The organism is Paenibacillus tyrphae, from assembly GCF_024158745.1.
Lineage (GTDB): Bacteria > Bacillota > Bacilli > Paenibacillales > NBRC-103111 > Paenibacillus_G > Paenibacillus_G tyrfis_A.
In genome coordinates this window covers 1-115,343 of the sequence record NZ_JAMZAW010000009.1, presented here as the reverse complement: position 1 = coordinate 115,343, position 115,343 = coordinate 1, and the positions used below count along the sequence as shown (strand labels likewise).

Annotated in this window: 106 protein-coding genes, 1 tRNA gene and 6 pseudogenes (1 of these 113 running past the window's edge); 32 read left to right on the top strand and 81 right to left on the bottom strand. The window is 48.8% G+C overall.

What is annotated here, in order from left to right:
• From NI000_RS15030 to NI000_RS15000, 8 genes and pseudogenes are all read right to left on the bottom strand, one after another.
• A protein-coding gene (locus tag NI000_RS15030; RefSeq protein ID WP_253411829.1) for a serine hydrolase domain-containing protein crosses the window boundary here: on the bottom strand, nt 1-1,248 show its 5' portion. Its footprint begins 807 nt before the window's first position; only the first 1,248 of its 2,055 coding nucleotides appear in the window; its start codon is at nt 1,246-1,248; the stop codon falls past the left edge of the window.
• 139 nt (nt 1,249-1,387) lie between these two features.
• Nucleotides 1,388-2,659, bottom strand: a complete 1,272-nt coding sequence (locus NI000_RS15025; RefSeq protein ID WP_253411827.1) for an ATP-binding protein — start codon at nt 2,657-2,659, stop codon at nt 1,388-1,390.
• A 1-nt stretch (nt 2,660) separates the two neighbouring features.
• A complete protein-coding gene (locus NI000_RS15020; protein ID WP_253411825.1) occupies nt 2,661-3,401 on the bottom strand; it encodes a LytR/AlgR family response regulator transcription factor in 741 nt (246 codons plus the stop codon).
• A gap of 428 nt (nt 3,402-3,829) precedes the next feature.
• Entirely contained in the window at nt 3,830-6,394 is a 2,565-nt protein-coding gene (locus NI000_RS15015; RefSeq protein WP_253411823.1) for an ABC transporter permease, read from the bottom strand.
• Nucleotides 6,391-7,074, bottom strand: a complete 684-nt coding sequence (locus tag NI000_RS15010; protein WP_253411821.1) for an ABC transporter ATP-binding protein — start codon at nt 7,072-7,074, stop codon at nt 6,391-6,393. The genes NI000_RS15015 and NI000_RS15010 overlap by 4 nt, the downstream gene beginning before the upstream one ends.
• Before the next feature lie 96 nt (nt 7,075-7,170).
• Nucleotides 7,171-7,488 (bottom strand): annotated as a pseudogene (locus NI000_RS37120) (sensor histidine kinase); the annotation flags it as partial.
• Nucleotides 7,489-7,650: 162 nt separating this feature from the next.
• Nucleotides 7,651-7,881, bottom strand: a pseudogene (locus NI000_RS37115) (histidine kinase dimerization/phospho-acceptor domain-containing protein); the annotation flags it as partial.
• Between the two features lie 292 nt (nt 7,882-8,173).
• Nucleotides 8,174-8,857 carry a response regulator transcription factor gene (locus NI000_RS15000; protein ID WP_253411817.1) on the bottom strand — a complete coding sequence of 228 codons (684 nt, stop codon included), beginning with the start codon at nt 8,855-8,857 and terminating at the stop codon, nt 8,174-8,176.
• A gap of 191 nt (nt 8,858-9,048) precedes the next feature.
• Between NI000_RS15000 and NI000_RS14995 the strand changes: the two genes are divergently transcribed.
• The gene (locus NI000_RS14995; RefSeq protein ID WP_253411815.1) at nt 9,049-9,633 is read left to right on the top strand and encodes a DUF4062 domain-containing protein; all 585 of its coding nucleotides are present in this window, start codon (nt 9,049-9,051) and stop codon (nt 9,631-9,633) included.
• A 217-nt stretch (nt 9,634-9,850) separates the two neighbouring features.
• Here NI000_RS14995 and NI000_RS14990 read toward each other — a convergent pair whose 3' ends face one another.
• The 3 genes and pseudogenes from NI000_RS14990 to NI000_RS14980 all read right to left on the bottom strand — a co-directional run bounded on the left by NI000_RS14990 (nt 9,851) and on the right by NI000_RS14980 (nt 12,231).
• Entirely contained in the window at nt 9,851-10,792 is a 942-nt protein-coding gene (locus tag NI000_RS14990) for a collagen-like protein (protein WP_253411813.1), read from the bottom strand.
• 416 nt (nt 10,793-11,208) lie between these two features.
• A pseudogene (locus NI000_RS37110) lies at nt 11,209-11,385 on the bottom strand (winged helix-turn-helix domain-containing protein); the annotation flags it as partial.
• A gap of 402 nt (nt 11,386-11,787) precedes the next feature.
• Entirely contained in the window at nt 11,788-12,231 is a 444-nt protein-coding gene (locus NI000_RS14980) for a cell wall hydrolase (RefSeq protein WP_253411808.1), read from the bottom strand.
• Between the two features lie 403 nt (nt 12,232-12,634).
• On the opposite strand from NI000_RS14980, the gene NI000_RS14975 reads away from it, so the two are divergent.
• The 4 genes and pseudogenes from NI000_RS14975 to NI000_RS14960 all read left to right on the top strand — a co-directional run bounded on the left by NI000_RS14975 (nt 12,635) and on the right by NI000_RS14960 (nt 14,827).
• On the top strand, nt 12,635-13,315 hold the full coding sequence (locus NI000_RS14975) for a MerR family transcriptional regulator (RefSeq protein ID WP_253411806.1): 681 nt from the start codon (nt 12,635-12,637) through the stop codon (nt 13,313-13,315).
• Entirely contained in the window at nt 13,312-14,256 is a 945-nt protein-coding gene (locus NI000_RS14970) for an MFS transporter (protein WP_253411804.1), read from the top strand. Before NI000_RS14975 ends, NI000_RS14970 begins: the two co-directional genes overlap by 4 nt.
• 90 nt (nt 14,257-14,346) lie before the next feature.
• Nucleotides 14,347-14,478: pseudogene (locus tag NI000_RS14965) on the top strand (aldo/keto reductase); the annotation flags it as partial.
• 13 nt (nt 14,479-14,491) lie between these two features.
• Complete coding sequence (locus NI000_RS14960) at nt 14,492-14,827, top strand: hypothetical protein (protein WP_253412145.1); 336 nt, start codon at nt 14,492-14,494, stop codon at nt 14,825-14,827.
• A 65-nt stretch (nt 14,828-14,892) separates the two neighbouring features.
• Here NI000_RS14960 and NI000_RS14955 read toward each other — a convergent pair whose 3' ends face one another.
• From NI000_RS14955 to NI000_RS14930, 6 genes are all read right to left on the bottom strand, one after another.
• Nucleotides 14,893-15,651, bottom strand: coding sequence for a GNAT family N-acetyltransferase (locus NI000_RS14955; RefSeq protein ID WP_253411802.1), 759 nt, complete (start codon nt 15,649-15,651; stop codon nt 14,893-14,895).
• Nucleotides 15,652-15,815: 164 nt separating this feature from the next.
• Nucleotides 15,816-17,489, bottom strand: coding sequence for a response regulator (locus NI000_RS14950; protein WP_253411800.1), 1,674 nt, complete (start codon nt 17,487-17,489; stop codon nt 15,816-15,818).
• Nucleotides 17,490-17,501: 12 nt separating this feature from the next.
• Nucleotides 17,502-19,235 (bottom strand): histidine kinase, encoded by a 1,734-nt coding sequence (locus NI000_RS14945; RefSeq protein ID WP_253411798.1) that lies wholly within the window; start codon nt 19,233-19,235, stop codon nt 17,502-17,504.
• 38 nt (nt 19,236-19,273) lie between these two features.
• Entirely contained in the window at nt 19,274-20,158 is an 885-nt protein-coding gene (locus NI000_RS14940) for a carbohydrate ABC transporter permease (protein ID WP_253411796.1), read from the bottom strand.
• 31 nt (nt 20,159-20,189) lie between these two features.
• Nucleotides 20,190-21,050 carry an ABC transporter permease gene (locus tag NI000_RS14935; protein WP_253412127.1) on the bottom strand — a complete coding sequence of 287 codons (861 nt, stop codon included), beginning with the start codon at nt 21,048-21,050 and terminating at the stop codon, nt 20,190-20,192.
• A gap of 145 nt (nt 21,051-21,195) precedes the next feature.
• On the bottom strand, nt 21,196-22,839 hold the full coding sequence (locus NI000_RS14930; protein ID WP_253411794.1) for an extracellular solute-binding protein: 1,644 nt from the start codon (nt 22,837-22,839) through the stop codon (nt 21,196-21,198).
• Between the two features lie 425 nt (nt 22,840-23,264).
• On the opposite strand from NI000_RS14930, the gene NI000_RS14925 reads away from it, so the two are divergent.
• Nucleotides 23,265-25,865 (top strand): DUF4855 domain-containing protein, encoded by a 2,601-nt coding sequence (locus NI000_RS14925; protein WP_253411793.1) that lies wholly within the window; start codon nt 23,265-23,267, stop codon nt 25,863-25,865.
• A gap of 103 nt (nt 25,866-25,968) precedes the next feature.
• On the opposite strand, the gene NI000_RS14920 is transcribed toward NI000_RS14925, so the two are convergent.
• The gene (locus tag NI000_RS14920; protein WP_253411791.1) at nt 25,969-28,425 is read right to left on the bottom strand and encodes an S-layer homology domain-containing protein; all 2,457 of its coding nucleotides are present in this window, start codon (nt 28,423-28,425) and stop codon (nt 25,969-25,971) included.
• Between the two features lie 1,415 nt (nt 28,426-29,840).
• Here NI000_RS14920 and NI000_RS14915 point away from each other — a divergent pair.
• Nucleotides 29,841-30,989: a response regulator gene (locus NI000_RS14915; protein WP_253411789.1), complete on the top strand. Its 1,149-nt coding sequence runs from the start codon at nt 29,841-29,843 to the stop codon at nt 30,987-30,989.
• Nucleotides 30,990-31,063: 74 nt separating this feature from the next.
• Here the strand turns inward: NI000_RS14915 and NI000_RS14910 are convergent, their stop codons facing one another.
• The 6 genes from NI000_RS14910 to NI000_RS14885 form a co-directional block, all read right to left on the bottom strand.
• Nucleotides 31,064-32,461 carry an SMI1/KNR4 family protein gene (locus NI000_RS14910; RefSeq protein ID WP_253411787.1) on the bottom strand — a complete coding sequence of 466 codons (1,398 nt, stop codon included), beginning with the start codon at nt 32,459-32,461 and terminating at the stop codon, nt 31,064-31,066.
• Between the two features lie 57 nt (nt 32,462-32,518).
• The gene (locus NI000_RS14905; RefSeq protein WP_253411785.1) at nt 32,519-33,316 is read right to left on the bottom strand and encodes a hypothetical protein; all 798 of its coding nucleotides are present in this window, start codon (nt 33,314-33,316) and stop codon (nt 32,519-32,521) included.
• Nucleotides 33,309-33,620, bottom strand: coding sequence for a DUF2834 domain-containing protein (locus NI000_RS14900; RefSeq protein ID WP_253412126.1), 312 nt, complete (start codon nt 33,618-33,620; stop codon nt 33,309-33,311). Before NI000_RS14900 ends, NI000_RS14905 begins: the two co-directional genes overlap by 8 nt.
• Before the next feature lie 73 nt (nt 33,621-33,693).
• A complete protein-coding gene (locus tag NI000_RS14895) occupies nt 33,694-34,551 on the bottom strand; it encodes a DMT family transporter (RefSeq protein ID WP_253411783.1) in 858 nt (285 codons plus the stop codon).
• Complete coding sequence (locus NI000_RS14890) at nt 34,535-34,960, bottom strand: NUDIX domain-containing protein (RefSeq protein ID WP_253411781.1); 426 nt, start codon at nt 34,958-34,960, stop codon at nt 34,535-34,537. Before NI000_RS14890 ends, NI000_RS14895 begins: the two co-directional genes overlap by 17 nt.
• A 45-nt stretch (nt 34,961-35,005) precedes the next feature.
• Nucleotides 35,006-35,695, bottom strand: a complete 690-nt coding sequence (locus NI000_RS14885) for a class I SAM-dependent methyltransferase (RefSeq protein WP_253411779.1) — start codon at nt 35,693-35,695, stop codon at nt 35,006-35,008.
• 389 nt (nt 35,696-36,084) lie between these two features.
• On the opposite strand from NI000_RS14885, the gene NI000_RS14880 reads away from it, so the two are divergent.
• Together NI000_RS14880 and NI000_RS14875 are read left to right on the top strand one after the other, a co-directional pair.
• A complete protein-coding gene (locus NI000_RS14880) occupies nt 36,085-36,675 on the top strand; it encodes a sigma-70 family RNA polymerase sigma factor (protein WP_253411777.1) in 591 nt (196 codons plus the stop codon).
• Nucleotides 36,650-37,756, top strand: a complete 1,107-nt coding sequence (locus NI000_RS14875; RefSeq protein WP_253411775.1) for a hypothetical protein — start codon at nt 36,650-36,652, stop codon at nt 37,754-37,756. Before NI000_RS14880 ends, NI000_RS14875 begins: the two co-directional genes overlap by 26 nt.
• Nucleotides 37,757-37,886: 130 nt before the next feature.
• On the opposite strand, the gene NI000_RS14870 is transcribed toward NI000_RS14875, so the two are convergent.
• From NI000_RS14870 to NI000_RS14860, 3 genes and pseudogenes are all read right to left on the bottom strand, one after another.
• The gene (locus NI000_RS14870; protein WP_253411773.1) at nt 37,887-38,342 is read right to left on the bottom strand and encodes an NUDIX hydrolase; all 456 of its coding nucleotides are present in this window, start codon (nt 38,340-38,342) and stop codon (nt 37,887-37,889) included.
• A gap of 188 nt (nt 38,343-38,530) precedes the next feature.
• A pseudogene (locus tag NI000_RS14865) lies at nt 38,531-38,743 on the bottom strand (EamA family transporter); the annotation flags it as partial.
• Nucleotides 38,744-38,759: 16 nt separating this feature from the next.
• The gene (locus NI000_RS14860) at nt 38,760-39,479 is read right to left on the bottom strand and encodes a MerR family DNA-binding transcriptional regulator (protein ID WP_253411771.1); all 720 of its coding nucleotides are present in this window, start codon (nt 39,477-39,479) and stop codon (nt 38,760-38,762) included.
• Between the two features lie 153 nt (nt 39,480-39,632).
• Between NI000_RS14860 and NI000_RS14855 the strand changes: the two genes are divergently transcribed.
• On the top strand, nt 39,633-40,511 hold the full coding sequence (locus NI000_RS14855; RefSeq protein ID WP_253411769.1) for an alpha/beta fold hydrolase: 879 nt from the start codon (nt 39,633-39,635) through the stop codon (nt 40,509-40,511).
• Nucleotides 40,512-40,569: 58 nt separating this feature from the next.
• Nucleotides 40,570-40,713: pseudogene (locus NI000_RS14850) on the top strand (DUF4386 family protein); the annotation flags it as partial.
• Nucleotides 40,714-40,922: 209 nt separating this feature from the next.
• Here the strand turns inward: NI000_RS14850 and ahpF are convergent.
• The 5 genes from ahpF to NI000_RS14825 all read right to left on the bottom strand — a co-directional run bounded on the left by ahpF (nt 40,923) and on the right by NI000_RS14825 (nt 46,304).
• A complete protein-coding gene (gene ahpF, locus NI000_RS14845) occupies nt 40,923-42,452 on the bottom strand; it encodes an alkyl hydroperoxide reductase subunit F (RefSeq protein WP_253411767.1) in 1,530 nt (509 codons plus the stop codon).
• Between the two features lie 13 nt (nt 42,453-42,465).
• Entirely contained in the window at nt 42,466-43,029 is a 564-nt protein-coding gene (gene ahpC, locus NI000_RS14840; RefSeq protein ID WP_036692003.1) for an alkyl hydroperoxide reductase subunit C, read from the bottom strand.
• 283 nt (nt 43,030-43,312) lie between these two features.
• A complete protein-coding gene (locus NI000_RS14835; RefSeq protein ID WP_253411765.1) occupies nt 43,313-44,812 on the bottom strand; it encodes a malate:quinone oxidoreductase in 1,500 nt (499 codons plus the stop codon).
• Between the two features lie 309 nt (nt 44,813-45,121).
• Nucleotides 45,122-45,529 carry a hypothetical protein gene (locus NI000_RS14830; protein ID WP_253411764.1) on the bottom strand — a complete coding sequence of 136 codons (408 nt, stop codon included), beginning with the start codon at nt 45,527-45,529 and terminating at the stop codon, nt 45,122-45,124.
• A 196-nt stretch (nt 45,530-45,725) separates the two neighbouring features.
• Nucleotides 45,726-46,304 carry a TMEM175 family protein gene (locus NI000_RS14825; protein WP_253411763.1) on the bottom strand — a complete coding sequence of 193 codons (579 nt, stop codon included), beginning with the start codon at nt 46,302-46,304 and terminating at the stop codon, nt 45,726-45,728.
• Nucleotides 46,305-46,496: 192 nt separating this feature from the next.
• Between NI000_RS14825 and NI000_RS14820 the strand changes: the two genes are divergently transcribed.
• Nucleotides 46,497-47,087, top strand: coding sequence for a TetR/AcrR family transcriptional regulator (locus tag NI000_RS14820; protein ID WP_253411761.1), 591 nt, complete (start codon nt 46,497-46,499; stop codon nt 47,085-47,087).
• Between the two features lie 69 nt (nt 47,088-47,156).
• The gene (locus NI000_RS14815; RefSeq protein ID WP_253411759.1) at nt 47,157-48,323 is read left to right on the top strand and encodes an MFS transporter; all 1,167 of its coding nucleotides are present in this window, start codon (nt 47,157-47,159) and stop codon (nt 48,321-48,323) included.
• A gap of 81 nt (nt 48,324-48,404) precedes the next feature.
• On the opposite strand, the gene NI000_RS14810 is transcribed toward NI000_RS14815, so the two are convergent.
• Both NI000_RS14810 and NI000_RS14805 read right to left on the bottom strand, forming a co-directional pair.
• Nucleotides 48,405-49,238: a hypothetical protein gene (locus NI000_RS14810; protein ID WP_253411757.1), complete on the bottom strand. Its 834-nt coding sequence runs from the start codon at nt 49,236-49,238 to the stop codon at nt 48,405-48,407.
• 142 nt (nt 49,239-49,380) lie between these two features.
• Nucleotides 49,381-50,709 carry an SMI1/KNR4 family protein gene (locus NI000_RS14805; protein ID WP_253411755.1) on the bottom strand — a complete coding sequence of 443 codons (1,329 nt, stop codon included), beginning with the start codon at nt 50,707-50,709 and terminating at the stop codon, nt 49,381-49,383.
• A gap of 387 nt (nt 50,710-51,096) precedes the next feature.
• Between NI000_RS14805 and NI000_RS14800 the strand changes: the two genes are divergently transcribed.
• A complete protein-coding gene (locus NI000_RS14800) occupies nt 51,097-53,451 on the top strand; it encodes a M13-type metalloendopeptidase (RefSeq protein WP_253411753.1) in 2,355 nt (784 codons plus the stop codon).
• A 141-nt stretch (nt 53,452-53,592) separates the two neighbouring features.
• On the opposite strand, the gene NI000_RS14795 is transcribed toward NI000_RS14800, so the two are convergent.
• Entirely contained in the window at nt 53,593-54,813 is a 1,221-nt protein-coding gene (locus tag NI000_RS14795) for a hypothetical protein (RefSeq protein WP_253412124.1), read from the bottom strand.
• 185 nt (nt 54,814-54,998) lie between these two features.
• Here NI000_RS14795 and NI000_RS14790 point away from each other — a divergent pair, with 185 nt between their 5' ends.
• A complete protein-coding gene (locus tag NI000_RS14790; RefSeq protein ID WP_253411751.1) occupies nt 54,999-55,271 on the top strand; it encodes a hypothetical protein in 273 nt (90 codons plus the stop codon).
• A gap of 87 nt (nt 55,272-55,358) precedes the next feature.
• Here NI000_RS14790 and NI000_RS14785 read toward each other — a convergent pair whose 3' ends face one another.
• The 9 genes from NI000_RS14785 to rlmH all read right to left on the bottom strand — a co-directional run bounded on the left by NI000_RS14785 (nt 55,359) and on the right by rlmH (nt 65,727).
• A complete protein-coding gene (locus NI000_RS14785) occupies nt 55,359-56,126 on the bottom strand; it encodes a class I SAM-dependent methyltransferase (RefSeq protein WP_253411749.1) in 768 nt (255 codons plus the stop codon).
• Nucleotides 56,127-56,391: 265 nt separating this feature from the next.
• On the bottom strand, nt 56,392-57,573 hold the full coding sequence (locus tag NI000_RS14780) for a NupC/NupG family nucleoside CNT transporter (RefSeq protein ID WP_253411747.1): 1,182 nt from the start codon (nt 57,571-57,573) through the stop codon (nt 56,392-56,394).
• An 86-nt stretch (nt 57,574-57,659) separates the two neighbouring features.
• Nucleotides 57,660-58,955 carry a purine/pyrimidine permease gene (locus NI000_RS14775; protein WP_301292508.1) on the bottom strand — a complete coding sequence of 432 codons (1,296 nt, stop codon included), beginning with the start codon at nt 58,953-58,955 and terminating at the stop codon, nt 57,660-57,662.
• A gap of 4 nt (nt 58,956-58,959) precedes the next feature.
• Nucleotides 58,960-59,667, bottom strand: coding sequence for a purine-nucleoside phosphorylase (gene deoD / locus NI000_RS14770; RefSeq protein ID WP_253411744.1), 708 nt, complete (start codon nt 59,665-59,667; stop codon nt 58,960-58,962).
• A 167-nt stretch (nt 59,668-59,834) separates the two neighbouring features.
• On the bottom strand, nt 59,835-61,271 hold the full coding sequence (locus NI000_RS14765) for a helix-turn-helix domain-containing protein (protein WP_253411742.1): 1,437 nt from the start codon (nt 61,269-61,271) through the stop codon (nt 59,835-59,837).
• 347 nt (nt 61,272-61,618) lie between these two features.
• Nucleotides 61,619-63,175 (bottom strand): tetratricopeptide repeat protein, encoded by a 1,557-nt coding sequence (locus NI000_RS14760; RefSeq protein WP_253411740.1) that lies wholly within the window; start codon nt 63,173-63,175, stop codon nt 61,619-61,621.
• Nucleotides 63,176-63,335: 160 nt separating this feature from the next.
• Nucleotides 63,336-63,692 carry a nucleotide excision repair endonuclease gene (locus tag NI000_RS14755; RefSeq protein WP_036691897.1) on the bottom strand — a complete coding sequence of 119 codons (357 nt, stop codon included), beginning with the start codon at nt 63,690-63,692 and terminating at the stop codon, nt 63,336-63,338.
• A 94-nt stretch (nt 63,693-63,786) separates the two neighbouring features.
• The gene (locus NI000_RS14750; RefSeq protein ID WP_253411738.1) at nt 63,787-65,067 is read right to left on the bottom strand and encodes a DEAD/DEAH box helicase; all 1,281 of its coding nucleotides are present in this window, start codon (nt 65,065-65,067) and stop codon (nt 63,787-63,789) included.
• 180 nt (nt 65,068-65,247) lie between these two features.
• Nucleotides 65,248-65,727 (bottom strand): 23S rRNA (pseudouridine(1915)-N(3))-methyltransferase RlmH, encoded by a 480-nt coding sequence (rlmH, locus tag NI000_RS14745; RefSeq protein ID WP_054975751.1) that lies wholly within the window; start codon nt 65,725-65,727, stop codon nt 65,248-65,250.
• 167 nt (nt 65,728-65,894) lie between these two features.
• Between rlmH and NI000_RS14740 the strand changes: the two genes are divergently transcribed.
• Entirely contained in the window at nt 65,895-66,608 is a 714-nt protein-coding gene (locus tag NI000_RS14740) for a hypothetical protein (RefSeq protein WP_253411736.1), read from the top strand.
• Between the two features lie 101 nt (nt 66,609-66,709).
• On the opposite strand, the gene NI000_RS14735 is transcribed toward NI000_RS14740, so the two are convergent.
• Nucleotides 66,710-66,877 carry a CxxH/CxxC protein gene (locus tag NI000_RS14735; RefSeq protein WP_010501530.1) on the bottom strand — a complete coding sequence of 56 codons (168 nt, stop codon included), beginning with the start codon at nt 66,875-66,877 and terminating at the stop codon, nt 66,710-66,712.
• Nucleotides 66,878-66,994: 117 nt separating this feature from the next.
• Nucleotides 66,995-68,221 carry a S1C family serine protease gene (locus tag NI000_RS14730; protein WP_375540975.1) on the bottom strand — a complete coding sequence of 409 codons (1,227 nt, stop codon included), beginning with the start codon at nt 68,219-68,221 and terminating at the stop codon, nt 66,995-66,997.
• Nucleotides 68,222-68,397: 176 nt separating this feature from the next.
• Between NI000_RS14730 and NI000_RS14725 the strand changes: the two genes are divergently transcribed.
• Nucleotides 68,398-68,628, top strand: a complete 231-nt coding sequence (locus NI000_RS14725) for a hypothetical protein (RefSeq protein ID WP_253411732.1) — start codon at nt 68,398-68,400, stop codon at nt 68,626-68,628.
• Between the two features lie 202 nt (nt 68,629-68,830).
• On the opposite strand, the gene NI000_RS14720 is transcribed toward NI000_RS14725, so the two are convergent.
• The 6 genes from NI000_RS14720 to NI000_RS14695 form a co-directional block, all read right to left on the bottom strand.
• Nucleotides 68,831-69,634 carry an MBL fold metallo-hydrolase gene (locus tag NI000_RS14720; protein WP_253411730.1) on the bottom strand — a complete coding sequence of 268 codons (804 nt, stop codon included), beginning with the start codon at nt 69,632-69,634 and terminating at the stop codon, nt 68,831-68,833.
• Between the two features lie 20 nt (nt 69,635-69,654).
• The gene (yycI, locus tag NI000_RS14715; protein ID WP_108532510.1) at nt 69,655-70,401 is read right to left on the bottom strand and encodes a two-component system regulatory protein YycI; all 747 of its coding nucleotides are present in this window, start codon (nt 70,399-70,401) and stop codon (nt 69,655-69,657) included.
• A gap of 13 nt (nt 70,402-70,414) precedes the next feature.
• Nucleotides 70,415-71,698: a YycH family regulatory protein gene (locus NI000_RS14710; RefSeq protein ID WP_253411728.1), complete on the bottom strand. Its 1,284-nt coding sequence runs from the start codon at nt 71,696-71,698 to the stop codon at nt 70,415-70,417.
• On the bottom strand, nt 71,695-73,539 hold the full coding sequence (walK, locus tag NI000_RS14705; protein ID WP_253411726.1) for a cell wall metabolism sensor histidine kinase WalK: 1,845 nt from the start codon (nt 73,537-73,539) through the stop codon (nt 71,695-71,697). Before walK ends, NI000_RS14710 begins: the two co-directional genes overlap by 4 nt.
• 15 nt (nt 73,540-73,554) lie before the next feature.
• Nucleotides 73,555-74,292 (bottom strand): response regulator YycF, encoded by a 738-nt coding sequence (gene yycF, locus NI000_RS14700; RefSeq protein ID WP_253411724.1) that lies wholly within the window; start codon nt 74,290-74,292, stop codon nt 73,555-73,557.
• A gap of 187 nt (nt 74,293-74,479) precedes the next feature.
• Nucleotides 74,480-76,051, bottom strand: a complete 1,572-nt coding sequence (locus NI000_RS14695) for a M23 family metallopeptidase (RefSeq protein WP_253411722.1) — start codon at nt 76,049-76,051, stop codon at nt 74,480-74,482.
• A gap of 309 nt (nt 76,052-76,360) precedes the next feature.
• Between NI000_RS14695 and NI000_RS14690 the strand changes: the two genes are divergently transcribed.
• Nucleotides 76,361-76,624 carry a hypothetical protein gene (locus tag NI000_RS14690; RefSeq protein WP_253411720.1) on the top strand — a complete coding sequence of 88 codons (264 nt, stop codon included), beginning with the start codon at nt 76,361-76,363 and terminating at the stop codon, nt 76,622-76,624.
• 284 nt (nt 76,625-76,908) lie between these two features.
• Here the strand turns inward: NI000_RS14690 and NI000_RS14685 are convergent, their stop codons facing one another.
• The 12 genes from NI000_RS14685 to rpsF all read right to left on the bottom strand — a co-directional run bounded on the left by NI000_RS14685 (nt 76,909) and on the right by rpsF (nt 88,101).
• Nucleotides 76,909-77,604 carry a hypothetical protein gene (locus tag NI000_RS14685; protein WP_253411718.1) on the bottom strand — a complete coding sequence of 232 codons (696 nt, stop codon included), beginning with the start codon at nt 77,602-77,604 and terminating at the stop codon, nt 76,909-76,911.
• A gap of 168 nt (nt 77,605-77,772) precedes the next feature.
• Nucleotides 77,773-79,056 carry an adenylosuccinate synthase gene (locus NI000_RS14680; RefSeq protein ID WP_253411716.1) on the bottom strand — a complete coding sequence of 428 codons (1,284 nt, stop codon included), beginning with the start codon at nt 79,054-79,056 and terminating at the stop codon, nt 77,773-77,775.
• Nucleotides 79,057-79,338: 282 nt separating this feature from the next.
• Nucleotides 79,339-80,697, bottom strand: a complete 1,359-nt coding sequence (dnaB, locus tag NI000_RS14675) for a replicative DNA helicase (protein WP_025849860.1) — start codon at nt 80,695-80,697, stop codon at nt 79,339-79,341.
• 115 nt (nt 80,698-80,812) lie between these two features.
• Entirely contained in the window at nt 80,813-81,256 is a 444-nt protein-coding gene (gene rplI / locus NI000_RS14670) for a 50S ribosomal protein L9 (RefSeq protein ID WP_253411714.1), read from the bottom strand.
• Nucleotides 81,253-83,214 carry a DHH family phosphoesterase gene (locus NI000_RS14665; protein ID WP_253411712.1) on the bottom strand — a complete coding sequence of 654 codons (1,962 nt, stop codon included), beginning with the start codon at nt 83,212-83,214 and terminating at the stop codon, nt 81,253-81,255. The genes rplI and NI000_RS14665 overlap by 4 nt, the downstream gene beginning before the upstream one ends.
• A gap of 28 nt (nt 83,215-83,242) precedes the next feature.
• Nucleotides 83,243-84,169 (bottom strand): DUF2232 domain-containing protein, encoded by a 927-nt coding sequence (locus tag NI000_RS14660; protein WP_253411710.1) that lies wholly within the window; start codon nt 84,167-84,169, stop codon nt 83,243-83,245.
• Nucleotides 84,170-84,174: 5 nt separating this feature from the next.
• Entirely contained in the window at nt 84,175-84,486 is a 312-nt protein-coding gene (locus NI000_RS14655; RefSeq protein WP_253411708.1) for a MazG-like family protein, read from the bottom strand.
• Nucleotides 84,487-84,534: 48 nt separating this feature from the next.
• A complete protein-coding gene (locus NI000_RS14650; RefSeq protein WP_253411706.1) occupies nt 84,535-84,951 on the bottom strand; it encodes a CBS domain-containing protein in 417 nt (138 codons plus the stop codon).
• 149 nt (nt 84,952-85,100) lie between these two features.
• Nucleotides 85,101-86,813: a DUF4091 domain-containing protein gene (locus NI000_RS14645; RefSeq protein ID WP_253412122.1), complete on the bottom strand. Its 1,713-nt coding sequence runs from the start codon at nt 86,811-86,813 to the stop codon at nt 85,101-85,103.
• Nucleotides 86,814-86,925: 112 nt separating this feature from the next.
• The gene (rpsR, locus tag NI000_RS14640; protein ID WP_010501571.1) at nt 86,926-87,207 is read right to left on the bottom strand and encodes a 30S ribosomal protein S18; all 282 of its coding nucleotides are present in this window, start codon (nt 87,205-87,207) and stop codon (nt 86,926-86,928) included.
• Between the two features lie 44 nt (nt 87,208-87,251).
• On the bottom strand, nt 87,252-87,734 hold the full coding sequence (gene ssb, locus NI000_RS14635) for a single-stranded DNA-binding protein (RefSeq protein ID WP_253411704.1): 483 nt from the start codon (nt 87,732-87,734) through the stop codon (nt 87,252-87,254).
• Nucleotides 87,735-87,816: 82 nt separating this feature from the next.
• Nucleotides 87,817-88,101 (bottom strand): 30S ribosomal protein S6, encoded by a 285-nt coding sequence (gene rpsF / locus NI000_RS14630; RefSeq protein ID WP_036691811.1) that lies wholly within the window; start codon nt 88,099-88,101, stop codon nt 87,817-87,819.
• 240 nt (nt 88,102-88,341) lie between these two features.
• Here rpsF and NI000_RS14625 point away from each other — a divergent pair, with 240 nt between their 5' ends.
• Nucleotides 88,342-88,527 (top strand): YjzC family protein, encoded by a 186-nt coding sequence (locus NI000_RS14625; RefSeq protein ID WP_253411702.1) that lies wholly within the window; start codon nt 88,342-88,344, stop codon nt 88,525-88,527.
• A 78-nt stretch (nt 88,528-88,605) separates the two neighbouring features.
• Complete coding sequence (locus NI000_RS14620; protein WP_253411700.1) at nt 88,606-88,860, top strand: hypothetical protein; 255 nt, start codon at nt 88,606-88,608, stop codon at nt 88,858-88,860.
• 172 nt (nt 88,861-89,032) lie between these two features.
• Here NI000_RS14620 and NI000_RS14615 read toward each other — a convergent pair whose 3' ends face one another.
• Nucleotides 89,033-89,347 carry a hypothetical protein gene (locus tag NI000_RS14615; RefSeq protein ID WP_253411698.1) on the bottom strand — a complete coding sequence of 105 codons (315 nt, stop codon included), beginning with the start codon at nt 89,345-89,347 and terminating at the stop codon, nt 89,033-89,035.
• A gap of 170 nt (nt 89,348-89,517) precedes the next feature.
• On the opposite strand from NI000_RS14615, the gene NI000_RS14610 reads away from it, so the two are divergent.
• Together NI000_RS14610 and NI000_RS14605 are read left to right on the top strand one after the other, a co-directional pair.
• On the top strand, nt 89,518-89,784 hold the full coding sequence (locus NI000_RS14610) for a helix-turn-helix domain-containing protein (protein ID WP_253411696.1): 267 nt from the start codon (nt 89,518-89,520) through the stop codon (nt 89,782-89,784).
• 187 nt (nt 89,785-89,971) lie between these two features.
• Entirely contained in the window at nt 89,972-90,178 is a 207-nt protein-coding gene (locus tag NI000_RS14605) for a helix-turn-helix domain-containing protein (protein WP_309247898.1), read from the top strand.
• Between the two features lie 116 nt (nt 90,179-90,294).
• Here the strand turns inward: NI000_RS14605 and NI000_RS14600 are convergent.
• From NI000_RS14600 to NI000_RS14585, 4 genes are all read right to left on the bottom strand, one after another.
• Nucleotides 90,295-90,385, bottom strand: a tRNA-Ser gene (locus tag NI000_RS14600).
• Between the two features lie 74 nt (nt 90,386-90,459).
• Complete coding sequence (locus tag NI000_RS14595; protein ID WP_054975166.1) at nt 90,460-90,693, bottom strand: DUF951 domain-containing protein; 234 nt, start codon at nt 90,691-90,693, stop codon at nt 90,460-90,462.
• Nucleotides 90,693-91,592, bottom strand: a complete 900-nt coding sequence (locus NI000_RS14590; protein WP_253411694.1) for a mechanosensitive ion channel family protein — start codon at nt 91,590-91,592, stop codon at nt 90,693-90,695. Before NI000_RS14590 ends, NI000_RS14595 begins: the two co-directional genes overlap by 1 nt.
• A gap of 14 nt (nt 91,593-91,606) precedes the next feature.
• Nucleotides 91,607-91,849 carry a DUF3343 domain-containing protein gene (locus NI000_RS14585; RefSeq protein WP_253411692.1) on the bottom strand — a complete coding sequence of 81 codons (243 nt, stop codon included), beginning with the start codon at nt 91,847-91,849 and terminating at the stop codon, nt 91,607-91,609.
• Nucleotides 91,850-91,976: 127 nt separating this feature from the next.
• Here NI000_RS14585 and yyaC point away from each other — a divergent pair, with 127 nt between their 5' ends.
• Entirely contained in the window at nt 91,977-92,591 is a 615-nt protein-coding gene (gene yyaC / locus NI000_RS14580) for a spore protease YyaC (protein WP_253411690.1), read from the top strand.
• Here yyaC and NI000_RS14575 read toward each other — a convergent pair.
• The 12 genes from NI000_RS14575 to rpmH all read right to left on the bottom strand — a co-directional run bounded on the left by NI000_RS14575 (nt 92,566) and on the right by rpmH (nt 103,607).
• Entirely contained in the window at nt 92,566-93,060 is a 495-nt protein-coding gene (locus tag NI000_RS14575; protein ID WP_253411688.1) for a DUF4446 family protein, read from the bottom strand. The genes yyaC and NI000_RS14575 overlap by 26 nt on opposite strands.
• 20 nt (nt 93,061-93,080) lie before the next feature.
• Nucleotides 93,081-94,235, bottom strand: a complete 1,155-nt coding sequence (locus tag NI000_RS14570; RefSeq protein ID WP_253411686.1) for an aminotransferase class V-fold PLP-dependent enzyme — start codon at nt 94,233-94,235, stop codon at nt 93,081-93,083.
• Between the two features lie 104 nt (nt 94,236-94,339).
• On the bottom strand, nt 94,340-95,200 hold the full coding sequence (locus tag NI000_RS14565; protein ID WP_253411684.1) for a ParB/RepB/Spo0J family partition protein: 861 nt from the start codon (nt 95,198-95,200) through the stop codon (nt 94,340-94,342).
• The gene (locus NI000_RS14560; protein WP_253411682.1) at nt 95,197-95,955 is read right to left on the bottom strand and encodes a ParA family protein; all 759 of its coding nucleotides are present in this window, start codon (nt 95,953-95,955) and stop codon (nt 95,197-95,199) included. The genes NI000_RS14565 and NI000_RS14560 overlap by 4 nt, the downstream gene beginning before the upstream one ends.
• 473 nt (nt 95,956-96,428) lie before the next feature.
• On the bottom strand, nt 96,429-97,250 hold the full coding sequence (gene noc / locus NI000_RS14555; RefSeq protein WP_253412118.1) for a nucleoid occlusion protein: 822 nt from the start codon (nt 97,248-97,250) through the stop codon (nt 96,429-96,431).
• A 156-nt stretch (nt 97,251-97,406) separates the two neighbouring features.
• Complete coding sequence (rsmG, locus tag NI000_RS14550; RefSeq protein ID WP_253411680.1) at nt 97,407-98,129, bottom strand: 16S rRNA (guanine(527)-N(7))-methyltransferase RsmG; 723 nt, start codon at nt 98,127-98,129, stop codon at nt 97,407-97,409.
• A gap of 1 nt (nt 98,130) precedes the next feature.
• Nucleotides 98,131-100,020, bottom strand: coding sequence for a tRNA uridine-5-carboxymethylaminomethyl(34) synthesis enzyme MnmG (mnmG, locus tag NI000_RS14545; protein WP_253411678.1), 1,890 nt, complete (start codon nt 100,018-100,020; stop codon nt 98,131-98,133).
• Between the two features lie 30 nt (nt 100,021-100,050).
• Nucleotides 100,051-101,427 carry a tRNA uridine-5-carboxymethylaminomethyl(34) synthesis GTPase MnmE gene (gene mnmE, locus NI000_RS14540; RefSeq protein ID WP_253411677.1) on the bottom strand — a complete coding sequence of 459 codons (1,377 nt, stop codon included), beginning with the start codon at nt 101,425-101,427 and terminating at the stop codon, nt 100,051-100,053.
• Between the two features lie 84 nt (nt 101,428-101,511).
• Entirely contained in the window at nt 101,512-102,129 is a 618-nt protein-coding gene (gene jag / locus NI000_RS14535; RefSeq protein WP_253411675.1) for an RNA-binding cell elongation regulator Jag/EloR, read from the bottom strand.
• Nucleotides 102,130-102,141: 12 nt separating this feature from the next.
• Nucleotides 102,142-102,876 carry a membrane protein insertase YidC gene (yidC, locus tag NI000_RS14530; protein ID WP_253411673.1) on the bottom strand — a complete coding sequence of 245 codons (735 nt, stop codon included), beginning with the start codon at nt 102,874-102,876 and terminating at the stop codon, nt 102,142-102,144.
• A 115-nt stretch (nt 102,877-102,991) separates the two neighbouring features.
• Nucleotides 102,992-103,357, bottom strand: a complete 366-nt coding sequence (rnpA, locus tag NI000_RS14525) for a ribonuclease P protein component (RefSeq protein WP_253411671.1) — start codon at nt 103,355-103,357, stop codon at nt 102,992-102,994.
• Nucleotides 103,358-103,472: 115 nt separating this feature from the next.
• Nucleotides 103,473-103,607, bottom strand: a complete 135-nt coding sequence (gene rpmH, locus NI000_RS14520) for a 50S ribosomal protein L34 (protein ID WP_054975180.1) — start codon at nt 103,605-103,607, stop codon at nt 103,473-103,475.
• A gap of 505 nt (nt 103,608-104,112) precedes the next feature.
• Between rpmH and dnaA the strand changes: the two genes are divergently transcribed.
• From dnaA to NI000_RS14475, 9 genes are all read left to right on the top strand, one after another.
• Nucleotides 104,113-105,483, top strand: a complete 1,371-nt coding sequence (gene dnaA, locus NI000_RS14515; RefSeq protein ID WP_253411668.1) for a chromosomal replication initiator protein DnaA — start codon at nt 104,113-104,115, stop codon at nt 105,481-105,483.
• A gap of 209 nt (nt 105,484-105,692) precedes the next feature.
• Nucleotides 105,693-106,835: a DNA polymerase III subunit beta gene (gene dnaN / locus NI000_RS14510; protein ID WP_253411667.1), complete on the top strand. Its 1,143-nt coding sequence runs from the start codon at nt 105,693-105,695 to the stop codon at nt 106,833-106,835.
• A 17-nt stretch (nt 106,836-106,852) separates the two neighbouring features.
• Entirely contained in the window at nt 106,853-107,068 is a 216-nt protein-coding gene (yaaA, locus tag NI000_RS14505) for a S4 domain-containing protein YaaA (RefSeq protein WP_253411665.1), read from the top strand.
• A 99-nt stretch (nt 107,069-107,167) separates the two neighbouring features.
• Nucleotides 107,168-108,274, top strand: a complete 1,107-nt coding sequence (gene recF / locus NI000_RS14500) for a DNA replication/repair protein RecF (RefSeq protein WP_216795429.1) — start codon at nt 107,168-107,170, stop codon at nt 108,272-108,274.
• Between the two features lie 29 nt (nt 108,275-108,303).
• Complete coding sequence (gene remB, locus NI000_RS14495; RefSeq protein WP_010502242.1) at nt 108,304-108,552, top strand: extracellular matrix regulator RemB; 249 nt, start codon at nt 108,304-108,306, stop codon at nt 108,550-108,552.
• Between the two features lie 57 nt (nt 108,553-108,609).
• Complete coding sequence (gyrB, locus tag NI000_RS14490; RefSeq protein WP_253411663.1) at nt 108,610-110,520, top strand: DNA topoisomerase (ATP-hydrolyzing) subunit B; 1,911 nt, start codon at nt 108,610-108,612, stop codon at nt 110,518-110,520.
• Between the two features lie 11 nt (nt 110,521-110,531).
• Nucleotides 110,532-111,395, top strand: a complete 864-nt coding sequence (locus NI000_RS14485; RefSeq protein WP_253411661.1) for a polysaccharide deacetylase family protein — start codon at nt 110,532-110,534, stop codon at nt 111,393-111,395.
• A 65-nt stretch (nt 111,396-111,460) separates the two neighbouring features.
• On the top strand, nt 111,461-113,944 hold the full coding sequence (gene gyrA, locus NI000_RS14480) for a DNA gyrase subunit A (protein WP_253411659.1): 2,484 nt from the start codon (nt 111,461-111,463) through the stop codon (nt 113,942-113,944).
• A 155-nt stretch (nt 113,945-114,099) separates the two neighbouring features.
• Nucleotides 114,100-115,167 (top strand): HD-GYP domain-containing protein, encoded by a 1,068-nt coding sequence (locus NI000_RS14475; RefSeq protein ID WP_253411657.1) that lies wholly within the window; start codon nt 114,100-114,102, stop codon nt 115,165-115,167.
• The last annotated feature ends 176 nt before the right edge of the window (nt 115,168-115,343 follow it).

Here is a 115,343-nt window from a genome sequence, read left to right as displayed (position 1 = left end):
CAAATTTATGGTTGAATCCCTTGTACCATACAATCCAGCATAAGAAAGCATTTCAGACGGCATGTTCACCTTCAAGGCAGGTTTAAATGTTTTCTCGGGTAGAATTTCCTTAATATGCCCCTTGTCTTTTAAATATTCTAATAAAACTTTAGTTGAAAATGTAGCATTGAATACTGAAGACCCTCCTGAAGAAAGCACAGCCATAGAAATATTATGTTCTGGTATTGTGATCAAGGAACCGTGATAATTAATGGTGTCTCCACCTTTGTATAATGCCGTTATTCCGTAATCATCAAACTCTGGCAAGCGAACCGTGTCCCAACCAAGACCATAGCTAACGGAGTTCGCTTTTTCAGAAACCCATATTCCTCTTTTATATTCAGGACTTTGCATGGCTTTGGCTGATTGTTTAGATAGAACGTCCGTGCGATTGCCTATTAACATATCTGCAAACTTAGTTACGTCTTCTGCAGTTGAGTAGAGCCCGCCTGACCCAAGGGTGTTAGTATTCTCAATGGGTAAAGCCTGATCCATCGTAGGGAAGTAAGCTTTGGCTACCCTTTCTCTATCAAATTGATCAAGTGGTGTTTTAGTTGAGCTTAAATTCAGAGGCTTGCTCACATATTTCGCAAGGAATTTGGTATAGCTCATACCGCTCACTCGTTCAATCATGATTTCAAGCAAATCAAACCCATCGTTACAATACACGGAAAATTCACCTGGATTTGCTTTTAAATGTTCCGATTTTAACTTGTTCAATAATCCATCGTGGACTATTGTATCATTGTCATCAAATAAAGAACTATTCGGAAGGTGAGTACCGTAAAGCCCTGACGAATGATTCATTAACATACGAGGTGTAATTTTCTTATATCTTTCATCTGCCATTTTGAAGTCTTCGATATACGTTGTAAGTGGCTCATCAATATCAATTTCATAAGCATCAGCTAGCATCATCGTTGCAGCAGACACATGCATTTTACTTACCGAACCTATACCAAACATAGTGTCTTTGGTGATCGGAGCTTTGGAAGCTTTATCTTTTACACCGGCGTTATCTGATAAAACAATGGATCCCTTATCCATAATGGCATACTGCACACCACTTGCACCAGTGACGGAAAGGAGCTTCGAAGCTAGCACCTGTGCCCTTTCTTTTACAGTACCCGGTTCCGTTCCAGCAAAAGCAGAGGTGACCGGTATGGTAATAAGCATAGCGGTCATTACTACAGAAACCATTTTCTTCATTATTCATTCCTCCTCGTAATTTCTTTCTAGATTGTATGTACCCCAATTCATCATACATGGAAGAAGGCTGCTGTATTTAAATAAGCCCTGAAACGAAAAAAACAATCCCTGAACAACATATTGTCCAAGGATTGTTCGTTTAAAATGGTAGGAGGACCATATTATTAAATACTTTATTTTCCGTTTCAATCGTCATATGACCACCGTACTTGTCGCAGATTCTAGCTATATTGGTTAATCCAATACCATGAAATTCCGGGTTTGGTTTGTGGCTGTATAAGTGGGCAACTTCATTCTCCATATGATTCAAGATGTGAATGAGAAGGGTAGACTCGGTAGAATGTATTTTGATAAGAATGTACCTATCTTCTGCGATTTTCAACTTTTTAGAAGCTTCTATTGCGTTATCTAGCATGTTTCCAATGACAACACATAAGTCATAACGGTCAATATGGACTTCTTGTGAACATAAGTTAAGCTTCGTATCTATTCTTATGCCATTGGCTTGTCCAATATTTAGCGTATTTGTGACAAGAGCATCTATAACCAGATTCCCCGTATTCACCCGGTGATAGGCTCCCTCGACTTTATTTAATGTAGTCTTAATATGTTCCATGGCTGCTGCAAGCTCATTTCGCTTAATACACTCTTCAATATACAAAAACTGTTGATTCGTATCGTGAATGATTCTTTTAATGGATTTGAAGCTGTGAACGACTTTTTCATAATTCGCATCCTGATAGTCCATCTGATGTTGCAACTGAGTATTCTCATGCATGAATTGAAATTTATCAACGATATTATCAAAAATATAGACAATCATCACGTTTAAAAAAATTAATCCAATAACGGAAATCAAAGAATAAACATCCTTATGAGTTAGAATACTCAGCTGGTATATACTTACGAGAGGAACAACCAAGAATAATACGTAGTAACGATTATCCAAAGATGAACTTCTGCGTTTTGCAACTAGTCGTATGATCTGAATGATCGCAAACATGATCACATGACTGAGTAAAATAGCTTTCGTGTTGTCTATTTGATCTTGTTCATTTACAGGATCAAAGCTAATGTCAACTGAATCTAGGGTATAAAAAAGATAACAGGATATAAAAATAGCAAAAGTCATTAAAACAGCGTAAAGTATTGAAAAAGTGAACTTGGTTTTAAATTCTACTTTATAAGATTGCGCAAAACTAAATATCATAAGCAAGGGTAGAATCGAAGATGAAAGAGGAGAGACGGGAATAACTAGAGATAGGTAACCGAGCAACATCATGATAATGAAGTAAATGAATCGGTATTTTTTTTTGGTTGATTTACCAAAAACCGAGTTGAAGAAAAAATTAAGTTGAAAGCCCATCACAAGTACAATGATAGTGACAACAAGTAAATTATTTTGAATCATATTAATCGATCTTCCTAATCATATATTTGGTATAAACATCTTTAACCTCTTCAATTTTAGAACGGCCTATGGGTAATTCCAACCCATTGGACATTAGAACAACTCCGCTAGCAAACTTCCTCACATGAAGTAAGTTAATAATGATGGAACGATGGATTTGCAAGAAGTTACAGTCTTTTAAGGCCATAACATAATCTGAAATGGTGCCTTTGCTATCATAGGTTTGATTCGTGGTCGTAAAATGCAGTTTGCTTTTTATGGTTAAACTTTTAGCAGCTTCAATACTAATGAGGTCATCATATTTGATAACGACTTCTTCATAGGCTGACTTGATGACCATAAACTTTTTATCAAGTGCTTGAAAGTATTGGTATAGCTTGATGATTTTCTCCTCCAAGATTGAGGGGGCAATGGGTTTTATCAAATACTGGAATGTCATGACGTCAAAACTTTCCACCATATATTGAGGGTAGCTTGTCAGAAAAATAATTTGTTCATCCAGGTTATTTAAACCTCTTATTGTTCGGGCTGTTTGAATCCCGTTCATTCCACCCATTTCAATGTCCAAGATCAATATATGGAATGGATTTTCACGGCGCTCATAATAAGATACCAACTGCTCTCCCGAGCCGAATAATTCGATCTCAAAATCTATATTTGACTTTATCGACAAAGTAATCAGGATAGCTTTAACAAGCTCTCTTTGTGTCTCCTCATCATCGCAAATAGCCACTCTATACAAAAAAGATCTCCCCTCATTTCCATTACTTTTATTCTAGAACTCTATGTAAGCATGATACAACCTTTTGACTTCATATAGATAACTTTTGGATGAAATGCATATTTTAATCCCTTAAATCACTTCTCACGTGACGAATGCCTGGAGACTTTTATGTCCCAAACCTAGTGAACGACTATATCGATCTCGGTTGTGATATTTTGTTCTGTGCCATCAGAGAAATTCGCTCTAAGCCCTATGGTATATTTTCCTTTCCCTAGAGTCAAAGAAGTTTTATTCGCTACAGTCACTGCCTTCGCTACTTTGGCGGACTCCGGAAGAGCGTTAACTTCAGCAGCAGAAACTCCCCCGGACGTCAATGAAAAAATCCCCACCAACAAATCGGCGGGGCTAAAGAAAACTTTCCTAAGCTATGTGATCGGCTGTCCAGTCTATAGATTCTCCTGCTTCAAAGCATCAATAATGTTTGCCTTTTTTACTCTTATGCTGGCGTAATACATAGACAAGCTCACGATAACAAATACGGCCGCAATCACGTACAGGATACTGGTCCATGGCACCATGAAACCGTACGAAAAACTGTAGCTGATGGCCCGGTAGATCAACACCATAATCACTGCGCTGATCGGAAGCCCATAAGCTAGGGCCTTGATTCCATAAAATATGCTTTCATAGTTTATCATTTTATTAAAGCTTTTCGGCGTCATCCCCACCGATCTCAGCATCGCAAATTCCCGTTTGCGAAGGGCAATGCTCGTCGAAATCGTGTTGAGAATATTCGCCATCGAAAGCGCCGTAATTAATGCCACAAAACCGTAAACAAATACGGACAATAACAGGATTATTTGTTCAGAGTGCTGTCTTACTTGAAATATGTTCGAGACTTCCAGCTCTTTCTTCATTTCTTCGATGTCTTGCTGTGTTTTCAAAGGATCTTTACTATTCAGGTAAAGTGAGGAAAACGGTTTATCCTTGCTTTTTTTCATTAACTGGTCGAAGACCGGCTCGGATACAACAAGATGAACTTCAAAGCTGCTTGGAACAAGTCCCATCGGAAATTGATCCGTTACCGCGGCAAGCCCCACTTTGCTGACCGATTCCTCATTAGAATCGGAGGAGACGAGATCAAGCATTTCCCCTACTCGGCCCTGGATAGCTTTCGTTTCGATAATTTTGTTCTTTTCATCTTTATATTTCATGACATCAATCAATATGGCGGTTGGGTGAGCGGGATTCGTTAGCTTGGCGTAATCGGTGCCGACCTTTTGGGCATAGGCTTTCAACTTGTCTTCACTTAAAGCATTTACTTGTATATGGTATTTATACCGCCCCTGATCAGGATCCAAATATGATTTCACACCTTCGGGAACGGACTTCTCTGCAACCCAAGTGAAAACACCAAACCACTGTTTAATCAGGCTGTATTCCGTAACGCCCTCCAACGACACAATCGATTTCACCACACGCTCATCGAGCGTCGTCACTTCACTGTTCTTGAATACTCCGATATCATAGTTATAGCCTTTTTGGGAGAGACCAAACGATCTCTGCAGGTTGGAAGTGAAGAAGGACACGGATAGAAACAGCACGATACTAATGACAAGTGAAAAGACAGTCGCGTAATACCTGCGTTTGTTTCTTTTTAAATTTTTCAATCCGAACTCTGCTTCAATGCCGAATAACCGTTGGGTCAGCTTCGAGGTTTTCAGCGTTTTACCTGTGAGCTTAATATCCATGGTTTGCCGAATCGCATCGATGGCAGAAATTTTAGATGCTTTTTGGGCCGGGAGATACGTTGAAATGAATATCGTGACGATCGAGGTCAGACAGGTCACTGCGAGCGATGAAGGCGTGACGACCAACGTTAATTTTTCGGTAACACCGATCGCATCTTCGAGCATCGAGTTAATGAAGCCAAAGGTAATGCCGATTCCAATCATGCCGCAGATGACGCCTAAGGGAATGCTAATGACGCCAATCACCGCGCCCTCAAAAAATACCGAATTTCTCTTCTGCCTTCTCGTTGCGCCAACACTCGACAGCATCCCTAGATAACGTGACCGTTCCGAGACGGAAATCGCAAAAGCATTGTAGATTAAGGAAACGGAGCCAATGACTATAACAAGCACTACAATGACGAATAGCGAGCTATAGGTTTTGCCTAATCCGCCGCCCATGACGCCATAATAACGCAATAGAGACTCATTCGTTTTAAACGAGCTGATGTTGTTTTTCATGGACAAGTCATTGGCATGAGCAAATACAGTGCCATCGACCTTCTTGAGGACCACGCTCGCATCAACGGTTTTGTTGGTGTCCGCCATGTTCTCGTCGACATAGGTAAGGGCCGTATACCCCGGCGCCCACGTCTGCTCCCACGAAGGACGTTTAATAAAGCCTACAACGGTATACGTTTCGGTTGTCGTCTGAATTAAGGTTTCCGCGCTAGTCCCGTTGAAGAATCTTAATTGTTCGTTTTGAGAAAGGTCCTTATTGTCAGGATCGGTATGATTCGAGCGCTGCCCGACATCAAGGGTTAACCGATCACCAATCCGGTAGGTGACTTTAGCGTTCGTGGCGATAGCTTCCGAAAGGACGATCTCATTCGCTTGTTGAGGCAGACGCCCTTCACTCAATGCAATAGGGAAGTTGTTAAAGCCTTGGGTATTAAACGCTTTGATGAACAAATATGGCTTGTTGATATTTTGGCTTCCTGGTAATAGAGCGAAGCCGCGTTCCTTGGAAGTGATGAATTGTTTGGTTGCCGCATCCTGTTTGATCGCTGCGAGCTGATCTTTGTTGACGTTTTTGTACAGGACGTGCCATTCCCCATACTCTTGAATCGTTTGCTTTTGCATTAACACCAGAAAAGAGGAGCCAAGCGTTATAACCGCCGTCACCATGGCCACGGAAATCATAACTCCGATCACGGTCACCAGCGTTTGCTTCTTATTTTTCATTAAATGTCGGAGCGTTAGCTTATGGATAATGTTCATGGCCGAATGACCTCGTCTTTGGCAATCTTCCCATCTTCAATGGCGATAACTCTGTCGGCTTGTAAAGCAATTCGTTCATCATGGGTGATCATAATCAGCGTCTGATGCAAGCTTTTGTTGAACATTTTCAATAAGTCAATGATTTCGCTGCCGTTTTTACTGTCCAGATTACCGGTCGGTTCGTCTGCCAGGATGATAGCAGGCTGATTCATCAACGCTCTGCCGATCGAGACCCGCTGCTGTTGGCCGCCGGAAAGCTGGTTGGGCAAATGATTCAAGCGGTTTTGTAAATTTAACGTCTTTACAATATCCTCAAACTGCTTTTGATCCACCTTATGCTGATCGAGCAAAAGCGGGAGCTGGATATTTTCTTCAACCGTCAAAATTGGAATAAGATTGTAAAACTGATAAATCAACCCGATTTGTCTCCGTCTAAAAATCGCCAGCTGCGTTTCATCCAGGCTGTACATGTCCGTACGGTCCACCAACACTTTTCCGCTTGTCGGTCTATCTACACCGCCTAGCATATGCAAAAGCGTCGATTTCCCCGATCCGGACGGACCGATGATGGCGACGAACTCCCCTTTGTCCACCGAGAAGGATACGTCATCAAGCGCTTTTACCGCCGTGTCGCCTTTTCCATACACTTTAGACAGATGTTCGATCCTCAGAATTTCCATGCTGAAACCTCCATACGTTTGTCGATGGATTTAGTATATCTGCCTGAAGTGACTTTACAGTGACTTGAAAGTGACAGTCTAGTCACTTAGCCTTGGTTAGACGACTTGCTTGTAGAAGCGAATCCGAAATTGTGTTCCCTTATGGAGTTCACTCTGGACCTCTATATCTCCATTCTGCTTCGTTATAATGCTATGAGCCAGCGAGAGACCGATGCCGCTGCTGCCCTCGCCGGCACTCTTTCCTTTATAAAAACGTTTAAAAATATGAGCGATCTCTTCCTTGGGGATGCCTTTGCCATTATCTTCGATCCTAATCTCTGTAAATAGCGGGTTCTCGGAAAAGGAAATCGCGATGGTTCCGCCTGCTTGCGTATGCTCCACACCGTTTTTTAAAATATTGATTACCGCTTCGGTTGTCCAATTCAGATCGCCTAGAAATGAGACGCTGTCATCGCCCGTTACCGAAACCGTCTGTTCTTTGATGTCTATCGGAATGAGAACGGGCTGTAACGCTTTTTCAATAAGCCTGGTCACCCTGACATGATCTTTCTTGAACTGTACGGCGCCTGCGTCGATTTTCGAAAGCTTCAATAACGAAGAAACAAGCCAATCCAGCCGCTCGAGCTGAATACGAATATTGTGCGTAAATTCCGTTCTTTTCGCTTCAGGCAGCTTGGCGTCGTCCAATAAGTCGGCCATGACCATCATGGAGGTTAAAGGCGCTTTGAGCTGATGGGATATATCCGAAATCGCGTCGGTAAGATGGATTTTGTCTTTATGCAAAAGGGCGCTCTGCTCCGACAGCATGACGGTTACTTTATAAATCGTATTTTTCAGAATGCTGAATTCCCCTTCCCGATTATCCCGGACGTCAAGGGAATAGTCGCCGCCGCTAATTCGTCGCAAATAGCCGGACAATTTCTCAATCTCTAGATATCTCAATCTCGTAAACAGATAGCTGCACCCAATGAGTAAAATGGAAGTCATTAGAACGAGGACCACGGCAGCTATCGAAAAAAAAGCCGCGGCGGCAAGCATAACCAGACTTATTGCGCACATCAACAAAAGTACGAGGCGGATCTCGCGATTACGCAGCATGCTACTCACCGACCTTATATCCTAAACCGCGTACGGTTTTAATGAACGTTGGATCTTTCGGATCATCCTCTAGTTTTTCCCTCAGCCTTTTGATGTAAACAGTTAGCGTATTGTCGTTGACGAAATCCCCGGCCACATCCCAAATTTGTTCCAAAAGCTGATTTCTGGAGAGGATCTGCCCGATATGGTTCGCGAAAATCAGCAATAAGCGGTACTCCAAAGCCGTCACCGGAATTTCATCGCCATGTTTATATACCTTGCCTTCAAGCGTATTGATCCGGATAGCATCTACTTCGATGATGGCTCTGGCCTGCGGCTGCTTCTGATATCTTCGCAAAACCGATTTTATCCGCGAGAGCAGCTCGCGAATTCGAAAAGGCTTCGTAATATAATCGTCCGCTCCCATATCAAGCCCCATCACGACATTGACTTCATCATCAACGGCTGTCAGGAAAATAACGGGAATATCGCTTTGCTCCTTCACCATTTTACACAATTCATACCCGCTTCCATCCGGCAGCGATAAATCGAACAGACATAAAGCGAACTGATCCAACTGCTCGGCTATGACCTTTTTCGCAGATGCGACGTCGTGGCACAGAATCGTGGAAAACTGGTCTTGCTGTAGAGAATACTCGAGGCCGGACGCGATAGTTTTATCATCTTCCACAAGCAAAATGTTCATTGGATCATCATCCTAATTTGAATTTTTAAGAAAAAGGACTATTAACTCATGATTGTATCATACAAAAAAGGGGATGATTCGCAAAGAAGCGGCCCCGGCTGCTATCTGAGGCACTGAAATCTCGGCAATTATTGACATATGAACGAAGCCAACGGTATGATTTATAATAATTTCATTTCATAAGGTGGCCTATGAGAAAAAAATTACAAGTCTTCATATCGTCTTCTTTTGCCGATCTCGTTGCAGAACGTCAAGCCGCTGTAGAAGCTGTACTTAAAGCTGGTCACATTCCTGCTGGAATTGGAATCGAGCCATTCTTTCTGGAAAGTCCAATGGAAACGATTAAGAGATGGATCGATGAATCCGATGTATATATCCTCATTCTCGGAGGAATCTATGGAACCATGCTTCCCGATGAATCGAAGAGTTATCCTCATTGGGAATATGATTATGCCGGAGAACTAGGTAAACCAAGATTCGCTCTTGTTTTAACCGATGAAGCATTAAGACAAAAGCCATACGACTTTGTCGTCATGTCAGACTATGAGAAGTTCCAAGAGTTTAAACAATCCGTAATGGAAGACGTGTCCATATTTCATATTGCAGAAGAATGGCACGTTAGATGGGTTATTCATGAAAAATTGAAGGAGTATAAAGGAAGAGACGATTTGGGTGGCTGGGTTTCCGGCAAGGACATACCCGATGTACAAAAGTTGTTGGAAGAGAATGCCAGATTAAAGGCTGAGTTAGAGCAGTATAAAAGAGCAGATAATTGATGTGAACCTGCCTTCAAAAAGCAGTTAAAGAAGAAAGAACAAAGAGAGTGTCCCAAAAGCCATGAAAATGGCTGAGGGACACCAGTAATATGGTATATCTATATTTGTGTCGTAGGAGCATAATGTCCCCGTACCAAGAATTGTACCGCAGAAATATTAAGGGCGGCCTCTATTTGATATTTGGCATTTTTATCGAAAAATATTGTATTTTTTCCCTCTATGCGATCTGCATAATAACAAGGTGTGCGGAAACTGACCTTGTTCCTCCAGCTAATGGAGTGATCGTGAGTGCCGTGGAATTGCCAGCAGGATTTCGAACTGTGAGTACTGAATTAATGACCGTTGTTTGCACAAGTGCCATTCCTACTATTTGAGAAGTTCCTGTTGCACGCCCGACCACCGTATAGGCTAGGTCAGCACCATTTAGTGTTAAAATCAATTGACCCGCTTCGTTAACATTTACCTGAAACAAAACCTGATATGTGCCAATTGCAGCCAAGTTAAATGAGCTCGCATTTATACGGGTAATTGCAGTCCCACTAATTGGACCATCTTGCGGAAAACTTACGTCCGTGTTGGGGGCAACAGTTGCTGCATTATCAGGAGGCATCAAGGCAAAAAAATCTGCAAAGCCTAATACTCCACCTGCCGGCCCTGAAGGTCCCGCCGGACCCGCTGGTCCTGCTGGTCCTGCTGGTCCCGCCAGTCCAGCTGCGCCAATTGCTCCTGCAAGTCCTGCTGCTCCTTGGGGTCCAAGTGCTCCTGCAATTCCTTCAGGTCCAAGTGCACCAATCGCTCCTACAAGTCCTGCTGCTCCTTGGGGTCCAAGTGCTCCTGCAATTCCTTCAGGTCCAAGTGCGCCAATTGCTCCCACAAGCCCTGCTAATCCTCGGGGTCCGAGTGCTCCTGCAAGTCCTTGAGGTCCAGCTTCTGCAATTGCTCCCGCAAGTCCTCGAAGTAATTGCCGTCCTTTAGGCGGGGGACACTTTTTACAAACTATCTTTTTAATTACCCGAAGACGACGTTTCTTTTTTTTCTCTTTTGGATGGCACACAATTATGGTTTTCTTTTTACACCGTTTTTTTATATCGGGACAACTCAACAACGACACCTCCCTATAAAGATGGTTCAGTGTACGTGAGTCGGTTTTTTTAGGCATGGACTAATAGCCTGCTATTGGCTAGACTAAAAACTATTTTTAGAAAATTGGGTTTATGCTAGGGTAGTGTTATACCACAAAATCCAACACTCTTTCAGTTATGATTACATAATTTAATATTAAGACAACTCATCCTTCACTTCGTCAACCCAAATCACATTTGGGTCTTTTTTTTGTACCTTCAGTACCCAGCCTCAGAGAAGTGCTGAAGACAAGCAAAACAGAGCTTCTTCAAGCGATTAAGGATCTTACCCCTCGTGCACGCTTTGAACGCTGGGTTGAAGAATGAACGGAGAGCCTGATCGCAGCGGCCGAACGTAATCCGTCTAAGGAAGCACTCTTTAGCTTAATATTCCATTCCCAACAATTAATTGAAGGAAGTTGGTCGGAGTAAACTTTTCGGCACAGATTTTCGTCGCGAAATCCATATCCCACAACTTTTCCAGCAGCACTTCCCGTGAATAGAAGACCCGACCCGGATTGCGCATCAACAATACCAGTAGATCAAATTCCTTGGGCGTTAAATCCAGCTGTTCACCCTGAATAGACACCGCGCGGCTGAACAGCTCTGCGGACAGTTCTCCCAGTCTCAGGGCAAAGTAGATGGTTGTATATGTTATATTTATGTGCCGGGAACTTCGCTTTGATTGGGGTAATACCAGTTGTTTACGTCAGTGGTCAAAGACGGAGTTAGGCTGCCGATCCATGTAGGTAGCCTAGTCATAGTTGGAGATTGAACTACCGTGCCCGATCCGATAATAAATAAAGCCCGCAATTCAAGCAGATTTCATTCGGCTAATGTTCTTGTCATCCGACATTGGACGGCCTGTCACGTGGGTATAGTTTCCGAAAAATGACCGTGACAACAACTTTATTCCGCTAAAACCAAAGAAGCCGCGATTTACGCGGCACTTGATGAAATAAAGTTCTTGTCATCCGACACATGGCTGTGACAAGTCAGGTTAAGAGATCCTGAGCTCTTTTCGTTTATAATATTAAAACGTATTATATACATTTTCACATTCTTTCGCGGTCGGTTCATAAAAACAGTGCTTCTTCCATCGTCCTGCGAGCGGCTGATTATACCAGGTTGGCGGACATGGTTCGGGATTTTCGAACGTTCCTGGACGGAAATACCATAGGGAGAATTTGGCTGGCCAATTCCGCGCCCCATTCACAGCCTGTCGCGCCAGACGGCGTTCCCTCTCTCTTGCGTTTTGATAGTACAAACCATGTAGCAACGCTTCGAACGCATGCGGCTGGTTGATCATTTGGGGAATTGTCCGGATTCCTTTAAAATCGGAGCAATTCGCTCTTATTCGGTTAATGCCAACATTTCCAACAAGGAGCATGCCCTGTTCGCCTTCGGTCTCAGCTTCAGCCCGAAGCAACCTTGCCAACATATCAATATCCTGTTTCCTCGCTTTTACGACTGCCATTGGATCACCTCTTTAGATTTCTAGACTCATCATATTGTAGGTGAAGCGGATGTGTTACTCCGGTTCCACCACACTCTTCTGCCCTTTAGTTGATCCTCAATGCTTCACTTCTCGACCTCTCCAATACGGCAACCTGTGCTTATCCATTTTGGGCTATGCAAAACGGATACGGTGCCCTAGGCTGCTTGGCTTTAATCGATCGGACTACTTAGCTAGGTATTCCTTCGGCAGATTCAGTGTTATCTCAGAAATATCTATATCCCCGAGATCCTTAACCAGCATCTTGAGCTGCAAAGCATATGCAAAAGTTTTAAATTTTCCATTTTCTACTTGAAACTATCGTAACGTAATGATTTACGCTAAGGATACCGGTAAAAACCTTGCGCGAAAAAAGGGGATGATCATGAAACAGGAGTGGAAAGTTGGAGAACTTGCGAAATTAGCAAGATTAACGGTTCGAACATTGCGATACTACGACCAGATCGGTTTGTTCTCTCCATCCGGTCATACTGACTCCGGACACAGGATCTATACAGAATCCGATATTGCGCAGCTGCAGCAAGTTCTGTCATTGAAGGAGCTCGGCTTGTCGCTGGATCAGGTCAAATCCGTTATTGACGGCAATCATTTCAGCCTGTTCGACATTGTTTCCCTTCAAATTGAGCATCTGAAGGAAAGTATAAGCTTACAACAAAAGCTTTTACAGGAATTAGAGCATGTAACAAGCCTTATGAAGAGAAAAGAACCGTTGACCGTTCAAGAATTCACCAAAATATTGAGCGCCATGAGGACGAGCCATCTTAAATTTTTTGCCGAGCGGGTATTCTCCTCCTGGTCGGACCCGTCAGCCAAAGCCCGGTGGTTCCCGAAAGCCGACGAGTTTGAGTTTCGGGTTGGTGGTCGAGAAGAGTCACGGATGTCAGTCTCCGTGACGACAGTGGAAATAAAGCAGCCAGGCAACGGCACTCAACTCATCTATACCGAACAAGGAGCCTTTTTCGATGGTCGCGATACACCAGAACAGCGCGAGCACGGCACAAAATTTATGTTAGATAAGCTGGGCTTGGAGCTGCAGAACGAATGAAGAACGCCTTGCATGGAAATGAGATGAAGGCCGGCATAAGGGAATGGACAGGGCTTGCGGTACTAGCCTTGCCCGCCCTTCTTGTAGGCACAGTGTTCGTGTCGCGGCAGCACAGGCTGACGAGTCCCCTGCTGGACCTGCGTCTGTTCGCGAGTCCCGGATTCAGCGCTGCATTGGGGGGCATGTTCGGTATTACTCTGACAGGAGCGACCATGCTTTTCATCGCGCAGTACCTTCAATTCGTGCAAGGAATGTCACCGCTTCTGGCAGGGTTGTATATGCTCCCTGGGGTAATTGCCTCGATGACCGGTATGCTTCTCTCACCGCTTATCGCACGCCGGATCCGACCGGCCCGTCTTATCGGAATGGGTCTATTGGTATCGACCACGGGCTGTTTTCTGCTGACCCAGGTGGGGGTTGAGTCAGGTCTCACGTTTCTGGTGCTCGGGTATATCTGCTTCAACCTAGGTGCAGCACCGCTCCCGAGCCTGTCCAGTGACCTTATCATCGGCTCAGCCCCGCCAGAGAAGGCGGGATCTGCGGCCTCCATGCTGCAAACCAGCGGCGAATTCGCCTTCGCGCTAGGCATCGCAGTCTTGGGCAGCATCGGTACGGTCGTTTACCGCAACCAGGTGGCGAACTCTATTCCCGCCGACTTGCCGGCATCCGCGGTACAAGCCTCCCGGGAGAGCTTGGCCGGTGCCACAGCTATAGCAGAAGGCCTCTCCGAACAAGTCGGCAAGGTACTGCTCACCGGCGCACGTGAAGCCTTTACCGGCGGGATGCACGCCGTTGCGGCAGCCAGCGGCGCTATCATGCTCGTTACCATCATCCTTGTCGTTACGCGGCTTCGACACGTACGACCAATCGGAGAGACGCAGTCTAACCAAGCCGGTAGTATTCCAGATAGTGCACCCGGCGCTGCCAAAGAATTAAGGTAGTTGCACTACCTAGTCATGCTTAAGTAAGCTAGCGCCAACAAAACGCGGATAACGTACACTAAGCTTAAAAATGAGAGGAAGTTGAAGAGAATGACGAAACAAACACGAATTGGTAAAACAGATTTAGTTGTCAATCCAATCGGACTTGGAGCAAGCACTGTAGGTGGGCACAATATTTTTCCTAATATAAATGAAGAAGTAGGAAAAGATTTGGTGCGGGCTGGCCGTTGCGGAAATGAAAATCAATTTGACCATTGTGGGAGAAAACGTCAAGAACGTGAACGATACCCGGGACATTTTCATGAACATCTCCGACAATCTCGGCATCCTGCAAACGAAAGTGGAAGACATCTTATCGAGCAGCCAACTTATGAAGGAAAGCAACGACAGCTTGGTCGATTTCATCCAGAGCATATCGGCAACGTCGGAAGAAACCGCCGCCAGTTCGGAGGAAATGGCTGCGATGGCCAAAGGCTATTTGCACAGCGTCGAGGTGCTTGCTAAACAAGCCGAAGACCTTAGCCAGCTTTCCACCACATTGAACAAATATATGAATAAGTTCGAGATGTAACAGAAAATGCACCTATGCCGGATGCCCGGGTAGGTGCATTTTTATGTCGGCTGCATGGAGGGCTCTCAGTCCGTGGAGTCGGGAGAAACCACATCCCACTTTCCAAACAGCGTCAAACCCGCCGCTTTAGCCAGCGACACGGACGCTTGGTTATCGAGCTGGCATCGGTACTGGGGTTCGTATCCCCGTTCATAGGCGTATTTGCTGATGGAACGCACCACTTTGCGGGCGTGACCTTTTCCTCTAAAGGCCGTCAGAGTCAGTACACCGAGATCCGCAATATGCGAATCCTCCTCCCAGGGATACATACTGGCGGCGCTGACCAGGCGGCTGTGCTCAAAGGAGCCGAACACCGCCCAATGATCCAATTCCACATAAGCGTCATCCAAGTCTTGTTCCGAGGCGGAGGACTGGAACTCGGAGAAAACCGCATCATCTTGCTCCGTTAACCGGCGCAAGTCGCCTTCCAGGTTTTCTTGCAGCAATATGTTCTTCTCGGCCTCTGAAAAATAGAAAACATAGTCTGCGCCATGCAGAGTGACTCCCGCTTCGTTCAATTTCCGGCGAAAGATCGGCTCCGACAGGTCTTGTCGTTGATCAAGCCCTGCCTTCCCGGCCAGCGCAGGCGTCAGAACCGCCATAACCCGGCCGTCGGCGGTTTCCAGCACCATGACCCGACTGTCTTCGTCCAGGTCCGGGTTGATGGCGAGAGTAAAGACTTCATCGCTATAGAGGACGTCTCCGTTCAAAAATTGCGCCTGCCAAAAGTCGGTTATCGTTTGTGAAAATAAAGGCTTACTTTCTCGACTTGGTTGATTAGTCATTAGGTTCACTTCCTTATACTAGCATGTACTATCTAAGTTATAGCACAACGACTTTCGTAAAGAACACTGACCGTTTCGTTTAAAAAAACTTTTCCTTCCGAAAATAAAAAAATCAAACCATCTCGCTCGAAACAAGACGGTTTGATTCCATTCATTTAACTATGCTAACCAGGCATCGGGCTTCGTGCCGTGCGAAAATCCTGCGGCGTCGTCTCATTCTGCTTCTTGAAGAAGCGAATAAACGCAAGCGCCGAGTTATAGCCCAGCGCGGCCGCGATTTCGTTGACTTTCATCGAGGTGTTCAGAAGCATATCTTTCGCGATCACGTTCTTGTAATCGTTCACATATTTCGATAGCCCGATCCCGGTCATTTGCTTGTACAGCCTGGACAAATATGACGGGTTCAAGCCCACGTAATCCGCCAGCGCGGTGAGCGAAATATCGGTAGCGATGTGCTCCTCGATATAGCGGTGCACCTTATTCACGACCTCCGTCGGCAGCTGCAAGCCCCGCTGCGTGTTCCATTCGAAGATGCAATCGGCGATTTTCCAATAATATTCTACCAGCTCCGGCCAGGAAGCCGAATCGTCATAGCGAAACAAAATGTCGAGATCCACCTGCAAATTCACATGATCGCGAATGTCCCGATATTTGTAGAGATAGAACAAAAACACGGACGAGAGGGAATGGTATAGCTCGCTCTTCCGCTCACAGGGCGTGTCCGGGTCATTCCATATGGCGGTCAGCTCGACGAACAGCTTATTGAACTGCTCGCGGTGATTGTTCTCCAGACAGGTCATGAGCAATTGTACCCGGGCGTGGAAGAACCCGTCATGATAGCTTTCTGCTTTATCGGTAGAGTCCGCCTTCTGCATGTCCTTATCGGTCATAATGACCTCGTGCAATAACCCGTGTCCTTGCATCAGACCGTATTTGATCGAATGAAACCGGTCCGACAGGCTGTTCCACGGAATCGCCTCGCTGCCGAGCAGGAACGAGACCGACAGCCGCAGCAGCTTCTTGCACGTTTCCTGTACGCTGTCCAGAATACCGCTCGTATACCGGTGGGCTCTCATCCAATCCAGGCCACCGGCATGACCGGACAGCTCGTCGGAAGCTTTCGGCTGGATGATCCAGACGATCTTGGACAGCTCGAATACGACGGAAAAGCTTCGTACCTGTGCCGACAAATACTCGTCGCAAATATTTTGCAGCGCATAGGTGAGCAGCGCTTTATCCGGCATGGTGAACATTTCTTTCCAGGCATCCACCCTTCCCATGAGCAAATACACCGGCATGGTCGCATCGAGTGGGATATCGATCTCTTTGAAGGCCTGCCTGAGCTCCTCCTCCGTAACCTGCTTGCCTTGCAGGAGTCCCCACATGAACTCCTTTTGCAGCGAGGGCAGGGCCAGTCTCATCTTGGATTGCGCTCTTGCGATCATCTGCACTTGATCCTGTTCCTCTTCGATTTTCTCGATGGCCCGTTCGACGGACTGAATAATCTTTTCGTCGCTTTCGACCTTCAGAATATAATCGAACCCGCCGTAGGTAATGGCGCTTCGGGCATAGTGGAAATCGTTGTAGCCGGTTAGAAATATCACCTTGCAGGCGGGCCACTGCGATTTTATTTCCCGCAGCAGCTCGATCCCTTCAATGCCGGGCATCTTAATGTCGGACACGACGATATCAATCCGGTGATGAGACAGCACCTCAAGCGCTTCTTCGCCCGAATAAGCGCTCATCACCTCAAGCGGCAGATGGCTGGTTTGCTCGAATAGCTCAAGAAGGCCGTCGACGATAATGGGAAGATCATCCACGATCAGCAGTCGGTACATGCCGTTCCCCCTTTAGCTTACGCTCAGTTTGATGATGACTTGCAGTCCGCCCAGCTCCGAACGGGACACGGTAATGCCGTATGCTTCTCCGTAGCGCAGCTGAATTCTGCGATGGACGTTCATAATGCCGGTCGTTTCCTCGATCCGGCTCGAGGAATAGCGCAGCTTCTTCTGCAGCAGGTCGATCTCCTCGTCTGTGATGCTTTGGCCGTTATCTTCGACATAGAGCAGGAAGTCGCCGTTCCTCCGCTCGCTATGCACCCACAGTTCGCCTGGCTGAAGCATATTGCCCAACGCATGCTTATACGCATTCTCGATAATCGGCTGCAGAATGAGCCGCGGCACGTCGATCGCAGGGACATCTCCCTCGAACAAAACCTGAATCCGTTCCCCGTAGCAGATTCGTTGCATCTCGACATACGTTCGGGAATGCTCCACCTCCAGCTCAAGCGGGATTTCATCCTCGTCGTTACGGGTAATGAACTGGAAGTATTGTCCGATATATAAGCAAAATTGATACGCCTTCTCCTTCTGGCTCTCCGATTTAATCAACCGGCACAGCACAAAGAAGCAATTATATAAAAAGTGAGGATTAATCTGCGATTGCAGCCGCTTCAGCTCCGAACGCTGATTCCGGATTTGCTGCTCGTAGTTTTCCTCGATCAACGTCTTCAAGGACCGCACCGTGTCATTGAAGGCCCGGTACAAATAACCGAATTCATCCGCTCCGCGATCGATGAGGATCGGCTCCAGCCGGTTCTGCTGAACGCGGCGGAAGGAATGCACCAGCTTCATCAATGGCCGGTAAATAAACCGCAATAGAAAATAAGTAAAAAACATCACGATACAAACGGCCAGCGCGCACGCCCACCAGAACAACGTCCGATACATCTGCAGCGAACCCAGAACCATCTCTTCCGGGATGCAAGTAATCGAATACGAATTCCAGAGATTGGAATATTTATACACCACAAGATACCTTTTATGGTCATGAACGATCGTTTCATGGCCTTCCTCGGATTGCAATTCCCGCTTCTCCAAGGCAAAAGACTTCATTCGCTGAAGCAACGCCGGGTCCATCCCCGTCTCCATGCTCCACCCCAGCTCCAAGTTGAGCAGGACGCTCTGCCCGCCCCGCGTCCGGCCGATTTGCGCGAGCGTTTCCTTGATCTTGGCCGCCGACAGCTCGACCCCCAGAATATATAACGGACTTCGGGCCGTATTCCCGGGATATGGCATCGTAATAAACAGCCGGTCGTTCCAGTAAATGAACGGCGCTTCGTACAGCTTCGCATTTTGCTGCATCGCCGTATATTCCTCCGGGTCCAGACGGGTTTCGTAGTCATTACTGAGAATGCTGCGCTTGAGGAGCGGGACGTAGGCCTTTGCCTCTTCAATGAAGGGGCTTGAATTTTTCATCAGCTCAAGCCGCCGCTGAATATCCAATATTTTGCGCGTCCGCTCGTACGGACTCATGTCATTGCCGGTTGCCGCGAGCTCCATCAGATCCGTATCCATCACATAGTTGGGCAAATAACGGCTGATGCGATCCGCTTCCTTATCCAGCGAGTCCATATAAAACCGCGTCGTGTTCAGAACCGACTCGGTAATTTCGCTGCGGATATTGTCCGAGCCCTTCTCGTTGATCGTCCAAGTAATCGCCATCAGCGGCAGCAAAGCCGCCAGAAAAGCGGCCATCACCTTCTTGAATATCGAGGAATCACGCAAAAAGAATAAGCAGTTCATCGTATGTTCTCCTCTAATGCCTGCAGAACGCTTCGCTATTATCCTTTTACACTCCCCATGACGATTCCTTTAATGAACAGCTTCTGCAAGAACGGATACACCACCAGGATGGGAAAGGCCGCTACGAAAATTTGCGCCGCTCTGCTCGTGCGGTCGGACAGCTTAAGCATCAATTCGGCATTTTCCGCTTTAATAAAGCGGAAATCCATCTTGATAATGACCGTCTGTAAAAACGTTTGCAGCGGATAATTTTCAGTATGATTCATATACAGCATTCCGTCAAACCAGCTGTTCCAATGACCGACCATCGTGAACAGTCCCGTCGTCGCCAAGGCCGGCAAGGAGAGCGGCACGTAGATTTTCCATAAGGTCGTAAAATGGCCTGCGCCGTCGATCCGCGACGATTCCTCCAGCTCCTTCGGCAAATTGCGATAGAAATTGAGCAGAAGGATGACATTGAACACCGGAACGGCTGTCGGCAAGATCAACGCCCAGATGCTGTCGATCAAATTCAGCGATTTTATTGTGAGGTAGGTGGGGATCAGACCGCCGCTGAACAGGATCGTAAAGACGAAGAACCAGGCGTAAAACGTTCGCAGCCGGAATTGCCTAGGCTCTTTGGACAATGGATAGGCCGTAAGAATCGTCAAAAACATGCTGAGGGTCGTTCCCAGCACGACGCGCTGGACCGATACCCAGAACGCGCGCAAATATTCGGGCTTGCCGAACACGTTATTGTAGGCGGCCGTCGTGAACTCGACCGGCCACAGCGTAACCTTGCCGGCCGCAGCGGCAGTACCGGAGCTGAACGAAATCGACAAAATATGAATAATCGGCATCAGGCACAAGAACGACAGAAACGCGAGGAAGATGTAGTTGCACGCGATAAATAGTTTGCGGCCCAAGGATGTCTTTATCGCCACGGTAGGCCTCCTTTCTGATAACGGACGAAGCTTAGAAAATCCGGTAATTCGCTACGCGATAGGCGAGTACATAGGAAATGGCGATCAAGATGAACGATACGACCGATTTCAACAGACCTACCGCCGTGGCGAAGCCGAATTGCGCCTGCTGTACCCCCATGCGATAGACGAAGGTATCGATAATGTCTGCGCTTTCATAGACCGGCGGGCTGTACAGGTTGAAGATTTGCTCGAAGCCGGCATTCAGGACGTTCCCGATATTCAGCGTCAGCATCAGAATGACGATCGGCATCATGCCGGGCAGCGTGATATGGAAGGTCTGCTTCCATCGCCCCGCGCCGTCGATTTCCGCCGCTTCATAGAGCGACGGGTTGATGTTGGTTAACGCCGCCAGATACACAATCGTGCCGAAGCCGAATTCCTTCCATACATCCGACAGCACCATCGCATACGGAAACCAGGCGTTGCTTCCCAAGAAGAAGATAGGCTGGATACCAAATAACCCGAGGAATTGATTGAGAATGCCGGACGATGGAGACAGCACATCGACCAAGATCCCGCTTAACAGCACCCACGATAAAAAGTGGGGCAAGTAGACCAGCGTCTGGAACGTCCGTTTGACCCATTCTCTCCGCAGCTCGTTCAGCAGGATGGCCACCGTGATCGGCACGATCAGACCGGCGATAATTTTCATTACGGCAATATAGACGGTATTGAAGAAAATACGCCCGATATCGGGATAATCGATCAATAATTGAAAGTTTTTCATCCCGATGAAGGGTGAGCCGAACAAGCCTCTGTTCGGGATATATTTCTGGAAAGCCATGATGAGGCCCGCCATGGGAACATAGCAGAATATCACCACCAGCACGATTCCCGGAATCAGCATCATATGCAGAGGCCACTCCCGCCTCCACATCCGTGTCAGTCCATTCACGCCATTCACCTCGCGTATGCCTAAAGATGTTGTTGCGGTACCATGAAAAAAAGAGGGAGGGACGGTGTACGCCCGATCCCTCGATTCGCCCGGATAGCCGTTATTTCTTCGTTTTGTACCACTCGTTCACTTCTTTGGTCATGGCATCGCCGCCAAGCTTCTTCCATTCCTCCACGAATTTATCGAATTCATCGACCGATACTTGATTCATAATGATCTTAAAATAGACCTCGTCCCGCTTCTTGAGCAAAATTTCCTGTCTTTCGGCCATAGTCGGCGTCGGCGCGCCATAAAATTTGTTTTGCAGGTACTGCTTGTTCTTCTGGATGGCCGGAATCAGCGAATACACGCCATTCGGACCGGAAATCAGGTATTCCCACCACATGCTCGTATCGCCGTCAACGTACTTCATCGCACGCTCATATCGCGTTTTCTGGTCCTTCGACTCCAGAATACTCGTATCCTTATTAGCAATCGCTTTAGGCAGCACCTCGCCGTTGTTGTCGATTTGCTTGCCGACGCGCAGCGGATTGATCAGCCAGTAATTGTTGCCCTTCTCTTTACGGTCTTTCCCGAACTCGTACACCTTCTGCTCTTCGGTCGGGTGATTATCGACGGCGATCCATTGGTTCAGCAGCTTGATGACGCCCTCCGGATGCTTCGCTTTTTTGGAAACGACGTAATATTCGTCCACGCCCAGTCCGATTTGCGATAAAGCCGGGTTGCTGTCCACCGTCGGAATCGGGAACGCGCCCCACTCCTGCACCACTTTTCCGTCCTTCACGGCGCCTTTGACGAGCTGGGCCGGTGTCCACGATGCACCATAGACCATCCCGATGCCGTTGCTGTAGATGAGCTCAGCCTCTTTCTCCGCATCCTTCACCGCAAATTCGGGATCGATCAATCCTTTCTTGAACATGTCCTGCAGTGCGGCCAGCGCTTGCTTCACCTGCGGCTGAATATCGCTGTTGACCAGCCCGCCCTTGCCATCCTCGATCCAAATATTTTCATAGGCATGGTACCCGTTCAGGAAAGCCCGCAATCCCGTGACCCCGGTTTCAATATTAAAAGGATTTTTGCTGATCGCGAGTCCGTACGGCTTCCCCGTACCGCCGGGATCTTTGGTTTTAAAAGCCTCGGCAATCGTCATCATGTCTGCCATCGTCTTGGGCTCGGGCAAATTCAGCTTCTTCAACCAGTCCGTACGGACATACAGGAACTGGTAATTGTATGGATTATAGGTGTTCGGAATCGCCATCAGTTTATTGTCGAACATGGCCGTCTTCATCTGCATGCCGCCGTCCATCGTCAGATACTTCTTCGTTTCGTCCGTGGCATACTTGTTGTACACTTCCGTCAGGTCCATGATCATATCGGCTTCGGTCAGCTCTTTCAACTGCGTCGCGTTCACCGGGAAGAAGTCCGGAAGATCGCCGGATGCGATCGTGATTTTGACCTTTTCCTTGAATTGGCTCGTATCGGCTACCCACTTGTTGGTCACTTTGACGCCAATATCTTTTTCGTACGCATCATACACGGCGTTCTTGGTAAAGTTCTCGCCTTCGTCGAACTTCAGATACTGATCGCTTGGCGAAACCGTCGAAACCTCGATCAGACCGTTTCCTTGGCCGGACGCCGCGTTATCCGCTTTGTTTTCCGATTCGTTTGCGTTGTTGCTGCAAGCCGTAACCGCCAAGCTCATCGCCAATGCGGCGAACGAAAGCGTCTTCGTTGTCTTCTTCATGCTACCCCTCCAACTTATGTTATAAGTCTCCGGTTGTCTTCCTCTGAGTGTTTCCTTAAGTATGGATAACGCCACCTGCATAGTTCAAGTATAGGCAGGGGACGCGCCTTCAACCATATACTACTCTTTACTTTCGTATACACCTCTTGACGTGGCCGTGTGCCGGTACGGAAGCAAACAAGTAAACAATTGTATACAAAAGTCATAACTTATCTCTTTGAAAATAGGCCCGGATTACTTATTCTTACAGTAAGAAGATTCCTGCATGCGTCAAGCGTTGACCGCGAAGGAATCGTCAGGAAAGGAGGCTCTGCCGCATGAATGAACCCGAGGTTTGAACGAAACGTCTCCTGTAAGCTGGATTCGAACGTGATCTATCCAGAGCTTGATGCTGCATTAACTTAACGTTGGAAGGAGCGGGATTTATGGGATTGAAAATAAAATGGACAGCAGCCGTCATGACTGCCGTCATGTTCTTGTCACAGATTTCGGCCGTCCAAGCGGAAGAGGCGAAGCCCCAGGAACGGAACCTTGCTTTAGGGCTGAATTATACATGGTCGCAAGCGCCGGAAGCCGCGCATCCGGATACTAACCGCAAGCTGACGGACGGAAAATATGGCGCATTGGATATGGCGGACCCGGCGTGGGTAGGACATGTGCAGAAGATGACGCGTGAGGTCGTATTCGACCTGGGCGAGCAAAAGTCGATCTCGAAGGTTAAAGCGCATTTCTTGCAGGATTGGCCGACGAATTCGATTCTTGTGCCGTTGTCGGTGTCGATGTACGCCTCTGACGACAGCCACAATTGGGGAGCGCTTTCACACAAGGCTACCCAGCTTCTCTGGGGAGACGGTCCTCCCAGACAAGAGACCTTTGAGTGGGACGGAAGCCGGGATGGCATCCAAAGCGATAAAACCGTTACAGGGATGGTTTACGCCCGCTATGTGAAAGTCACCTTCCCGATGCATACCCGGGCTTGGAGCCTCATCGATGAAGTGGAAATTTGGGGCACGGATGGAAAAGTAGCAGGAGCGGTAACGGTTCCTCCCGATCAAGCGGGCTTCTTAAAGCCGGGAGAAGCGACAGCCGGAATCACCCATCTGGGCTTGCTGTACAACGGCCATTATAAGGATAATTTAGGCGATTGGACGAAAGAACGGATTATTCCGAATATCAGCTATGTGAATCAAGCCGGGCAGCCGGTGGATCGGCTGTTTGACGGTGTGCTGTATCTCGGTCTTACATCGCCGGCCGGCCGCGGCTACGACGGGAGAGCCAATCTGGAAGATTGGCAATGGTATCTGAATAAGACTTTCGCCGCAACCGGCGACATGCAGCAGCTCAACGAAGCGACCAAGGAAGTCGGGGCCAAGCTGGGGCAGCCGGATTATAAGGAAAAGGTCGTTCTGATGATTCCGGACCCGGGGGAGTACTTGAACGATTTCGGCGTGGTGAACGGGGAAGCTTTAAGCTTTAACGCTTCGACGGTCGGAGAAGAGAAGGCGTTCGCCAACCGGGAAAAAGCGATCCAATGGTGGCTCGATCAAGTGAAGCAAAAGTGGGAAGCGGCTCAGTACTCCCACCTGGAGCTTGTCGGCATGTACTGGCTGGAAGAGCAGATCAGCACCAGCGCGAAAGGACCGGATTTGCTTCGTTCGACGAGTGCCAAGGTTCATAACATGGGCCTGAAATTTTTCTGGATTCCGCATTTCCTGGCTTACAAAAGCTTTATGTGGAAGGAAGTCGGCATTGATGCCGTCAATTTCCAGCCGAACTATTTCTTCGAGGAAATGGGCTATGACCGTCTGGAAGATGCCGCAAACACAGCCAAGCGGTACGGAATGTCCAACGAGTTGGAGTTCGACGATCGCATGCTGACGGATAGCGTATTCCGCGACCGGTATATCGATTATTTGAACAGCGGTGTAGAAACCGGCTTGATGCAGGAAGGCTTCAAAGCGTATTATCAAGGCAACAATGCCGTATACAATACGGCGGTGAGCACAGATCCGACAAACCGTGTGATGTATGACTGGCTGTATCAATTCGTCAAAGGAACGTATGTCAAAAACACCGCCGTCGCTCCGGAAGCCGAAGTGCAAATGAACGGGAAAACGATTCAAAGCAAAGCCCTCGTGCCGGATACGGAGCCTGTTCAGTTTACATGGAAAAGTAATGACGGCAGCGGGCTGACGAAGGTCACTGCTACGTTTGACGGCAAGCCTTACACGGCAGGAACCGTCATGAATCTGGCAGGCAAGCTTGGGAAGCATGAGCTGATCGTTACCGTGATTACGGCGGGTAAATCCCGAAAAACCTCTTATGTGATTGAAGTGTCCACCAGCGCAGCAGCCATGAAACAATTAGCCGAGCGTTTCGCGGCGGAAAACCAGATCACGAATGCCAAAGCAGCACGTGCGCTCATTAAAGATCTGGAAATGATGACCTACCTCGAAGGGTCCAATCAAAAGCAGTTTATCGATTTCTTGAAAGTATTTAACGCCCGGCTGGATCGTGTGAAGGAAGAGCACATGATTACCGATACGGCGTACAATGCGCTCAAGGAAGGCGTCTATTACCTGATCGGCAATCTGGCGGAAAACAAAGCCGCGGAAGCTTCTTCGGTGGAAAGCAGCAGCGCCGGCTATGCCGCAGAGAAAGCGGTTGATGGCTCCCCTGTTACCAGATGGGCGAGCGAATACAGGGACAATACGTGGTTCCAGGTCGATCTCGGCGCACCGACGGACATCGATACGGTGAGAATCGATTGGGAATTCGCCCGGGCGAACACGTTCCAGTTGCTTGTTTCGAACGATAAGCAGAATTGGACCAGCGTGACACAGGAAAATGGCGGCATGATTACGGCGACGGACGGGAAACAAACGGTTCATTTTAACCCGGTCCAAGCCAGATACGTGAAATTCCAAGGCATTCAAAGAGCAACGGATTACGGGTACTCCTTCTATGAGTTTGGCGTGTACAGCCTTTCCGGAGCTAAAAAGTTAGCGTCGTTCGACGAGCAGTAAACGAAATGCAGGGGAGTGCGCTCCCCTGCATTTTTCGTTATTCGGTAAAAAGAACAACCATCGACGACATGGATCGTCGCCAATGGTTGTCAGGGTAGCTTGCTTACTTATCGATCAGATTGGTTGTCTTGAGTAATCTTGCGATCAATGCCGTCACTTCGGCGCGCGTCATATTCGACTGCGGGCTCAGAAGCTGCGGCCCGTTGCCTTGCACGATCCCCGCCTCAATCATCAGAGCGATATCCTCTCTCGCCCAAGCAGATACCTTTTTCGCATCTTCATACTTCGCCAGCAGAGCATCGGTCTGCTCCTGACTCAGCGCGGCTTTCGTCTCGATCAATTTGTAAGCCCGGGCGATCATCGCCATGCCCTGCTCTCTCGTGATTTGTCGGTCGCCGTAGAAGTTACCGTCCTCGTAGCCGCGGACGATATCGAATTCATTCGCAATCGCTACGGAGCTACGGTACCAAGCGGAATCCGAAACGTCAGGGAACTTGTTCTGCGGTGCATTTTGACGCTTCAAACCGAGACCGGCTACAACAATCTCCGAGAACTCGGAGCGCGTTACGTTGCGATCCGGCGAAAACGTATTGTTCCCGGTTCCGGCAAGGTCGAGTCTCGCCGCAATATTGTTCACGTCCGCTTTGCCCCAGTGGCTCTTCACGTCATCGAAATCTTGCGGATTCCAGATGACCGAATAGGAACCGTTGCTGCGCAAGTCTTTAATCAATGCATAATAACGGCTGTTGATCTTCGTTACTACCGTCGGCACATGGAACACGCTGCCGTCCGGATTGACGATAACGCCTGTCGTAATGCGGTTAGGATCGATGCCTTCCGGCAGCGCGATGTATTTCGCCGCGTATCCGTTCAATTGCCCCGTTCTTACCATCTTGCCGTCATGCGAGAAGGTCATATCCAGATCGACCGGAGTTACCAACAGTTCGTAGCCTTCCGCTGCCGCTTTGTTCTTGGCGTTGGTAATCAACGTGTCCGAAGAACGTGCGATATCGATATGAACGGCAATATCCCCGAGCGCCGCATTGCCCAACTGCTTGGACACCGCGCTCAAATCCATTTTTCCGCCTGGAACTGGGTAGATCGCCAGCGGGTTGCTGATTTCGAGGCTTGCTCCCTTGTCGGCAAGCTGCTTCACAGCTCCTGCCGTCAATCCGTCTACCTTCATATCGCCATCTTTCGAAGAATGAATCGCAAGCTTCTGTCCGTTACCTTGGGACAATGCTTTGTTCAGCTTGTCCAAATCCACTTGAACCGAAGTCACCTTGCGGTCTCCTGAGGTGGATTCTTTCCCCGTTGCAAACGTATCGTCTTTGCCGTTCACTGAGGTTTCGATTCCCGAGCCACTCGGTGTTGTCGAAGCTCCGGACGAAGACGAGCCTGTAGAGGTTGAAGGCGTTGTGGTGCTTCCGCCGCTGCTGCTATCCGAGTCTCCGCTGTCGCTAGATTCCCTTGTAATCGTCAAGGTATATTCCGTTACTTTGCCTTTGGCGTCCGTAACCTTTATAACAATCGTGTTCGTTCCTACATTTAAAGGCAGATTACCGCTTGCCGCCCCGTTAGGAACTTGCTTCCAAGGGCCATTATTGACCGAGACTTCAATCTTGGCGTTCGGATCAAGCGGCAACGAGCTTAGCGTCACACTGTAGACGCTATTCGTTACGGAAGCCGTATACTTGGTCGTGCTTCCATTGAACGCCGGCGATAATCCGATCGGCGTTCCGTTCCAGCTATTGAGCTGCAGTCCCGTCAAGGAGGATTGATCTGCGGTGTTAACCGTCAGATCTTTGCTTACGGTGCTGGACTTCCCATCCTTTGTAGCCGTTACTTTCACCGTGTAGGTACCATCGGCCAAATTGACTTCCGGTGTGTAGCTCCAGTTACCATACGTGTCGGCCGTAACCGTCCCTGTAATCCCATCCGCGATGTTGACCGTAACCTTGGAGCCTGGTGCTGCTGTTCCTTTGAATACCGGCTTAGACACCGTTACTGTCCCGCTGGCCGGCTCCGTGATTTCCAATACCGGTTCTCCGACCGAAGTCCGAATCTTAGTGGCTTGGCTAACGGCAGACGCCATCTGCGTCGCTGTCGCTTTCACCCGGGTCACAAACGTATAGTCGGTGCTTGGTGTCAGTCCGTTAAAGGTTGGGCTATCCTGCCAAGTTAACCCGCCGTCCATACTGTATTCCTGACCGCTGACTGGTTGCAGTGTAATGCTCGTAGGCGTCACGCTGCTTGCTACTGGCGCACTCGGTGCGGCCGGTCCATCCCCTTTCGTAACCACTGCCGTTGCCACACTCGTTACGCTGCCTACCGCATGCGTATCATCGGCGGTGACTGTCAGGGTGATGGTCGCGCCCAGGTCGTCAGCGGTTAACGTGTAGCTTGAACCCGTCGCATTCGTGATGGCGGCTCCGTTTCGATACCACTGGTAGGTCGACACATTACCTGTCGTGTCCGGCGTATACGTGATTCCCGTTACGTTCGCCGTCAACGTCTGACCCGCCTTGGCAACTCCATCGATCGTTACGCTGCCTCCCATTACTGGAAGAAGTTTGATATCTTTTGTGGTAGTGATGATGTTGCTAATGAATCCGGAATTATACTCGACAATAACTCCTGGATCTTTATATGCGCTAGTGCCACCGTGAGTATTATCTACGGCTAAGTAACCTATTTTGGAACCATTTGTATCTAGCAGAAGTGTAAGATGGTGGTAGCCTCCATTAGGCACAAAATTACTCGTTGACTCAAGACCTGTTGGCAGACCGCTTAATACATAATGTGTCTTGTCATCACCAGAAATGCTCCAACTAGGTGCTGTAGTTTTAGTAGCGCCTATAAAGCTTATAAAGAACCAGCTTCCTGTCCAGGGACTCTTAAGATCTTTAAACAAACTGGCAATCGCAAGCATTTCTCCAGGATTATCTGCTGCTGGTTCTACAAGATGTCCGCTATTTTTCGTTGCAGTAGTCACGGCATCGTAAAAAGTCATGGTACTCTGTCTTGCCACATATACAAAATGGCGTCCATTGTAGGTACGCACAGAGGTTTTTCCATTGGTCAATGGTGCCCCTGGCGCTACATTTACTTTGACAGTTTGGGTTTGCCCTGAAACTTGTGTAAATGTCATATTTCGAATTGCATCTTGAATATCTTTATAAGTAGCACTTCCTGAAAAATTGAACACTCTATTGGTAGGTGTAGATTTATCAGTTTCTTTGTCAAAAATTATTATACCATTCGTTAACTCGGTAATATCGCTTGAAAGAGCTCCAACAGTAATTGAGCCACTATTTACCGCCACAGTAAAGTATCCGCCTTTTGCATCAACGACACCTGTACTTCCAAATGCAGCATTTGGCAGCTGATAGGTTACTTCGGTTACTTTAACAGGAATACCTAGATCAAGTGTTGGTGTTGCCGCTGCTCTTACTTCCAATGGATGAAAAGGGATCATCGTCAATACCATGATGATTGCCATTAGCAAAGATAACATTCTTCGATTTGTTAATTTCATCTTTTGTTCATTCCTGCTGGCGAAAGCATATAGAAATTCTATATTCGCAGATTTCTTTCTATTCAGCAGGTTCTCCCTTCTTTTTAAATAATTTGTCGACTACTTCTAACTCGAGCGCCTCTGCTTTCGCTTGAGTTATTTATTTCTTCGTTGGCAATCTGGAACGGATATTGTACCCTGGATGCAGTTCAACAAGAAAAGCCATTTGCTGAATCTGCCATTCGACCATGGCCTTGTAATTACTCACCTCCAAACATGGTGCACCTTGTCATTGCAAATCACCCCATTGATCGCTGATAACGCTATCTACTAGTTTACCAACCCAACCTAAACAAAACCTAGACAACTCATGGGGCCTGTTCAATATATTCGCATGAAAGCCGATATAAGAATTGTGAAAGCAATTACAAGAACCGACTGTCAAGGAGGACGCTCCTGTGAAAGCCATATTGGTTGACGATGAACATTTAGCATTAATGGGACTTAAAAAAGCGATTGAGCGTGAAGCAAGCGAAGTCGAGATCGTTGCTACCTATTCCGATTCAACCGAGGTCATGGCAGGCGTATTGGCTCATCACCCCGATGTGGTGTTTCTTGATATCCATATGCCGGATATTAACGGCCTAAATCTGGGGAAGCAGATCCAGGCGGCCGTTCCCGGTACCGAAATCGTATTTGTGACCGGTTACGATCAATATGCTGTGCAAGCTTTCGAGCTTTACGCCTTGGATTATATTGTGAAGCCGCTGCAAAAGGAGCGTCTGCGCCAAACGATCCTGCGGATAAAAGAGAAATTGGCTATCAGAGCCACCAAGAAAACACAGGATACGAACTCCCCCATGATTTGCTGCTTTAATCAAATCCGGTTTAAGCTGCCCGGCATGGACGCCCAGAATGTTAAATGGCGTACGAGCAAGGCGCAGGAATTGTTTGCCTATTTGCTCCATCATCGGGACCGGACCATCAATCGAAGCGTCTTGCTCGAACTGTTATGGCCAGAGCTGGAAGAGACTAAGGCAGCGCAGCATCTCTATACAACGATTTATCAAGTACGTCAAACCTTGAAAAACTCGGGAATGGACACAATTCGCATAAATAGCGGCGATTTGGAGGCAGGGTACAAGCTTGAAATCGGGGAAGCTCGGGTAGACACAGAGGAATGGGAATACGCCATGAGGCAATTGGGTGTCCTGGATGCAGGTACAGTTGACGCCTATGAGCATGTGTTGAATTTGTACAAGGGGGACTATCTGGGAAAATACGATTACCTCTGGGCCGAACATGAACGGGAACGGTTTCGATTGCTGTGGTTATACCATATGCGAAAGTTATGTGAGTTCTACGAGCAACAAAAAAACCCGAAAAAAGCCATTCAAGTCCATCTGCGTATTCAACAATTGCTTCCGGACGAGGAGGAAAGCTATTTCTCGCTGATGAAGCTTTATGATTGGATTGGCGACAGGATCGGGGTGGAAGAGCAATATTTGCTCTTGAGAGCGAAAATGGAGCGGGATTTGGAGACGCCGATTAGCCCTGACATTACGGATTGGTATACACGTTGGAAGTTCGTGAGCCTTACTTCCTAAATCAGACACTTCGAGTTTCGCATGGAAGCCCCCCGGCGCCGCGTAGGTTTCGGTCCGGTGGGCTTTGATGAATTTTAAGTCGCAGAAGCGAATGCTTTCATCTTTTCCAGCAATTGCTTCGTTGCCGCATCCGTGAATGTAAGCGCATCGCTTGTCCCGACAATCATGCCTTGCCGGAGTCGATCGTCCAGCCAATCCGTGATAAAGCCGGGAGCATACCCACCCGTGCTGAACGACCCGCCGAAAGCGATCATTTTGCTATAATCCTTCAAATATTGTTCACGGCTTGTATCGGGGTAAGACTTGGTGTACAGCCAAAATTGCAGATCATACATCAACGTAGAGAACTCGTCCGCATGGAAAGCAAAGTACCCTTTTTCCTCAACAATTCGGGTACAAATCGCACGGATGATCTCCTCTATGTTGTCGACCTCGGTGACACGGGCACACAGCTCCGAAAGCAGCGGGGAAAATTCCTCATGGGCCACCTTCCGCAAATCCTCCTGCTTATCCTCCTCCGAGGTGTCATAGACATCGTGATGCACCAATCCCCGGATAAAGGCCTCGAAGTTCTCGGCCAAAAACGTAATTTCATAATCGCCTTCCTGATCGACATGGATCACCTCAGGCTCCCCATGCCTGCCGCATTTCCGATAATCCAGCATTACGACATCGTGACCTGCCGAAGGGCAATCGCAAATGACCACGCCAATGTCGGGATAGCCCCATTCTTCAATCATAAACGGGCTGCCCAATTCTCCGCAGAGCGAATAAGGCTTTTCGCGCCCGATCCCCATGATCCCCGTAATCGCAATATGGTCTTCCGCCCAAGACGTTGCTTCCTCCGTAGGGAAGCAAGTGTTGATCGGCACACCGCCGTTATGTAACTTCATCATCGCAATGTAAGAGGCCGGCAATTTGTAGCCCAGCTCTTGTTCGATCGAAGCAATAAGCTCATCCGTAGGCGGCTCGCTGACGTATTCTTTTAACGCGTAGTCGCTATCATCCCAGAATTTTGTCAAGTCAAACCCTTCAAAGGGAGCTTTCCCCGCTCCGGTATGGCTGACCTGCTCATTCCGGGCCTGCATGGCCATCGACCGCTTGCGTTTACGGTTCATTGCGGTTAGGCCTTGACGGCTCCAAGCTAAAAACGACAGCGTGGTTTCATCGTTGGGGGCCAGTTGATCCGCGGTTTCGAATTCTCTTACAGCGTCCTCGTATTGTTCCAGATAGTAGTAGGCATAGCCCGCGCGGAAGTGCCACAGAGGGTCATTCTCGCCTCGCTTCTCAATCGTCAAAAGCTGCTGCAGCGCTTCCTCGTAACGTTCCAGATTGTTCATGGCTCTTGCCAAATGACTGATGCAATCATAATCACGGTCCCGTTCGGGAATTTCCAAAATCCGATCGATTATATTTTCAAATTCGTCCTCTTCATGCCAGAGGTTCAACTGCTCCAATAGGTCTCTCTCCATACTCTGCCTCTTTTCGTTAGTTAGGTACATGCTCCACCGGTACCAATTATAACAAGCCTACAGAAACGCGCCGAAGTAAAATTCCAGCGCTTCCCGGGAGTACCCGTCACTCCCCTGCCAACCCGCAACGGAATTAAAATCATGACTCCCACCCCGAAGCTTGCGGGGCGTATCGCGCTCCACCAGCAGTCCGGCATATCCCCATATTTCCATCGTCACGTCCCGCTCCTGCTTGCTTGAAGGAAACGCATCCTTCCAGCGCTTCTCCAGCTGCCGGGCGCTCTCGTGCTCCGCACAGTCCTGAATCGCTTCGGTCATGTTGTTGAGCATGGCAGCATCCTCAGTGGTAACCTCGAATGCTTCTTCTTCCTTGCTGAACAATTCGAGATCCAGCCAGCAATACAAAAGCTGGTTCAAGCGGATGCCGCCCCATTTGACCCGCTCGAAATTCAGCACGTTCAAATCCTTATTCACATAATCCCGGTCCGACATGAGACCATGGAAGTTGCAATCCCCGCAGCTGCTGTAATTCGGCCGCACGACACTCTGCTGACCGTAGGTATGCAGAGGCAACCGGGAGGTCAGGGCCCAGCTCGACAGGGCGCTCCGCAGATGAACTTTTTTCGTAGACAGACTATGCAGGAACGCAGCGGCTACCCGTTCCTTGGTAATCGTTTGGTGCAATTCCTGCAGCCGTTTGACCAAATCATCATGCGTGATCGTGATGGGATCGAACATCAGCCCTTGGCTTTTGGCATAATTGAAATCCTCACCGGCAAAGGCAGTCGGCCGGTCCTTCCAACCGCTGGAAGACCAGAAGGTGTTCATGAGTATCTTTTTCGCTTTTTTATCCACGGCTTTTCTCCAAATGAATTTCTCGTTGTAATAAAAATAAGGGAAGTCCCAACGAAACGCCAACGGTTAATGTCCCAATGATCGGTACCCATAACCATTTCATTCCTTGGCGACTCCCTTCATATCCAATGAAGGCGATTAAGACCACTGCCGAAACCGCAACATCCAGCCATGCGAATGCGCCGATACGGGTCTGACTTGCTTCTCCTATCAATAAAGAAAGGTTAGGTCCATGCTCACTAACCCATGGTATGAACTGGGAATAGGGCAGTATTGTTCCGAGCAAAGCTAGAATACCGTACACGTATTTCAACCGCTTCACCTCCATGTGAGATATGAGTTCTCCCATATCATAACACATTTTGGAAAAGTATTAGCTACTCTTGCTTCAGGTTCAACCAGATGACCGAAACGACAATCATCACGCTGCCTGCGATGAATTTGGCCGTAATCTCAATCGGGAAAAAAGGATACGAATACACGAAGACAATGACAGGATTCAACGACCGGATCAGATTGGCTACCGAGAATTTGATGTACTTAATGCTTTCGTAGAACAGGATAATGCCTAGAAAGCCGCTGCAAAATGCCGCAATCACGATGAACAACAAGCTTTCTCCGGCGAAAAAAACTTTGTAATCTCCCCGAGTCATCCATATAAACGCACCGATCAATACGGTAGAAATAATCTGGTTGTAAAATAAAATAATGGAGGAATCGATCCGATCCACCAGTTTCTTCGCCAGCAAATTGGTTAACGCAAACAAAAACGTATACAGCAGCCCCAACATAATCCCCATCATATGATTGTTCGACGACCCCGTGTTCACGACCAGAAAGGAACCCAGGATACAAATGACGATCGGAAAGTAACTCGACGATTTAATTTTTTCACGGAGGATGAATACGGCCAAGGCTAGCGAAAAAATAATATAAAACCGGCCGATTAAGCCAAAAGCGATCGGTCCCAGCATAAACAAGCTGAAATATTGGCACACGACGCCGATGGAGTTCGTGACCCCCAGCAGGTAGATTCTTTTGTCGTTGACGAGCGCCAGCCTTTTTTTTCTGATCCCTAAAAACAACAAGCAGAATAAAGCTGAGAACAGACTGCTGTAAAAGCTGGCGACCATCGGGTCGATCGTGGATAGAGAGAACATATTGGTCAGTGGTGAGAGGCTCATCACCAGAACGGAAGCAACGCTGAGTAGAATGCCTTTAACTTTCATAACCATGTTCCTTGATGTGGCTGAAGATCGATTTGTAAATTCCGTCCGTAAACGACAATTCCTCTTCGCTTGGCAGCGTTGCCGATAATCGGACTTCCGTCGTTTCGGAGAATGCGGGAATATCCTCGAAATACAAGACTTCCGCGGCGGAAATAATCACGTTCTCATGGTTGGCTAACGTATAATAGCCTACAACCTGTATATTTTCGATCACGGCTCCGGCTTCTTCCCAAGCCTCCCTCTTGGCAACCTCCAGAATCGTTTCGCCGTCTTCCTTTTTCCCCCCTGTAAATTCCCACTTTCTTTTTTTGTTCTTCACGAAAACAAATTGATCTTTATAATGTAAAACAACCAAAACATACTGATACGTCTCAGGACATTGGTTGTAATGGATTTCCATATTATCGATCATCATGACCTTCACCTTCTTATCGTTTTTAAGCGAGCATCAAGCGTTTCTCTATTGCTTTTTCTTCAGGTGAAGAAATAAATATCTGCCGCTCTGTTTATTGAATTTGTGAATCACATTATCCAGCAAGGTCCAGACACCCTTATCTCCGACGCACGGGACGACTTTGCAGCACAGCACATCAAATTTACCGTCCAGAAATTGATAGATTTCCTTTACGGACATTTCCTTCTGAAAACCGTAGTTCCACAGGTTTAGCTTCTCATACCATTGACGCTGCCACTTGAAAATCGAATTCGCATGGGACCAGACCATGATGGCTTCCCCGGAGCTTTCCAAATGGTCGAACAACGTCTGCAGGCCTGTCTCATAATTATGAACATGCTCCAGCACGCTGAACGCCATAATAAAATCATGTTGTACGGCATGATCCGTCATCGGAGCATTCAAGTCGTGCTGCTTAAAGCTGACATGGCTGTAATTCGCCAGATTTTCTTTGGACTTGAGCAGCGCATCTTCCGAATAATCGTACAGTCTCACGCTTTCAATACCGGGGTATCGGTTGATCAATTCCAACGTCATATAGCCCCCGCCCGCCCCGAAATCACCGACTTTTTTATATTTATGAAAGTTGACTCCCAAGCTTTCGTATATATTAAATTTCTTCAGCGCCTTGTTGTTCCTTACTTTCTCCAATGCGTAGTTATCTTTTTTCCATACGACGTTCCACACCTTTTCCATACTTGGAATCACCCTCCAATTTTTTCTATCTGCATTATAGCCTTAGCCATGGAAGGTGTATATAGCAAATGTAGTAGATTTATGTCGATTTTTCAATTTTATGCTCTTTTTCATTTATTAGTTAAAACATAGTTTATTTTAAGTGAATGAGGGACCGGGCGGAGGCTCCGCGTTCACGGTGAAGCTGCCGCTCAGGAGAAGTGTGTAACAACCCGCATAGCCGCGATATCGGCATATTTATCGAAAAACGAAGGCCCGTTGCCTTCGTTTTCGTGCGCTTGGCAAGTGAAAAAACCGGGTTTTCCTACTCAAAGGAATAAAGAACCGAACCTTTTTCCGATAAAGAGACAATATAGGGTGTAAGCTGCTTACTCAGGAGGGCCCTCTGAATGCAAAGTGAATATATGTACCAATTACTTATAAAAATGAAAGATGGTGATCAACAGGCGTTTCAAACGATGTATGATGCTACCTATCGGGATGTCTACCGAACCGTCTCCTTTCTTGTGGATCATCAGCAGGATCGGGAAGATGTCATGAACGAGATCTATATGCAAATGTGGACCTCTCTTGCCAACTACGATACGAACCGTCCTTTCCACTTCTGGCTGCACGGCTTGGTCATCCGCCAAGTGCAGCGATTTCGGGTCAAGAGCTGGAGGAGATTCCGAATTTTTGAACGCATCCGTATCTTCTCTCGGGAAGAGCATCATTGGGATGAGCCTACTGTGATCTTGGAGGGGACGAACCAAGAGATATCGCAGGCAATCCAAAAACTGACCGACAAACAGCGAACGGTGATTATCCTCCGCTTTTTTCACGACTATTCTCTTGAGGAAATCGCGACATTGCTCGGTATTCCGCTGGGTACAGTCAAGTCCAGATATCATGCTGGTCTTCAGTCGCTTCGAAAAAACATAGGGAATCTCCTCCCGGAAAGGATGGAAAAGACCAATGCCTATGGAACGCAAAATCCGTGAACATCTGCTCAAAGAGGCAGAAACGATGGAGTGCCCACCGGCCATTTCCAAACGAATTGAACAATCGTATTCTCAATATTTGCAACGAAAAAGGAGCGAAATAACCATGAAAAAACGATTAATTGGCGGAATAGTTACTGCTGCGATTTTGGTTCCAACCGCAGCATTTGGGGCCCCTCCCCTGATTGAAATGATTACCAGAAAACCAATGACCGCTGAACAAGTCAAGGTGGATGAGGTTGGCAAAGCAACGCTTGAGAAGCTGTATAGCGCATTTCCCGAAACAAAATCGTTTGAGATTATCGATGCAAGCAACGCTCAAGGTGACGTATTCAAACCGGCAGACTCCACTGGTCTATCCCAAATGAAAGTGAACCAAACAAGCATCATACTGCAGGAAAAAGGAGGAACCGGCAAAAAGATTACCCTTCAAACTGACGGTATTTCGGGTGAGATTGAACACGTGGATCAAGAGAATTGGGAGCCTAAGGAGAAGCCGCTCATTACTTTAACCGATCAGGAAATCAAGGCGAAGGTAGATCATCTCATTGATAAAATGTATGGTAACGTCAAAGCGTACGAGTTTGCTATGGAACAAATGGAGAACTCAAATCAACAAAAAACATTGATGTTGAATTACATCATAAAGGGATCAGAATCACCGTTCTACCAGGTATTTGTTCATGACAATGCAATTAATCTTACTCGGGTAGGAGGTGAACCTGCACCTTCACACATTAAAGTAGAAGGTTTATTCACTAGAGATGGTAAGCCTGATTATATTTATGATTCCATTTTGAACGATGATAAACTGTTTTCTTTACTAAAAATTAGCCCGACAGAATTAAAAGAAGAATTGGCAAAAGGTAAATCTGTTGCGGATATTGCAGCATCTAAAAATATCTCTAAACAACAAGTGTACGAGGTGATTGCAAATACACAGGTTGAAAAACAAATGGAAGCTGAACAAAATGGGGTAGTTCCTAAAAGCAATCGTTCAAAGGAACAAATGTTAAAAGAAATTGAACCAAAATTATTACCAGTCATTGACCACAAAAATGAAACACCACAGAAGAAATAACAAGGCAATACAATCAGTGTTGGCGTAGTCGGGGAACAGGAGTACAATAACCTCAACTCTGAACGGTGACCCGTAAGATGGAACACTTTAAAAAAGTGTCCCTCCTGCGGGTCATTTGTGTTTAGCGCAATTAGGTATTGTTTTTTGCGAGGAAGCGTTCGAGTATGACACGATGGCTTTTAACCAATTCGGGAACCTCTTGAAGATCGAAAAATTGAAAAGCCAACGATTCCGCATCGTTAATAAAAGGCTGGCCCGTAAAGCTTCTGGTTGAATAAGCAATGGTTACGACATAAAATTCGTCCCCATTCGGAGCCTTGATAAAGTTTTGCGGTCCCGAAAACACATCAATGAGTTCTAACTCCCCGATCGTGATACCTGCTTCCTCCAGCAATTCGCGACGAGCCGTATCCTCCGCGGTTTCCCCTAATTCCATGAGACCTCCGGGGATTCCCCAGGCCCCCAACGGATGTTTGCGTTGTTGAAGCAAGATTCTGTCATTGCTGTCCTGAACAATAACCACAGAGCCGACAAAAATTAAAGGCCGATGTCCTACAAGGCTTCGCAATTCCTCAATATATCCCATCTCCACACTCCTGCATACCAAGATGTAACCTTCCATTATCCATATCTTAGCATAAACTGACTCTTAAAGTCTTTTTTGCCACCTTAGTTCAAATGCTGGGCGCTGTCCTGTTGCTAGGATTAACGTTCATCAGCGAAGCAATCAGGAATAAGAAGTCTGTCTTTCTAGCGCAGCATTTTGTCCCACCTCTACGATCTCTCCGCTCTTCCGATCGTCGCCAAGCCAACTCCAGCCAACACCATGCCCATTCCGAGCACTTGCTGCCATGTCATTATCGTGTCATATAGCACGACAGAGAACAAGGTCGTCACAATGGGCGTCAGATTCAGGTAAATGCTGGCCCGGCTCGCCCCAATCTGTTCAACCCCTTTATTAAAGATGACATAGCCGATCAGCGTACCGAAACCATTTAGACGATCAGGTAACATCCGTCCCTATTTTGTAAAAATCGATATATTTCATAATTTCCGCGATTCCCGCGAATTTCATAGTAAGCTGCTGGTTTAAATTTTGCAGCGCAAGCTGAAACGATCGATCGATTTTGGAATAACTGTGCATGTCCAAATCATTTAAAAGCTGTTTCATATTTTCCATATAATAAACGGTTCTTCTTAAACTGCCTATGACCAATATTTTTCTTAATTCGGGTACGGTAAAGATCCTGTACCCATTGTCTTTATCTCTTTCGGAGCGAATCAGTCCCTCTTTCTCCCAATGTCTAATCGCAGAAGTGTTTACTCCGGCAATTTCCGCTACTTTTCCAATGGACATCGAATTCGTTATTTTCACATTTCTATACGTGGTAAAATTGGAGTTTTTGACCATAGCAAGTATTTCTTCCACTCGTTGCTTTTCTTCTTGAATCTGATGCAGCTGCCGATTCACTAACCAAAGGGCATCAATGATATCTCCATTCTTAATTTTTTTCATGACATCATAAACAACGGGGATCTCATATCCCTTCAATAAGGATCGAATCGTCATAAAAGCTTGGTAATGAATGGACATGTAGGTTCGATGATTTCCTGCGGTTCTCGGCACATCAGGAATTAATCCTTGCTCTTCATATCTCCTCAACGTGGTCGTGCTTACGTTTAGTGCATTCGCAATTTGTGTAGGCGTATAGGTTTTTTGCACCCTTCCCACTCCTTATCCTTGAAGTGAAAGCTTCAAGTGCTACGTTAACCTAAAAACATCAAATGTGACATCCTTGCCTATTTCATCCTGAGAAACCGAAATATTGCATGAATGTTGTATGGTAGTAGTATAAACCGCTTAGGAGTGATTATCATGAAAAAAATCGTAGAATTACATGACGGCTCAACATTGGAGGTCGGTTTAACCGGAAATCCTTCCGACAAGGTCATTATGCTGCCTGTAGCGAAAAAATCGGTTTACGGTCAGGAAGCCGAGAGCTTGAAATTGTGGGGCGTAGATCCTGAATTGGGAAAAAACTTTGTCGAAGGCCTTTCCGACACGTTTCAAGTTTTGTATTTTGATTACGAAGGTCATCTATTTGAAAATCCCCAACCGGACAGTCTCACACCTGAAAACATGGCACAAGATCTCTTACGTATAGCTGATGAAATGAATGTGGGGAAGTTTAGTTATTACGGTTACTCCTGGTTGGCGTTGGTCGGATTGCAATTGGCGATCAGAACCAACCGGCTGGAAAGTCTGATTATGGGCGGATACCCGCCGTATGAAGGACCCTATAAAGAAATGATGACCGTAACGGAAAAAACTTACGAGCAAGCCTTAAATCATCATAACATCCCTGAAAATCCACCCGAAGTACATGCCACCCCTGAGGAAATCGATTGGAACAACATCCAGGTGAAAATCGATCCCAATCAAACGAAACAATTTTTCACGATGTATCAAAGCTTAATGGATTTTGACGACAAAGAAATTCAAGACAGATTGAATTTCCCTAAACTGGCTTTCGCAGGTGAAAAAGATACCATTGTTTATGGCGAGAACTTTGGAAGTGTTACGGTGGATATCATCGGTTTGTTTCAAAAAAATGAGAAACAATTAAAATCCTTCGGCTGGGACATAGAAATTTTAAAAGGAAACGACATGGATCATACCAAAGCCATGCAGCCTGCCAGCGTCTTGCCCTTGATAAAACCGTGGTTAATACGTGCTCTTGACTTAAGTCAATGACCAGTCGACCTCCTCCTAATACAATGAACATAAATCATGTCATCTAGGAGGCTATCTTATGGCTGAGCGAAAATCTGCTTTAACCGCGGGTATATCCCTTATCCTCATGGCACTTGCTGCATTTTTTTCCTATGGCTTTGTCCATGGAAGCCTTGTGGTGAAGGGCAATGCCGCGACCACATTTAACAACATCGTGTCATCTTATATTCCTCTACAAGGATATCGTCAGCGATTGCCTGTTGTTCCTCATCGGTAAGAGAGGTAAATTTAGTCATATACTTGAACAATATGCTTTTCATTTCTCGTTCCTTTCCTCTCATCATGGCCGAATCTCCTGTTTATATTATAAACCTACACAAAAAGCCCCTAAAATAAAATAGGGGCTTTTCTTGGTATAAGCAAAATTCATTATTAATTTCGAATGAGATAATCAAATGCGCCTAAGGCAGCATTTGCACCCGATCCCATGGAAATAATGATCTGCTTATAAGGACTATTGGTGCAGTCGCCAGCCGCAAACACACCGGGGACGTTCGTAGCGCCATGACGATCTACGACGATCTCTCCGAAGCGAGTGCGATCAACCGTATCCGCTAACCAATCGGTATTAGGTACAAGTCCGATCTGAACAAACACGCCCTGCAATTCGATATGATGCTCTTCTCCCGAATCGCCGTCGACGTACGTAATCCCGTTGACTTTGTCCGTGCCGGTAATTTCTTTGGTTTGAACGTTCTTGTGCACCGTCACGTTCGGGAGGCTGTACAGTCGCTTCTGCAGGACAGCATCGGCCTTCAGCTCGGGCATGAACTCCAGCACCGTCACATGCTTCACGATACCTGCAAGATCAATGGCCGCCTCGATACCGGAGTTGCCGCCGCCGATCACGGCTACGTCTTTCCCTGCAAATAAGGGACCGTCGCAGTGAGGGCAGTAGGCTACGCCTTTGTTCTTGAATTCCGCTTCGCCGGGAACGCCGACATTACGCCAACGTGCGCCGGTGGAGACAATGACGGTCTTGCTCTTCAACACAGCCCCGTTTTCGAGTTCGATTTCGACGAGATCCTTCTTCTCCAAGCGCTTCGCGCGCTGGAGCTTCATCACGTCAATGCCGTATTCCTTGACATGTTCCTCAAGGCTCGCCACAAGCTTAGGGCCTTCGGTGTATTTGACGCTGATGAAGTTCTCGATGCCCATAGTATCCATGACCTGACCGCCGAAACGCTCGGCGACAATCCCGGTACGAATGCCTTTGCGTGCCGCATAGATCGCCGCGCTGGCGCCGGCGGGACCTCCACCGACGACAAGCACGTCATACGGCTCCTTATTCGCAAATTCGGATGCGTCGGGAGCCGTCCCCAACTTGGTGAGAATTTCTTCCAGCGACATTCGACCGCTGCCGAAAAATTCGCCATTGAGGTAAACCGAAGGCACAGCCATGACGTTTTTGCTCTCGACCTCTGCTTTGTATGCTGCACCGTCGATCATCGTATGCGAGATGCCAGGGTTCAGGACGCTCATGACGTTCAGTGCCTGTACGACATCGGGACAGTTGTGGCAGCTCAGGCTGACATAGGTCTCGAAGCGATATTCGCCGCGGATGTTCTTGATCTGATCGATGAGGTGCTGTTCCACCTTGGGTGGCCTTCCGCTCGCTTGCAGCAGTGCAAGCACCAAGGAAGTGAACTCATGTCCTAAGGGGATGCCAGCAAAAGCAATCCCCGTGTCTTCCCCCGCACGGTTCACATGGAAGCTTGGCGTTCGGGACAATTCGGTTCTCTCCACCGTAATTTTGGAGGATAAGCTGGCGATTTCATCCACCAGCTCCAGCATTTCATGGGATACGGCATCGGACCCCGCACTCACTTGGATCTGCACATCGCCTTCCATGAGCTGCAGGTATTGACTTAGTTGTTCTCTAATATCTGCGTCCAGTGCCATAAGTTTTCACTCCTTAGATCTTTCCGACAAGATCGAGGCTCGGCTTCAGCGTTGCGGAACCTTCTTGCCACTTCGCAGGGCATACTTCGCCCGGGTTGTTGCGAACATATTGGGCAGCTTTGATCTTGTTCACCAGAATGCTTGCATCGCGGCCGATGCCACCCGCATTGATTTCAACAGCTTGGATTACGCCGTCCGGATCGATAATGAACGTACCACGATCCGCCAGACCGTCGGCTTCGATCAACACGTCGAAGTTGCGGGAGATCGTATGCGAAGGATCGCCGATCATGATATAAGTGATTTTGCCGATTGTCTCGGAGCTATCGTGCCATGCTTTATGCGTAAAGTGAGTATCCGTGGAGACGGAGTATACTTCAACGCCGAGGCCTTTCAACGTTTCGTATTGGTTTTGCAGATCTTCAAGTTCCGTCGGGCATACGAACGTGAAGTCAGCCGGGTAGAAGCAAACAACGCTCCATTTTCCTTTGAAATCAGCTTCCGTAACATCGATAAACTTGCCGTTGTGATAAGCCGATGCTTTGAATGGTTTTACTTCTGTTCCGATAAGAGACATACTGATTTTTCCTCCTTAGATTTGGGTTGAATTTTCGCTTATGTATAAATAATAACACAGACCGTTGTTTTGATCATGAAGCTACAATGAGGATATTATGAAGGTATGATGAAGATCATGAAGCTAGACCAAGCGCTGCAAAGCACCTTTTCAAGCCCGTTGCAAGTTTTCCCGAAATAATCTGCTGTTATACATTACGAAAGATTGCAGTAAAGCTAAAAGGCCTTAGTCCCATGGAAATCGGAACGAAGGCCGCTTAACTTATTTCTTATTTTTGCATTGTCTAAATGGCAGGTTGCAGTTCGTTGCTTAGACCAAGCGCCCGCCCTGTCGAAGTATGAATTTCTTCGATAAGCTCCGGGTTTTTCAGTAGCGACACGCCATAAGAAGGAATCATTTCTTTTATTTTCGGTTCCCACGCTTTTAATTGCTGCGGGAAGCATCTTTTAATTAACTCCAGCATAACGGAAACGGCGGTCGAAGCTCCCGGAGAAGCGCCGAGCAATGCAGCGATCGAGCCATCGGCGGCACTAATCACTTCCGTACCGAATTGAAGCGTTCCTTTGCCCGCAGCCGTATCCTTGATAACTTGCACACGTTGGCCCGCTACGACCATACCCCAATCCTCCCTTTTGGCGTTCGGGATAAACTCGCGCAACTCTTCCATACGCTGTTCTTTCGATAGCATCACTTGTTGAATCAGGTATTTCGTCAATGGAACGTTTTTGGCACCTGCCGCCAACATCGTAAAGACATTATTCGGCTTCACGGAACCTATCAAATCAAACATGGAGCCGGTTTTCAAAAACTTGGGCGAGAAGCCGGCAAACGGTCCAAAGAGCAATGATTTTTTGTTGTCGATAAATCTGGTGTCCAGATGCGGAACAGACATCGGAGGAGCGCCAACCTTAGCCTTACCGTATACTTTGGCATGATGCTGCGCTACAACATCCGGATTTTTGCACACCATAAATAGTCCGCTTACCGGGAATCCTCCGATATGCTTCCCTTCGGGAATACCGGATTTTTGCAGCAAAGGCAAGCTGCCTCCACCGCCGCCGATAAAGACGAATTTCGCCGTATGGCGTTCGACGGACCCGTTATCGACATTACGCACTTTCAATTCCCACGAGCCGTCGCTGGCACGTTTAATATCATCTACACTATGCTTGAATTTGATATCGACGTTCTTGCTCTTTAAGTGATCAAACAACATACGCGTTAAAGCGCCAAAGTTGACATCCGTTCCGGATTCGATTCTTGTGGCCGCCATAGGTTCATTCGTGGTCCGGCCTTGCATAATCAGCGGAATCCATTCCATCAGCTTGCCCGGGTCATCGGAAAATTCCATGCCTTGGAACAGAGGATTGTCTGACAGCGCTTCAAAACGTTTTTTCAAGAACGTTACATTTTCTTCCCCTTGTACCAAACTCAAATGAGGCAAGGGCATGATAAAGTCCTGCGGATTGCGAATCAGATTGCTTTTTACAAGATAAGACCAAAACTGCTTGGAAACCTGATACTCTTCGTTAATTTTGATGGCTTTGCTAATATCTATCGATCCGTCCTGTTTTTCGACGGTGTAGTTAAGCTCGCACAGTGCAGCATGCCCCGTTCCCGCATTATTCCATTCGTTAGAGCTTTCCTCTCCTGCGGTTGCGAGCTTCTCAAAAACTGTAATGTTCCAGTCCGGTACTAATTCCTTCAGCAGCGTTCCTAAAGTCGCACTCATGATTCCAGCACCAATTAAGATAACGTCTGTTTTGGTTTGTCTGTTACTCATTTTAACCGTCCTTACGCGCTATTATTTGAAGAAAAGATGTGGCACTCTTGCTTTAGGCTACACAGCAAGCTAGGGCGCGACCTAGTCACACCCTTTTCTGGATCAATTATAACCTGTCATTCTTAAATCAAGATTAATATATCTACTATTATATGATAGTTGCCTGCTATTTAAAAGCCGGAAAATTCAAGTGATTGCAGTTAAGAAGTGAGAAATTGTCCATAAAACTCTAGGAATACACAAAAAACCAAGGCCTTAACCCCGCTGCTTGTTAGGGTTGTAGCTTTGGTTTGTCGTTTCTGGTGAATATTAAAACATGCTACGAAACCAATTCCCCGCCATCATCTCTTTTTGATCACGCTCGCACAAGATACGCACAAGATTGGAAATGGCCCCGTTGCTCTCGCGGTCCTTCTCCGTAAGAAAGTTTTCAACAAGGGCGCGATCGCCAAACAGAACAAGGTCGAAGTATTCGTTCACTTCGGCATCGGATAGCCTCGTTGCTGCTAGCTGAAACGGGTGGTGAAGCGCGGAAAATAAAAAATAGTAGCGTTCCTCATCATCCCTAAGAACATGAAAATGGTCTTCGGAGATTTGGAACTCAAAATGGTATGATACGAACCCGCTCTCCACCGGCAAATAATATATCAGGATGCCATCGCGCTCCACTACTATCGGCGCATAAGGTTTACGCTGGAGTAATGTTCGCTCACTCATCGATTCCGGCCTCCTCTCGTAGATTTTATTTCATTCTAACGGATCGCCTGAAATTCGTCACCCGCCATTAGGGCTTCCCGCGGCTGCTTCTTCAAGCCGTTCAAGACGGGTTAAATGTGATCCTGTAGAGGGTAGTACCATTGTTCAAAAAAAGCTCTTCGAAGCCCGCCTATTCGCGAGAATCGAAGAGCTTTTCTTACTGGCCTTTCAGAGCATGCTCGATTCGCTTATCCGGCACGAACCAGATGACGGCGACGAGTACGAAAAAGAAGCACGGTATCCAAGGACTCACATAGGCGGTGACCACCGCGATCAAGTAGAGAAAAGGAGATAATTTCACCTTCCAGTCTTTGCCCATCGATACGACGAATGAGGAATCGCCGGAATGCTGTTTAATAATCGCGCGCTGAAGCAGCCGGTACGAGAACGCCGATAGCAGTAGAATAATGCCGTACAGCGCCGTTGGAGTAGGTGCAAAATGGCTTTCCCCCATCCAAGCCGTCGTGAACGGTATAAGGGATAGCCAGAAGAGAAGCAGCAGGTTGAGCCACATCAACCGCCCGTGCACCGTTCGAACCATGTGCAGCAGGTGATGATGATTGTTCCAGTAGATGCCGATATATACGAAACTGAAGATGTAGCTGAGTATTTTCGGGCCAAGTCCGATTAGCGCATACCAGTCATGGCCTTCCGGCAATTTGAATTCCAGCACCATGATCGTAATGATAATCGCCAATACGCCATCGCTGAACGCTTCCATCCGGTTCGCTTTCATCGTGTTCCACCTTTTCTCGCTCTCGCGCTCGTTTAGCCTTTTCGACACCAGTAACTTTGCATAAAACAATACATCTTGTCAAGCTAAACTCGCGCGCACCCGAACAATATCCGCTCCAGCTTATATTTGACAGTTCAGTACAAAATTATTATGATGTTTTTATTAGATTGTGCAGGAAGGGAGTAGAATGAGGTGAGTAAAAGCGGAAGACCACGGGAATTTAAAGATACCGCAGTGATCGATGCAGCTATGGAATTGTTCTGGGAAAATGGCTACGAAGCTTGTTCGACGGAGGATCTGTGCAAACAAACCGGTCTTGGAAGAGGAAGCTTATACAATGCATACGGAAGTAAGCACGAGCTTTATCAACAAGCCCTCTTGCGTTACCATGAAACCGGCATCCAAGCCCAGATTGAGATTCTTAACCAGCAAGGACCTATAAAAGACCGACTTCGTGCTTTGCTCGATTGGGCTATCCAAGAGGACTTTTCAAACGAGAACCGAAGAGGCTGCCTATTGATCAATGCTGCCATGGAACGCGCACAAAGAGATCCGGCGGTCGAACGCCTATTCAAACGACACGTGGATTTGCTGGAGCAGGCTCTGCAACAGGCGATTGAGACTGGACAGCTGTCGGGAGAAATCTCGCGGACCCATCAGGCTTCGGATTTAGCCCACCTCTTTCTAAGCAATTATTATGGACTCCGGGTACTCAATGCCGCTGCTCAGAATCGTGAAAGGGCCGTTCAGATGGCCAAAGCAACGTTGGAAGTCTTGTTCTAGCGTTGCGCTTTTTTGCGGCTAATTTTGTACTAATCATTACAATTTTTTCGAAAATAGGAGGTTAATCATATGCCGTTAGCTATTTATGTACTGGGAATGATGATCTTTTCCATGACTACTGCCGAATTCACGGTGGCCGGAATCATGACTTCGTTATCGAAGGAGTTTGACGTATCCATTGCTTCCATCGGCTACCTTATATCTGCTTATGCTGCGGGGATGATTGTGGGGGGTCCTTTGTTAGCGATTGGTTTGTCCAAAGTGTCGAAGAAACGGGCCTTCTTATGGATTTCGGCCATATTCCTCTTCGGTCAGACACTTGGCGCGTTAGCCATCGGTTATGAGATGATGATGGTTGCCCGGATCATTACCGGCATTTCCTCTGCTGCTTGCTTCGGCGTTTCGCTTGGCATTTGCTTTGACTTCGTCAGTCCTCAGTATCGTGGTCGTGCCGCATCCATCGTCCTTGGCGGTTTAATGGTGGCTACCGCGCTCGGATTGCCTGCGGCGATGCTCTTCAACCAATACTTCGGATGGCGCTCCAGTTTTTGGGCGGTTGTCGTACTGGTCTTGCTGTCTGGACTTTTGGGCATGAAAGTGATCCCCGCCGCGTCCAAGCCGGAGTCCGTTAGTTTGCGCAGTGAACTGGCGAGCTTCAAAAACCCGAATCTATGGGCTGCCTATGCGACCAGCCTTCTCATTATCGGCGCGACGTTTGCTGCATTCAGTTATTTTGCGCCTATTCTTACCGACCTCTCCGGCTTCGACACAGCGACGATTCCGCTTCTGTTAGGGATATACGGCATAGCGACAGTGGCAGGAAACCTGGTTACTGGCAGACTTGCCGATCGATTTATGATGCCAACCTTAACCATAGGATTGGTACTCTTGACTGCCGCGCTGATGATGTTCGGAATCTATGCCCACAGTCCGTACGTTTCTGTCATTGCCGTCATTATGATTGGACTAACGGGAGTGACCCTGAATCCCGCGATGTCGACCCGCATCACCCGCGTTGCTGGGACCGGCACGCTGGTTACGACCGTTCACGGGTCCGTTATTAGCCTCGGCGTCGTCGCCGGCTCTTCCATCGGAGGACTGGCCATCGACGCTGGATATGGACTCCGTTCTCCGTTATGGGTAGGTTTCGTTCTGGCGATCCTGGGCTTGATTTCATTACTTCCTTACTTCAAGCAAGCTGAAGCGCCGGCCATCACGGTGAAGAGCAAGTGTTAATTTTTCCAACCGACAAATAAAGAAGGAGCTTGTCGCGGCGTGACAGCTCCTAGTTTCTCCCCGCCCCCTTAACTTGCAGCTCTACATCGTAAATGTGCTAAGTAAAGACGGCCATATAGAAATTTTCTCACGGCAGGACGGACATGATGTTTCCCCCGCTAAATAATGCAGATGCCCGGCCAATGATTGCTCTCCGATCGCTTCCGCCCGTTCCGCTAATGTTCGTATTTCTTCATCTGCCAATGACGTTGCCGGAACGATGACATGTGATTCCTGGCCAGTGTGAAAGACGGGATCGTGTTCGTAGGCTTGAAGGATTTCTGTATTATCTTCATTAGGCCATACGAATACATCTTCCTCGCAGGCCGGACACACGGCCACATACTCATCCCCGTTAATAAACGTCATCAGCATGTTGGCAACGTTATACGAACCTCGATAAGCAGCGTCCGCCACAAGAATATAACGTTTCTCCGTCTCATCGATGGAATCATGAGCTGTATAGGCGAATACTTCCTTTGTAAGCGCCTTGAGCTTGCCTATTGCCTCTATATATTCACGATACAATTCAGTACAAACGGAGCTGCCTGCATCTTCGGCCAGTTCCGCCCAAGATTCCGGAAATGGCGCCTCATCGCGCTCATCACGGCTTGCCTCGATTATACCGCAATTGATAAACAGCTCTTTGCGCACTTCCGCGTCAGATATGGAACATGCGATCTCTGCCAAAAACGGCATCGCCGCGTATGTAACCGTATAGATCGTATTTTGATGGAACAAATGCTCCTGAAAGAGTTCGTCAAAAATCTCCTGGCTATATTGCCCCATTAGCCGCTGCAGTAACACAGGTACATTCTCTGCTGAACCGTACGGTCCTGCAAGCTTATCCCATACATCGCTATTCCACTTAAGCAAGCTCTCCCTCCGTTCCATGAAGTTATTTCGAATTTAATTGGACTGTTTCAGGTTTATTACTTGCTTTTCAGACACCCCGTAGGAGCTATCATACTTTCCGTACCAGTTAGTATTGCAATTCCTCCTGTCTAATGTAATGAAATTATTCTTTATCAAAATAATCATCTGGCAAATTTAATTCTTTCAAACAATCTATAAATTTTTCCCTGAAATTATTATTGTTTTTATATTCCGGCCATGCGGCCTTATAATAAGGCAATAACTTCTCATGAGGGATAATGCCCCAAAATAGAATAGAGTTTTTCACAACCTCCTTGTTGCCACCCATTAACACCTGTTCAATGATCTCCCAACCTTCCGATTTGTCATTGCAACTGCGTGTGGCATAGATTGCGGCGGTTTGTATATTCGAGTCGGCGTGGCACAAAAAGGGCGCAAAGTTTTGGAGTGTAATCGCGCCGGAAGATTCTAAAACATACCCCACATGACGTAACGTTTCCGGGTCGTGTACCCTGTCGAGACTTTGCACTATCACTTTTATAAATTCCGATAAATCAACAGATTTACCATACCAGTTCAGAATCTGTAAAGCGTGTAATAAATCCTCATTTCTATCCGAATGCAACAGCTCCAGAAGATAGTCTCTTCCCGCATCGAAAGAGGTCTTGCAGATTAGCCGAATGGCTATGGTGCGATCTTTTTGTCCTTGATCAGCAACATTTTTAAAAAAATCAATGGTTGGCTGCGAGATTTTCTTAAACTTGAACATTCCATCAAGCGCTTTTGATTTGATTTCTTCGTTTGGGGCGTTTTGATAAACCTGGATCAACGCATTTTCATCGCCCGGCATTCTGCTGCCAAACCACCCGATATCATAATCCAGAATAATTTCGTCCAGCCAGCGCTCATACCAGTCCAGAAAATTATCTTCATAGACAAAGAAAAAGGGATGATCAGGATAAAAACCTGAAGTGTAAACGATTTTCCCCCTATGTTCCCCTTCAAGCACGAGATACATATCGTATTCGCAGCCTTGTGTGCCAATGCACAGCATGCCACCCATCACCATATTACGGGCGGCGTCGTATTCCGGATCGGAGATGTCCTCATCATTGATCAAGGGTTCGGTTAGATGGTTCCATTCCTCTTTTGTCATTCCGGGGTGCAGAACGCATTTTGCAGCCAATGCATTTCTATCGGTATAGGAAGTGGCCTTATCAATCGAATAAATCCCGTAATACGGCCCGGCGCCTCCATTTCCAACTTTCGTTAAAAACTGCGTATAAGGCTCCGGGAGTGTGATCTGATTTTTTACTTGCCAGTCCGCAAGCTCTTTTGCTGTAAGCTTTTCATAAACCCTGTATTTGTGTGAGGATGCTCCAAACACCAAAAAATCCGTATCTTTGCGCATGGCCTTTTCGAGTTTGTTTTTTATTCGATCAAGCTGCGTTTCTTTCTTCCAAAACAACATATTGACCTCCCTTGTTGATTATAGCCGGGTTAAGCTATAAATTATTGCCAGTATATCACATTTTGCTCTGCCATTTCGTCGTCAATGGGGAACAAGAATAGGGAACCGCCCAGCTTGTTCAATGTGATTGCCTGGTTTCCCAAAGTTGTAGATCATTCCCAGTGGGGGCCGGATTCCGAAACGAGCTTGCCGCGGCGCGATAGTCTCCTAGGAAATCAATTGATTAACGTAGTTGACGAAACGTTTATGCTCTCTTGAAAATGAACAGGCTCCTTACAACATTTTCAAACAGAACTGTTTCAGCTATAATGAAAGGATATGAATGGGAGAAATCCTATTCATTTATCTGTTTTTATACATAAAAATACACCATGGAGGAGCCCGACGATGAAAAAGAAGTTTTTATCCTTACTCATGGCCATTGTAATGGCCCTACCAGTCAGCGTATCCGTATATGCTGATGAAACGCCGCCGCCAGCGACTAGAGGAGAGATCGTTAATACCTTGTTGACGGCAGCCGACGCTTATACATCCGGAATTAATAAAGAAGCCGTTATTCAAGGCTATGAAGACGGACAATTGAGAGAGAAGGAGCCGGCTAAGAAGATTGAAGCATTAGTCATGTTGAGCAGGGCATTCGGCGAATTGCCGAAGCCTGTCGGAAATGACCTGCGCAGTGGGGCATTTGGCGTCGAGTTCACCGATGTACCGGCTTGGGCTAAGGAAGATATCGAAAAACTGGCCAAAGCAGGCGTGCTGACGGGTAACCCTGACGGCACATTAGGCGTAAACGACAATATGACGATCGCTGAGTTCCAAACCATTATCGCCAGAGTGTGGGCGCTTGAAGGCTCCCATTTAAATGACGATTTTTATGAAACAATCAATAAGCAGTGGTTAAATAAATCGACAATTTCGGCAGGGGAAATCATGGGTGGCGGATTTCCAGAGCTACACAAACAAAATAACGATAAAATAGCAAAAATAATAGATGAGCTGACCGGCAAACAATTCGCAGAAGGAACAAAAGAACAGAAGCTTGCCGACTTCTATGCGACGGCGTTGGATACCGAAAATAGAAATAAACAAGGGATCAAGCCCATTCAAAAATATGTAACGGCAATTGACGGGGCGAAAACTCTTGACGAGCTTGTTCAAACAGATCTTGCCATGGAGAAAGAATTAGGTCTAAGCATGTTATCCCGCTTTACAATCATGGGCGATGCAAAGAACAGCAGTAAAAATGCTTTGTATTACACCGGATTGACCACGGGTCTGGACAAAAACAGCTTTGTAACGGAAGATGCGAAAGCAAAAAAAGCCTATTTTCAATATATAACCAAAATTCTCGCGCTGACGGGGGAAGAAGAGTCTGCAGCGAAAGCCCGTGCCGAGAAGGTTTATGAAATGGAAAAAAGCTTAGCTTCCGTGTCGCTTGAACCTCATGAACAAGGCGACGTCAATAAATACTATAATCCGTATACGATCGAACAATTCGATGACCTGTTTAAAGAAGTAGATATGAAACAGACCTTGAAATCGATGAAAGTCGACAATGTCGATAAAGTGATCGTAATCGATGTGAAACTGGCACAAAAAGGCGCGGAGTTCTTGACTGAATCTAATCTTGAAGTGCTTAAAGCTTACTCCAAAGTACAACTGATTACGGCAACAGGCGGTTTGTTGTCGGATGAATTCAGAAACGCCGCAAATGATTTTTCCGCAGCACTATACGGCGTTTCAGGGAAAAAAACAGATCGGGAAATTGCAGTATCCATGACCAAGACCACGATGAGCGGATATTTGGAGCAAATGTTTGCCGAGAAACATTTTTCGCCGGAAGCTAAACAAGATGTTGAGCAAATGGTAAAGAAATTAATCGCTACGTATGAGAAAAGAATAAAATCGCTTGATTGGATGTCAGAAACAACAAAAGCTAAAGCGATTAAGAAGCTGGATACGATGATTATTAAGATCGGATATCCGGATAAGTGGGATACGACATTAGACAAAATAGCTATCAAGACATACGACGAAGGCGGTTCGCTGTTCTCTAATTCCTTAGCAGTAACCACAGCATCCATTGATAAGTTGAAAGCAAAGCTGGGAAAACCGGTGGATAGAACGGAATGGGGAACCAGCGTTTATACAGTAAATGCTTTCTACAATGCGCTTAATAACGAAATTACGTTCCCTGCCGGTATTCTCCAAGCGCCTTTCTATGACATTAACGCTAAACCTGAAGAAAACTTTGGATCCATTGGCATGATCATCGGCCACGAGATCAGTCATGCATTTGATAACAACGGATCGGCATACGACGAGAATGGCAATGCAAATAACTGGTGGACGGAAGAGGACTTTAAGAAATTCAAAGAGAAAAACCAGGAACTGATTGAGTTCTATAATGGAATTGAGATTGTTCCGGGTGTGGTGAACGACGGTCTGCTTACATTAAGCGAGAATGTCGCCGATTTAGGCGGAATGGCCGCTTCACTGCAAGTTGTATCCGAAAAGAGCAATCCGGATTATAAAGCGTATTTCGAAAGTAATGCTAAAATGTGGAAATCAACGACCACAAAAGAATTTGCAGCGACCCTAAGCACAAACGATGTACATTCAGCCAATAAAGTTCGAGTCAACCGCACGATTGTGAACTTCCCGGAATTCTATGAAACCTATGGAATTAAGCCTGGGGATGGCATGTTTGTCGCTCCGGAGGATCGTGTCTCGATCTGGTAAAAATAAGAGCGGATAGGAATAATTCGTGAATCGCGCCAGTTGAAAAAACCTGATTCTAGGTGTCTACCGACACATTAGCTATCTAGGTGTTTTCGCTGGCGCTTTTTTGCGCTCCACTTTGTTCATTATTTTCACTTTCATTCAGTAATCGCGCGCTGCATCGAACCAGCGTTGAGCCATCTCCTCTGGTATAGGCTGACCGATCAGGTGGTCAGACTGGCTTAGTTGCCATACTGCTTCACCAAGGTCTTCACGTTCAGTGGTTTCGATGCCTTTGAGGGTATTGAAGCGTACGCTGAAGGCGGTAATGGCTGCCTCGGCATCGGCAAAGCTGCGGGCCTGGGCCAAGGTTGCCTGTGCAACGTCGTAAGCTTCGTTAGCCAGCTTGGCCAGACGTTTAGGCCAGGACGAGAACGGACGGCCAAACTCGGTCGTCCACCACTCAGGCTTTCGCAATTGGCTCACTGAAGCATGACCGGTCCACGGGCGGGTATTAGCGCGTGTTTTCATTTGCTGCTTTAGGCGCTTGCCCGTGATCTCTTCCACGTTGTAGGCGATAAATCTGTCAAGCAGCGGCCACGCGCTCAAGGGTGGTAAGTCACCCAGATCGGGCATAAAGCGCAGCTCCAGATTCGTTAACCGGGCATGATGGGCCAGCAAGTCCAAGTTGCAGAAGTTCCCCCACAAACTCAGTGAGCTAAGGTTTGGGAACCGGTTCAGACACTCCAGCGAGATAGGTTGTCCCAGTGGCTCGTTCCGGAGCGTCAGGCTCGTGACCTGATGCAACTCACCCATGTCGGGCAGCAAGAAGGCGGCATCACTCTTGCGTCGGCTGGTGCGCGGCGCCAGTGTCAGAGAATATGGCAAATCGCCAATGGCCGAAAAGCGTGATAGATCGCCGGCCACACTCAGGCGGAAATATTCAAAGACCTGCCGCTTCGGAAGCTTCAGGTGCAAACGGCTCCCGGACTGGTCCAGTTCGATATACAAGCCATGCACAATGGACTGGCTGGCGTCCGCCACCGTGTCTGCAGGCAGGATCGGAACCCATGCCATTTCTTCAATGGGGCGTTCCTGCGCCCAGTCGAAGAAGCCCGCGTCGCTGCCCGTATAGCGCAGAAATCGCGGCCAGGGCGAGCCGGCCGGTGTGGCGAAGGCATTGAATACGTTCCAATCGACTTGCGCATCGGGCGCGACGTGAAGGTCTGCCTTTTTGCCTAATTGCGCCGGTCCAATGGCGAGGCTGCCCACACCGGGCTCAATGACAAGCGTGTGACTGCGAGGACCCGTCAGGTCGATAGGATAGCGACCATCTCCTCTAATAGAACCGACAGGAGGACAAGCCTGGTTATTCTTTGGCATTTCTATCATCCTTTCTTCCAGATGCCTGTGTACTGCTTTATGTGAAGAGCGATATCGCTTTTTCCAATTCATCTGATTTCACGTAAAATTTTCTTCAGGTCGATGGGGAGATAAGGGATATATGCATAAAGGACAGAACGCATTGAATTGAAGCCCATTACAAAAGACAGAAAAGGAGGATCTGTATGCACAGAGTGACCAAAATCAGATTTACGCTCTTTTACGGTGAAGCGCCGCTCCAACAGATTGCAGGGGGAATTGGCATCGCATTGTTCGTCGGCATCATGTCGTCTGGAGCCAATCGTTACCTGCACCATTCGCTCGATCCCACTGCGATGCATGAGAAGACACAAAGCATGGTTTCCGGTCTTCAAACGGTTTTTTGGATTGAATTTATTTTTGCCATACTTATTTTGGTGCTGGGTTGGTTTATAAGCAGTGGCTACTACAAACGATGAGAGGATTCAAAGAAAGTTAAACAAGCTGACACCGGTAGAGTTCCGGTGCCAGCTTTACCATGCAACTATCCAATATTTGAATATACTCTAAGACAACGCTTTGGCCAGCAAGTAGAACCGGTGCTGTGTCACCTCAAAGTAACCTTGCTGTTCAATAAGCAGGTGAATGCTGTACAGCTCTTCTCTGTATTTATCGACTTCGAAATCCGGAATCTGCCACGGAACGGCCTTCAAATAATAGACCAGTGCGCCGACATCATAGAATCGTTGACTAAGAAATTGCTCAGACTGTTTCACAACTTCAAAGTGGTTCTCCCGCACTCCCCGCATGGCGACATCGAGCTTCCATTCCGCAAATGCTGTATTTAACGGCACGCCGAATCGTTCGTTGATCTCAAAGCAATCGGTGCCTCCCGACTGTTGAGTGAGGAAGTAGCCGCCATCGGTGAGCACCCGCCGAATCTCCCGCGGCGAATAAGCTTCATGCTTGTTCAGCACCAGATCGAACTGGCCGGTCTCAAAAGGAAGATGCTCGTCATCCTCCACAGAAAGGACAGTCACACCCAGCGGCTCCAATCGTTCCTTGGCGACGGACAAATTCGGCCGATAGCCTTCGGTGGCGCAAACGGATTTCGGCCACGGCCTCAACATCGACAACAGCTCACCGCCGCCGGTTCCCATATCCAGCATCGCCTCGGCATCCCGCATGAGAGGGATGGCCATGCTTCCGTATGACCATGCCAAGCAGTCGCTATTCATTCGTCCCGTTTCCACAATATGCGAAAAATCCCATCCCGAGAATGGCTGATTCGCTTGCCCGATCCAATGTTCAAATTGCTTGTCTTCTCTTCTCATCTAAAAGCCCCTCCAATATCGTGATCTGCAAATCGAATATGACTCCATTTACAGATACCGTCCGGTGGGCCACGTGCATAAGGAGATAAGACTTAGTATTCGTGCTCAATCGATCGCATAGAAGTGCTCCTCACAATTCATACAGTCACCTTTTCCGATGAAGGTCCTCCAGCAGTACTGTCAGCGATTGGGTTTTTCCTTCACCATATCATAGATTCACGGCCATGTCGATACGCTCCCGCGCTTCTGCAAGTCGTCTTATATATTAGAATATGATACCGATGATTACTGCAGAGAGAATACTTACAAGCGTCGAACCATATAACAATTTCAGCCCGAAACGGGCAACGACGTTACCTTGTTTTTCATTCAATCCTTTGACGGCCCCCACAATGGTACCAATAGATCCAAAGTTAGCAAATGAAATCAGAAATACGGATACAATGGCAGAGGTACGCTCACTTAAACTGCTTTGGATCTTAACGAAATCAAGCATGGCAACAAATTCGTTCGCAACAAGTTTTGTCGCCATGATACTGCCAGCCTTAACAGCCTCATGCCATGGTATACCCATAAGAAAAGCAACTGGCGCGAAGACATATCCTAAAATACCTTGGAATGAAATGCCGAATACGCTACTGAAGACTCCATTAATTAAAGCAATTAATCCAACAAAACCAACTAACATGACCCCAACTACTACAGCTACTTTAAAACCATCCATAATATATTCGCCCAGCATTTCGAAGAATGTCTGTTTTTCTTCATCCTGAACAACAACAATATCCTCTTCCGGTTTCACTTCGTACGGATTAATTATGGAGGCAACGATAAAACCGCCAAATAAGTTTAACAACAATGCTGCCACGACATATCTTGGCTGCAGCATAGTCATATATGACCCAACAATGGACATAGATACCGTCGACATGGCTGACGCGCATAGTGTGTATAAGCGGTTTTTGGACAATAATCCTAGTTGATTTTTTACGGATATAAACACTTCATTTTGCCCTACAATGGCTGCCGCAACTGCGTTATAAGACTCCAATTTTCCCATTCCATTTATTTTGCTTAGCACTAAACCAATATACCTTATAATAAAAGGAAGTATTTTATAATGCTGCAGAATCCCTATTAATGCTGACATAAATACAATTGGCATCAGAACAAAAAGGAAGAATGTATGCGCCCCTTCGTTGGCAATCCCGCCAAAGACAAAATTAATACCCGCGTTGGCGTATTCAAGCAATTTTGCAAAGCTGTTTGCAAAACCCTTAATTAAAAATTCCCCTACACTCGTTTTTAGTAAAATCAATCCTAACCCAATCTGAATAACAATCATTGCAAGGATTGGGCGGTATTTAATCTTTCTCTTATCATTACTCGCGAGCCAGGCCAGCAAGAGAACAATAATCAAACCAGCAACCGAAAGTATATGATGCATGTCTATATTCCTCCAATGGGATGTTGTTTGCTCCTTCTCCACCATAATGTGCATGTACTGCCCAAGGTGAAGAAAGCGGTTGCAATTTAGTGATGATGCTTCGTCCCATGCCTTCCTTTCCATATCAAGCCTTGTTCTACAATAATGGCTAACAGGCTTCCACAGATTAACCCATTATTCAGAATAGCGACTACAATCGGAGATAAGTGAACGGTGGCTGATGCCGGCATAAACATTAATCCAACGCCAACTAACAAAGACACACCGCTAACTATTAAAGTTCGTTCTTGATGAATCACACTTTGTAACTCCTTCAGAGACAATCCAACCATTTTGACAAAAATAACGAATGTAACCGCATAGCCAATAGGAGCAGGTATAGCCGCAATGATATTCATCATTGGCGGGAGCAGGGAGATGCCGATCACTAAGCTGCAGCCAATTAAAAACGGTTTGCGTTCCCTCATCCCTGTTTGTTCAACAAATCCTGCCGCTCCTGAAATAGGGACTGAACCGATGGCCCCTAAGCAGCCGCAAATGAAATGGCTAATTCCAGAAGTATATCCTGCACGTAAATAACGCTGATGGTCTACTGCGCCCTTTTGCTTCATAACGGTCTCCATCAAACGAATGGACGCTATGGCATTGGTTATTAACAACAGGGTTAATAAACACGCAGTAGCAATGGTTCCAATATCGAAGCGGGGTCTGCCGAATGGGAAGATCTCCGGAAGTTTAAATATCGTATCCGCCTGTGGAATCACTGGCATATTCCCGCAAATAGCAAACAACAGCCAACCGAAAAAAATGCTAATGATTACCGAGAACCGTTGCAGTAACAACAATCGGCTATTCCCCAGCCAAAAGGTTATGCAGACTACAATCACACTAAGTAAGAGCACCTTGCCATCTAACATAGTGCGGCTTGATGTAATTCCCATCATCCCTTTCATGAAAGAACCGCTTAATTGCAGTATCAATAACAGTAAATAGATAAAGGTTACTGTTGGGGTAAAGAGGCGGGCGATTCTATCCATCAGCTTAAACAGGGAGAGCAAGATAAATATACCGCCGCTCATCATCATTCCTCCGCCTAACGCCTGCAAGGCAGCAAGATGCGAAGTGAATAATACCCCCACTAGACTGGCGTATATGGTAAAGATGCTCCACCACAAACCTGCCGGACCCTCATGAATGGGTAACTTATGGCCAATCAACCCTTGTAGAAAGCCTGCGATTCCTAACGCAATAAGGGTGCTGTGGATAAGCTCCGCAGTCTCTACGGGCGTTAAATTGTACAAATCTGCAATCGCGATTGGTGCAGCAATTGCACCGGCGATCATAAAGATCATCCACTGCAATCCAGATAGAAGTATCCTCATTTCCTTAGTCACCAATAACTGTATTCAGGGCTATTTCGACCATTTCGTAGAAGGATTGCTCACTTTCCTTTTGGGTCAGGCGTTCATTGGTTAGCAATTGACTTCCGACTGTCAGAATAGATAATGCCTGTACGCCATATTTAGCAGCTAACGTATACAGGGAGGTGCTCTCCATCTCTACCGCCAATACTCCGAAATCCATAAACTTGTGCAGCCTGTCCAATGTTTCACGGTAGAATTCATCCGAGTTATAGATGTTGCCTACGAATACATTTACCTGTTTAGCCTGTGCTTGCTGGTATGCCTTTAATAGCAAGGAGAAATCCGCCGTCGGCGCATAATTGCAGCCATAGAAGATTTTCTCGGTCAGATTGCTATCTGAGGAAACGGCTTGAGCTAATATGATATCCCGGATATTGAGCTCTTTTTGCATAGCGCCGCATGTGCCAATGCGAATCAGCTTCTTAGCCCCGTAATCATTAATCAATTCAGATGCATAGATGCTCATCGATGGATTTCCCATCCCTGTTCCTTGAACGGAAACCGCTACACCCTTGTACATACCGGTGTACCCGTACATCCCTCTTACTTCGTTATAACAATAAGCCTCGTCCAAGAAATGCTCTGCTACAAATTTTGCCCGCAAAGGGTCCCCTGGCAGCAGCACGCGTTCGGCTACTTCTCCATTCTTTGCGCCTAAATGTACGCTCATATCTGTTCCTCCCTCTTATTTCCGTTCCCATACTTTGTTGCCGACTAGGGAGACCGTTTTCAACCCCCGCTCCAACTAAGATCAGAAGCTACCTAGAGTTTACGGTTTTTCTATATGAACAAACTAGACCAAAATTTTACGCAGAGAACAGGAGAAAGTTGACCAAATTATAAAAGCAATTCTTTACGGATATTATCGAAATCCCTTTTCGAGGGAATCGTAGAAATAATAACAACCGGCACACTCTGTAATTCAACAGGAAAATTACTTATGACGAAATCAATCTGATGCTGCTTCACAATTTCATCATTTAGCCCTTTCATAATTGAAGTATTAATGATGAGCTTGTCACCGATTTCCTTCTTTATCAAATTTGCTATGTAATGACGGATGGAGAATTCCTCTCCAATGACAATGAAAGCCTTTTTGCTTTTATAACGTAGGTTTGAGCTTACTAATAGCGTTAGTTTTGTTAGATGAAAGTCATTATACAGTACTGATGGGTAAGCTGATTTCCAGTTTTGCATGCAGGCTTGCAGCCCCTGATAAATCTGCTGACATTCATTTTGGACATAGGAAGTTAAGTTGCTTTGTGAAATCAACAGCAACTCAGGAATTGCATTATCAATGAGGAGCTTGTCAAAGAACTCATATAGCTCCCAGATAAAGCGCTCCTTCACATCAATATTTGGATAAGCCTCAACCAGGATCGTTAAAAACTGGTCCGCCATTTGATGCACTTCTTTATTTTTGTACATTTCAGCCTCTTTCCTGAGTGCCATCTCTGATCCATCATAATAATTGTATTGGCTGAGGCTAAACATGGATTGCATAAAGAATAATTCGCTTTTTGATAAGTTCATGCCCATCATTTGTTCAAGCCCACTTGTCATGTTAATCATTGGCAAATAAAAAATACCTTGTTCCCAAGGATATATTTTCTCCGTGATTTCAATATCATTTCCTTTCATAACTCTTTCCAAAACGATAGCCGTTAAAAAGGACAGCCTTCTTTTAGAATTGATAAAAAAGACGATATTCATCTCATTCTCTATATTTGTAATTAACTGATTTATCGAAGTCTGATCGACTGTCTCAAAAGGCCAGCCCGTAAACTCGTACGCATCACAATACAGCTTCCAATAGAAGTATCGAATATTAATTTCGTTCCCTTTTATCGCAGGAGAAGAATAAGTAATTCGTATATGATACGGTTTCAGATCATTATTATTAAGTTGTGAGATCAGTTTCTTCAAGGAAGAAGAACTCATGAACATGGCTTCAGCCAGTTCTTCTGCTGAGTATCGACCTGTATGAGTAAACAATAAATTCATCAGTCGATAAAACACAGTTTGCCTTACCATCTTAGAAATCACTTCATTAACCGTTTGGCTTCGCCCATCACGTTGAAGTAAGACCCCCTTCCCTCTGGAGACTTCAATGGCTATAGCAGGCGGTAAATGCTTGCTGATCTCTTCTACCATTTTGCGAATGGTTTTATCTGAGATCCCTAATTTTTTTTCAATTTCGGCTAGGGTAAACCATCGCTGCTCCGTATCAAGCAAAGTCAACAATTGGCTGGCTAGTTTGAATTCCTTATCCATCTTCTCACCTTTTTTATTAAATATTTCGATTTGGAAAATACGAATGGGATTAAGTAAAATGTGAATGTTTATAGTATACACAAGAACTAATTATCTAAAACTTTCATCATGATTTGCTTACAATTCTCCCTCGCCCGTAACCGGCTTAACGGCAAAAAAATAGCCTGCGATGAACGCAGACTAAAGGTCATGACAAGTTTTAAAGCTATTCAATGGAAGATTTCATTCCTCATTTGGTTAAGTTTACAAACTCCACAGGGGCTTTCCCCTTTGCTTAATCTCGCCATATAGATAATAAACTTGCCGCTACTTGTGGTACGGTTCACCGTAACATTGCAATGGCGAAACTATTCTTGCTCAAATCTGTGTAACAACGCCAGTGCATCTTCATGATCAGGCTCATGTTTTAAGAACATTCTAGTGTAATTCAAAGCATCTTCGTCTAATTCTAACTCAAAGCAACAAATAGCTAGACAATAATATACAGTGGATACGATGTTCTCTTGATCTTCATATATTGATATTTCTAAAAACCATTTGGAGTCCCCGTACATTTCCATCTCAAACAGTAACAATCCAGCCTCAAGTGCGATGTCATAACGCTGCTCCATTACGTAGTACGACGACCACATAAGCTGTATACCCCGAAAAATATCCTGCTTTTCCTGATCATTTGCATCTAGTAACAGACTAGAGACCTGCTTCGTGCTCTGAATGAAGAACTCCGCGTCATATCCACCTAAACGCCAAAAACTTAATATTTGCTGAAGTTCCATGCTATCTAGATTGAGATCTACCCACTCCTTCAAGCTAAAAAATTCGTCCGGACCAAAGCGCTCAATAAATCGACGATAAGCTAATCTTGTCTGGATGTAGCCCATCGGTGTATCCATATTGATAATACAACCAATATTTATATTTTTATAATGATGCGGGGGAAATAACGCGAGGGCTCCTTTCTGTTCCATAACTTGCTGAATCGCATGGTAGTTTGCCGTTAAAGAAAAACTTCCATGAAGGATCAACTCCGGTGGTTCCGCGAATTTCCAATTTTCAAGTAAATGATCCCCTTTGTCTGCTGTTATTAATAGAAATCCCTCCTGCGACATCTGGTTCAAACGTTCTAAACAAGTTAATCCGGCGACTGGATATAAAATATGCGAATCTTCCAATTGTTCCTGATATAAGGCTATGACATCACGATAAGGATAAGTTTCTTGCTCATACTCCGGCGCCCGCCGATGCTTATAATGTAAAGATATTTGATCAAGTAATTCTGATGGTTTAAGTGAATCCTTAAGTTCAGGATACTCAATGAAAACATCAGCTTCATAAATTTTACCTTCAGCCACATAAAGCAGCTCTTGCGGAATACTATCAAAAAAATAGTTAGCCACAATGACAAAAGGCTGTTTTAAATCTCCTTTACTAATGGTTGCGTCTGATACAATCAAATTCAGAACCGTGTCATGAACAGCATCAAATCGCGCAAAATCGAGTATTCCTTTAGCAATAAAAGCTTGTAGAGCTGGATGACCCTTCCATGCCAACACATTGTTCATCGCCAAGTCCGTCATGATATATCGAAACGAAGGTAACGTTATCCCTGCATAGTCAATCAACTGACATAACTCGTGTAACACATGGAAAGCAAAACGCCCCGCTCCTGCTCCAAGCTCCACAATAAGAACAGGCTCTGAGCTATCTTCCTTATTTGCCCGGTCTTGAAGAAAGCCGAATATCATTTCTGCATAGGCCGCAGCGATCATTGGATTGCACGTGATATATTGAGGAACTTGGTCGTTGTTCCAAGCCTTCAATCCTTCTTGTTCATAATATTCCCTCTGAATATTCCATATAGGTGCTTCACTAAAACGGTAACGTTGTTTATTATGAATTGTCATTTAAACGATTTCCTGTCCTCTGGAAGTTATTCGATTCCTGTATATTTATTTTCTCTAACCTACGTCTATAATAACCTTTAATGCACTCCATGCCCCTCGCACTAATTAACAAAGAGCCCTATTAGGAGGGGCTCAAATTTGTTTTACGTATCGTTTATCCTTATTTGTATAACACTTTATCTATATTGTATCTGGCCTTGAGTTCGTTAATAATAAATGTTTCATAAATTTCTCTATGAACGGGGTCCTCGACAATACAAACCTCGATTTTGGTAACTTCGCCCCTGTAATTTTTCATGATGGATACTGTATCTTCAAAATGTTTTTTGATTCGGGGTCTTAGCTTTCGTGCTTTCCCAACGAATAGGAGTTCATCCCGATCATTGTAAAACATAAAAATCCCCGCTTTATCTCTTGAAATCAGGTGAAAATCCGTAAACCCATAAATATTGCTTAACTCAGGGTCTTTCTGTTTGTGTATGGTGACATCCGGTGTTGGAATCGTTATTTGTATCATGTACATTCACTCCCTTTTTATTATTAATTCCTTATTGGTATAACCTATTATTACAACTGCCTATACTCTTACTTGTCGCGGTCGTCATGTTGATTTAGGATCGCCGTCTCGAGCGGCGGCCGGAACCTCCGAAGGTTCCTTTTCTGCCAGCAGAGTCGTTTTGAGTAGCGCCTTCGCGATGGCCGCGGGTGACGCTGGTTCTGATCTCCCCAACTGTCGTCGGAGTCGACTCATTAATTGTCATCGGATACGGATGATCCCCAATCACCGGAATCTTCTGCTTGATCAGCTTCTCGATATCTTTCAGATAAGGAATCTCCTCGTACTCGCAAAACGAAATCGCTATTCCGCTTAATCCCGCTCGTCCGGTGCGGCCGATCCGATGCACATACGTCTCCGGGATATTCGGCAAATTGTAGTTAATGACGTGCGACAGCTCCTCGATGTCGATGCCCCGGGCCGCAATGTCTGTCGCCACCAGCATGCGAGTCACACCTTGCTTGAAGTTATTCAGCGCAGCTTGGCGGGCGTTCTGCGACTTGTCGCCATGAATCGCCTGCGCGGTAATCGTCGCCTTCGTCAGGCCCCTCACCAGCCGGTCCGCGCCATGCTTCGTACGGGTGAACACAAGCGCGCTCTCGATCGACTTGTCTTGTAGCAGGTCGATCAACAGCGGCAGCTTGTTCGGCTTGTCCACAAAGTAGAGTGTCTGCTTGATCCGTTCCGCCGTCGAGGAAACGGGCGTAATTTCGATTTTCATTGGATTCGTCAGCAGTGAGTCTACCAGAGACGTGATCTCGGGCGGCATCGTCGCCGAAAAGAACAGCGTCTGTCGTTTGGCAGGCAGCTTGGCTATGATCCTTCTCATGTCGTGAATGAAGCCCATATCTAGCATGCGGTCTGCTTCGTCCAGCACGAGAATCTGCACGTGACGCAGATCGGCGAACCCTTGGTTCATCAGGTCGATTAGTCGGCCCGGCGTCGCTATCAGAATGTCCATGCCTTGCTCCAGCGCCTGCTCCTGTGCTTTTTGCGAGACGCCGCCTAAAATCACGGCACTTCGCAGATTCGAAAAGCGTCCGTAAGATTTAAAGTTGTCGGATATCTGAATGGCCAGCTCTCGCGTAGGCGTCAGGATCAGCGAACGAATGACGCGCTTGCCGCTCGGTCGTCCCTGCTGCGCGCTCAGCAGTTGGATAATTGGAAGCAAGAACGCCGCTGTCTTGCCGGTCCCCGTCTGAGCGCAGCCGAACAAATCTCGGCCCGCCAGCACCGGCGGAATTGCTTGCTCCTGTATGGGAGTGGGCTGTCTATAATTTTCCTTGGCCAGCGCTTTAAGAATGGGGGGAATCAGTTTCAATTGTTCAAATGTCATAAAATCTCCTTCGTCATGCCACCGTCGATGCGGAAGTTTCACTTCTTGCATTATACACCAGATATGAGGTGGCGCACTGCATTCTCTGTAAAACGGCAATTTCTACTTAAAATGTATAGACGGAATCCTTAAGAGCGACCCCTGGTTTTTGGGCTTCCCTGTTTATCATAAAAATTTGCGTCACTTATGATACGGTTCCCCCCGCATAATCTTAAACGCCCGATACACCTGCTCCACCAGCACCAGCCGCATGAGCTGGTGCGGCAGCGTCATGCGTCCGAACGACAGCTTGAGGTCGGCGCGCGCAAGCACTTCGGGGGCGAGGCCCAGCGAGCCCCCGATAACAAAAGCCACGTGGCTGCGCCCGTACGTGGCAAGGTCTTGCACCTGCCGCGCGAGCTCCTCGCTCGACAGCGGCTTCCCGTCGATGGCAAGCGCCACGACGTAAGCATCGGCGTGCAGCTTCGCGAGAATGCGCTCGCCCTCGCGCTGCTTCACCTGCACCTCCTCCGCGGCGCTCATGGATTCCGGTGCCTTCTCGTCCGGCACCTCGACGATCTGTACCTTGGCATACGGGCCCAAACGCTTGACGTACTCGGCGATCCCCTGCACCAGATAAGTCTCCTTCAATTTCCCTACTGTGATAATCTGAATATTCATCCGCTTGCTCTTCCTCTCTCGTCTACCCTTTACTTGTCTCATTCGAGGTGTCGTGAAATTTCCTTCGCCTTCTCATTGTTCTCTCCAAAGAAACTTTAACTTAACAAGAAACAAATGTGATATTATGTAAATTGAACTATATTATTACTTGAAAGAAGGTAAAAGCAATGGCCCATAACCGCATACCTGCCATTCTGGCCGCTTCTTTCGCAGCTCTAACACTCGCTGCTTCTCCAGTCGCTACAGCGCCAAACTTGGGAAACGCTCCCGTCTCAAGTGAACAAGTAGCCACTCCAACTGTACCTGTTATTGTCGGCAAGCCCCAAGGTCAGAATAACCTTACCATAACCTTTGTTGATCAAGCGTTAAAGGGAAATGACTCTACGCTTCTTACTCCCCAAGGTAATCTAACGGAGCGGTACGTCTATTCAACGTACTCCGTTCCTTATAAAGTTATTGAAGACGGTAATGACAATGTCGGGCCAAGGGAACAAGATTCCTTCTTGTGCAGCGCCCCAAAAGGCGGCACTAGTACCATTGTAAATCCGGTTGAGGTTCGCGCCAACGTCCAGATTCAATCTAGCGTAGGAACTGAACTAAGAAAACTCATCAATCTCGTATGGACTAATCAGACAAACGGTTCATTCAAGCACATCTATTCCAAAACAAAATGCACGGCTCCGGAATCCGTTCATAACCATCGTGATTACTACGGTGCGATCCAGTATGATTTAGGAACAACCGTTGTGAATCGAACCGACGTTTACCATGTATATAGCGGAGATCGAATCCTCTATACTGCCTCCTATAGCCGCGGCCAACAAACAGTTTATGCCAAAATCCCCAAAGCCGTTGAATACGCTGGAGACTTCTACCTCTAAAATCACAGCCGCTACACCATAACCAGCTATAAAAAAGGAAGGCCGCACCAAGCCAGCCCTCCGACAATCATTCTATGTTATCTCCATACCTCGACAAACTCCTACACAACCAAGAAGCGCCCCGGCTCGGCACACCGTTCGCAATGCGGAGGCGGGTCCCAGCCCGTAAACTTCACTTCCTCCAAGTCCACAATGTCCGGCGCATCCTCGTATTCATCCACGAACATATCGATGGCAAGCTCCAGATGCTCTTTGCAAACTACGTGCATAAGATAAGACCCCTTTTTCTTTTAACCCTAATAAAATCGCACATCGTTTCGCTTCTATACGGCTCTGCTTTCATTATTCCCCAAAAGCGGCCGCGACTTACAGTTTTCCCTGATCCATTAGCGGTCCTTCAGCTCAGCCAGCGTGACCTGAACCGTATTCTTCTTCGCTCCCCGATAATACGTGACGGCGAGTTTTTCTCCGATCTTTTTGTGCCCGTAAATGTATTTCCGCAGCGCCAGCGTACCGTCGACCGGCTTGCCGTCCAGCTCCACAATCACGTCGCTGGTTTTGAGCCCTGCGTCCTTGCCCGGACCGACGGCGTCAATTACCAGGACGCCTTTCTTGACGTCCGACGGCAGCTTCAAGCTTTCGATGCCCGCATACGCCTGTAGATCCTGCGTCACCACGCCGATGTAAGGGCGCTTGATTTTATGATCCTTGATCAACGTGTCGATGATCGATTTGGCCTGATTGATCGGGATCGCGAAGCCGAGACCCTCCACGCCCATATCGGCGACCTTGAGCGTGTTGATGCCGACGACCTTGCCGTCCAGATTCACGAGGGCGCCGCCGCTATTCCCTTGATTGATGGCCGCATCCGTCTGGATGACCTCCATCTCCCAGTCGAACTCGCCGTCCTTCCCAAGCGATACGGGAATCGTCCGTTTGGGCCAGCTAATAATACCCCGGGTCACCGTCGGCGCATACCCGAGCCCGAGCGGATTGCCTACGGCTAACGCCGTTTCTCCCGGCTTGAGCGTATCCGAATCGCCGAATTCGGCGACCTGCTTGATCCCGCTTCCGTCAATCTCCAGTACGGCCAGATCCGTAATCTGATCGCGCCCGACCAACGTCGCCTTACGGCGCTCGCCGGTGATCGTGATAACGTCCAGCTGCTGGAACCCTTCCACGACGTGGTTGTTCGTCACAATGCGCACCTGATCCCCTGCCCGGGCAAAAATAACGCCCGAACCGAGACCCACCGCGCCGCCGCGCGCGTTTTCCTTCTCTCCCTCTCGGCGGGAGCCAATAATGCTGACAATCGTCGGCGATACCTTCGCTGCCGCGCCTACCACCGAATCGCTCGTCAGCCGCTCGGCATCGACGCCTCCGCTGGTCGCCGCTCCCGGAGACGGCGCGGCCATCACCGAAACCGCCTGCGGTATCACATCGTGCCCTGCCTCCCGATCGAACAGCATGAACAAGGCCGCCGTGACAACGGCGCCTCCAACGGCCGGAAGCAGCCACGTCGGCAGCCTCACACCGGACCGGCCGGGCGGCAAGCGCCAAGTCTCCCTTCGGGGTGCCTTCGTCGAATAAAAATCGTCGTCAAACAAACTCACCGCTGCCGCCCCCTGTTCCATCCCGCTCCGCACCCCACACGAGGCCGAAAAATCTGCTATATCCATTGTACCTTAAAATCTGGCAATCTCAAAAACTAAAAAAGAGGAATGATTTCCCTAAAGCTAGACTAGAATAAGAACATAAGCCTGCACCCGATCAAGGAAGGATGATGGAGATGTCGAACCGCCGCATATCGTCCCATCTGGATGAAGTCGCTTGGATCGCCAAGCTCGCGGACCTCAAGGAAGACCATTACCGAAACTCCCTTTTACTGGGAGCCATTCTCGAGCTGCTGCTGGAAAAAGGGCTGCTCACCACACAAGAATTAGCTGCCAAAATCCACACGCTGGAGGCGTCCGATCAGTCCACACTCCCGACCGGCATTGGCAGCCGTCACCGACATTAAGGCCGTACACCGCGGATCGCCGAAAAAACGGAGCTTTCCCAGCACACTATCAGCAAGCTTCACTTGAGCCGCGTCAAAGCCGCCCCTGCGATTCACCATGCGCCATCCTGCTCAGACCGCTTATGTACAGCGCTTAATCCGACCCGATCCTTATTTGCGGCTCCAAAAGCATTCTATCCCCGCTCCCTTGTCCCGGGAACGGCTAATCGTCCTTCAACGCGTCCCACTCCGTCGCCCGGTCATGATACGTGTCCATCAGCTTGGCGCGGTGATCGTCCGGAGCGAGCCGCTCCTCTACCATACTATTCACGGTCAGCCTGGCCAAATCCATCAGGTTATGGTCCCGGCTGAGATGTGCGAGATACACCCGCTTCGTCTTCGCCGTCATGACATCGACGAGGCCGATCCCGGCCGCTTCGTTGGACAAGTGGCCGACATCGCTCAAGATGCGCCGCTTGATGTTCCACGGATACCGGCCCATCCGCAGCATCTCGATATCGTGGTTGGACTCCAGGACGAGCACGTCGCTGTCCTGAATTTTCTCCTTCACCTTGGAGCTCATGTAGCCGAGATCCGTCGCTACGCTCAGCTTTTCTTCCTCGTGATAGAAGCAGTAGCCGACCGGCTCGGCCGCATCGTGCGAAATGCCGTACGATTCCACCTGCAGCGAGCCGAATTCGAGCATTTCCCCCGTCTTCATCACGCAGCGTTTCTCCTCCGCAATCTCGCCGATTTGCCGGTCGAGCTCGGCCCATGTCTTCTCATTGGCATAGACGGGCAAGTCGTATTTGCGCGCAACCGCGCCCAGCCCTTTAATATGGTCGGCATGCTCGTGCGTCACCACAATCGCATCCAGCTCGCTGGCCGACATGCCCCGTTCCTTCAACAGCTGATCTATCTTTTTCGCGCTGAGCCCGGCGTCGATCAGCACTTTGCCCTCCTCGGTCGCAACGACCGTGGCGTTGCCCGTCGAGCCGCTGCCCAGCACACAAAACCGTATCCCCATGTTCAAAACTCCTTAGCCGCTTACTTTTTGCTCTTCTGCGGCCCTTCCACCGCACCGTTCAAAGCATGAACGTAATACACGTCTCCGTCCGCATTCCCCAGCGACACCCGCCAGGACGGCCACATATTCAACGTCTGCGAATTGTACACCTGTCCGTGATAGCCGAGCCGTACGCTCGTAATGACCGCACCCGACGGCAAATAGTTCTCGATCAGACTCCGCAAAGCGATGTAGGCGGTAATGACCTTCTGTTCCTTCTGCTGCCCGTCGGACTGCACTTCCACATAACCCTGCTGGTAGGAAGTGATTTGCCCGTTTTTCTCGAACAGCCTCAGCTGCACGTCGAACATCGGAAGCGTGCCGTACAACTGGTGAAACACATAAGTACCGCCAAGACTCGTCATCGGATCGAATTGGTACGACTCGATCTTCGGAATTCCCGTTCTCGCCAGTACGTCCCGGAACGAGCCCTTGCTGATCAACGGATCGAATTTGAACGGCGCCGCCAGCGGCACCGCCTTCTCCGGATTGAAATTATCGTCGAACCGGACGACAATCTCCCGCAGCTTCGGCACATCCTTCGGAATATCCGGCGGCACCTGTATATTTTTACTCTTCGACAGCCTTTGAATCTCCTCCGCCGCTCCGATCGCGTTCGCTTCCAGATCGAGAAGGTCCGCACGGCTGGACCACAGCTGGATGCCGAGCACCACGTTCAGCAGCAGGAAGGACAATATCAATATCGTTTTAGCCCGTCCCCATTCCACGCCGGCATCCTCCTTAGTCCAAAAATTCGTACGTACCGTCTTGCAGCTCGGCCACCCAAGCAGGAACAAGAATCATTGCCTGCTCCGTCACGACCATGCGGTAAGCCGGGAAGATCGAATATACCCGCGCCTTTTTGGCGAACGCAGCCAGCTTCTGCTCCAGCGGCTCTCCGCCCGCCAGCTGCACCTCGGTACGGACGGCGCTTCGGAAATCGGGGGTCATCAGCGAACGATCGTAGCTGGCTACGATGCCCTTTTGCAACGAAATTCTCATAAAGCCCGTATTCTCGTTCCGCGTATTGATGACTGGGTACGAATCGTAGTACTGCCGGAACACATACTGCTGATTGCCCGGCAGCAGCCGCTGCGGCACCTTCTGCACCCCGTACTTGCCGTTCCATCCCCCATGCTGGTTGATGAACTGCACGGCCGATAACAAGCTCTCACGCAAATCGACCTTGTTGTTCTCCGTCGCAGCCACCGGATCGGTATACGTCATCCAGTGCTGCTCGTTTCTCAGCTTCAGCCCGCGCTTTCCGTCCGTATAAATCTCCGAGCCGTCCCGCTCCGTCACATTGCGCGTCAGCGTCGGATCGACAAAAAACGTGCGCTTCAATTGATCCGCCGTAAACTGCGTATACGTCATCTTGAGGCTCGGGATCGCCAGCGGCTTCATCGGCAAATAATAGTCCCCGACCACCGGCTTGTAAGGGGTGAACGTTTCATCCGCCTGTACGAACTTCTCAATGTCCTTCACCGTAAAGTCGGCTTTGATCGCTTCATATGCCGTATTCGCCGTATCCGTAAACAGAATCGCTTTGACCTCGTTCGTATCCTTGGCAAAAATCCAAATGCGCGTAATCAAGTCGTTCTCGCCCTGCAGATCGCCCTTCAGCTGCATGACCTCCTGCAGAACGTTCATCGGTAGCCCGTCGCGGAACCGGATCTCGACTCCCTGCTGCTTATTCCGCACATCGTCCCAGTTAATGCCGAGCGAAGTGACGCTCGTCTTCCGGAACCCTTCCAGAAACCGCTGCTTCAAAATCTCCATCACTTCATTGTACTTCAAAGTGTTCGGGTAGAGCACCGTATGCTGCTGGTTGCCCAGATGCAGCACCAGTTGGTCCGGAAACAGCATATCCTTCAGGGACGCATGGGTGCCGAGGATGTCGGTTTTCACGTATTCCTCCGGCTTGACCGGGTCGAATTTCGGGTAGCTGTAAGCCAGTAGGTAGCTTTGCAGCAGGCTGAGCAGCACCAGCAGCGTCAGCGCGGCGGTTTTCAGTTTCTCGATCATACGGCCGCCTCCTCCTGTTGATACGGCAGCGTGAACGTTACCCGCGTCCCTTGCCCGAGTTCGGAATCCAATTGAATGGTGCCTCCGTGCGCCTTCACTATTTCCCGGGCAATCGACAAGCCGAGACCAGTCCCGCCCATGCTGCGGGAACGGGCTTTATCTACCCGGTAGAAGCGTTCGAAGATCCGGCTCAAATCTTTGCGCGGAATCCCGATGCCGTTATCCTGGACGGAAATTTCCAGCACGGCGTGTTCTCTCCGGCCCGCGTGAATGCGGATATGTCCGCCTTCCGGCGTATATTTGATCGCATTGGAGACCAGGTTGTCGAGCACTTGGTCGATCCGGTCGCGGTCCAGCATAATTTCGTCTACATGCTTCTCGACGTCGATTTCGATGGCGATCATGCGCTGCTCCAGTTGAAAAGAGAAACGGTCCGCCACTTCCTCAAGCATCTCGGTCACATCCGTCGTTTCCTTGCTGATAATCGCCTGCTTCGAATCGAGCCTGGACAGCTGCAGCAGGTCCGTGACGAGCCGGATCATCCGCTCCGTTTCGTTCCTCGCCACATTGACGAACTTGCCCGCAAGCTGCGGCTCCTCCAGGGCCCCGTCCTCCAGCGCTTCGAGATAGCTCTTAATCGTCGTAAGCGGCGTCCGCAGCTCGTGCGATACGTTCGCTACGAATTCCCGGCGCGCTTGTTCGAGCTTCTCCTGGCCGGTGACATCCTGCAGCACCGCAATCGTCCCTGCGGAGCCTTTGCCCTTGCTGTGAATCGTCGTATACGTCACTTTGACGAACAGCGGATCTTCCTCGGCCTCATGATACAGGTGAAGCATCGTCGAATGATCCTCCGTGCCTTCCAGCACCTGCATCTTCTCCTGCTGCATCCCGAGCAGTTCGCCAAGCGGCATGCCGAGCGTCGTATCCTCGTTGACCTGCAGGATCTGCTTCGCCCGCCGGTTGATCACAATGACGCGCCCATGGTCGTCAGTGGCGATCAGCCCGTCGTTCATGTTCGACAAGATCGAAGCGAGCTTTTCCTTCTCCTCTTCGTTAAGGGATAACGCCTCGCGCAGCCGCTCCATCATGAAATTGAACGTATTGCCGAGCTGACCGATCTCATCCTCGCCCATCACCCGAATTTTTTCCTCGTACTCGTACCGCCCTTCGGCTACGGCCGTAGCCTGTCTCGTAATGGCCTTGATCGGATTTGTAATCGTAGACGACAAAATCACGCCGAGCCCCGCCGTAAGCGCGAGCGCGATTAACGTGCCGGAGATGAAGAAGTTGTTGATCTGGGTCAGCGTTTTGTAGACATCGTCCATCGAAGCAATGATGTACACGGCGCCGAGCACCTTGACGCCCGAGCCGATCGGCTTGGCGATAATGATTTTGCGGACGCCGTCGAAGTCGGTGAACAGACGCTGGTTATCCTTAATCCCCTGCAGCGCCCGCGTCACCTCAGTCTGCGTATTTTTACTGTTCACAACCGATTGGTTCATCGGCCTCGTCGTCGTAAGCACGACACCGTTCGCATCGATAATCTGGATTTCCGCTTTGCTCGTCGCGAAGAGGCTGTTTACAAAATCGTTCAGATCGGCATACGATTTCTTGGTCGTGTCCGAGTTTTTATTTTCCTGATTTTCCGTCAGGTACGTCTCTGCATACTGCGCAAGAAGCTGCGCTTGCGAGTTCCGGTTCTCGATAAACTCGTTTTTGAGCGACGTTTCCAGCGTCTTAATAAAATAAACCCCGATGAGCTGGAGCGCGACCAATATCAGCAGCAAATAAATAATAATCAGCTTGGCTTGAATCGATTGGAAGAAACGGATCGGTTTCATCGGCTCGGCCTCTGCTTAGTAGCCGCCGGCGCTTGCTTTCGAATTGCGCATCATGTACCCAAGTCCGCGCCGGGTAATAATGTACTCGGGACGGCTCGGGTCGTCCTCCAGCTTCTCGCGCAGTCTGCGGATCGTCACGTCGACCGTCCGCACATCGCCGAAATATTCGAAGCCCCATACCGCTTGAAGCAGATGCTCGCGCGTCATGACTTTGCCGCTGTTCTTGGCCATGTACTGCACCAGCTCGAATTCCCGGTGCGTCAAATCGAGCGGAACGTCGTCCTTATACACGACATACATGTCCGTATCGATAAACAAGCTCTGGATACGCAGCCCTTGCCGGGCTTCCTCTTCGTTAGGCTGCGCTTGGGCTGCCGTCGGCACCGCCGACTTCGTATGTCGGCGCAAATGCGCTTTCACTCGGGCCAACAGCTCACGTGTGCCGAACGGCTTCGTCACGTAATCGTCGGCTCCAAGCTCCAAGCCGAGCACCTTGTCGATTTCGTTATCCTTGGCCGTCAGCATGATGATCGGCGTGTTCAGCTTCACCCTTACCTCCCGGCAGACGTCCATACCGTCCTTGACCGGCAGCATCAGGTCGAGCAAAATCAGGTCCGGGTCTTCGGAATAGGCAAGATCCACGGCCGCTGCACCGTCATAGGCGCAGATAACCTCGTGGCCTTCTTTTTCCAAGTTGAATTTCAATATATCGGCAATCGGCTGTTCATCGTCAACGACGAGAATTTTGGCCATGCTTCGTTCACCGCCTGTCAGAGACTGCGTTGCATCCGTACTACGCTCCTTGCTTCGCGAGGTCGAATGTCAACGATATCCTATCCATGGTAAGCTATTCTATTATTTTACCACATCCTGAAGCAAAAAGAGACACGGAAGCCCAGGTTTCCTGCGACTTCCATGCCCCTCTATCTCTCTAACCGTCTTATTGGTTCAAATATTTGAGCGGATTTTCCGGCGTCTCGCCCTTTTGCACCTCGAAGTGCAGATGAATACCCGTCGAATTTCCGGTGCTGCCCATGTAACCGATCTTCTCGCCCTTCTCGACGATCTTGCCGACACTCGTATCGATCTGGCTCAAGTGGCCGTACAGCGTGCGGTAGCCGTTCATATGGTCGATGATAATGCAGTTGCCGTACCCGCTTTTCTCGCCGGCAAACACGACTTTGCCGTTATCCGACGCCATAATGTTGCGGTTGCCCGTCAAATCGACACCTTTATGGAACGCGCCCCAACGGGTGCCGAACGTGCTTGAAATCGATGCCGACAGGACCGGCCAAGCGAATTTACCCGTTCCTTCGCCTTTGATCACTTTGGTGCCTTTCTTCACGACGGCCTTGACCGGCTGTTGAACGATCTCTTCGCTTAAGACCGTCTCCGCCTCGAGCAGGCCGTTTACTTTCGTAAGCTGAAAGGTCATTTTCTTGAGACCGTTCTTGCCTGGACTCAATACCTCGGACTCGCCGAGACGCATGTTGTCATCCTGCTTCACTTCGGTCTCGTAGGCAATCTCTTGATTTTCCACCACTTTTTCGACCGTCCGCACGGCAAGCGTCGGCTTCAGAACCGTCAAGTCGAGCTGCTGGCCGACCTTGATCATATCGTCGGTGATCGTGGGATTGTTCTGATAAATAACCTGCTTCGGAATATTCAGCTTCTGCGCGATACACGAGACACAATCGCCCTTCTCCACCGTATATTTGGTCGGCTGAACATCGCCAGTCTCCAGCTTTTTGCGCAAATCCTCCGGATTCGCCAGCTGATTCGGCTCAATCTTCACTTCCTGAAGATCGACCTTTTGCACGAAGTCCGCTTTTTGCAGCTCCGTTTGCACCGGTGTACCGGCCGCGGGCGACGCCGACAAGATGCTTACGCGCCCCGACGTTTTCTTCGTTTGCATGGAGGCGATCGCATTGTTCTTGATTTGGTCCAGCACCGTCTTCGCCGCCGCTTCGTCCTTCACGATCCCCATCGGCTTGCCGTCTACCACAAGCTGCACGCCGACCGGGTACGAGGAGAAATAGCCGCTGAGCTTATCGAGCACGGCTTGATCCTCCGTATTGTGATTGAAAACCCTTTCAGGGGTTAATTCGAGCTTCGGTTCCGTAACAACCATCCGAAGATCAGACTCGCTCTTGGACAACTGCTCCCGCTTCTTTTGCTTATATTCCTCGACCTTGGAAGGATCGGATACGATCCCGATCAGATCTCCGTTCGCATATACCTGATAATAATCGTTCATATTGGCTTCAACCAATTCATGTCCACTAACAACAACCGCCGCCATCAAGCCTAGCGCAGAGACCGATTTAATAACCATCCATTTATGTAAAATGATTCGGTTTTTCATCCGTTCAAGCGCTGTCGCTCCCGGTACTTCCGACACCGCCGCTGGCTTTACGCTTTTATCCAAGCTATTCGACCGATCCGCAGGCCTTGGAGTGCGAAGCTTGTCCAATAGGCCTTTGAGTCGATCCGCTCCTTTGAAAAATTTCATTTTCTTCTCCTTTTAAGCCGTTTTTTGCCGCATTCGAACCTCAGCTTCCCCCGGCCTTATGACCGACGGATGCGATGCTTCTCCTGATGACACGTTTCTTCTCTCTAAGTCTATAGTCTCATGTTGTCTGGGCGTACGTTCTCAGGTTCGCTTACGATGTGCACATAAAAACACTAAAAAAAGGGACAATAACCCAAAGGGTTTAAAAACCACTTTATAAATTTACCACATTAACTTTGCCGATTTCAACAAAATCGTATCTCATCCCACATTTCAGCGGAGAAATTGACAGGAGTGTGAAGACAATCGATGGAAAATTTTACGGCGGCTTTCCGAAGCGAACATGACCTGCAGCAAGCCGTGGATGCACTGCGGAAGCAGGGCGTCGTCGATCTCCAGATCGAGCCGGGGGTGGAGCCGCATCAGCCGATGCCAATGTCCCTTCTGGGCGGCGGACTATCTCATTTGTCAATAGCCGAAAGTCCCGGCTGCTTGCTGCAGGTCGTTGTCGAATCATCGCGAATTCGACAAGCCGAAGACACGGTGACCCGCTTCGGGGGATCGATTGAATAGAGGTAAACTGAACGAGAAAAAAATAAACGCCCTGCGCGCGTCAGGGCGTTTGTGCATGTTGAGAAAGGGGTTTTTAAAAAATAGAGATACATACGGAGGTGGGGTATCCACTGGAGAAGCGATAGCGGCCGCCTTTGTCTTCGGGAAATGTCCGCTGCTAAGCAGCTTCCAATCAAGATTTCCCGATGACAACAGCGGTCGGAAGTGGATACCCCACCCCTTTCGTAACCCTCTATTACCGCATACGACCACTTTCTCAATAACCGCAAAACGCCCTGCTCTCGTCAGGGCGTTTCCTTTTGAATTAAATCCATCAGCTGCTTATACTCGTCGGACTTCAACGATTTTTGGAGAAGCCGCTCGATTTCCTTCAGCTCGGCGGCCGTAATGCCGTCCTCCATCAGCTTGGATATCGTCTGCATGTCTTCCTGCGGCACGCGCGAGACCATCAAGGAAAAGATTTTCGCCTTATCCGCTTCGGACAACTGCTCCTTCTTCTTCGTCACTTCCTCGCTCGAGACCACGACCTTCCGTTCCTGCTCCGTGAGACTGTCCTGCTTGCCGCTTGTCTTCCCCGATTGGCGGCTCCAGACAGCCACCGCATCCTCCGGCACCCTATAAGGGTCGTCGTTCGCCTTGCCGCTGCCTGGAGCCGTCGTTTTGCCGTCCGTCTGCGTGCGTTCTTTCGTGCCGGTTTCCGAGGAGGAAGGCGTATTGCCGGCCGGAGGCACGGACACCGCCAAGTCTTTGGGCTTCGCGGGTATGCTACTCCCACCTCCCGCTCCAAGCCCCAGCTGCGCCGTAAAACGGCTCATGAAGGCGCCCCATTCGATCTTTTGACCGGCCGGACGCGGAATATGATATTGGTCGAGCAATAAGTCCACATAAGTATTGGCAGCGGCGAACGTCAGCGCCACACAGCAAAGCGAGGTTATCGCCGCACTGACCGCCAGCTTGGCGATCCCTATCAGCCATTTCATCCCGGACATCTCCCATCTTGCCTTCTGCTACTCTATTCACAGTATTGACCTTTTTCTGGGAAACCAACCGGGGACGCCGGGGAAAAATGCAAATGCGGGCATGAAAAACCCCTCGCCACCGTCATCAATCAAGGACGGTTCGAGGGGTTGCCTATTTCATCTTCCGAATTAATAAATCGGATTCACCAGATTCGTCTGCTCGCGGTTGCGGCCAACCGAGAAGATCGCGATCGGAATGCCCGTCAGCTCAGACACACGCTCGACGTAACGTCTGGCGTTCTCCGGCAGATCCTCAAGTTTGCGGACGCCGGACAAGTCTTCGTTCCAGCCCGGAAGCTCTTCGTACACCGGCTGGCACTCGGCCAGCATTTTCAAGCTTGCCGGGTAGTGACTGATCGTCTCGCCGCGGTACGTATACGCGGTGCAGATTTTGACCGTTTCCAGACCGGCGAGCACGTCGAGCGAGTTCAAGGACAAGCCCGTGATGCCGCTCACCCGGCGGGCGTGACGGACGACGACGCTGTCGAACCAGCCGACGCGGCGCGGTCTGCCGGTTACCGTGCCGTACTCGTTACCGCGCTCGCGAATCCAGTCGCCGGTTTCGTTCATCAGCTCGGTCGGGAATGGACCGTCACCTACGCGCGTCGTATACGACTTGGCAACGCCGATGATTTGCTGAATTTTCGAAGGACCGACGCCCGAACCGATGCAGACGCCGCCTGCCGAAGGGTTCGACGAAGTGACGAACGGGTACGTTCCTTGGTCGATGTCGAGCATGACGCCCTGCGCCCCTTCGAACAGCACCTTCTTGCCGGCGTCGATCAGGTCGTTCAAAATGACCGACGTATCGGTTACGTAAGGACGAAGCTGCTCGGCGTATCCGAGGTATTCCTGAATGATCGAGTCCGCGTCGATTCCTTTGGAACCGTACACTTGCTCGATCAGCGTGTTCTTCTCGGCGACGAGCCGGCGCACTTTGCTCTCGAATTCTTCCGCATCCATCAGATCGGCAATCCGTATGCCGTTGCGCGCCGCTTTGTCCATATAGCAAGGGCCGATCCCTTTGCGGGTCGTGCCGATTTTGTTATCGCCTTTGCGCTCTTCTTCCAGCCCGTCGAGCAGCAAATGATACGGCATGATGACATGCGCGCGGTCGCTGATGCGCAGGTTCTTCGTTGTGAAGCCGTTCTCGTGAATATAGCGGATTTCTTCAAGCAACGCACCCGGATTAATAACCATCCCGTTGCCGATGACGCATACTTTATCTTCATAAAAAATGCCGGAAGGAATCATCGTCAGCTTATACTTTTTATCGTTAATGAGAATGGTGTGTCCTGCGTTGTTCCCGCCCTGATAGCGCGCGACAACCTCAGCGGACTCTGCCAGAAAATCGGTAATCTTTCCTTTTCCTTCGTCTCCCCATTGGGTTCCGACAACCACTACCGTTGACATCTTCACTACCCCCGTGAGGTGGGAAACCACCTAATATTAGCCTTTACGGTGCAACGCACCATGACTAGTTTAGCAGTTGACTAGCGCAAAGTCAATAAAAACGAACAATTATAATCCTTAGCCCAGCATTGTTCGGAAAACATCGACAAACCTTTCCTGACACAAAAAAACGGCACCTGCGCGTATTCTACCGCAGGATGCCGTCCTTTATGCTATCCTAAACCAACTTCCGCAAAAAATGTTCCCCGTGCAACAAACCCCACCCCGGGAAGCTCTAAGCCGTTAACGTGCCATCGCCATCTCCTGATGCGACCGGTCGAGATTGACGAATTTGTTGTAATTTTTGAGAAACGCCAATTCCACCGTGCCGACCGGGCCGTTCCGCTGCTTGGCGATAATGATCTCGATGATGTTCTTCTTCTCGGATTCCTTGTCGTAGTAGTCGTCCCGGTACAGGAACGCCACGATATCGGCATCCTGCTCGATCGAACCGGATTCCCGAAGGTCGGACATCATCGGCCGCTTGTCCTGCCGCTGCTCTACGCCCCGGCTGAGCTGCGACAGCGCAATGACCGGCACGTCCAGCTCACGTGCGATTTGTTTCAGTGTCCGCGAAATTTCCGATACTTCCTGCTGCCGGTTATCGCCCTTGCCGCGGCCGTGAATCAGCTGCAGGTAATCGATCAGAATCATGCCGAGGCCCTTCTCTTTCTTCAGCCTGCGGCACTTCGCCCGGATGTCCGCCACCGTGACGGACGGCGAATCGTCGATGTAGATGTTCGCTTCCGACAGCGATCCGATCGCCATCGTCAGCTTCTCCCAATCGTCCGGCTCCAGAAAGCCCGTCCGCATCCGGCCAGCGTCCACGTTCGCCTCCGCACAGATCATCCGCTGTACGAGCTGGGCCGCGCCCATCTCGAGACTGAAGATGGCCACGGTTTCCTTCTCCCGTACCCCGACGTTCTGCGCGATGTTCAGGGCGAAGGCCGTTTTCCCTACCGAAGGACGCGCCGCCACAATAATGAGGTCCGAACGTTGGAACCCGGACGTCATCTTGTCCAGATCGGCAAAGCCGGAACGGACTCCCGTTGTACTCCCCTTCTGGTTGAAGAGGAATTCAACCTTATCGAAAACCTCCATCAACACGTCTTTGATGGCAATAAAGCCGGACCCCGATCGTGCCTGCGAAATCTCCATAATCCGCTGCTCGGCGTCGCTGAGCAGCGTTCCCACTTCGTCCTCGCCGGAATACCCGTTCGTGACGATCTGGGTCGCGGCGCGGATCAGGCGGCGGAGCATCGACTTCTCTTCCACGATCTGCGCGTAGTAATCGACGTTGGCTGCCGTCGGCACCGCATTGGCAAGCTCCGACAAATAGCTGATGCCGCCGACTTCCTCCAGCTGCTTCTTATCCTGCAGCCGGGCCGTCAGCGTGATCAAATCGACCGGCTCGTTCGCCTCCGCAATTTCGATCATCGCTTCGAAGATGCGCTGGTGCGAGCCGCGGTAGAAGTCGTCGCTCGTGACCCGCTCCATCGCCGTGACCAGCGCGTCGCCGTCAAGCAAAATAGCGCCGAGCACCGCCTGCTCGGCTTCCAAATTTTGCGGAGGGATGCGATCCATAAACAAACTCTCGTTCATCCGTTATCCTCCCCACTGGATACTGCCTTATAACGACGCAGGAGCCGGCTGCCTTTCACCGCCCGCTCCTGCATGTCATTTCCCCAAAATACCATATAATATCGGTCTAGCCGATCTATTCTTCCACCACGTGAACCTTCAGCTTGCTGGTCACTTCCGGATGCAGCTTGACGACCACCTCGGTCACACCGAGCGTGCGGATCGGCTCATCCATCACGATTTTGCGCTTATCCAGCTTGATCCCCTGCTTTTCCAGTGCTTCCGCTACCTGCTTGTTCGACACGGCACCGAACAACCGACCGTCCGCTCCAGATTTTGCTTTCAGCTGAACCGTCAGCTCGCCGAGCTTCTTGCCGAGCTCCTGCGCGTCCGCTTTCTCCTGCGCTTTTTTACGATCCTCGGCCTTCTTCTGCTGCTCCAGCGTCTTCATCGCCGAATCGCTGGCCGGCGCGGCCAACTGCTGTTTAAATAAGAAATTCGTCGCGTAGCCTTCGGAAACCTCTTTCACTTCGCCTTTCTTTCCTTGACCTTTGACGTCCTTCAACAAAATGACTTTCATTCGAACAACCCCTCCTCCGCATGAATCTCGCTAAGTATCTGCTTTAACCGCTGCGTGGCTTCTGCAAGCGTACCTTCCAATTGCGTAGCCGCATTGGTCAAATGGCCGCCGCCGCCCATTCGCTCCATCACGACCTGGACGTTCATCTCGCCGAGCGACCGCGCACTGATGCCGATCAAGCCGTCCGGCCGCTCACTGATGACGAACGACGCCATAATTCCTGTCATAGTTAACAATGTATCAGCAACTTGGGCAATGAGCAACTGTGAATATTTACGTCCCGGCTCATTCACCGCAAGCGCAATATGGTCGAAGATCACGACGGCGTTCTTGATCACGTCCGCCTTCTGAATGTAATGCTCCAGATCTTCCTTCAGCAGCCGCTGGATTAACGAAGAATCGGCTCCGCTCCGCCGCAGGAACGACGCGGCTTCGAACGTCCGCGCGCCCGTACGCAGGCTGAAGCTTCTCGTATCGACCATGATGCCGGACAGCAGCGCCGTCGCCTCCAGCACGCCCATCGTCAGCCGCTCGTGGAAATATTGCAGCAGCTCCGTCACCAGCTCGCAGGTAGATGAAGCGTACGGCTCCATATAGACGAGCGTGGCATCATGGATGAAGTCCTCGCTGCGGCGGTGATGGTCGACCACCACTTTGCGCGGCGTGAGCTGCAGCAGCCGCGGCTCCGGCGTCATTGAGGCCCGGTGCGTATCGACAATGACGGCAAGCGTGCGCGAATTCGTAATCTGCATCGCCTGATCCGGCGTAATGAACCACCGGTTCAGCTTCTCGTCCTCGTATACCGTCTCCATCAGCTTCTGGATGGACGGGTTGATCCCTTCCAGCACGATATAGCCTTCCTTGTTGCTGACATGCGCCATCTTCAGCACCCCGATGGCCGCACCGATCGCATCCATGTCCGGCATCCGGTGCCCCATGATGACGACCTTATCGCAATCTTTAATCAAGTCCCGCAGCGCATGGGATATGACCCGGGCCCGCACCCGCGTCCGCTTCTCAATCGCATTCGTCCGGCCACCGTAGAACGACAGCCGCTCCCCGACCTTCACGGCCGCCTGATCACCGCCTCGCCCGAGCGCCATATCCAAGCTCGTCTGCGCCCAATGGCCGAGCTCGGTGAGCGACGATGTGCCCGAGGCGATACCGATACTCAGCGTCATCGGCAGCTTGTTCTCGATCGTGATGTCCCGCACCTCGTCGAGAATCTCAAAGCGCGACTGCTCGAGCGCCTTCAGCCCTTTTTGGTCCATCATGATCAAATAACGGTCCGACGCCGTCCGGCGCAGGTACATTTGATGCTTTTGCGCCCATTCGGTGATCTCGCCCGTCACTTTGGCCATCATGATGCTGCGCGTCTGATCGTCCAGCCCCTGCGTCGCCTCGTCAAGATTGTCCATCATGACGATGCCGATCGCCAGCTTCTCTTCCTCATAGCGGAGCTGCAGCGATTTCAGCGCCGTAATATCCGTAAAATAAAGCAGCCGCTCATCCGGGCGGACCTGCACTTCATAAATCTGCTTGTCGATCGTCATCTCAAGCTTGAGCTCTTTGTCCTTGCGGGTTTTGAGCACGGGAAACATCTCATTGACCGACTCGCCGATCAGCGAATCTTTGCCCAGCATTTTCGCGACGAACGGGTTGTGCCATTCAATGATCTTGTCCTCGTTATACAAGAGAATCCCCAACGGCAGCTCGTGGATGACCTCGCTCCCCGCCCGCTTGACCCGATGGGACAGCGTACTGACGTATTCGTTCAATTCCTTACGGAACGCCTGTTCCGCCTGCAAGGTGTAGTACCCCAGAATGCCGCACAGAACCAGCGCGATCACGCTGATGATCCACGAGTACAAGAAAAGAATGAGGATCAGCACCGTGAGCAGCGCAAAAATCCATACGATATGCATTCCGTGCCAACGCTTCAACAGGAACTTCGGCATTTCATTCGCTCCTAATCCCTAAGATAAGTCATTTGCTGGTCATTCGGTCGCGGATCGGAAAGGCTACGTCGAAGACGCCCAGCAAGCTGAACATAAAGTAAGCCGGCGGGAAGAATAGCAGAAGAAGAATGCCCACAATCGGCAGCGTTTTGTTCCATCGTTTTACATGTGCAACAAAAAATAAAAAAGCTATCGCCTGAATCGCAAACGCCGCCATCAGCAGCGGAAGCAGGTTGAGAAGCACGGTAAAGATCATCGATCGCGAATCCTTCACGAACATCTCCAGAATGAGCGCAAGCAGATACAGCCAGACGAACGATTTAGGCAACATCCAATCCTTAATCGGTTTAAACGCCGGAATCGACTCGCCGGAGCGTACCAGCACCTTGCGCGCCAGCCAGTGCGATATGACGACGTAGAACAGCGAAAAGCCGATCATATACAGCGGCAGCATCTGTACCATCAGCTGCACCAGAGTGTCCATATCGATAGCCATGAGGCCTTGCACCTGAGCCGGCAGCGTCTGCACGCTCTCCATCATAAACCGTTTCATGTTTCCGACTGGATTCAGGCCGAACATGGAGCAGACGACCAGAGTGAGCAGCAGTTCGCCAAGCAAGGTAAGCGTTCCTGCCGTAATCACCGTTCGCGCCGCGGCCCGCTTTTTGTATAGATTGCCCATTTGAATGACCGGCGGCAGGAAAAAGATCGATACCGAGACGAGCAACGCCCCGAGCCATCCGGCCAGCAGCGAGGCGACGAAATACACGACAGCCAGGCTAACGATGTAATGAACCAAAAACCGGCGGGTTCCGAGCTTCACATACATGATCAGCACCGGCACCATCAGCAGAGCGGCCGTAATCAAGCTCAGCGGCGGCAAAAAGATCGATAAAAGCAAAAAGATATACGCAATGCTCCACCCGAGCATACGCGGTTTTTGGGTTCCTTCCAAGCAGTTCACCTCTTACGCAAATGATCTTCCACAGCGGATATGTCGCCATACCACTCTTCCAGTTGATGTCCTTCTTCGCGGTGTTTTTTCATTTTCTCCAATACCGCCTCGTCCAAACTGCGCGAAGAGATGCCAAGCCGTCTTCCCAGAATATAGCAGCAGGCGATAAGACTGGACAGCCCGTCAACGATTTTGGCATGGCTGCCTTCCCACATGCCCTTCAGCAGATGAGCCAGCTGATCGACCAGTTCGGTTTTGAGCCATTCGATGATTTTGGCCCGTTTCGCCAAATCAACGTCACGATCCAGATTGGACATGGCCGCTTCTCCCCTTACCCAGACGCTTTAGTTAATTATAACACATTTTTACACCTTTTGTTCCGACTGCCACAGCTTGAAGCAATAATCGATGATTTCGCGGCGGCGAATAATGCCGATAAACACCTCGTTGTCGTCGAGCACCGGTACGAAGTTCTGGTTGGTAGCCAGCGTGATCAAATCCTGCATCTGCTGGTTAATTCTCACCGGATGGATCGTCATATGCTGCGGCACGTCTTTGAGCTGCACCTTATGCGCATGCTCGAAGCCGATCTCCGGCGAATGCTTCAGCTTCCAAAGCAAGTCCCCTTCCGTAATCGTTCCGACGTACTTGCCGTGATCGTCCACGAGCGGAACAGCCGAATACCGGTGATACTCCATGCGCTCCAACGCCTGACGCATCGTATGATGAGGGGAAAAATAAATGACATCGTCCTTCGGGACAAGGAAAAATGCAATATTCAACGGATCTCCCTACTTTCCTCTTACTTGACCCCCGAGGCCGGGCGGTCCTCCCTTCCATCATATCATGATACGAGCCCCGAAGAAAAATCGTGCCGGAGGCGCCGGGATAAGCAAAAACCACAAGCCTTTGAGCCTGTGGTTCGCGCCATTTACATGTAAAGCTGATCGTAATCTTCCGAATGAAAACTGTATAATTGCTCTGCCGTTTCTCCTGAACCGGGACATAATTGCGCCGGATGATCGAACTTGAAAACGCGCTGCAGCGCCTGTTCCACGTGCTCCCCAAGTCCGCTTCGCTTGAGCAGCTGCATATACTCGAAATCACGGATCCCCCGCTGCATCCACTTATAGCGAAGCGACAGCAGCGGTCGCCCCCCTTTGCCGGGATAGACGAAGTTCGTATCTCCCGCCTTCCACATCGCAGGCCGGTAAGATAGCTTTTCGAGCGGATGGTCCGGCCAAACCGTATAATTCCACCGCAAAAAGCCGTCCATCCGCAGCCTTTCCGCCAACCAAGGGATGACCCTCGATTCGATCGCCGGCGAGCTGATAAACGTATTCGGCTTGTCCGGCACGCAGCAGACGTAATACATCATCCGTCCTTTGGACTCCGACCGTACCTGCATCAGCTGCTCGAACTCGCCCGCCGCGCAGTCCAGAATCGGCACATAATCGACGATGCCTTGGACCCCTTTGCGAATAAATTCGCTTTGATGAATCGCCGCCTTGTATTGGAAAGAAGGCGCCATCTCCCGAAGACATGCCATCCGCTTGGCGAACAAATCGAAATCCTCCGGCTCGTCGGCTACGACCCGCACCCGGTCGATCCAGCCCTTTTCGATAAAATGCCGCTCCAGCGCCTGCACATAAGCCGCAAGATCGTTTTTGTCGCGGATGAACCTGTAGCTTCCCGCAGCTTCGTCGAAATAACGAACACGAATGGCATCAGGGTAATCTTGTACGATGCTTTCGAAGCCTTCCTCTTCGTGCTCCCAGACGTTAATCAGGCCGAAAATTTCCAGTTCCTCGCGAATGCCGTGCTTCTCTCCAAGCTCGACATACCGGTCCAACCGGGAAAAATCGTACGCGAACTCGCCGAAGCGGCGCTTCAAGACGGGCACGATGCTATATTCGTTTAAATCGGAAGGTTCCGCGTCGATGAACGAGCGCTGGCCGCACCATGGCTCCTCGGATACGATCAGGGTCAGCGCTTTTTGCCCGAGTTGGCCTAAGCTGTGCAGGTAGAAGTCCAAGATCGCAAAATGCTCGTCAGACCAGTAGGCCACATTGTACTTCCGGGCAATATTGCAGTTATGCTGCCACAGGTCCAAGTAAAACGAATAGTCCCGCGGGTCCGGCAGCACGCGGTCGCCGATCGTCAAGCTGAATGTTAGCTCCCGCTCCAGCACCTCGTCCTCGAACATCGAGTGCGCGTAAAACTTCACCTTCCCGCTATACGTTCCGGCCAAGGCCGACTCCCCCGCATGCAGCTCGATCCAAAGCGGTTGAATTTTCCGCTTCTGCACATAGGCATGCCGGTCCTCCAGCAGCACATCGGACTTGAGCGTCCGATCGTCGTCTTCGATCAAGCCGATCAGCCTGACCTCTACCTCACATGGCGCGTCAGTCTCTACCTCGCAGCGTACGATCTTAATCGGGCCGCTTTTGCCCAGGATCGCATCCCTGCCGACAGTGAGCAGGAACTCGTCCCGGTCCGAGCTGACCAGCGCCTGAAACGCAGCGCTATCGCGCTTCTGGCAGCGAAGATCGATATGGGAAGCCGCCGCATCCTTCGCCCCTTGATTCCACCAGTTTGCCGACCATATGTATTTGTAGAACATGTTTTGCAGGCCATAATGCATCAAGGTTCATCGTCCTCCGGTTCAGATTAGGCATGCAGGATCTGAAGAGCATCTTGAAGAAAATATAGAAAAAGACAGTCGGCATAATACCAGCTGTCTTTTTCCATTCTTTCTATTCCGTTGTATAAGGCAGCAGTGCTACTTGACGCGCGCGTTTGATCGCAACGGTCAGCATACGCTGATATTTAGCGGAAGTACCTGTCACACGACGAGGAAGAATCTTACCGCGCTCGCTGATGAATTTCTTGAGCGTTTCGATGTCTTTGTAGTCGATGTGCGTAATTTTGTTAACCGTGAAGTAGCACACTTTCCGGCGCTTGCCGCCTTTTTTGCCGCGACCGCCGAACTTTCTTTCGCCGCGCTCTTCCGGATTACGTCTCTCTCTTTGTTCCACTTGTTTTCAGTCCTTTCTACGTAGATTGTCCTACCGCTCTATCGCTAGAACGGCAAATCATCATCGGAAATGTCGATCGGTCTACCGTCATCCTGGAAAGGATCCTGTTGTTCGCGTCCTCCGCCGTAGCTTCCGCGGTTCCCGCCGCCACTGTTGCTGTTGCCGCCGCCGCTCATGCCCATACCGCTATCGTCGCGGTTTGCGCTGTTCGCGGATTCCAAGAAACGCACATTGTCCGCAATGATCTCCGTCACATAGACGCGACGACCTTCATTGTTGTCGTAGTTGCGTACTTGAATACGGCCTTCGACTGCAGCCAAACGCCCTTTGCGAAGGTAGTTTGCGCAAGTCTCCGCAAGCTGGCGCCAAGTTACGACCGGAATGAAATCCGCTTCCCGCTGCCCTTGGTTGCTTGTGAAGGGGCGGTCTACCGCAAGTGTAAACTGGGTTACAGCTACACCTGCCGGCGTATAACGTAATTCGGGATCACGTGTTAGCCTTCCGATCAGAATTACACGATTCAACATCCGCATTCCCTCCCGGATCGTTGCAACGGCCGCATCGTCTGACGATGCTCGTTGTCAACTAACTCAATTACGGCACGAAGCCTTAAGCTACGTCTCTAACGATCAGGTAACGAATGATTTCGTCGGAAATCTTCATTACGCGGTCAAGCTCGCTAATGACTTCATTAGTTGCGTTGAAATGAACCAACACATAATGACCGTCACGCAGCTTGTTGATCTCATACGCAAGACGGCGCTTACCCATCAGGTCGTGTTTCGTAATTTCGCCACCGTTGTTGATGATGTTTTGGAACTTCTCCACCGTAGCCTGAACAGCTTCCTGTTCCAGGTCAGGACGGATGATGTACATCACTTCGTATTTGCGCATGTTGCCACCTCCTTTTGGACTAACGGCCCCCGAGTCGGCTTGTACCGTCAGGAGCAAGGAGCGAGAATCGATAATATCCAAACTCGCACCATAATACTATAGCAAAATCGAGCACGCAACGCAAGCAAAATCCGCACGCTGCACCCCTTTTTATACGGTGTTCTGGCAATTATTAGCCCGCATGCTTCCGAAGCTTTATGGAAAATCTAACATTAGATTTAAGTAAGGAGGTGGCTTGTTGTGGGGGAATGGAGTCAGTTCCGTCCGGGAGACAAAGCGCCGAACGACGGCGAATACATGGAAGTCGGTGAAAATGCCTTCCATATGGGCATCAACAATCCGAAGGTCATCAATTTAAAAAAGGGAGATCCCTTCCCGGAAACAACGAACCATAACCGCAAGTGGAAAAAGCTGTTTCGAGGCTAACCCCTGCTCGCTCCCTTCCCGACCAGCCGGCAGGGAGCCTGCTTCCTCTGCAACCTTGGACAAAGGAGGGCGCGACCGATGCGCTATAAATATACGAAAATATTGACCATTGTGGGCATTGTGCTGTGCTTTATCCATTATATCGGACACGAGTACGATCCGGTGTATCTGCTCTTCTATTCGCTGAGCGTGCCCGCCTGGTTTTATCCGATCTTCACCTATACCGATATCAATCCTTGGCCGCTTTATCTGCTCACCATTCTTTCGTGGACGATTATCGGTTTCGCCGTTGACCGCTTCTCCGTCTACCGACGGACGAAGGACAGGGAATGAATCCCCTAAAGCTGGCGCCAAATTTAAGTATCCTAATAATATATGACGTAAAGATAAAAGGAACCTTGACTTGGTTCCTTTTTAATCGTCTCTTGTTATCCCTGATCTTCCGCCGGGTTCATCCTCTAGCCATCGCATATTCAAATTGCCTTCTCTTATTCCTAATTTAACGTTAGTTTTCATTTATTAATTTGAGATCATCCATATGGTGAATGACATGGAAATTTAAAAGCTGGTATGCACTCATACCGATCAATTTATCATGTAAATCATAAATGCTTACCTCGCCTCGGGTCGTTTCCCCTAAATGCATGGATACCTGACTTTCAACATAAACCCGTTCGTTTTGCGTCCGCACAGCTATCGTGTAGTGAATGGTTCCTTCATGAATATAAAACGCGTGCGATCCATCAGGAGTTAAATAAGCATCAACTAATTCAAATTCGTTTTCCCCTTGCTCAATCACCATTTTAATTCGTTTGAGCATAATCCTTATCCCTCCTTGTTTATTAGTAAAAATAACTACTGGGGTATTACTACTGAAGTATATAATATTACTTCTGAAGTAATACGTCAATAGTTTTATTTAAAAAGTTTTACTCGTCTCGTATAGTTACGTTATAATACAAGAAGGATGCAGACTAAGGAGCGTAACCAATGTCAGAGAAAGTACGATTTAACCTTGGTAGAACTATTGAAGAGTTAGGAATTACGAGGAATAAATTGGCCGTTGAATCAAAAACGCGGCCGGCAACAGTGTTAGATTTAGTTAGTGGAGAAACAAAACGAATCGAAATTCATACTTTGGTTAATTTGCTTGACACCTTAAATACAATTGCACGTGAGCAAGGCATTACTCGTAAAATAACCATATCCGATATAATCGAATATATACCGGACGATAAGAAAGCAGAGACTCCGTAACACATGCGCATGTAAAATTAACTCAAAAAGAACGCCATCAAACCGATTAATTGGCGTTTTTTCGTAACGTCTCTGACGCCCTCTTCTTGGACTTTATCCTTTCTGGGGTAATAAAAAACGACCCTATTGGGAGCGTGATGTTTAGTTGATCATATTTAAGCTTGCAGATTTATTGGATTAACGCCAAATGACCATGTACCAACTTAGTAAGAAAACAGGGATTCGTCCCAATACACTTAGTCAATGGGTTAATAACGACAAACTGCGAGAAGAGGAGAAGCACGTTAAAGCTATAAGCGTTGAGGTGCTTAATTTAATGTGCAAAGCTTTAGATTGCACACCCGGAGACCTGCTTGAATATGCACCTGACGACGATAACGCAAAATCCCCGTAACAGTGACATAAAGTCCTGAATACGGGGATTTTTTATGTACTAACAAGTGGCCTCTTGGCCAATCACTTTTCACACAAACAAAAAAACGACCCTGCGGTCGTCTCGTTTTTATGGTATGGCGGAAAGAGTGGGATTCGAACCCACGCACGGCTTGCGCCGCCTAGCTGATTTCGAGTCAGCCCCCTTGGGCCTCTTGGGTACCTTTCCGCATTAAAGGGACAAGAAATATAATAGCATACACACCTGCATGTATGCAAGTGCTTTTTAATATTTACCAGCTATCAAGCTTCTCCCTGATCCGTTGCCGCAGAATCTTCCGCTGGCGCGGCGGAACGAAGCACTTTTTTCAGCTTGCTCTCGAACTTGGACCGGGGAACGAGCACGCTGTGCTTGCACCCGACACACTTGATGCGAATGTCCATCCCCATCCGGATGATCTCCATCTCGTTCGTACCGCACGGATGCGGCTTCTTCATCTGTACGACGTCGCCTAACTGATACTGCTTCTTCTCCATCACGATTCCGCCTTTTCCGTTCTATGATAAGTGATCATCCGTGGATAAGGAATTTGAATCCCGTTGGCCTCAAATGCTTTTTTGATTTCCGCATTCAGCTTCCTTGCTACCCCGAACTGCTGGTTAGGCTTGCACTCCGCCGTAATCCGCAGCGTAATTTCCGTTGCTCCCATCATATGGATCCCGAGCACTTCAGGCTCTTTTACCATGTCCACACTTGTATCATAAAATGTTTTGACGGTATCCTCAAGAATTTTCATTGCAAAATCGATATCCGTTTCATACGTTACCGAGACATCAATGACGGCAAGCGAGTTATTGACGGAAAAGTTGGTAACTTGCACAATCGTCCCGTTCGGAATGATGTGCACTTCCCCTGTCCAGCTCTTCACCCGGGTTACCCGCAGGCCGATTTCTTCAACTGTTCCTTTGTAATTGCCTACTTGAATAACGTCGCCTACCGCAAACTGGTCTTCAAAAATAATGAAAAATCCAGTGATGACATCCTTCACCAAGCTTTGCGCTCCGAAACCGATCGCCAACCCAACGACCCCAGCGCCAGCTAAGACCGGTCCGAGATTCACCTGAAATTGGCTCAAAATCATTAAGACCATAATAAAGTTAACAACGTAAGTAATAATATTTCCCACGAGCTTGCCTACCGTTTTCGAACGTCTTGCATCGAACTTGATCGGCCCTCTATCCCGCGCCACCATCATATGCTGCAGCGCTTTTTCCGCAACCTTAATGATCACCCTTGCCGCGATATAAATCAGTATGATTTTAATGACAGTGAACAGCAGTCCTGTCCACAATTCGGGGTTGGAAACATAGTTGATCAACTTTTCTTGAAATTGTCCCCATGTGGATAAACCAGTTTCCTTCAACATTTCATCCATTTCGATCTCCCACCTTACAACTCTATGTTAACATAATGCCCGTCCTCTTTACTATAGAGCCCGTGGATATCTACCCGTTCTTCTTTAATAATGCGCTTAACCTCCGGAAGATCCGCCTCCTGAAACTCCAGGGATAACGCGCACCCAGCCGTAATCTCTTTGGGGGTAGGACACATATCGTTTTCGATATCCGCATAATCGAGGAGCATTTCCGCCCTCAAAGCTTGCTGTGTTGAATCGAAAGCCATGATCAGCACCTTCCCACCCCCTTTCTATTTTTTTGTACCCCGCGTATATTTCGTTCCTAGCAACCGTATACTAGTAACAACCCATTTTCTGGCGTTTCCGATTATCACTCTACCCTTTTCCGCAGGAGGCGTTCCTATGAAACTGCCCTTTCAGAGAGATGCTCACAAACCTAAAGCCAGCGAAACCTTAAAAATTATGTACTCCGAAGCGAACAGCATCAACCTGCTTTCGGATAAGCTAAGCACTGTTTTGCGAACGATTCCGGCTCAACAGCCCATCGTCATCGTTTGCGTAGGCACGGACCGTTCCACAGGCGATGCGCTCGGACCTCTGGTCGGGAGTCAGCTTCAGAAGCAAGGCATCGAGGGCCTCCATCTATACGGTACATTGGAACACCCGGTTCACGCCATGAATCTGAACGAAACCTTAACGACGATTCAGCAGCATTACAACGATCCTTTCGTCATTGCGATCGATGCCTGTCTAGGCCAGCTGACCAGCGTCGGCTATATCCAAGTGGGCGATGGTCCGGTCAAACCGGGTGCCGGCGTTAATAAAGAGCTCCCTCCTGTCGGTCACATGCACGTTACCGGTATTGTAAACGTAGGTGGATTTATGGAGTACTTCGTCCTGCAAAACACCCGATTGAGCCTGGTCATGAGCATGGCCGAGGTCATTGCCAAATCGTTTCAAACCGCATTCAGCGGCAAGCGCCAATGGTCTCCTACCTCTTTGGTACGGATCGACTAATCGCTTCCTTCTCTTCAGGGGACAACGCATACTTGGACTGCCCCTGCTCGATCGGCTTCGCATACACATACGTTTCATCGCGGCCATGAATGCCTGAAAGAACGACTCCTGTCTGCTGTTCGTCCAAGATCGCTACGGAAAAGCTCAGATCGCTCCCCGTTTCCGAAAAAGCATTGTACCGGTGTACGCCGATATGCGATTTCATCGTGGACATGTCCCGGCGTATCGCTTGAATTTGCTGTTCGTTTCGGCTATCGTTTTCCAGCAAAACATTTCCTTTCTCCTGCAGCTCCATTAGGATCTGTTCAATATTCAAGCTCCCAGTCCCGTTCAGCATGCTTTTGTAATTTCGGCGGAGCTTATTTAATTTTGCCCACAATACGATAACAAGAATTAAAAATAATAAAGAGATAACCGCTGTAATGAACAACAGCACCTCTACAGGCATTTCCAGTACGACATCCCCCACGCTAAAAGCCTCCTGCTCTCCTATTTAAAATGCTTGGCAATTTCACGAACCGCATAGAGCAGTTGATCCGTTTCTTGTTCCGTCGTAAAGCAGCCGACACTCGCCCTTACGGCTCCGCGTTCCAATGTGCCGACCATCTCATGAGCAAGCGGTGTGCAATGGAAGCCTGCCCGAACGGCAATATGAAACGATTGATCCAGGATGAAAGCGACTTCGGACGAATCGGCACCGGCGATGGTAAAGGCAACTATTCCTGTCTTATTTTGCCCAATTTGTGGCCCTAAAATGGTCACTCCATCAATTTCCATCAATCCGTTCATGATCCTTTGGGTGAGCTTCCACTCTTTCGCATGAATTTGCTCTACCGTTTGCTTGTGTATGTACTTCACACCTTCCACAAGCCCGGCAACCCCTACCGTATTTTGCGTTCCAGCTTCATACCGGTCCGGTCGAACATCAGGCTGTTCTGCGGCTTCGGATTGACTGCCGGTACCTCCATGCAGCAGCGGCTCCAGATCGATCTCAGGATCGATATACAGCCCGCCTGTTCCTTGCGGCCCGAGCAAGCCCTTGTGACCCGGAAAAGCAAGCATATGAATGCCCAGCTTCTGCACATCGACTTCCATCGTCCCGGCCGTTTGCGCAGCATCGACCAACAGCTTAATCTGATGGTCTCTGCACAGCTGTCCCAATTCTTCAATCGGCATAATACTGCCTAGCAGATTGGAGCTGTGCGTACTTACAATCAAGCTTGTTTTGGGTGTGATTTCGCGACGAACATCATCCAGACTCAGCCGTCCTTGCTCGTCTGTTTTCACATAGGTCACTTGTACATTTTTCGTTCTTTTCAAATATTCCAAGGGTCTTCTTACGGAATTATGCTCGACGGCCGTGCACAGAATGTGATCTCCATCTTTGACGAACCCTTTAATGGCTAGATTCAAGGCGAAGGTCGTATTGTGAGCATACGCGATATCATTAGGATTTTTGATATTGAACAGCTTGGCCAGTTGCTTCCGTCCTTCAAACAATACGCGGCTCGCTTTGACAGCCAGCTCATGACTGCCTCTCCCCGGATTGGCAGCATACTGCTCCATGCAATCATGCATCGCTTTCAATACTTCGGGCGGCTTCGGCCAGGACGAGGCCGCATGATCCAAGTAGATGACCGACATTTGTTCTCACCTCTTCTGTCCATTCAGATCCATTACATAAATATAGCATACCTAGTTTAACCTGTACTTATCAGGCATGACCCGGGTATGCTATACCATCATTGTTAGGAAGTTTTCCCTTGGAGCAGCTCCAACAGACGATCCAAATCATCTTTTGAATAATACAATAACTCGATCTTCCCTTTGTTATTGCTGTGTTTGATTTTCACCGTCGTCCGGTACATTTCTCTCAAGTTTTCTTCCAATTGATTAATGTACGGGTCTTTACGTTTCGGCTTCAGCTTCATCTTTTTCGAATCCGCATTTTCTTCCATCTTCTTTACTTCCTCTTCAAGCTCGCGAACACTCCATTGCTCTTTTATCGCGGTATCGGCTAAAGCTTTAATGACCTTTTTATCCTTCAGGCCTACGATCGCTTTGGCATGTCCCATCGATAATGTTCCACGTGAAACATATTCTTTAACTTCTTCCGGAAGCTGCAGCAGGCGAAGAAAGTTTGCAATGTGCGAACGGCTCTTCCCTACCTTTAAGGACAGCTCTTCCTGCGTCAGTTTAAATTGATCGATCAATGCTTGATAAGCTATCGCGATTTCCAAAGCATTCAAATCTTCACGCTGGACGTTCTCGATTAACGCAATTTCCATAACCTGCTGATCGCTGAACTTTTTGATAACTGCAGGTATCGTCGGTTTTCCGCAAACTTGAGAAGCACGGAATCTTCGCTCACCGGCAATAATTTCATATCCTTTAAGAACACTGCGAACGATGATCGGCTGAATGACACCATGCTCTTTAATCGAATCAGCCAATTCCTGAATCGTCTCATCGTTGAAATTGCGTCTAGGCTGATATGGGTTTGGCCGAAGCTGTGCCAATGGAATTTCTACTACTTTGTCGTCTTCGTTAATGCTCAATGCAGGCAACAGTGCATCCAGTCCTTTACCTAAACCGATTTTTTTGCTCAAAGTGCGATCACTTCCTTTGCCAACTCCAAGTATACCTCTGCCCCTTTCGATCTCGGATCATACGTAATGATCGGTTGACCGTGACTGGGTGCCTCACTCAATCTGATATTTCTTGGTATGATTGTCTGATACACCTTCTGTTGGAAGTACTTTTTCACTTCCTCAATGACTTGCATGCCCAAGTTCGTTCTTGCATCGAACATGGTCAACAGCACGCCTTCAATTTGCAGCGTTGTATTGAGATGCTTTTGAACCAAACGAACCGTGTTAAGTAATTGGCTCAATCCTTCCAGAGCATAATATTCACATTGAATAGGAATAATTACCGAGTCGGCAGCCGTCAACGAATTGACAGTCAATATCCCCAAGGATGGCGGACAGTCGATTAAAATGTAATCGAACATATGTTTCACCAACTGCAGTGATTTTTTTAAGCGCAGTTCCCTGGAGATGGTTGGAACAAGTTCAATTTCCGCACCGGCCAATTGAATGGTAGCCGGTATGATTTTCAAATTTTCCAAGGCTGTGTCGGCCATAGCTTCTTTCGGATGAACATCGTTAATAAGAACGTCGTAAATACAGTGAACGACATCTGCTTTATTAATGCCAAGTCCGCTTGTCGTATTTCCTTGCGGATCGATATCGACAAGAAGCACTTTCTTTCCCAAGGATGCCAATGATGCGCCTAAGTTGACGGATGTCGTTGTTTTGCCAACCCCACCCTTCTGGTTGGTTATGGCGATAATTTTAGCCAAAATCTGTTCACCTCAAATAATAAAAACTAGAGTAAATACGATACTTTCGAGGAGTCGAATAGAAGACATACAATTAGCGACAGTAGCGAAAAAAAAGAATCATTGGAGAGCTTTATTCCCTCCCCAATGATCGGTTGGTAAGAAAAGCTTCGAAAGAAGCTTTTCGAGGAAAATACGTTTGTGCCTCAGCTAAAGCTTTTCTAGTAAAAAATTGAATGCTCTATGAAACTCAGACATTCTCATCATAGCAGAAAAACTCAATCGAAGTCATGTCAAAGATGCCCTGTACCCATTCAAATCAACCTTGAAACCGCAAAAAACGAGCTAACCCACATATCTACACAACCATTATGCTGTGTACCTTAAAACTAGGCTATCACTATCAGAAATTCATAGATGCTTTTGCGGGAAATGTCTTCTGACAGCCAAACAAAAGCCTCATTCGAGGCTTCAATAAATCCCTACTCTCTATTTTACCGCTTTGGAATCCGAATTACAATCTCATAGTGATCTTCATGGTCCTGTTCCGTCGTATTGATCGGAAGGCCAGACGAAGTCACCATATCCACCGATTGACGAATCGTATTCAGGGCTAACCGTACATCCTTGGAGAACGAGACTCGTTTCGTCTTACTGCTTTTAATTTTCGCCGCTTCCTTCAAAAAGGCGATTCTCGCTTCGGTTTGCTTTACATTCAGTTCCTTGCTTACAATATCCTCTAGAACGCGCAATTGCTGTTCCTCTTGATCCAAGGCCAACAACGCCCTGGCGTGCCGTTCCGTAATTTTCCGTTCCATCAATGCGTTTTTCACCGGCTCGCTCAGTTGAAGAAGCCGGATCTTGTTTGCAATCGTCGATTGACTTTTCCCAAGGCGCTGAGCCAGACTTTCCTGCGTCAAGCTGTGCAGATCGATCAACTGCTGGTAAGCTATCGCTTCCTCGATCGCAGTCAAGCCTTCCCGCTGCAAGTTCTCGATCAGAGCAATAGATGCCGCTTGCGAATCGTTAAAATCGCGAATAATAGCCGGGATCGTTTCATTCCCCAGCTTTTTGACAGCGCGCCACCTGCGTTCCCCAGCAATTAATTCGTAGCGATTGTTCCGAAGACGCACAACAATCGGCTGAATAACACCATGTGTCTTAATCGTTTGACACAGTTCATCAATCCGCTCATCGTCAAATATCGTTCGAGGTTGGTAGGGACTTGGAACGATGTCATTGACAGGAACATTTTTCACTTCGTCAGTCGGCGCCTTTTCAGCAAAACCAAACAATTTTGAGATTTGTTCCTTCATTACGATAACCACCCGATCTTTTTCACCGATAATGAATCTCCACTCTATAACAATTCTCCAAATATGCCCAAAATCCTGCAAAAGTCTCCGAAGAAGTTTATTATTGACTCTCACAAAAAGAAGCCGCTGCTCCAAAATGTTCCACGTGGAACACCATCAAACTAGCGGCGTTTTCAAAGGAGTTCCCGCTTTTCTGGGATACTTTTTGGGAGTTGAAGCTGTCTTTTCTATATCGATAATGTGTCTAGTCGATTCTTCCAAAGGAAGCTGAAAACGATATGTATGGTTCCATTTACCTTTTAACTCTTTTAGGCTAAGCGCCGCTTCCTCTAACTCCGCTTGAACATCCTGCCCTTTCATGGCAGAAAACCTCCCACCGGTTTTCACAAAGGGAAGACAAAATTCATTAAGAACAGCTAGCCGGGCAACAGCCCTCGCGGTGACAATATCGTAACGGTCCCGATGTTCGGGCATACGCGCAACATCCTCCGCACGTCCATGAATAAAACGCACGTCCGTTAATCCAAGCGTATTTCCCAAATGCGTTAAAAACTGTATGCGCTTGTTGAGCGAATCGACGATCGTGACGTGTAAATGAGGATACACAATCTTCAATGGAATGCTGGGAAATCCGGCTCCCGATCCGATATCCGCAACGGAACGAATGTGTCCCATTGGAATAAAAAAAGAAACAGAGAGAGAATCATAAAAATGCTTCACGTACACTTGTTCTCTCTCTGTAATCCCCGTCAAATTCATTCGCTCGTTCCATTCGACGAGCTCCCGGTAATAGAATTCGAACTGATGAAGCTGTGCTTCCGTCAGTTCGATGCCCTTCTCTCTCAACAGTTCGGTAAATTGTTGTTGTACGGTATCCATATTATCCTCTGGCTGCAACGACTTTATTGTAATGCTCCAAGTGAACAAGCAAAATGGAGATGTCCGCAGGCGTAACGCCGCCAATACGGGATGCTTGACCGATCGAAATCGGGCGGATTTTTGCCAGCTTTTGCTTCGCTTCGGTGGCGATTCCATGAATTTCATCATAAATGATATCGTCCGGAATCCGCTTTTTCTCCATCTTCCGAAGCCGTTCCACTTGCGCGAGCTGCTTCTCAATATAGCCGCTGTATTTCACTTGAATTTCGACTTGTTCCTTCATATCCTCCGTCAGCTCGTAGGGAGCCGGAGAAATGCCATGAATGTGCTCGTAAGTCACTTCCGGCCGGCGGAGCAAAGACAACAGATCGACGGAGTTGTTCAGTTCTGCGCTGCCAAGTGAAGCCAGCATCGCTTGAACCTCCGGCGTCGGTTTCGTCTTCGTCGTTTTGAGCCGCTCAAGCTCCTCTTCGACAAGACGTACTTTCTCCTGATAACGCGCATACCGCTCTTCCGTTATCAGCCCGATATCGTAGCCGATCTGGGTCAAACGCAGATCTGCATTATCGTGGCGGAGCAGCAAACGGTACTCGGCACGCGAAGTCAGCAGGCGGTAAGGCTCGTTCGTCCCCTTCGTTACCAAGTCGTCGATCATCACGCCGATGTAAGCTTGAGAACGATCCAGAACAACCGGTTCCTTCCCTTGCACTTTGCGGGCCGCATTGATTCCGGCCATAATCCCTTGTCCTGCCGCCTCTTCGTAGCCGGAGGTGCCGTTAATTTGCCCGGCGGTAAACAGCCCGTCGATCACCTTCGTCTCAAGCGACGGCTTCAGCTGCGTTGGAATCACGGCATCGTACTCGATAGCATATCCGGTACGCATCATTTCGACCTTCTCCAGCCCAGGAATCGAGCGAAGAATTTGTAACTGCACATCTTCAGGCATGCTCGTAGAGAGCCCTTGAACGTAATATTCCTTTGTATTGCGGCCTTCCGGCTCCAGGAAAATTTGGTGCTTCGGCTTGTCGCTGAAGCGTACGATCTTATCTTCGATGGACGGACAATATCTCGGTCCCGTTCCTTCGATCGCTCCGGAGAACATCGGAGCCCGGTGCAAATTATCATTGATGATTTGGTGCGTTTCCTCCGACGTATACGTCAGCCAGCAAGGCAGCTGATTCGGCACTTCCTCCGTCGTATCGTAGGAGAAAAACTTCGGTTTCTCGTCCCCGGGCTGAATCGACGTTTTGCTAAAATCGATCGTATCCTCATGCACCCGCGGTGGCGTCCCCGTCTTAAAGCGAACTAGCTCCAGACCGTGCTTGCGCAGATTTTCCGACAGCTTGACGGCCGGCTGCTGGTTGTTCGGTCCGCTCTCGTACATTAGCTCGCCCATAATGATCTTGCCGCGCAGATACGTACCGGTCGTTAGTACGACCGTTTTCCCCATATATACAGCGCCGCTTTTCGTAACGACACCCTTGCACACGCCGTCTTCGATGATCAGCTCTTCCACCATACCTTGACGAAGCGTCAAGCGGTCCTGCTTCTCAATCGTTTCTTTCATGGCGTGTTGGTACAAAAATTTATCGGCTTGCGCCCGCAAAGCATGCACAGCCGGTCCTTTCCCCGTGTTCAGCATGCGCATTTGAATATACGTTTTGTCGATGTTGCGGCCCATTTCACCGCCGAGCGCATCGATTTCGCGCACAACGTGCCCTTTCGCCGGTCCGCCGACGGAAGGGTTACACGGCATAAAGGCGATCATATCCAGATTGATCGTAAGCAGCAGCGTCTCGCTGCCCATCCGGGCCGCCGCCAAAGCCGCTTCGCTGCCGGCATGACCTGCTCCGATCACAATGACATCATATTGACCTGCAGTGTAAGTCATTCTTCCAACCTCCTAACCCTTTTCGAGAAGTTATTTACCTAAACAAAATTGCGAAAAAATCTGATCTATTAACGATTCGCTTACCGAGTCCCCGATAATTTCTCCGAGGTGCTCCCAAGCGTTACGAATGTCGATTTGAATCATATCGATCGGCACGAAAGCCTCCGCTGCTTCGTGTGCCTCCGTCAGAGCCGATCTCGCCTGCTTCAGCAGATGAATATGACGAGCGTTGCTCACATAAGTCAGGTCACTTGATTCTACCTGACCGCTGAAAAAAATACTAGCGATAGCTTTTTCCAAGTCAGTGATGCCCTGCTGGGCAAGAAGCGACATCCGCACAACCCGGTCCTCGCCGAACGCTTCCTTCAAAACCTCTTCCTCAATAAGCTGCGGAAGATCCTGCTTGTTGATAATCGCGATCACCTGACGGTCCTTAAGTTGGTCGATCAGGACATATTCATCCGGCTGTAGCGGCTCCGCCCCATTGCATACGAACAGGATCAGATCCGCGTCCGACAGCGCCTGGCGCGACTTTTCCACACCGATTTGCTCGACCAGATCCGACGTTTCTCGAATCCCGGCCGTATCAAGCAGCTTGAGCGGAATGCCGTTCACATGCACATACTCCTCCACCACATCGCGGGTCGTCCCGGCAATTTCGGTGACAATGGCCCGCTCTTCCTGCGCCAGCGTATTGAGCAGCGACGATTTGCCGACATTCGGCCGGCCGACGATCGCCGTAACCAGACCTTCCCGCAAAATTTTGCCCTGCTGGGCCGTCGTCAGCATACGCTCGATATCCGACAGCGCGTCCGCACATTTTTCCTTGATAAAAGCGTTCGTCATCTCTTCCACATCGTGCTCAGGGTAATCGATATTGACCTCGATGTGCGCCATCAGCTCGACCAGCCGATGACGAAGCTCCTTAATCGTCTTCGATAAGCTGCCCTCCGACTGCTTGAGCGCAATGCGAAACGCCCGATCCGACTTGGCGCGGATCAGGTCGATGACCGCCTCCGCTTGGGACAAGTCGATCCGGCCGTTTAGAAAAGCGCGCTTTGTGAACTCGCCCGGTTCGGCAAGCCGCGCTCCGTGCTCCAGCAGCAGATCCAGCACCTTCCGCACCGAGACGAAGCCCCCGTGACAGCTGATTTCAACCACGTCTTCCTTCGTAAACGACCGCGGTGCCCGCATCACCGTCACGAGCGATTCCTCCACCCGGGCGCCGGTTTCCGGATCGCGAATATAGCCGTAATTCACCGTATGCGTCGGCACATCCGCAAGCTTCGATTTCCCTGTAAAAATTTTATCGCACACGGGTACCGCTTCATCACCGCTGACGCGAATGATCGCGATCCCTCCTTCGCCCATCGGGGTGGCAATCGCCGCAATGGTGTCTTGATTCATGATAGCACCTCTATCTGACTTTCTTCATAATTAAAGAAAAAGCAATGAGGTCATTACGGACATGACATCATTGCAATGTGGCAATCAACGTAAAACGATAACGATTCGGCGGTTCGGCTCGTCTCCGCGGCTGAACGTGCGAACCTTGTCATGCTGCTGCAGCCAAGAGTGAATCACCTTGCGCTCCGCAGGCGACATCGGCTCCAGCACCACTTCCTTGCGCGTCCGGACGACGCGTTCCGCCAGCCGGTCGGCCAGCTCCTGCAGCGTCTTGATCCGGCGCTCGCGGAACTGCTCGGCGTCCAGAACGATGCGCACATGACGATCCGAAAAGCGGTTGGCGACAATATTGACCAAGTACTGCAGCGCATCCAGCGTCTGGCCGCGGCGCCCGATCAGCATGCCGAGCTCCGAGCCGTGCAGATGAAGCTGCGTACCATCTTTGTCCTGTTTTTGTTCGATCCGCACATCAAGCTTCATGCTGCGAAGAACTTCCTGCAGGAACGCGACCGCTTCCTCGATCGCATCGGGCAGCAGCTCAAGCTCCACTCGGGCGTCTTTCGCCCCGATGAGGCCGAACAAGCCTTTGGAGGGCTGCTCCAGCACGCTGATTTTCACCCGTTCCTCCGGCACGCCGAGCTGCCCGAGTCCGTTTTTGACGGCTTCGTCAATCGTTTTACCCGTAACCACGATTTTCTTCATATCATCGCACCCTTACTTTTTAGATCCGCCCTTTTTATTAGGTACACCATAAATAAAGTAAGATTGAACAATGGTGAACAGGTTGCTGTATACCCAGTAAAGCGGCAGCGCCGAAGCGAAATTCATCGCCATCACGAAAATAAGAATCGGGAAAATAAACATCAGGCTTTGCATTTGCGGGTTCATTTGCGACGACATCATTTTTTGCTGCAAGTACGTCGTTAGCGCAGCCAGGAGCGGCAGAATGTAATAAGGATCTTTCGTGCCGAGCTGCATCCACAGGAAGGAATGTTCGCCGATGTGATGGTTGCGCATGATCGCGTTGTAAAGCGCAATCAAAATCGGCATCTGCACAAGCACCGGAAGACAACCGGCAAGCGGATTGACGCCTTCCTTCTGGAACAGCTTCATCGTCTCTTCCTGCTGCTTCTTCGCGTCGTCTTTATGTTTTTCCTTCAACTTCTGCAGTTCCGGTTGCAGTTCCTGCATCCGCTTCGAGCTTTTGTATTGTTTCAACGTCAACGGCAATATAATGAGCCGGATAATAATCGTTACGATAAGAATCGATAATCCGTACTGCCCTCCGAGCAGGTTGGCGAACCAGTCGAGCGTATTGGCCAGCGGCCCTACCGCATACTTGTCCCAAGTGCTATTAGTCGGATCGATGGGGGCGTTGGCGGGACTGCATCCGGCCAGCAGCAGCAATACCGACACGAGCGGTATATATTTCAGTAATCGGCGCGTCAAAAGAGTATCCTCCCAGTATCATCTTTTCCAATAATCAACTATATCATATCTTTGGACACAAAGAAACTGATCCCCGCGAATCACTGGCCCCGAAGGCAGCGTACCATCGCGAAACTCAGCCGGGTCCCGGACTATTTTCTTTGCGCTGCAGCAGCGACGCGCGTTTAAACACGTGCAGCACGCTCTTTTCCATCTCGTGATAGGACATTTCGGCCGCCGGCTTCCGGGCAATGAGGATCAGATCGTACCCTCCCGGAATCCGGGCGGCGTTTAACCGCACAATCTCCTTTAAAAGGCGCCGGATCCGGTTGCGCACAACGGCGTTGCCGAGCTTCTTGCTGACCGAAACCCCAAGCCGAAACGAAGCCTGCTGCGGCTGCACTTTATAATACAGAACGAACTGGTGATTCGCAGCGGATTTGCCGTGACGATATACCTTATCGAAATATTCTCTTTTGGTCAGTCGGTTTTCCTTTTCCACGCGGCATCGCTCCATATGGTCAATCCTTAGCGGCATAGGCTTTCCTATCGTTCGCGAATTCGACCCGATTTAAACGAATGCAACAAAAAAGACCACCTGACAGTGGTCTCTCGTCTTATGCGCTCAGTACTTTTCTTCCTTTTTGACGGCGAGCAGCCAATACTTTACGGCCGTTCTTCGTGCTCATTCTTTTACGGAAGCCATGAACTTTTTTGCGCTTTCTAACGTTCGGTTTGAAAGTCGGTCTCATCTATCGTGCACCTCCTCGAAGGATTTCGTTCCCAATCCCCAAAAATACCTTTTTACATTAAACCACTTTACGTGTCAAAAGTCAACTTCCAGCATACAAAAAGTTATGCACAAGCTTCGGCCAAATTCGACCAATTCTCCCCTGTGAATAAAAAAATCGAGTTTTCCACCACTCTTGTCGAATTGTAAACAGATTATAAACAATATCTAGTGCTGTTGATAACTTATATACACAAGGTCTTGGGTATGTGGATAATCCCAAACATTCCATTGCGAACGCGGGTCTTTTTTGATATCATGAATATGTTTTCTTTTGTGGATACGGATTTTTTCCAACAATGTTATCAACAACCTGTGGATATCTCTGTGAACAATTTTCAGTGCCTCTGTATAATGAAAATTTCGTAAACCTGCACATTGTGGATAGTTTCGACAGCATCTGATTTTTTTCTACAGGGTCGCGGCTTATGCCATACCGGTTATTTTTTTTAAGGAGTGAATAGATTGTGGAAAGCCATCCCAACGACCAGTGGCAGCAAGTTCTTTCCATATTGCAAAAAAGGGTGAGCAAGCCAAGCTACGAGACGTGGCTGACTTCCACAAGAGCCGTGGCATTCAACGATTCCACGGTCGTCATCTGTACCCCCAACAATTTTTCCCGGGAATGGCTTGAAAACCGGTATACCAAGCATATAAAGGAAGCCGTATTCGATTACTGCGGCAAGCAGGTCGAATTAAAGTTCATCATCGAGTCCGAAGACGAAGCCGATTCGTTCAGCCGCTCTTCCTCCCCGTCAACCATTCCTGCAAGCGCGCCGCGAACCGCCGTTTCCGAGGAAACGGTCAGCCACATGCTTAATCCCAAGTATTTGTTCGATACGTTTGTCATCGGATCGGGCAATCGCTTCGCTCATGCCGCTTCGCTCGCGGTCGCCGAAGCGCCGGCCAAAGCATACAACCCGCTGTTTTTGTACGGCGGCGTGGGACTGGGGAAAACGCACTTGATGCACGCGATCGGCCATTACGTGCTGGAGCATAATCCGAGCGCCAAAGTCGTCTACATCTCGTCCGAAAAATTTACGAACGAGTTCATCAATGCGATCCGGGATAACCGGGGGGAAAGCTTCCGCAACAAGTACCGCAATATCGACGTGCTTCTTATAGATGATATTCAATTTATTGCGGGAAAAGAATCGACGCAGGAAGAATTTTTCCATACGTTTAACGCGCTGCACGAAGAGCGGAAGCAGATCATCATCTCCAGCGACCGGCCGCCGAAGGAAATTCCGACGCTCGAAGAACGGCTGCGCTCCCGGTTCGAATGGGGGCTCATCACGGACATTCAGCCTCCGGACCTGGAGACGCGGATTGCCATTTTACGCAAAAAAGCGAAAGCCGAGAACCTGGATATTCCCAACGAAGCGATGGTCTACATAGCGAACCAGATCGATTCGAACATTCGGGAGCTGGAAGGCGCCTTGATTCGGGTGGTCGCTTACTCGTCTCTTATTAACGAAGACATTACGTCGCATTTGGCGGCCGAGGCGCTCAAGGATATTATCCCGAGCAGCCGTCCGCGGGTGATCACGATTCACGACATCCAGCAAAAGGTCGGCGAATTTTATGGCTTGAAGCTGGAGGATTTCAAAGCGAGGAAACGAACCAAAACCGTGGCTTTCCCGCGGCAAATCGCCATGTATCTGGCCCGCGAGATGACCGACTTTTCGCTGCCGAAAATCGGCGAAGCGTTCGGCGGGCGCGATCATACGACCGTGATTCATGCGCACGAAAAAATATCCGCAGCACTCAAATCGGATCAGGAATTATATAAAATCATCCAGAACATTACCGAAAAAGTGAAAAACTTGACGATGTAACGATTGGCGTCTATTCACAGCCCTCAATCCACAACTGAATAAAGGGGAGCCTATGCACACACTTATTCACATGTGGATAGGCTCTCTTTTTGCCTTATTCACGCAGTTATCCACATATCCCGAGGCCCTACTACTATTACTATAAAAAAACATGTAATATAGAGGTATATGCGCGACTCTCCCATTTTAGAACCCGTAGGAGTGAAATTATGAAGTTAACCGTACTGAAAGAATTTTTAAACGAGTCGATTCAGCACGTTTCCAAAGCCATTTCCAGCAAAACGACGATTCCCATTTTAAGCGGAATTAAAATAGACGCCGATTCCACCGGCATCACGCTGACGGCCAGCGATACCGATATTTCGATTCAGAGCTTCATTCCCAACGAAAAAAATGAGCTGCAAGTCATCGACCTGAAGCAATCCGGCAGCGTCGTGCTCCCTTCCAAGTTTTTTGTGGAAATTATCCGCAAGCTTCCGGCGCAGCAGATCGAGATCGAGGTCAAAGACCATTTCCAAACGACGATCCGTTCCGGTTCTTCGGAAATTCAGTTGGTCGGACTCGATCCGGAGGAATACCCGATCATGCCGGGCATTGAAGAAAACAAACGGATTCAGATCCCGAGCGATTTGCTTAAAACGATGATCAAGCAAACCTCGTTTGCCGTGTCCACGAACGAAGCGACGCCGATTTTGACCGGAATTTTGTGGACCATTTCGAACGGAAAGCTGAAATTTACCGCTTGCGACCGGCACCGTCTGGCTTCCAGGGAAACGACCATCGATACGGACGTCGATTTCTCCCTTAATAATATTTCCATATCTGGGAAAACTTTGAATGAACTGTCCAAAATTCTTCCTGATCAAAACACGCTGATCGACGTCGTGTTCGCCGAAAATCAGGTGCTGTTCAAAATGAGCTCGATTCTTTTCTATACCCGTATCTTGGACGGAACGTATCCGGATACGTCGAAGCTCATTCCGCAAGCGTATCAGACCGAGCTGGTCGTCAATACGGACAATCTGGCGGACGCGATCGACCGCGCCTATCTGCTTTCGAGGGAAGAAAAAACGAATATCGTGAAGCTCGTCATGCACGAGGACCAAACCATTGAAATTTCCTCGAGCTCGTCCGAGCTGGGGAAAGTCACCGAGGATTTGACGACGGCCAGCCTCAAAGGGGAGCTGCTGCGCATTTCGTTCAACTCCAAATACATGCTCGATGCGCTCAAAGTCATGGACAGCGAGCAGATTCATATCGGTTTTACCGGTGCGATGCAGCCGATCATCATTCGTCCCGACGAAAATTCGAGCCTGCTGCAGCTTATTTTGCCGTACCGGACTACAGGCTAAAGGAGCGCCTTTCACGGATGAAAAATATCGGCATTCGCACCGAATATATTACGTTGGGGCAATTTTTGAAGCTCGCCGACTGTATCTCCACCGGCGGGCAAGCCAAGAGCTTCCTGCAGGAGGCTACCGTCATCATCAACGGCGAGACGGATAACCGCCGCGGCCGCAAGCTGGTGGCCGGCGACATCGTCAACGTTGCGGGCTGCGGCGAGTTCCAAGTCATACAAGAATAAAGCCTGGCATATGCTTTCGAAGCCGGCATTGCTGCACAATGCCCAAGCATATGCTTTCGAAGAAGGCTTTGCTGCGCAAAGCCCTTAGGAGGAACTCTTTTGCAATTAAAACGGCTTTCATTGCAGCATTACCGTAACTACGACCAGATGGAATTCCAAACCGACAACATGGTCAACATCATTGTCGGACCGAACGCACAAGGCAAAACGAACCTGCTCGAATCGATCTTCGTGCTGGCGCTAACCAAATCCCACCGGACGCATCAGGATAAAGAGCTGATCCGGTGGAACGCTTCCTCCACGCTGCTGCACGCCGAAGTCGAAAAGCGCTACGGTACGGTGCAGCTCGATTTATCCATATCGCAGCAAGGCAAAAAGGCCAAGGTGAACGGGCTGGAGCAAAAAAAGCTCAGTAATTTCATCGGGGCCTTAAACGTCGTTATGTTTGCGCCTGAAGATTTGGAGATCGTCAAGGGTTCTCCCGGCGTCCGCAGGCGCTTTCTCGATATGGAGATCGGGCAGGTTTACCCGGCCTATTTGCACGACCTCTCGCAGTACAACAAAATATTGCAGCAGCGCAACAATTACTTGAAGCAGCTGTTTTCTTCGCCGGGTAAAGCTTCCATGCTGGACGTATGGAATGAGCAATTAATGCAGTTCGGTGTTAAAATTATGAAAAAACGTCAAAGCTTTATAAAGAAGCTGCAAGCATGGGCCGAAAAGATCCATGCCGGCATTACGAACGGCTCCGAGCAGCTTCGCATCGAGTACGACTGCGCCTTGTCCCACGCGCTGGAACAAGAAGACGCTGTTTTATTTGACCATTTTATGATAAAGTTATCACAGGTGAAGGATCAGGAGCTTCGCCGGGGCGTGTCGTTGGTCGGGCCGCACCGCGACGATCTGCGATTTTATATCAACGACAAGGAAGTGCAGACGTTCGGCTCCCAAGGGCAGCAGCGGACGACGGCTTTGTCGCTTAAGCTGGCCGAGATCGAGCTGATCCGCGAGGAGGTCGGCGAATATCCCCTGCTCTTGCTCGACGATGTGCTCTCCGAGCTTGACCGCTACCGCCAAACCCAGCTTATCGAGACGTTTCAACGCAAGGTCCAAACCTTCATAACAACCACTGGCATTGAAAGCATAGATTTGTCAAAACTGGAAAGCGCTTCTGTGATTCACGTTCGGGACGGAAGCTTGACATAGATAGTTTTGCCGATAAGGAGTGGGCCAGCGTGTTTATCCATTTGGGCGGAGAAAAAATTATTCGCGCCGCAGAGCTTGTCGCCATTTTTGACCTTTCCATTGAGAAATCATCGAAAATATCGAAACAATTTATAACGTATGCCAATAAAGACAAGAAGGTGGAAGTCATCGGCGAGGAGGAAAGCAAGTCGCTCGTGGTGACCCAGACGAAAGTATACTATTCTCCGATTTCGTCCATGACCTTGAAGAAACGGGCTCATCATCTGTTAACGAACTAGATCTTTGAAACGCTTCGTAAGGAAGCTTTTCTTAATTACGGAAAAGTGGGTGTCTGCATGTCTGTGAATCCAGGTACAACTTATGATGAAAGTCAAATCCAGGTGCTTGAAGGTCTGGAGGCCGTTCGCAAGCGTCCGGGGATGTACATCGGCTCAACAAGTAGCCGCGGCCTTCATCATCTGGTATGGGAAGTCGTCGACAATAGTATAGACGAAGCTTTGGCAGGATATTGCACCAGAATCCAAGTCATCGTTCACCGGGATAACAGTGTTACCGTTATCGACAACGGGCGCGGCATTCCGGTCGGCGAGAATCCGAAGCTGAAAAAATCGACGGTAGAGGTCGTCCTTACCGTGCTTCATGCCGGCGGCAAGTTCGGCGGCGAAGGCTATAAGGTGTCCGGCGGCTTGCACGGGGTAGGCGTCTCCGTCGTGAACGCCCTTTCCAAGAAGCTGATCGTAGAAGTCAAGCTGAAAGGCAAGGTGCACCAGCAGGAATACCGTTACGGTGTTCCGCAGCATGAATTGCAAGTGATCGGCGAGACCGACGAAACGGGAACGAAAGTGACGTTTTGGCCCGATGAGCAGATTTTTACGGAAACGACGGAGTACTCGTATGAGACGCTCCAATCGCGGATTCGTGAACTGGCGTTCTTAAATAAAGGCATCGAAATTACACTGACCGACGAACGTACGGACGTATCCCAGTCGTTTTTCTACGAAGGCGGGATCGTCTCGTTCGTCGAGTTTTTGAATCAGAACCGCGAAGCGCTGCACCAAGCGATCTATGTCGAAGGGCAAAAAGACAACATTCAGGTGGAAATTGCCCTGCAATACAACGACAGCTACACGGAGAACATCTATTCGTTCGCCAACAACATCAACACGCATGAAGGCGGTACGCACGAGTCCGGCTTCAAAAGCGCATTGACCCGCATATTGAACGATTTTGCGCGGAAATTCAATGCGATTAAAGACAACGATGCGAATTTGACCGGCGACGATGTGCGCGAGGGAATCACGGCGATTATCTCCGTGAAAATTCCGGAACCGCAGTTCGAAGGCCAGACGAAGACGAAGCTCGGCAACAGCGAAGTTCGCGGGATTGTCGAGTCCCTTTTTGCGGAGAAGCTGCAGGAATTTATGGATGAAAATCCGACCATAGCACGCAAAATCATCGAAAAAGGCGTTCAGGCGCAAAGAGCCCGGGAAGCCGCGCGGAAAGCGCGCGAGCTGACGCGCCGCAAGAGCGCGCTCGAAGTCAGCTCCCTGCCGGGTAAACTGGCCGACTGTTCGTCCAAGGACGCTTCGATCAGCGAAGTGTATATCGTCGAAGGGGACTCCGCCGGCGGCTCCGCGAAGCAAGGACGCGATCGGCATTTTCAAGCCATTTTGCCGCTGCGCGGTAAAATTCTTAACGTGGAAAAAGCGCGTATGGACAAAATTTTGTCCGACAACGAAATCCGGGCTATCATTACGGCGCTCGGTACGGGAATCGGGGAAGATTTCGATATTGCCAAAGCGCGTTACCATAAAATCATTATCATGACGGACGCCGACGTCGACGGCGCCCATATCCGGACGCTGCTCCTGACGTTCTTCTACCGCTACATGCGCAAGCTGATCGAAGCTGGCTACGTCTATATCGCCCAGCCGCCGCTTTACAAGCTCGAACGGAACAAAACGGTGCGCTATGCGTACAACGACAAGCAGCGAGAAACGATCTTGTCCGAATTCGGCGACGGCGTCAAAGTGAATATTCAGCGTTATAAAGGTTTGGGCGAGATGAATCCGGAGCAGCTGTGGGAGACGACCATGGACCCGGAAAGCCGTACGATGCTCCAGGTCAGCATTCAAGATGCGATCGAAGCCGATACGATGTTTGATACGCTGATGGGCAGCAATGTCGAGCCACGGCGCGACTTTATCCAGCTTCACGCCAAATTCGTCCAAAACCTGGATATTTAACGGCTTAGCCCATGCGAAATATGAAAAAATACGGCTTGTTGTGGCTGCTCGCGGCAGTCGCTTGGCTGCTGCTCGTCCCGGGCCTGTTCCATGGACGGGGAACGGACGTCTGGTACACAGACCGGGTAGCGGTCATCGCCTATCACCATATCGACGATCACACGCAGGGCGACGTTACGATAACGACGGCGCGCTTTCGCGGCCAACTAACCGATCTGCTGCAGCGGGGATACCATTTCATATCGCTGCAGCAGTTTCGCGATTTTATGGCCGGCGGGCCGCTGCCGCCCAATGCCGTGCTAGTCACGTTCGACGACGGCTACCGGAGCTTTTATACGAATGCTTACCCGATCTTGAAAGAACTGAATATTCCTGCCGTGAACTTTGTCATTACGAAAGATCTTGAGCATCCCGATCAGAGCCTGATTCCCTCGCTTTCCAGGGATCAGATCCGTTTTATGACCCGGGAAATGAAAGACATCGACGCCCAGTGCCACTCGGATAGCCTGCATGACCGGGCGCCTGACGGCGGGCCGCTGTTGACTTCCCGGCTTCCTAAGGATGGCGGCACCGAAGATCTGCCGCAATTCGAACAGCGGATTACGGATGACACGAAAGCATGTGTCAACAAGCTGAAGGAGCTTTATGATCGTCCGGTGGATGCCTATGCGTATCCATTCGGCTACTATGACGAGCAATCGATCGCTTTGCTTCGCAAGGCAGGCATTCGTTACGGTTTTACGACGGCAAGCGGCTTGACCGGCCGGGATGCGGACCCGATGCAAATTCCGCGCATTAACGCAGGCAGTCCATTTGTTAAAGAGAACTCATTGAATAATTTAATTATTAAATCGATTTCCCGTAAGTCTTCATAGCAACGTTCTTATACCTTTTTATAGCAGTAGTTCTTAAGAGCAGATAGCATGTAGGAGGGGTACACATGTCGGAAGAATCTCGTTCGCAGATTAGAGAAATCGATATCGGCTCGGAAATGCGCACCTCCTTTATGGATTACGCAATGAGCATCATTGTCAGCCGCGCTCTGCCGGATGTACGGGACGGGCTTAAGCCGGTGCATCGCCGTATTTTGTATGCGATGTCGGAGCTGGGTATGGCGCCGGACAAGCCGTATAAAAAATCCGCCAGGATCGTCGGCGAAGTCATCGGTAAATACCATCCGCACGGCGACTCGGCCGTTTATGAAACCATGGTCCGGATGGCGCAGGATTTCTCCTTGCGCTACATGCTCATTGACGGTCACGGAAACTTCGGCTCCATCGATGGCGACATGGCTGCGGCCATGCGTTACACCGAAGCGCGCTTGTCCAAGATTGCGATGGAGCTGCTTCGTGACATCAACAAAGAAACGATCGACTTTGTGCCTAACTACGACGGCGAAGAACAAGAGCCTGCTGTTCTGCCGGCGCGTTTTCCAAACCTGCTGGTGAACGGTTCGTCCGGGATTGCGGTCGGTATGGCCACCAATATTCCGCCGCACAATATGATCGAGGTTATTAACGGCGTTCAGCAGCTGATCGAAAACCCTGATGTGACGCCGCTCGATTTGATGCAATCGATCAAAGGCCCCGACTTCCCGACGGGCGGTTATATTATGGGCCGCGAAGGAATCAAGCAGGCGTATGCAACCGGACGCGGTTCCGTGACCATGCGCTCGAAAGCGACCATCGAAGAAAACGGCAATAAGGCACGGATTATCGTGCACGAGCTGCCGTATCAAGTGAACAAAGCCCGGTTGATCGAAAAAATCGCCGAGTTGGTCCGCGATAAAAAAATCGACGGCATTACCGATTTGCGCGACGAATCCGACCGCAACGGGATGCGTATCGTCATTGAACTGCGCCGCGACGTCAATCCGAATGTCGTACTGAACAACTTGTACAAGCAGACGGCGATGCAGTCGAACTTCGGCATCATCATGCTTGCACTTGTCAACGGTGAGCCGAAAGTGCTTAATCTGCGTGATATGCTGTTCCATTACTTGGAGCACCAGAAAGTCGTTATTCGCCGCAGAACCGAATACGATCTTCGTAAGGCGGAAGCGCGTGCGCACATCTTGGAAGGACTTCGCATCGCCTTGGATCATTTGGACGAAGTCATTGCCTTGATCCGCGCTTCCCGTACGACCGAAGAGGCCCGTGACGGCTTGATGCAGCGCTTCAGTCTCAGCTTCGATCAAGCCCAGGCGATTCTGGACATGCGTCTGCAGCGCCTCACCGGGTTGGAACGCGAGAAGATCGAAGAGGAATATGCCGAGCTGCAGAAGAAAATTGCCGAATTCAAGGCGATTTTGGCCGACGAAAGGCTCGTTTTGAATATCATCAGCGAAGAGCTGAACGAAATCAAAGAGAAGTTCGGCGACGACCGCCGTTCCGAAATTACGATCGGCGGAGACAGCATCGAGGATGAGGACTTGATTCCTCAAACCGACGTTGTCATTACCATCTCGCATACCGGTTATATCAAGCGACTGCCGGTATCGACGTACCGCAGCCAGCGCCGCGGAGGCAAAGGCGTCATCGGGATGGATACGAAAGACAACGACTTTGTAGAACACCTGTTCGTAACGAACTCGCACCATTATTTGATGTTCTTTACGGATAAAGGGAAAGTGTATCGTCTCAAGGCGTACGAAATTCCGGATCTAAGCCGTACCGCGCGGGGAACGCCGATCATCAATCTGATTCAGATCGAACAAGGCGAGACGATCAATGCGGTTATCCCGGTCGAAAGCTTTGATTCCGACAAATATTTGTTCTTTGCCACAAAGAACGGCTTGGTGAAGAAGACGCCGCTTGACGATTATTCCAATATCCGCAAAGGCGGACTTATCGCCGTAACCTTGCGTGAGGACGACGATTTGATCGGCGTCAGGCTGACGGACGGCAACCAATCGATCATTATGGGAACGAAGCAGGGCATGTCCATCCATTTCCCTGAACAGGAAGTAAGAGCGATGGGCCGGGCCGCCACCGGCGTCAAAGGGATTCAGCTCGACGAGGACGACGCGGTCATCGATATGGATGTCGTGCATGAGGATAACAGCGTGCTGATCGTAACCTCCAAAGGGTTCGGTAAACGTACGCCGGTTTCCGAGTACCGTCTCCAATCCCGCGGCGGAAAAGGGATCAAGACGCTTAACGTGACGCCGAAGAACGGCCCGGTTGTCGGTCTCAAGATTGTTCAGGAAGAAGAGGACCTCATGATCATTACCGCATCGGGAACCGTTATTCGGACCAGCATGTCCGGCATTTCGCTCATGGGCCGTAACACACAAGGGGTCAAGCTCATTAACATTCGGGAAGAGGACGAGGTATCGACCTTGGCTCGTGTGGATAAGAGCGAGGAGCAGCCAGAGCTCGAAGAGGGCGAGGAGTCTTCGGAAGGCCAGGAAACGCAAGAATAACTAAACCTTTAAATATTTTAGACGAAGATGAGAGGAATGGGGCTTACATCCCCATTCTTTTTCGTTTATAATAATTACATATGGGTCTAAAGTATTATTTTTTTTGACAATCTTTGATCCGCGGAAGCTGACAAGAGGTAAGGTGAGGGAATCCCATGGTAACCGTTCCTGTTTCCCAATTGAAACCCGGCGAAAGAATTATCGAGAATGTGCTCACCAAGTTTAACAATATTTTGTTCATGAAGGGAAAAATCGTATCGGAGCGCGATCTGGATATTTTGCGGGCATTCCTCATTCCATCCGTTCAGATCGAGTCCAAAGACGGGGAAGCGGAGCCTGCCGCGCAGGAAGCGGCGTCTGAGGAGCAAGCCGACAACGTCCTGCCTTTTCATGAGCATTATCATAAAATGCTGCATCTGCTTCGCCGCGTATTTAATACTGCCGCATCCGGAGGACACAACCCGCCGATTTTGGAAATTCGTACGACGCTCGAAGCGCTTATTAAAAATATTGACCAGTATAACGTGCTGACGTTCAATCCGCGTCACTTTCAACTGAATGATTTTATTTACCACAACAGCATTATGGTTAGTCTGACATCGTATCTTTTGGCCAAATGGCACGGGTTATCTTCCAAGGAGTTAATGCAGGTTGCGCTTGCCGGATTGCTGCATGATATCGGCAACGCCAAAGTGGATGCCGCTATTTTGTTCAAGCCTACCAAGCTTACCGCCGAGGAAACCGAAGATATGAAGCGGCATACCATTATCGGCTACAACATGTTGAAGCTTGTTCCGGCGATCAACGAAGGGGTCAAGCTGTGCGCCCTCCAGCATCACGAGCGGGAGGACGGTTCCGGCTATCCGCTTGGCATTCACGGCGATAAAATTCATACGTATTCCAAAATCGTAGCCGTTGCCGATATGTTTCACGCCATGACGAACGACCGTTTTCATAAAAAGGCTGTCTCGCCATACCTTGTTTTGGAGCAGCTTCAAAAAGAGTCATTCGGTAAAATGCAGCCTGCCATCGTTCAGACGTTTATAAGCAAAGTAACCGCATTCCACAACGGCATGCTTGTCCGGTTGAGCGATAACCGGGTTGGCGAAATCGTGTTCTCCGACCGTGCGCATCCGACGAGACCATGGGTTAACGTGAACGGCAAAATTAGTAATCTTACGGTAGAACGTCATTTGCATATTCAAGAGGTTATTCAAAAATAAAATATTTTCGGATCAAGGCTTGACTTTCGATTCGATTATATGTTACATTAGTCTTCGCCCTTCAAAGGGTGAGGGCTTTTTTTCTCTCGCATCATCTTGGTAGAAAAAAAGTACTTGCAATCGAATAGGCAGATGTGATATATTAATTAAGTCGCCGCTAAACAAGGCGATAAGGA

Excerpts from the sequence above, each read along its gene's own strand:
- NI000_RS15025 (WP_253411827.1), bottom strand. The coding sequence starts at position 2,659 with ATGATTCAAAATAATTTACTTGTTGTCACTATCATTGTACTTGTGATG.
- NI000_RS15015 (WP_253411823.1), bottom strand. The coding sequence starts at position 6,394 with ATGAACATTATCCATAAGCTAACGCTCCGACATTTAATGAAAAATAAG.
- NI000_RS15010 (WP_253411821.1), bottom strand. The coding sequence starts at position 7,074 with ATGGAAATTCTGAGGATCGAACATCTGTCTAAAGTGTATGGAAAAGGC.
- NI000_RS15000 (WP_253411817.1), bottom strand. The coding sequence starts at position 8,857 with ATGAACATTTTGCTTGTGGAAGATGATAAAACTATCGCGTCCGGCCTC.
- NI000_RS14995 (WP_253411815.1), top strand. The coding sequence starts at position 9,049 with ATGAGAAAAAAATTACAAGTCTTCATATCGTCTTCTTTTGCCGATCTC.
- NI000_RS14990 (WP_253411813.1), bottom strand. The coding sequence starts at position 10,792 with ATGCCTAAAAAAACCGACTCACGTACACTGAACCATCTTTATAGGGAG.
- NI000_RS14980 (WP_253411808.1), bottom strand. The coding sequence starts at position 12,231 with ATGGCAGTCGTAAAAGCGAGGAAACAGGATATTGATATGTTGGCAAGG.
- NI000_RS14975 (WP_253411806.1), top strand. The coding sequence starts at position 12,635 with ATGAAACAGGAGTGGAAAGTTGGAGAACTTGCGAAATTAGCAAGATTA.
- NI000_RS14970 (WP_253411804.1), top strand. The coding sequence starts at position 13,312 with ATGAAGAACGCCTTGCATGGAAATGAGATGAAGGCCGGCATAAGGGAA.
- NI000_RS14960 (WP_253412145.1), top strand. The coding sequence starts at position 14,492 with ATGAAAATCAATTTGACCATTGTGGGAGAAAACGTCAAGAACGTGAAC.
- NI000_RS14955 (WP_253411802.1), bottom strand. The coding sequence starts at position 15,651 with ATGACTAATCAACCAAGTCGAGAAAGTAAGCCTTTATTTTCACAAACG.
- NI000_RS14950 (WP_253411800.1), bottom strand. The coding sequence starts at position 17,489 with ATGTACCGACTGCTGATCGTGGATGATCTTCCCATTATCGTCGACGGC.
- NI000_RS14945 (WP_253411798.1), bottom strand. The coding sequence starts at position 19,235 with ATGAACTGCTTATTCTTTTTGCGTGATTCCTCGATATTCAAGAAGGTG.
- NI000_RS14935 (WP_253412127.1), bottom strand. The coding sequence starts at position 21,050 with ATGATGCTGATTCCGGGAATCGTGCTGGTGGTGATATTCTGCTATGTT.
- NI000_RS14930 (WP_253411794.1), bottom strand. The coding sequence starts at position 22,839 with ATGAAGAAGACAACGAAGACGCTTTCGTTCGCCGCATTGGCGATGAGC.
- NI000_RS14925 (WP_253411793.1), top strand. The coding sequence starts at position 23,265 with ATGGGATTGAAAATAAAATGGACAGCAGCCGTCATGACTGCCGTCATG.
- NI000_RS14920 (WP_253411791.1), bottom strand. The coding sequence starts at position 28,425 with ATGGGAGGCAGCGTAACGATCGATGGAGTTGCCAAGGCGGGTCAGACG.
- NI000_RS14910 (WP_253411787.1), bottom strand. The coding sequence starts at position 32,461 with ATGGAGAGAGACCTATTGGAGCAGTTGAACCTCTGGCATGAAGAGGAC.
- NI000_RS14895 (WP_253411783.1), bottom strand. The coding sequence starts at position 34,551 with ATGGTTATGAAAGTTAAAGGCATTCTACTCAGCGTTGCTTCCGTTCTG.
- NI000_RS14890 (WP_253411781.1), bottom strand. The coding sequence starts at position 34,960 with ATGATGATCGATAATATGGAAATCCATTACAACCAATGTCCTGAGACG.
- NI000_RS14885 (WP_253411779.1), bottom strand. The coding sequence starts at position 35,695 with ATGGAAAAGGTGTGGAACGTCGTATGGAAAAAAGATAACTACGCATTG.
- NI000_RS14880 (WP_253411777.1), top strand. The coding sequence starts at position 36,085 with ATGCAAAGTGAATATATGTACCAATTACTTATAAAAATGAAAGATGGT.
- NI000_RS14875 (WP_253411775.1), top strand. The coding sequence starts at position 36,650 with ATGCCTATGGAACGCAAAATCCGTGAACATCTGCTCAAAGAGGCAGAA.
- NI000_RS14870 (WP_253411773.1), bottom strand. The coding sequence starts at position 38,342 with ATGGGATATATTGAGGAATTGCGAAGCCTTGTAGGACATCGGCCTTTA.
- NI000_RS14855 (WP_253411769.1), top strand. The coding sequence starts at position 39,633 with ATGAAAAAAATCGTAGAATTACATGACGGCTCAACATTGGAGGTCGGT.
- ahpF (WP_253411767.1), bottom strand. The coding sequence starts at position 42,452 with ATGGCACTGGACGCAGATATTAGAGAACAACTAAGTCAATACCTGCAG.
- ahpC (WP_036692003.1), bottom strand. The coding sequence starts at position 43,029 with ATGTCTCTTATCGGAACAGAAGTAAAACCATTCAAAGCATCGGCTTAT.
- NI000_RS14835 (WP_253411765.1), bottom strand. The coding sequence starts at position 44,812 with ATGAGTAACAGACAAACCAAAACAGACGTTATCTTAATTGGTGCTGGA.
- NI000_RS14830 (WP_253411764.1), bottom strand. The coding sequence starts at position 45,529 with ATGAGTGAGCGAACATTACTCCAGCGTAAACCTTATGCGCCGATAGTA.
- NI000_RS14825 (WP_253411763.1), bottom strand. The coding sequence starts at position 46,304 with ATGAAAGCGAACCGGATGGAAGCGTTCAGCGATGGCGTATTGGCGATT.
- NI000_RS14815 (WP_253411759.1), top strand. The coding sequence starts at position 47,157 with ATGCCGTTAGCTATTTATGTACTGGGAATGATGATCTTTTCCATGACT.
- NI000_RS14805 (WP_253411755.1), bottom strand. The coding sequence starts at position 50,709 with ATGTTGTTTTGGAAGAAAGAAACGCAGCTTGATCGAATAAAAAACAAA.
- NI000_RS14800 (WP_253411753.1), top strand. The coding sequence starts at position 51,097 with ATGAAAAAGAAGTTTTTATCCTTACTCATGGCCATTGTAATGGCCCTA.
- NI000_RS14795 (WP_253412124.1), bottom strand. The coding sequence starts at position 54,813 with ATGCCAAAGAATAACCAGGCTTGTCCTCCTGTCGGTTCTATTAGAGGA.
- NI000_RS14790 (WP_253411751.1), top strand. The coding sequence starts at position 54,999 with ATGCACAGAGTGACCAAAATCAGATTTACGCTCTTTTACGGTGAAGCG.
- NI000_RS14785 (WP_253411749.1), bottom strand. The coding sequence starts at position 56,126 with ATGAGAAGAGAAGACAAGCAATTTGAACATTGGATCGGGCAAGCGAAT.
- NI000_RS14780 (WP_253411747.1), bottom strand. The coding sequence starts at position 57,573 with ATGCATCATATACTTTCGGTTGCTGGTTTGATTATTGTTCTCTTGCTG.
- NI000_RS14775 (WP_301292508.1), bottom strand. The coding sequence starts at position 58,955 with ATGAGGATACTTCTATCTGGATTGCAGTGGATGATCTTTATGATCGCC.
- deoD (WP_253411744.1), bottom strand. The coding sequence starts at position 59,667 with ATGAGCGTACATTTAGGCGCAAAGAATGGAGAAGTAGCCGAACGCGTG.
- NI000_RS14765 (WP_253411742.1), bottom strand. The coding sequence starts at position 61,271 with ATGGATAAGGAATTCAAACTAGCCAGCCAATTGTTGACTTTGCTTGAT.
- NI000_RS14760 (WP_253411740.1), bottom strand. The coding sequence starts at position 63,175 with ATGACAATTCATAATAAACAACGTTACCGTTTTAGTGAAGCACCTATA.
- NI000_RS14755 (WP_036691897.1), bottom strand. The coding sequence starts at position 63,692 with ATGATACAAATAACGATTCCAACACCGGATGTCACCATACACAAACAG.
- NI000_RS14750 (WP_253411738.1), bottom strand. The coding sequence starts at position 65,067 with ATGACATTTGAACAATTGAAACTGATTCCCCCCATTCTTAAAGCGCTG.
- rlmH (WP_054975751.1), bottom strand. The coding sequence starts at position 65,727 with ATGAATATTCAGATTATCACAGTAGGGAAATTGAAGGAGACTTATCTG.
- NI000_RS14740 (WP_253411736.1), top strand. The coding sequence starts at position 65,895 with ATGGCCCATAACCGCATACCTGCCATTCTGGCCGCTTCTTTCGCAGCT.
- NI000_RS14735 (WP_010501530.1), bottom strand. The coding sequence starts at position 66,877 with ATGCACGTAGTTTGCAAAGAGCATCTGGAGCTTGCCATCGATATGTTC.
- NI000_RS14725 (WP_253411732.1), top strand. The coding sequence starts at position 68,398 with ATGTCGAACCGCCGCATATCGTCCCATCTGGATGAAGTCGCTTGGATC.
- NI000_RS14720 (WP_253411730.1), bottom strand. The coding sequence starts at position 69,634 with ATGGGGATACGGTTTTGTGTGCTGGGCAGCGGCTCGACGGGCAACGCC.
- NI000_RS14710 (WP_253411728.1), bottom strand. The coding sequence starts at position 71,698 with ATGATCGAGAAACTGAAAACCGCCGCGCTGACGCTGCTGGTGCTGCTC.
- walK (WP_253411726.1), bottom strand. The coding sequence starts at position 73,539 with ATGAAACCGATCCGTTTCTTCCAATCGATTCAAGCCAAGCTGATTATT.
- yycF (WP_253411724.1), bottom strand. The coding sequence starts at position 74,292 with ATGGCCAAAATTCTCGTCGTTGACGATGAACAGCCGATTGCCGATATA.
- NI000_RS14695 (WP_253411722.1), bottom strand. The coding sequence starts at position 76,051 with ATGAAATTTTTCAAAGGAGCGGATCGACTCAAAGGCCTATTGGACAAG.
- NI000_RS14690 (WP_253411720.1), top strand. The coding sequence starts at position 76,361 with ATGGAAAATTTTACGGCGGCTTTCCGAAGCGAACATGACCTGCAGCAA.
- NI000_RS14685 (WP_253411718.1), bottom strand. The coding sequence starts at position 77,604 with ATGAAATGGCTGATAGGGATCGCCAAGCTGGCGGTCAGTGCGGCGATA.
- NI000_RS14680 (WP_253411716.1), bottom strand. The coding sequence starts at position 79,056 with ATGTCAACGGTAGTGGTTGTCGGAACCCAATGGGGAGACGAAGGAAAA.
- dnaB (WP_025849860.1), bottom strand. The coding sequence starts at position 80,697 with ATGAACGAGAGTTTGTTTATGGATCGCATCCCTCCGCAAAATTTGGAA.
- rplI (WP_253411714.1), bottom strand. The coding sequence starts at position 81,256 with ATGAAAGTCATTTTGTTGAAGGACGTCAAAGGTCAAGGAAAGAAAGGC.
- NI000_RS14665 (WP_253411712.1), bottom strand. The coding sequence starts at position 83,214 with ATGCCGAAGTTCCTGTTGAAGCGTTGGCACGGAATGCATATCGTATGG.
- NI000_RS14655 (WP_253411708.1), bottom strand. The coding sequence starts at position 84,486 with ATGTCCAATCTGGATCGTGACGTTGATTTGGCGAAACGGGCCAAAATC.
- NI000_RS14645 (WP_253412122.1), bottom strand. The coding sequence starts at position 86,813 with ATGCATTATGGCCTGCAAAACATGTTCTACAAATACATATGGTCGGCA.
- ssb (WP_253411704.1), bottom strand. The coding sequence starts at position 87,734 with ATGTTGAATCGTGTAATTCTGATCGGAAGGCTAACACGTGATCCCGAA.
- rpsF (WP_036691811.1), bottom strand. The coding sequence starts at position 88,101 with ATGCGCAAATACGAAGTGATGTACATCATCCGTCCTGACCTGGAACAG.
- NI000_RS14620 (WP_253411700.1), top strand. The coding sequence starts at position 88,606 with ATGCGCTATAAATATACGAAAATATTGACCATTGTGGGCATTGTGCTG.
- NI000_RS14615 (WP_253411698.1), bottom strand. The coding sequence starts at position 89,347 with ATGCTCAAACGAATTAAAATGGTGATTGAGCAAGGGGAAAACGAATTT.
- NI000_RS14610 (WP_253411696.1), top strand. The coding sequence starts at position 89,518 with ATGTCAGAGAAAGTACGATTTAACCTTGGTAGAACTATTGAAGAGTTA.
- NI000_RS14605 (WP_309247898.1), top strand. The coding sequence starts at position 89,972 with ATGACCATGTACCAACTTAGTAAGAAAACAGGGATTCGTCCCAATACA.
- NI000_RS14595 (WP_054975166.1), bottom strand. The coding sequence starts at position 90,693 with ATGGAGAAGAAGCAGTATCAGTTAGGCGACGTCGTACAGATGAAGAAG.
- NI000_RS14590 (WP_253411694.1), bottom strand. The coding sequence starts at position 91,592 with ATGGATGAAATGTTGAAGGAAACTGGTTTATCCACATGGGGACAATTT.
- yyaC (WP_253411690.1), top strand. The coding sequence starts at position 91,977 with ATGAAACTGCCCTTTCAGAGAGATGCTCACAAACCTAAAGCCAGCGAA.
- NI000_RS14570 (WP_253411686.1), bottom strand. The coding sequence starts at position 94,235 with ATGTCGGTCATCTACTTGGATCATGCGGCCTCGTCCTGGCCGAAGCCG.
- noc (WP_253412118.1), bottom strand. The coding sequence starts at position 97,250 with ATGAAGGAACAAATCTCAAAATTGTTTGGTTTTGCTGAAAAGGCGCCG.
- rsmG (WP_253411680.1), bottom strand. The coding sequence starts at position 98,129 with ATGGATACCGTACAACAACAATTTACCGAACTGTTGAGAGAGAAGGGC.
- mnmG (WP_253411678.1), bottom strand. The coding sequence starts at position 100,020 with ATGACTTACACTGCAGGTCAATATGATGTCATTGTGATCGGAGCAGGT.
- mnmE (WP_253411677.1), bottom strand. The coding sequence starts at position 101,427 with ATGAATCAAGACACCATTGCGGCGATTGCCACCCCGATGGGCGAAGGA.
- jag (WP_253411675.1), bottom strand. The coding sequence starts at position 102,129 with ATGAAGAAAATCGTGGTTACGGGTAAAACGATTGACGAAGCCGTCAAA.
- rpmH (WP_054975180.1), bottom strand. The coding sequence starts at position 103,607 with ATGAGACCGACTTTCAAACCGAACGTTAGAAAGCGCAAAAAAGTTCAT.
- dnaN (WP_253411667.1), top strand. The coding sequence starts at position 105,693 with ATGAAGTTAACCGTACTGAAAGAATTTTTAAACGAGTCGATTCAGCAC.
- yaaA (WP_253411665.1), top strand. The coding sequence starts at position 106,853 with ATGAAAAATATCGGCATTCGCACCGAATATATTACGTTGGGGCAATTT.
- gyrB (WP_253411663.1), top strand. The coding sequence starts at position 108,610 with ATGTCTGTGAATCCAGGTACAACTTATGATGAAAGTCAAATCCAGGTG.
- NI000_RS14485 (WP_253411661.1), top strand. The coding sequence starts at position 110,532 with ATGCGAAATATGAAAAAATACGGCTTGTTGTGGCTGCTCGCGGCAGTC.
- gyrA (WP_253411659.1), top strand. The coding sequence starts at position 111,461 with ATGTCGGAAGAATCTCGTTCGCAGATTAGAGAAATCGATATCGGCTCG.
- NI000_RS14475 (WP_253411657.1), top strand. The coding sequence starts at position 114,100 with ATGGTAACCGTTCCTGTTTCCCAATTGAAACCCGGCGAAAGAATTATC.